Raw genomic sequence first — 115,343 nt, forward strand, 5'->3', positions numbered from 1 at the left:
TTTCGGTATCGATAGACATCTGAAACGGAAGGTCGGCTCAAATTTCCTCTGTCCGTTCGGATTACTCTTGCACCGATGGTTTCGTAATAACTGTTGAAAACAAAATTATATTGAGGATCAAAAACCTGATAATCCGGAAAATTGGGTTGTAGAATAAACGTTTCAAAAAACCAGGTCGTATGACCAAGATGCCATTTCGGTGGACTTACATCTACGATGGGCTGTACCACGTAATCTTCAATTTCTAAAGGCTCACAAATCTTTTCAGAATGCTTACGAATTGCTGAATATTTTTTAACTAAATCTAAAACAGTAATTTCTGGTATCATGTTACTTAGTTTTTTATTACTTTACCTGCCATACAGCATCTACAAACCATTTTTTAGAGTCTTTTATCTCTCCGACAATTTTAAACCCGGATTTTTTACCCAATTCTTTTATTTGATCGTCTGAAAATTTCTGAGAAACTTCCATATCGATGTATTCATTTTCTGAAAAAGAAATAATTTCGTCTCCAATAGTTACTTTTTGATCTTTAAGACTGATCAAAAAACTTCTGCAAGCTCCCGTGATAGGATCGTACGTTTCATAATGCTGAAACTGATCTGTTTTGAAATCTGCGCCAAGTTCCCGATTGATTCGTCGCAAAAGATTAAGATTAAATGCTGCTGTAATTCCTTTTTTATCGTTGTAAGCATCCAAAATAACCTGCGGATTTTTCTTTAAATCAAAACCAATTAAAATAATATCTCCGGAATTAAGATTTTTATTTAACCCCAAACAGAAATCTTGTGATTCTTCTAAACTCATATTCCCGATATTTCCTCCCAAAAACAGAATAACTTTCTTTCGTGAAGATAATAAAGCTGCTTTTTGAAGCATTTCAAAATATTCTCCTTCTAAAGAAACAATTTTCAATTCAGGAATTTCGTCATTTAATTTTTTATTTAATAATGAAAGAATATTTCCTGAAATATCAATCGGCATATACGTAAAATCTACTCCTTCTTTTACGAGATATTGCAATAAGTAGGATGACTTCAATGCGTCTCCCGCACCAAGTTCAATCAAATCAAAAGGTTCATTTTCAGGTAAAATTAATTGAGCAAGTTCTGCTGTTTTATTTTTAAAAATATCGAGCTCGCATTTCGTAAGATAATATTCCGGCATTGCCATGATTTTCTGGAAAAGACGGTCTCCGGTTTTATCGTAAAAATATTTTGAAGATAATTTTTTTGGACTCTTTTTTAAACCTTCCAACACATCAGATTGAAAACTATCGGTATGATAATTTTCTGTGGGAGAAGCTTTATCTAACTGTAAATTCATATTATAGATTTTGTGGTTTTAATTTACTACAACTATCTTGCCGCCACAATAAAAGAATTTTAAAGTTTATAATCTGCCAACATAACTTAATATAATTTCAACGACTATTTTTGCCACTTCATCGAAAATAACCTCATTTTTACAAGATTCTTACAGAACTTTACATCAGAAAAAAGAACAATACACAACAACTTAAATCTTATTATTATGAAAGCAAAAATCGGAATCACAGAAAAAAACACAGAAGCTGTAGCAGAACAATTGTCAAAATTATTAGCTGATGAATTCTTACTGTACACAAAAACAAGAAATGCACACTGGAATGTAACTGGAGATAATTTTCACGCCATGCATATTTTCTTTGAAAGCCAATACAGACAATTGGATGAATTGGTAGACAGTGTAGCTGAACGTATGCGTAAAATCGGTCATTATGCGCCTGCAACAATGCAAATCTATCTGGAATTAACACATCTTACAGAAGCCAGCGACAGAACAAATGACGGACTTGGATTTATGAAAGATTTATTAGCCGATCATGAAAGTATTATCGAGTTTTTACGAGGAAATATTACTCCTTTTGCGGAAGAATTTAAAGATTACGGTACCAGCGACTTCATCACAGGATTAATGGAAACCCATGAAGAAATGGCGTGGATGATCCGCTCTTACTTCAGATAACAGAGACCATAAGGCAAAAAAATAAAATGGAATAAGTATATTTGTATGAAATCATAAATATACCACCATGAGAGCCTTAATCGTTGATGACAATGATATAGCAAGAACTACGCTGGCACATCTGGCAAAACAAATTCCGGGACTTACGATTGTAAAAGAATATTGCAATGCGATTGAAGCTTACCATCATTTGCAGACCCATCAGGTTGATTTGATATTTCTTGATATTGAAATGCCTGAAATGACAGGAATTGAACTCACAAAAAACCTTTCGGGGAAAGATACCATCATTATTTTCACGTCTTCTAAAAAAGAATACGCTCTTGAAGCTTTTGAGCTTAATATTGCGGATTATATTTTAAAGCCGGTTACACCCGCAAGGTTTTTACAGGCAGTCGGAAAAGCGCAATCTATTCTTGAAAGCAGAAAGGAAAATGTTCAGGTTACCCAGAATGAGTTTTTGTTTGTAAGAGATTCCAATATCACAAGACGATTAAAGTTGGATGATATATTTTATGCTGAAGCGATGGGCGATTACGTAAAATTTTACACGAAAGAAAAAATGTTCGCCATTCATGGAACGATGAAAGCTGCGGAAGAACGCTTACCAAAAAACGATTTTATCAGGGTTCATCGTTCTTATATTATCTCTTTGAGCAAGATTGACACACTTCAGGATGGCGGAATTATGATTAACGGAAAGTTTGTTCCCGTTGCCGATGCTTATCGTAAAGCACTGAATGCGAGAATGAACGTTTTTTAACCTAAATGATCATCTGCCTTTTTCACAAGTTTTTCTGTAATTATGTAACGGAATCGAAGTAAAGCAATCATCAACTTTATATATTATTTATGATAAATATTTCTGTAATGGGCAACAAACGATTTAGTTATTTTATAATTCTTACATTCATTGCAGGAACTATACTTTTGATCGCTGTTCAGATCAATTCAGCAAAAAATACGAAAGAACTTATCCAGAATAACAATACACTTCTCAGCGAACTGCGGTCGAGCAATCATTTACGGGAAATCGACCGCGATATTCTGGGAGTGGAAAGCAGGATTCGTGCTTCTATTGCAACCAATGACACCACGCATCTTGAAGGAATCGACAAGAAAATAAATCAGATAGAAAACTTTCTGGATTCTTTATCCAGAGACAATTTTGATGCTGAAGAAGAAAAACTAATCCATAGATTAAGTGTTCTTGCTCTCGATAAAAAAATAGTGCGGGACAAATTATTACAACGCTATGATGCTCTTGGAAATATGGATGATCAAACGTCTATTGCCAATCCCAGAGCGAGGAGAATTTCCAACGAAATTACTTCCATTACCGCAAAAATTTATGAAAAACGCCAGCTACATATGGTGGAACTCAGTAGAAGAAGCGAAGAAATGGGCAGAAAAGCAAGATGGTACGATATTTCTTTGTTGATTTTATTGATATTGAGTGGTGCTGTTGTCGGGTTTCATATTCTTCGTCAGTTCAAAAGATTACGCTTACTGATCGACGACTTAGATATTGCAGAGAAAAAAGCATCGGTTGCTGCACAGACAAAAGAGAATTTCTTAGCCAATATGAGCCACGAAATCCGTACACCGTTGAGCGGAATTTTAGGCTTTACCAATTTACTGCAAAAAAGACCGTTGGATCAGACTTCGGCAGAATTTGTATCATCCATTCAGCGTTCTGGAGAAAATTTAATGACCATTATTAATGATATTCTTGATTTATCTAAAATTGAAGCCGGAATGATGCGCATTACCCCCGGAACATTCAGTATTAATGGTTTATTAAACTCTGTAGAAACATTTTTTGTTGAAAGAGCCAAAGAAAAAGGATTGACGATTTCAAGCAAAGTAGATCCGTCAATTCCCGATACATTAACAGGAGACGCAACGCGATTAACGCAGATTTTAGTTAACCTCATCGGGAATGCCATAAAATTTACCCAGCAGGGAAGCATCAATATTGAAGTTTATAATAAACAGCAGACAGAAAGTGAAGTGATCCTCGGTTTTAAAATTTCTGATACAGGAATCGGGATCGACAAAGACAAACTGAGCGAAATCTTTGAGCGTTTCAACCAAGGTGAAGATTCTATTACCCGAAATTACGGAGGAACAGGATTGGGCTTATCTATCGTGAAAAATTTAATCCAGTTACAACGTGGTGATATTGAAGTCATCAGTGAACAGGGAAAAGGAACAACATTCAGCTTTTATATTCCTTATGGCATAGCAAAAGAGCAGTTAACCGCAATTCCTGTTGTTGATACTCATTATTTCAAAGATAAATCAAATGCTCCGTTGAAAGTTTTAGTAGTCGATGATAATGTAATTAACCAAAGCCTGATGAAACATTTGCTGATGCAATGGAACATCGATTTTGATATTGTTTCCAACGGTTTGGAAGCGGTAGATTATCTCAAAAAAAACGAATACAACTTGATATTGATGGATATTCAGATGCCGAAGATGGACGGATATGCTGCCACGCAGAAAATTCGAGAAGAATTACACCTGGATGTACCTATTATTGCCATGACAGCGCACGCATTGGCGGGCGAAAGAGAAAAATGCATGAGCCGTGGAATGAACGAATATATTTCTAAACCGATTAAAGAAGAAGAACTTTTTAAACTGATTTCAAATTTCGGATTACAAAATAAAGATCAGACAGCAAACAAACCTACAGAAGTAAAACCTGTATTTCAATACATTGAACTGACTTATATGCAGTCTATAAGTGGCGGTGATAAAGATTTTGAACAAACCGTTACCCAACAGTTTATTGATAAAATCCCTAATCATCTTCGTGAATTAGAGACCGCGTATCAGAATAAAGATTTTACAACCGTGAAACTGAGAGCTCATGATCTTAAATCGAGTGTTGCCATCATGGGACTGTCAGCTTTGTTAAACGAAAAACTGGATCTGCTTGAAATGACTGCCGAGCAAACTCTAACGGCAGAAGAAACTTTACAGGAAGTAAAAAATATCATTCTTTCAGCGCTTCAGGAAGCCGAAACGCTCTTACAACATTTACAAAATATTAAAATCTAATAAAATGAACTTATTTTCACCCATAAAACTTCGTAATCTTGAATTAAAAAACAGGATTGTGTTATCTCCCATGCAGCAATACAGTGCTAAAAACGGTGTTCCGAATAATTGGCATCTGGTGCATTTAGGAAGCCGAGCAGTGGGCGGCGCAGGTTTAATTCTAACCGAATGCACAGCTGTTTCATCAGAAGGATTGGCTACATTAAGTGATGTAGGAATCTGGAACGACGAACAGAAAAATGCATGGAAAAACATTGTCGATTTTGTGCACGAACAGGATGCTAAAATAGGAATCCAATTGTGGCATTCCGGTGGAAAAGGCAGTCTTAAACATCCTGATGAAAGGATGAAACCACTTACGCCAGAAGAAGGCGGATGGATTGTAAAAACGTCTTACCCAACAGCAATTAACGGTGTGATCCCCGGAGAGCTGACGATTTCTGAAATTCAGGAACTGAAAAATAAATTTGTGGAAGCAGCCATTCGTTCGGTGGAAGCAGGTTTTGACACTATTGAATTACACGCAGGACACGGATATTTATTTCATCAGTTTTATTCTAAAGTAATCAATAAACGTGAAGATGAATATGGCGGAAGCTTTAAAAACAGAACCCGATTCTTAATAGAAACCGTTCAGGAAATCAGAAAAGTAATCCCTGAAACAATGCCATTACTCGTAAGAATTTCGGCGGTGGATTATATCGAAACGGAAGATGGATGGACGCTGGATAATAGTGTTGATCTCTCAACCTTATTAAAGGAAAACGGCGTAGATTTTATCACGGCTTCCGGTGGTGGACTTACCAATGTGAGTAAAGACAAAGTATATCCCGGCTATCAGGTTCCTTTTGCCACCGCCATCAAAGAAAAAACCGGAATTTTAACGGGAGCTGTCGGAATGATCACCAGTCCGAAACAGGCGAATGAAATCATCACCAATAATCAGGCAGATTTAGTTGTTATTGCCAGAGAACATTTGCGGGATCCATATTTCTCTATTCACGCAGCGATGGAACTGGAATTGGATACGGAAATTCCGTGGCAGTACAAAAGAGCTTTTTAAAGAGAACTTTACAAAAGATATCTGTTATGCATTTTCGTCAGTTCGAGTAAATTTTTGAAAAAAATTGTATCGAGAAGTTGGTAATTTCTTAAGATTTTACTCCATATAAAGTCTGTCTCAATTTCATTATTGAGGCAGATTTTTTTCTGTGAATGTCTAAACAGGTTGTTTTAATTTAATCAGGTTTCTGTTTTAGTTCCTGCAGTCTGTTTTAATTAAAACAGATTTTAGTTTTATTTAAAACAGTTTGTGTAAGATCAAACATATTTCTGTTTTAGTTTCCGCAACTTGTTTTAATTAAAACAGATTTTAGTTTTATTTAAAACAGTTTGTGTAAGATCAAACATATTTCTGTTTTGTTTACCGCAATTTGTTTGTCATAAAATGACTCTTGCTTTTATTTAAACCCATATTGTTTCAAAAATCCATTAAAATTATTTTCCCTGATCCCTAAAAGGGAGTAATGTCGATGAATTTTGCTTTAACTTTATTCTTTTAAAGATTAATAAAGACCAAAATTCCACTGAAAACAAAGGGCTGAAACCACTTTAGATCTTTATTACCTATTTGTTATTTGCACTCACCGACTCTTTTTGCCCATTCATCGAAGAGCTTTTAAAAACAGTTCATTTCTTTAGTAGCTTTACAATAGTAAAACAGACAATTAGTTATTAATCACAAAAAATAGATCATGAAAAACGAATCACTTAGCTTCAGATACGAATTAGAGAAAAAAGAACCCCGCACCAATGACGGCGGAACAACAAGAGGAGCATCTGTTACAGATTTCCCGGCTTCCATCGGTATTGCAGGAGTTTCGATGAGACTGCAGCCGGGAAGCATGAGAGAACTTCACTGGCACGCCAATGCCGCAGAATGGGCTTACGTTATTTCAGGAACAGTGCGCACAACGATTATTCATCCGGACGGGCACAGCTATACAGATAATTTTGAACCGGGAGATGTCTGGTATTTCCCAAAAGGATACGGACACTCGATTCAGGCAACAGGAACAGAAGAATGTCATTTTATTTTAATATTTGATAACGGCAATTTCTCTGAAGATCATACCTTCAGTGTTACAGATTTTGTATCATCTATGCCACCGGAAATTGTTGCTCAGAACTTAGGTTTAACATTGGAAGAAGTGGCAAAATTACCTCAGAAAGAAGCGTATTTCGCAGCAGGCATCGTTCCTGACGAACTTTCATTTGTTGCTGCAGCCCGACCTAATGAATCTGATATTGAACTAACAAGTTTTCACCGTTATCCGTTACATTCTCAACAACCGAGAATCATACCCGGAGGTGGATTGCAACGATTGGTTACCAGCAAAGAGTTTCCTATCAGCACCACAATGGCAGGATCTGTACTTGAACTTCAGCCAGGAGCTTTAAGAGAAATGCACTGGCATCCTAATGCAGACGAATGGCAGTATTATATTTCCGGGCAGGCAGAAATGTCGGTTTTCCTTGCCGAAGGAACGGCGGTTACAGAACAGTTCAATGCCGGAGATGTAGGTTATGTACCAATGGGAGCCGGACATTATATTAAAAACACGGGAGACACAGTTTGTAAAGTATTGATTGGTTTCAACAGCGGTGTTTATGAATCTATTGATCTCAGTGAATGGCTTGCAGGAAATCCTAAAGATGTTGTTGTAACTAATTTTGGTCTTGCTGAGGGAAAAATTGAAAAATTCCCTACTCAAAAAGTATTTATTCAGCCTAAAAAATAAATAAAAAATCCTAATCTTTCATACAATGGATCAGCCCGTATTTTCCAAAACAAACGTTTCTGTTTCACCTGAACAAATCAGGATGCATGAAAGATTAGCCATTTTCTTAGCCTTAATTGCAGGATTTATTGATGCGACAGGTCTTATCAAATGGAAAACGTATGTTTCCTTCATGAGTGGAAATACCACACAGTTGGGCGCTGCTTTTTCAAGTGATAAATGGGGAGTTATTATCACATCAGCTACTGTAATCAGCTGTTTTCTATTGGGAATTTATGCGGGAACGTGTCTTTCTCTATCTAAAAAACTGAAGAATCATACATTACCTTTTCTGCTTGTTTCAGGAATATTAATTCTCTATACGCTCGTGTCCTGTTTTTATATCATCAGTTCACTTCCGTCTATTGCAATAATTGGTTTCGCAATGGGAATTATGAATACGATTGTAACTTCGGTAGGAGATCAGAAAATAAATACAGACTTTGTTACAGGAACGCTGAACAGTCTGGCAAGAAATTCAGCCTTACTGAGCATGAGCAAAGACAAAACCGAAAAAAAGCAATACAGATCGAATGTCGTTCATTTATTACTTTTATGGACAGGCTTTTTATCAGGAGCACTCATCGCCCCTTTCCTACTTCCTGTATTTGGAAACTGGATCTTTGGAATTCCTGCTTTCCTATTATTAATCGGAGCATTATGGATCTCTTCTTCGGTTGTTGAGCTTTAAACTAAAAATAACAAACACTTAAAACAAAATAATTATGTCACTAAAACCAGCGGTCAGCAAAAATGACCATACACAAGGAAATCAAAACGCAGATATTGTCGTTGTAGAATACGGAGATTATCAATGTCCATACTGTGGAGCGGCGTATCCTGTACTGAAAGAACTCATGAAAGAATTTGGAACTCAGATTAAATTTGTTTTCAGAAACTTTCCTTTATCCGAAATCCACGAATATGCAAGATCAGCAGCACTCGCAGCAGAAGCCGCAAACCTACAGGGGAAATTCTGGGAAATGCATGATGCCATTTATGAAAATCAGGAAGATATGAATGAGAACTTTTTATTGGAATTAGCGGAAAAATTAGATCTGAATATTTCTCAGTTCAAAAAAGATATAGAAAGTTCGGCATTAGCAGAAAAGGTGGACTCCGATTTTGAAAGCGGCGTATTAAGCGGTGTAAACGGAACTCCTTCATTTTTCATTAATGGAAATAAATTCAACGGAGGCGCAGAAGATTTGCTACAATTAATCAGCGAAAATGTAAACTAAATAATATTACAATATTAATTCTTAAATTTATGTAACGAAATTAAACTAGATTAACTTCCATTGAGTTACAACTGCGTAGATTTGCTAAAGAATTAAGACAAAAAATAACAATCAAATAAAATTAATCCAACATTAAAAATTTAACAAAATGAGTACACTTACATTAAAAGACGGAACAGAAATTTTTTACAAAGATCAGGGAAAAGGACAGGTATTGATGTTTCACCACGGATGGCCTTTATCATCAGACGATTGGGATGCACAGGTCATTTTCTTCCTGCAGAGAGGGTACAGAGTTGTGGCGCACGACAGAAGAGGTCACGGTAGATCCAGCCAGGATATTTACAATCATACGATTGAGCAGTATGCTTCTGATGCGGCTGAGTTGGTAGAATTTTTAGACCTGAAAGATGTAGTTCACATCGGTCACTCAACAGGTGGTGGTGAAGTAATAAGATACGTTAATAAATATGCTAACGGAAGAGCTAAAAAAGCAGTTTTAATCAGTGCAGTTCCGCCGGTAATGGTAAAAAGTGAAACAAATCCGGATGGTGTGCCAATGGAAGTTTTCGATGGCATCAGAGAGCAGACTTTAAATAACAGAAACCAGTTTTATATCGATTTAACATTCCCTTTTTACGGGTACAATAGAGAAGGTGCGACTGTAAAAGAAGGTGTACAGAAAAACTGGTGGAGACAGGGAATGATGGGTGGAATTGTATATGACGGTTTTTGCTTTATTGTNGATTTAGATTTAACATTCCCTTTTTACGGGTACAATAGAGAAGGTGCGACTGTAAAAGAAGGTGTACAGAAAAACTGGTGGAGACAGGGAATGATGGGTGGAATCGTCGCACATTATGACGGAATTAAAGCATTTTCTGAAACTGATTTAACGGAAGATTTAAAAGCAGTTGATATTCCTGTTTTGGTAATGCATGGTGAAGATGATCAGATTGTTCCGATTGACAATGCGGGTAGAAAATCTATCAAATTGCTGAAAAACGGAAAAATCATCACGTATCCCGGTTTCCCTCACGGAATGCCGACTACAGAGCATGAAACGATTAATAAAGATCTTCTGGAGTTTATCCAATCATAAGATTATTTGTTAGTGAATATATGGTGTGAAAGGGCGAATCAAAAGATTTGTCCTTTTTTTATATCGATGTAATATTGATTATCTTTAAACTTTCTTAACGGATATCTATGGATAAACAGTCAGAACAGAATCTTATCAGACGGCTTCAGGAAATGCAAAAAGAGCAACTGATTATATCAACATTGAGTGCGGATTTTTCCAAAGTTTTAGATAAAAAGCAATTAGCTGTTGTTTTAAATAAAAATTTCAAACATGAACTTGAATGTAATGATATTGTTATTGTTCGAGCTGAAAACCAGACGAAAGAAATTCAGGTTTTCACGACCAGTTTTGTTACTCATCGGCAGCAAGATAATGATGACAGATCTTTTGATGATTATTTCGAAGAATGTATCAATTCAGCGGAACCGATAATTTTTGACCTTAAAGATTTACATGAAAAGAAAACTCAGATTCCTTCCTGTTTTATCACTGCAAAAAATTCAGGAATGCGGATTTCAGTCGGATTTTGTATTCCTTCAATTGATGAAAGTAAAAATATAATTTTTCTTTTTTATAAAAATTTCGATGCGTTCAACGACAAATCCGAAAGAATATTGAGAGGAATTTCTACACAGTTGTCGATTACGATAAGAAATATTAATATCAGTCAACGTTTTAACTCTTCTCAACATTCAGAAAATGAAGTTATTGAAGAAGAAAAAGCAGCAAAAAAGGGCTTTCACGGCATTATTGGAGAAAGTTTGGTTATGCAGGAAATTTATGAGCGGATTTCTCAGGTCGCTACTTCACAATCTAATGTACTTATTTATGGAGAAACCGGTACCGGAAAGGAACTGATTGCCCAGGCAATTCACGATCTGTCTTCATTTTCACACAAAAAGATGATTCGGATAAACTGCGCTGCCATTCCGTCAAACCTCATTGAATCGGAATTGTTCGGACATGAAAAAGGAAGTTTCACGGGAGCCACTGAACAACGTCAGGGAAAATTTGAACAGGCACACAACAGCACAATTTTTCTGGATGAAATCGGCGAACTTCCTCTGGAACTTCAGGGAAGATTATTACGGGTTTTACAGGAAAAAGAAATCGAAAGATTAGGAGGAAATAAACGTATAAAAGTAAATGCGAGAGTTATAGCTGCTACCAACAGAATTCTTGAAAAAGAAGTTGCAGAAGGAAATTTCAGAGGCGATCTTTTTTATCGTCTGAATGTATTCCCGATTAAACTTCCGGCTTTGCGTGACAGAAAAGAAGATATTCCTGTATTAGCATCATATTTTTTAGAAAAATTATCTATAAAAACTGGAAAAAAAATTAATGGTTTTTCACAGAAAGTTATGAAATCAATGATTGATAATCCGTGGCTGGGAAATATCCGCGAACTTGAAAATATGATCGAAAGAAGTATCCTGACTTCAAAGGAAAGCATAATTAAAGAAATGGATTTTCCGAAGATTTCTATTTCACCAAATACAGATCATAATTTTCAGATTAAAACATTACAGGAAATTGAAAAAGAATATATTTTAAAAGTGATCGAAAAATGTAATGGCAGAATTTCCGGTAAACAGGGAGCTGCTGTTTTATTGGGATTACCTTCTACAACATTAATTTCTAAAATGCAGAAACTGGGAATAGAGAAAAAACATTACTTCAAAAGCTGATAATCATTTCAACAATCTTAAAGAGAATAATTTAAAGATTTTTCTCAATGGTCATTTCAATTTTCCCGGAAGATAAAGCCCAAAAAATCCAAAGTCCTAAAATGATCAATAAAGAAACTGAGGGAATCCAAAACGAAAAAAGCAACGCCATAACGTAGATCGGAAGTCCGTACAAATAATTATTATGGATTTTTTTAATTGCAGCATCTGTAATTCCTGGACGAAGAAGTTTTTTATCACGGCTTGCCAGAAACCAAAGTAAATTGAATGCCAGATTGATTAAAACAAATGTTCCCGTATAGATGGCAACGACTATTGAAGACGCTTCACCATTGAAATATCTCGCCAATAAAGCCGTTGGATAAGAAACCGCCGAAACCAGAAAAAGAATCAATCCGTTGGCAAACATAATTGCAGAATTTCGACTGTAAATCTGTTTGAAAATCTTGTGATGATTCACCCACATGATGAAAATACTGAAAAAAGAAAGGATAAATGCCAAAAATGTCGGCCATTGGTTCTTCATAAAAATCAACAGATCATTTCCGTTTACAATTGAATTTTCTTCAGGTAAATGAAGATCCAAAACCAACAGCGTGATGGCAATCGCAAAAACACCGTCGCTAAAACCTTCTATTCTGCCTGTTTCTTTTTCCATAAATTATTCTTTGTTAATGATGCAACAGTCCGTTAATTCGAGTGAAATCCCGAAAGAATTTTGTATCGGGAATTTATTTGAAACTCGTCATATTAGATTCTCGATACAATTTTTCTACACCTTGTTTCGAAAAATCACTCGAATTGACGTTTAATTATTCTTTTTGTCGAATGAATCTTCTATTGATATATTGAATATCGGTTTTAAATATAACTTTTATCAATTCCGAGTTTTTTCATTTTGGAATATAAAGTTTGTGGTTGGATCTTTAATAATTCTGCCGCTCCACCGATTCCGGAAACTTTTCCGTTACAGCTTTGCAAAACATTCATAATATGCTCCCTTTCCATTTCTTCCATCGATTTCAATTGACCCTGATTCTGTTCTACAGGTTTTTCTATCGTTTTTGGAAGATCAAAATTTTCTATTTCGGTTGTTTTTGCCAATAAAACACTTCGTTCAATCAGATGTTCCAGTTCACGTATATTCCCCGGCCAATGGTACTGTAACAATTGTTCTACAGCATTTTTACTAATTGAATCAATATTTCGTTTTGACGCAGTTGCATATTTATGCAGGAAGAAATTTGCTAAAAGTTCGATGTCTTCTTTTCTTTCTCTTAAAGCTGGTAATTCGATCGGGAAAACATTCAGTCTGTAATACAAATCCAGTCTGAATCTGCCTTCTGCCACTTCTTTTTCCAAAGAACGATTGGTTGCCGCAACGATTCTTACATTGACTTTAATAATTTTATTTCCTCCTAACCTTTCGATTTCCTTTTCCTGTAAAACCCGTAATAATTTAACCTGAGAATCCAACGGTAATTCACCAATTTCATCTAAAAATATAGTTCCTCCGTTTGCCTGTTCAAATTTCCCTATTCTTTGTGTATTCGCTCCGGTAAAACTCCCTTTTTCATGTCCGAAAAGTTCAGACTCGATCAAAGAATGAGGTAATGCAGCACAATTTACAACCACAATCGGTTGAGAATTTCGGTTTGAAAGTTCGTGAACCGAATGTGCCACTTTTTCTTTTCCCGTACCGCTTTCTCCAACCACTAAAACAGAAGTATCGGTTGGAGCAACAATTCTTATTTTTTCAATAACGTCTTGCAGTAAAGCACTTTTACCCACAATTCCCTCTACTTGCTGATACTTTTCAGATTCCTGAAATTCAGTATTTTTTTCAATATCGAAACGGTATTTTGCAATATCCAACATTACGATCAAATCACGCTCCCGGAAAGGCTTTACCATAAATCCGTAAGGTTGTGTTTCCTTTACCGCTTCCAAAGTTGTTTGATTGGTATTGGCAGAAATATAAAGAAAAGGCAGATTGATTTCTCTAAGTTCCCATGCCAGGTCAATTCCGGTAAGATCACCTTTAAGCATGATATCAAGCAGTACCCAATCCGGTTTTTTCTCGGCAATAGATTTTCTTGCCTGTACAACAGAAGATGCAATGCCTGTGACCTGATACCCTGCTTTTTTAAGCATGATTTTCAAATCATTAGCTACAATAAATTCATCTTCTACAATTAAAATTTTTTCTTTCATTTTTTGTTAGAATTTCCACCTCTCAGTTCGAAGTTTCAATTTCTGTTTTTTTTCTAAATGTGACCATGATCTTGAGACCATTTTTATTTTCAAGAGAGAATGTTCCGTCCAGCTGATCGGCTAATCCTCTCATCAGGTTCATTCCCAAAGATTCCGTTTCATCAATATTAAAATCTTCCGGCAAACCTATTCCGTTATCTGAAATAATTAACTGATAAAAATCTTTTTCTGTATTTTTAAACGAAATACTTACTTCACCTTTTGCATCTTTAGGAAATGCATATTTTACCGTATTATTGATTGCCTCATTCACAATCAATCCCATAGGAACCGCCTGTGCAACGTCTAAAAATACTTTTTCAGTATCTAAAATAAAGTTGATATTTTTTTCTGATGAATAGCATTCTTTAATATAGGTAATCAGTTCATAAATATACCAGGACATATCAATCATCGAAAGGTTATCCGATTGGTATAATTTCTGGTGAATCAGCGACATGGCGTGCATTCTGTGCTGGCTGTTTTGAATTGCCATCAACGCATCTTCATTTTCCAAATAAGCGGACTGTGTGTTTAAAAGACTAATAACAATCTGTAAATTGTTTTTTACTCTGTGATGAATTTCCTTTAACAACCATTCTTTTTCAGCCAGAAGTTTTTTAAGCTGCTCGTTCTGTTCGTCAATTTGCTTACGTTTTATTTCTAATTTTTTATTGGCATTATTTTTCAGTCTTGAGCGGTTGAAAAGCAATGCCAGGAATAACACCAAAGCAATTAAACTTCCAATAAAAAAATAGCGTATCATTTTTTCATTTTGAATGACTACCTCTTGAGTTTTGCCCTGCTGGGTGAGCAGTTTTATATTTTTGTCTTTTTTCTCGGTTTCAAACTGAATCTGTAAACTGTTAATCTGTCTGCTTTTTTCGCCATTAAAAACAGAATCTGAATGCTTTTTAAATAATTGATAATGCTTAATGGCATCCGGATATTTTCCTCTCATACTATCAGCTTTAAACCATAGCAAAAAATTTTGTGAACTCAGCAAATCGTTTCCCATTTTTGAACTCAATGAATCTAAAAGTCTAACACTTTTATAAAAGGCTTCATAATCTTTTTTGTAAAGATGGTACATCGAAAAACTTAACAACACTGAAGTCTGGCTATTTCCTTTTCCACCATCTTCACCATAATAATCTATTAATTTTTTATAGTAATATTCGGCATCTTTAAGTTGTTTCAGAGTGGTATAGGTATGAAATAGAATATAATTTTCCCTCATTTCAAATTCTTTATCATTAATGGGATATTTTTTTTTATACTCCTTAATCATCTCAATGCCTTCTTTGAATTTTTTACGCCTAATTATCATTGTAGAAATATTAGACGAAACCGTACGTATAAAAGGATTATTTTTATTTTTTTTGGCAACGACAAGTGCCTTTTCCCAATAATCCATTGCGCTTTGGTCTTTACGTAAATAATAATAAACCAGACCAACCTGATTATAAATAGAACTCATTTCTACGGAATTATCACCTACGTCTTCACTCGTTTTTTCAGCTAAATTTGCATACCGTAATGCTTCTTTAAGATCACCTTTCTGAACCTCCGCCAAAGATAAAAGTTTGTAAACCGTTTGTACATTTTTATACTTAATAGACTGATAGGCAGCCAATGACTGCTTGAGTAATTTAATTGTTTTTTCAGGATCATCTTTAATACTATAAAGCTCTGCTAAATCCCTCAGAACCAAAGCTTTTTTTAAGACAGCTCGTGAACTATTAAAATATATTAAAGCCTTTTCTTTAAGTTTTACTTTAGTGTCAAAATATTCAGGATCATTATTGTACATATAAGAAAGCTCATTATAAGCTTCTCCAGTCTGCTCCTGCATTTTATTGTTCAAAAAATAATCAATTGATTTTTTCATTTTAGAAGTCGCAATATCCCATTTACCACGTTCCTTATCAATTCTTGCTTCTAAAAGCATCGATTTTCCTATACCAAGTTTATTATTTATTTTCAGGCTTAGACTTATTGCTTCTTTATTCAAAATCGCTGCACTATCGAGATCTTTTTTCAATTCACCGGGCTTTGTTAAATAATAATCTCCCAGCCTCAACAGCAATTCCACTTTTTCATTATTATTGCTTGATGCAGCCATCTGTTTTCGCAGCAACCCAGAATTTTCTTTCTTCTGCGCTTTTATATGTATACTTAAAAACATCAGAACAAACAAAAAACAAAAGCTTTTCAGTAGATTATTACTAATAGAATTAAATGTGGAATTCATTGTTTAAAGATAATCTATTATCTAAATAGTTGCTAACCTTCAGTTCAGATTTTACGGTGATAATAATAACAAATCATCATTGCCAGACCGGGAAAAATCAAAGTGACAAGACCAAAATATTTCCCTGCATACGCTCCCAGAAAACATCCAATCAAAAAACCAATGATTAAAATAAGCTGTTTTTTCAAGCTTATCATCGCATCAGCATCATTAAAACCATTTTTCAGAAGAGTTCCAAAATCCAGAGAGGCTTGTGTTACGTTTCCTGTCATCATGGTAGTCGGGCCGTGTGTTTCTTTGGCATATAATTTCCCGAAAGCATTCTGAAGTCCCATTGCAAAAACAGTCAACATCACCACAGAATACATCATTGTCTTATCAAACATTCCAAAATAATTAAGAACGGAAACTATAAGTCCCGCTAACAGCAGAAACAAACCTTCCCAAAACAGAATCGTGTAATGATTTAGCACTTTTCCCGCGATTCTTCCGCCAGCAATTACCGCTAAAATAAATACCGGAAAAGTCAGTAATTTTACCCAGGCATGAATATCCGACCCCTTTACAAACTGGTAGGCAAAAACAATAAAGTTACCCGTAACGTGCGCCGAAAAGATAGAATCTGCAGCGACAAAAGTTACGGTATCACAATACCCTGCAATCATCGTTAACAGCAAAGTGACAAAGCCAATATTATGTTTTATTTCCATCCTGTTATTTTAAATGTGAGCGCAGCATCCAAGCCATTTTCTCGTGAGTTTCTAATAATCCTGTGATATAATCGCTGGTTCCTGCATCTTTGAATTCCTCGGCGAAATTGTTAATATTTTCACGCAGATGAATAATAATGCTGTCGTGGTCAGAAAGTAACTCTTTCATATACGTTAGACTGTCATTAGACTGTAAGGGAGATTCAGAAAGATGGGTAAGCTCACTGTATTCTCTCAACGTTGCCGGTGCATAATGCCCCAAGGTTCTGATTCTTTCTGCAAGTACATCAATGATTTCGTCCAGCTGTCCGTATTGTGCTTCAAAGAACAGATGTTTGTTATAAAAATCTGCACCTTCAACGTTCCAGTGTGCTTTTCTGGTTTTGGTGTATAATATAAATTCGTCGGCTAAAGTTTTAATTAATACTTCAGCTACTTTTGCTAAATTTTCTGTTTTAATTCCTATTGAAGTTTTCATTTTAAAGTAAATTTAATAAATAATAATCGAGTGAATATCTTCCTGCGCCTAACGCAAGAATTAATAATAAAGACAAGGTGTACATATAAGGAACGTCGCGCACTTCTAGAGAATCTTTTCTGTGAACAACAAAATAACCGATTGCAGTGACACCAATCGTTGGCAACACCGCCAAACGAGTTCCCAATCCTAAAATAATTAAAAAAGGAACTACTGTATCCGCAAGCGACGCAACCAAAGCATTCATTTTATCAGGAAGCCCAAGCGGATTCGGGACAACTTCTTTTTTCCCGTTTTCAAGTCTGAATTTTTTCAATCCATGAACCCGGAACAGTTCAACTCCCAAAAGTATTCTGAACACTAGAAATGCAGCATCATTGAATGACGAACCTAAATCTGATGAAAGAATTTGTTTTACAATTTCCATAATTTAATTTTTAAAAAGCAAAGCAAGAACATCCTAATGCACCCCAAAATGAATGGTAATTGTTCACAGGAACGTTACTCAATCTTGCCGTATCATGATTATGATGGTGAACGTCGCAACTTCCTGCACAACTATGAATCTGAGAAGTCAAAGGTGCTTTTACACCCGACTTTGCATTTTTTTCAATTGTTGCCTGAAAATGTCCGCCGACAGGAGAATATCCATTATAAAGATTCGTTGGCGACCAATCCGGAAGAACAGGAATCGACGGTGGCGCAAATGAAGAGAATTCACCTTTAGCATAAACGATTTTACCATCTACAACCGTCATTTCAGATTCGATATTTTTAATATCTTCATCATCAACGGTGAAATAATCTTTGTCTAAAACTGCCAAATCTGCAAACATTCCCACCTGGATATCCCCTTTTTTCTGCTGTTCCTGAGAAAACCATGCACTTCCTTTGGTATACAATTCCAGCGCAACATTTCGGTCTAATCTGGTATCAGAATACAATTGAAGTCCGCCAACCGTCTTCCCAACTGTCAGCCAATACATTGAAACCCAAGGATTATAGCTGCTGACTCTCGTTGCATCAGAACCGCCGCCAACAGGAACGTCCATTTCCAGCATTTTTTTGATGGGTGGTGTATTTTCAGCGGCATTTTCTCCGTATCGGTCGGTAAAATATTCACCCTGATATGCCATTCTGCTTTGAATAGCGATTCCGCCGCCGAGCATTTTTACACGTTCTATATTTTTTTCATCAATCGTTTCTGCGTGGTCGAAAATCCATGGTAATCCGTTGAATGGAATATCCTGATTTACTTTTTCAAAAACATTTAAAAATCTCGTAATGCTTTCGTTATACGTTGCATGAAGTCTGAAAGGCCAGCGGTTTTCCACCAATAATCTCACGACTTTTTCCAGATCTGCTTCCATATTTTCGGGCAAATCGGGTCTTGGCTGTAGAAAATCTTCAAAATCTGTTGCCGAAAACACCAACATCTCTCCTGCCCCGTTGTGACGGTACATATCATCGCCTTGATATAATTTTACGGTATTGATCCAATCGCTGAAATCTTCAAATTCGTGCTTTGGTTTTTGCGTAAATAAATTGTAGGCAATTCTTACCGTTAGCTGTTTCTTTTCGTTGAGTTCATTCACCACCTGATAATCATCCGGAAAGTTCTGAAAACCACCACCTGCATCTATTACACTTGTAATTCCGAAACGGTTTAGTTCCGTCATAAAATGTCTGGTAGAATTCATTTGATGTTCAAACGATAATTTCGGACCTTGGGCTAAAGTTGAATACAAAATCATGGCGTTTGGCGTGGCGATAATCAAGCCCGTAGGCTCGCCGTTAGCATCTCTTTCGATTTGACCACCTGCCGGAGCCGGAGTATCTTTTGTAAAACCAACCGCTTTTAAAGCTGCTCTGTTCATCAATGCTCTGTCATACAAATGAAGAATAAAAACCGGAGTTTCGGGAGCAATCGCATTAATCTCTTCCAACGTCGGCATTCTTCTTTCTGCAAACTGAAATTCTGTCCAACCACCGACCACACGAACCCACTGCGGAGAAGGTGTACGGTCTACCTGATTTTTCAACATTCTCAAAGCATCTGCTAATGAAGGAACGCCGTCCCATCTTAATTCAAGATTATAATTTAGTCCACCACGAATCAAATGTATATGAGAATCATTGATTCCGGGAACTACTCTCCTCTTTTTTAAATCGATAATTTTTGTTGATTCTTCAGAAAACTGGTCAACCAAACCATCGTTTCCGACAGCTATAATTTTTCCTTCTTTGATAGCAACTGCAGAAATATCCGGTGTTTCTTTGTTGAAACTGTGAATCTTTCCGTTAAATAAAATTAAGTTTGCTTTCATACTGAATTATTTTACATTCAATTTTGAAATTGCATCCTGAATTCCTCCACCAGCAACGGTAAAAAATGATGGGCCAGCCAATAAAATAAGTTTTTTCAGCTTTAATTCATCTGAAAAACTTTTACTTTTTAAATAAGACTGTGCACGATACGCATCAAACGCTCCCAAGACTACATTTTCTGCTACCAAAGCAGTCGGAGAATCGATTCCTGCATCTTTTAAGTCACTTGCGAAAGAAGCGGTTGTTACCTGTAATTTCAATGCTTCTCTCATTGCCACACTTCCTACTTCTTTCATTAAGTCTGCGTCAAAAGAATTTCTGTCTCCCAATCCGATTAACAATAATTTTTTTGAAGATAAACTCCCTTTTGGAGGAGAAATTAATAAAGTTTCCAATGCATGCCCCTGGAATTTCCCGCTTTTTCTGACATCGGTAATAATTCCTTTTAAAGCTTCATCAAGATGAACCATTCCGTTCAAATCTTTGGGAAGCGCAGGCGGATGGAAAATATCACCGTCTGTATATTCGAAAACACAGGCAATCTGTAAATCTGCCACTGCGGCGGAAGGTCCCTGTACTAAACCAACGATGGAAACGCCGTCAACAGTTCCCCAGTTTTTGGTGGTTCCGACTGCCGTTTTTGTTTCAGCCGTTGCAGTCTGTGCTGAAACGAAATTAGTTACTGAAGTTGTTAAAACAAATGCAGTAAGCATTGCTTTAGACCAGTTAAAATATTTTGAAATTGAATGTTGCATAATAAATGATTTTAGATTGATGATTAAAATTTGAATCCTAAACGGATGTTATAAAAGACACCACTTTTCGCATTAGGAATAATATCTTCGATAAATTCGCCTTTCTGGAAATACTGAATTCCGCTCACCAGAGAGATAAATTTGCTGAAACTGTATGTAAAATTGGTTAGATAGGCAGTTCCGATATATCTTTTGTCTGAGCTGCTTCCAGGACGGTTTAATACTCCGCTTGGTCGGTAAACCCCGTCGTTCAGGGAATATCTCCAGTTGAAAACAACATCGACCTGCATTTTCAGTTTTGACGTTAAATCCAATGTCGCATAAGGATGAATATCTATTAAATTGACGGGTCCAACCTGCGGACTGAAGCCAAAATATCCACCTTTCGGGTACAACGGATTGAAGGTATTAAGCTTCCCGTCTTCTTTGGATTTGTCCCCGGAAATGTAATCGTTTCGAAGATTGATGCTCGGCTTGAATTTTACATTTTCAAATAAATATCCGATGTCTACAGAACCTGTCCACGCTGAAATATCTTCATTCCCAAACGTTCCGAACTGATACGCAGCTTCAAGATTATAGATAAATCCGCCACCGTATTTCCACAGTCTTCCACCGATAGTGTGGCGTTTTTCTGTGGCAGTTCCTACTTCAAAAACAGATTCGTCTCTGCGGATTCCGATGTAATACAAATCGAGATTTCCGGCTTTTGGGATAATAATTTTTGAGTAAGCACCCCAAAGATTGAGCTGTTTTGAAATTGTATTATCGAAAACTCCCGTATTGATGCTATCTGCCATCATTGCGAAAGCATCCACCGAAACATTTTTGTACGAATACATCGCTTTGGCTCCGGTAAATGAAAGCCTTGCGTTTGGACCTTCTCTCACAGAAATTAATCTTCCCGAACCGTAATCCAGTTCTTGCCGACCCACTCTGAAGGTTAGTTTTTGTTCTGGTTTATTAATCACATTGGCATCAATAAATAGATTCTGAACGCTCAATTGGTCTTCATCAATTCCCCTCGAACCGTTTTTTCTTCCGTTTTGTAACGCACTTCTGACTTGTGAAAACACCCGAATATTTTTTCCCAAATGTAAATCCACGTGAACATCATACCGTTGCAGAAAGAAGTTGTTGTGACCGATATTGAGCCTGCCCCAATCTTCGTTGTTGAAATCCACATATTCAAACCGGGCTTCGCCACCGAAAGACAGATAGACATCTTTCTTTTTATTGAGCGGAAGAAATTTAACCTTATTATAAAAAGTATCAGCAGAATCTTTTAAATATTCATAATTTTCATCGTAACGCAGAAGTTTAAAACTTTGAGCCAATAAATTTTCAGAACACATAAAAATTAAGAGAACGATAATTTTTAAAAACGATATGGAATGTGCAGATTTCAACATTGAAAATTTTAGATTAATGTTTGATCATTTTGTGAGCATAGTGAATACCCAGCCCGTAAGAACTGCCGTACTTTTTCATCAAATCAGTTACTGCAACATACGTTTCCTGACGTGCCCAATCTCTCTGTAATTCTAAAATATACTGAATGGATGTCATTGGTTTTACCCCGGCATGAATCATTCTCTGGATAGCTCTTTCGTGTGCTTCATCGCTCACATCGCCGCAGGCATCGGTGATAACGTACACATCATAATTTTCTTCCAAAGCAGACAAAGCAGGTCCAACGATACAAACGCCCGTCCATAATCCTGCGAAAACCAATTTTTGTTTCTGTGTTCCTACAATAGTCTTGTAAGCATTTTCGTCTTCCCACGTGTTCATTGTCGTTCTGTCGATATAGTTTGAAGTTGCCATCGGATACGCTTCCTCAATTTCCGGGAAAACGGGTCCTGAGAAACTTTCTTCAGCAACAGTTGTTACAACGGTCGGAACATTAAATATTTTGGAAGCCCCACAGATTACGGCAACGTTGTTGCGCAGTTCATTCATCGAAATGCTTTTTGTTGCAAATGCCATTTGACCTTCAAAATCAATTAATACAAGTGCATGGTTATCCGGAGATAATAATTTTGGTGATGGTTTCATAAAAGTTTTATTTTATTGTTAATTTTTAGTTTGAAGAAATTATTGTTTTAGAAATTTTAAAAATTCTTCGTTGAATTTGTCTTTTTCTTCAATAAATAATGCGTGCCCGCTGTTTTCAAAAGGAATTAATTTTGAACCTTTGATCGCTTTATTCATTTGTTCAGCTAGCGCATAAGCAACGATCCTATCCTGTTTTGCCTGCATAATAAGAGTAGGAATTTTTATTTTCGGTAAATCACCTCTCAAATCTTCGTCTCTTAAAGCGATTAATGCCTGTTCCATTGCATAGGCAGATGACTGCATTTCGATTCCTCCTAACCACGCTCCGATTCCCGCCGGAACTGAAGTTGCAGATAAAACGAATCTTTCTCCGATGGTGTTCAGTAATCCCGGTCTGTCTACGCTCACACGGTCTACCCAGTTGGTGATTTCTTCTTTTGTGAATAACGGATATGGATAATCCGGTTTTTTAGTGTGAACTGGTGCTGCAGCTGCGAATAGTGCTAATTTGCTGACGTGTGCAGCGTTGTATTTTGCCACATAATGTAAAGCGATTGCACCGCCCATTGAATGTCCGCCCAATGTTGCATCTTTGATATCTAATTTGTCTAACACCGTTTTGATGTCGGAAGCAAACTGGTCATAATCATATTTTCCATAAGGTTTGTCTGACTGTCCGAATCCTCTCAAAGTGATTGCGATAACACGGTAACCTGCTTTTACCAAAGGAAGATATTGGTATTCCCAGGAAGCGTCATTTAAAGGATATCCGTGGATTAAAACAACAGGTTTGCCTTCACCAAGGTCGATAACGTGAAGTTTTACATTAGGCTCTACTTCGATGTATTCTGCTCTCGCTTTTGTAGATTTCGCAGTAGTTTGTGCGTTGATATTGGTAAAGAATATGGCTGATAATAAAACCGCAGTTCCAAGAATTGATTTTAGTTTCATAATTGATGATATTTCAAGGTTGATTTTGACAGATGTTTCCTAAAAAAATGTCGGATGATTAGTTTTTATAAAATTTATCTTTTCAGCAAATATTTATGCTGACCTTCCAGTACAAGTTCAGATTTTTGGTTGTAAACAGTCACTTTGGTAGTAACGACTCCCTTATCTCCTTGTGGAGTTAAATCGGTAATGGTCAATGAAGAATACAGAGTATCTCCGGAATGAACTTCCTTTAAAAAATTACACGACAATTCTAAAAAAGCAATGAAAACATTTCCGAAATAATGCGGAAGCAACGTTGCCCCAGGCGCAGTGAATGCTAAAACCTGTAAACCGTGAACCACAGGCGCTTCGTGACCAAATCTCTTGGCATATTCTGCATCGTAATGAATCGGGTGATTATCACATGAAACCGTTTGAAAAGCTGAAGCGTGTGCATCAGTAAGAGTTCTGCTTGGTGCGCGAAATACTTCTCCCACAACCAATTCATCAAAAGTGCGGGCCTTTACTATCGCAAAATCTTCAGGATTGAATGCTGATGTTGAATTTGAGTTTTCCATAAGTTTTTAGATTTGATAGAAAAGTTATTATTCAGCAATAAACTCCAAAAGATCTTTATTAATCGTTTCATGCTCTGTAGTTGGCATTCCGTGAGGGAAACCGGGATACGTGATGATTTTTCCGTTTTTCAGTAATTTGATAGATTTTCTACCTGCATTATCGATCGGAACAATCTGATCATCTTCACCATGCATTACCAAAACAGGAATATCCACAGCTTTTAAATCTTCCGTTAAATCGGTCTCAGAAAAGGCCTTGATCCCGTCATAATGTGCTACAATTCCACCCATCATTCCCTGTCTCCACCAGTTTTTCTGTACACCTTCTTTTACAGTCGCACCTTCTCTATTGTACCCGTAAAAAGGGAATGTTAAATCGATATAAAACTGGTTTCTGTTATTTAAAGTCTGCTCTCTGATGCCATCGAAAACTTCCATCGGAACACCATCCGGATTTGTTTCACTTTTTACCATTACCGGCGGAACTGCACTGATTAAAACTGCTTTTTTCGCTCTTCCGTTAGCATATTTATTGACATATCTTATTACTTCACCACCACCTGTTGAGTGACCGATGTGAACTACATCTTTCAGGTCTAAAAATTCTACCAACTCAGCCGCATCAGAAGCGTACTGTTCGATGGTATGGTTGTAAATATCCTGGCTGGATCTACCGTGACCTCTTCTGTCATGCGTCACAACTCTGTAACCTCTCTGCAAGAAGAAAATGACCTGCGCATCCCAATCGTCTGATGATAAAGGCCATCCGTGGTGAAACATCAATACCGGTCCTTTTCCTTGATCTTTGTAAAAAATTTCTGTTCCGTCTTTTAATGTAAGTGTACTCATTTTGTTAAATTTTTAATGTTGGATTAATGATTAAAATCAAAACATTAATTGCCAAAAACAGCCCGAAACAAATAAACAATTGAATATCAAACAATTAAATACAAAACGAAAGAATTGAAATTTACGAAATACCGTAATTTTATGATTCCATTATTTAGAATTATATAAAAGACAAGTAATCTTTATCGTAAAGTATAAATCTTCATGAATAAATATCAGATGATTTTACAGCAAAATAAAAGAGAGACCTTAAAAAAGTCTCTCTTTTGTATTTATAGATTATAATTAATTAATTAATTTTCAAATATTTAACCATTAATAATTAAACCACCGTTGGGATGAAGAACCTGTCCGGTAATCTGTGCGGCATCGTCGCTTGCTAAAAACAGGAAATTTGTTGCAATTTCTTCCGGTGTAGCATTTCTTTCGAAAGGAGGTTTGTTAGAATCTTCTTTTTCATCACCGAATGTTTCTTCCGTTAAAGGAGTTGCCACAGGTCCCGGAGCCACAGCATTTACACGAATTCCTTTAGGTTTTGCCTGCAATGCCAGCGAACGTGTAAAAGAAACAATTGCTCCTTTTGTTGCAGAATAATCTAATAGCTCTTCATGACCTTGATACGCAGTGGCAGAGGTTGTATTGATAATTGAACTTCCCTGTTTTAAATATGGAAAAACAACTTTCGTTAGAAGAATCATTCCTATAATATTAGAATCAAACGTTTTTCTGATATTTTCTTCTTCCAGTTCTTCAATACTTTTTGCGGGAAACTGAACTCCTGCATTGTTGATTAAAATATCAATTCCTCCAAATTCAGAAACAACTTTTTGTACAGTCTGTTTACAAAATTCAAAGTCATTAATATCACCTTTAAAAATAATAGATTTTCTCCCTAAATTTTCAATTTCTGTTTTTGTTTTTTCTGCATCTTCATCATCAGAATAGTAAATGATTGCAATATTTGCTCCTTCTTTCGCTAAAAGTAAAGCAGCTGCACGACCAATTCCGCTGTCTGCTCCGGTGATAAGAACAGACTTATTTTCTAATTTCAATTTCATCATATTTAAGATTTTTACAGCTTTTTGTATTCTGTATCGACTTGATTTGTTTTTATTTTAATATTAATAGTTGATTAATTTCACTCTTAAAACATCCCAAAATGAATTCCGTATAATATAACTGTGCATTCAGGGCTTGGGTTTTAGGGTGAAGTTCCAATTTTTTGGTTAGAATAACTTCCCCTTTATAAGCGAAAGAAAAATAAGCAAAAATCTTATACGATGAGTTCCGGATCGGTGTACAATACCCTGTTGTGGAGATCGACCAATCGGTATTGAATAATTTTGCAACATTCAGAGCCATCGTTTCTGCGATATTTTCTGATACGCAGTCGCAATCTTCCGCCTCTGTTTTTTCAACATTCAGCAGTCGTACTTTTTCGGGTAATGTGTAAACAGTCATTCCGCCTTTATAAAATAAAGAAGCGTTGGGCATTTGGGAAAAAGCTAATTGCAGGCAGCCTGAAGTAACACTTTCTACAACGGAAATGCTCTCGCCCGTCGTCATTAACGACTGGCTGATATATTCCAGAAGGTTTTTTTGAAATTCCATAATTTTTATATTTGGTGTGTGGTAAAAATTTAGTCTAAAACTGTTATCGAAAACAGTATTTATCCTGTAATCAAAATATAAGCCGAAAACATCTAACTTTACACCAAATTTACGATTCTCCTCTTAGCTTTTATATGACTGTACTCATAGAACAGATTATTACCTATTAGGAATTATAAGATTCTTAATAAAGTTATGTAATTCTCCAAAGTATTTTTACAGTTTCAAAATACTCTGGAGATATTTATTTTAATGCTCATGCTCTCCTGAATTCGTTAGTTTTGCATTCACAAAAAATGCCCCTTTTACTACAATTTTTGCGTCCTGAGCAATTGGAGAAACAGAAGTTATTGCCGTGTAACCCATATCAGAAGCACCTTTTACGATTTCAATCTTTTCAAAATTTACTGTTTTAGAATTTTCCTTAGTTTCTTTGTTTTGATTTTCTTCGTGATGTTCCTCCGCCTTTTTATGGGTCTGAACAAAAAAATAATATTTTCCATCGGCTTCCACAATCGCTTCGTCAGGAATGGCTGTCGTCGTACTTTTATCCAGACTCACAATTCCGGTAATGTTCATCCCATCAATTAAACCTATTTTATTTCCTGTAACGTTAGCGTGAACGGAAATTGTTTTGCTTTCATTTTCAAAGGATGAACCGATACTGTAAATTTTCGCATCATATTCTGTTTCAGGATTATTGGTAAGTTTAAAATGAACGATTTGCCCTACTTTCATTTTGGGTAAATCTTTCTCAAAAACCTGTAAATCAAGATGAATCGATTGGTTATCAATAATATCCAAAACCGGAGACGAAACATCTACATAACTTCCAATCTGTGCATTGATATTGCTGACTGTTCCACTAATCGGCGACGTAATCACCAAACCTGAACGTAAATTTCCATTCGTAACTTTCCCAGGACTAATTCCCATTAATTGTAATTGTCTTTGCAAAGAAGCCCGCTGAGTTCTCAAACTTTTCAGCTCTGCATCAGCGCTTTGAAGATTCTTTTTCGCTCCTGCATCATTATCAAACAACTCTTTCTGTCTTCTGAATTCCTGTTCTGCAAAAGAAATTCTGCTGTTGACCGTTAAATATTGCTCCTGAACCTGAATATATTCCGGATTATTAATGGTTGCCAAAATCTGACCCTTTTTTACAAAATCTCCAATCTGAACTTTAATCGTTTGTATAACACCACCATACAACGAAGTTACGGTAGCTTTTTTGTTGTTGGGAACTCTCAATAAACCGTTGGCTTTGATGGTTGAAGTCAGTTCTTTCATTTCTATATTTCCCAACGTTACACCAACCGATTTCATTTGTTCTTTGGTCAATTCCGCAATAGTTTGTGGCGTTTCATCGTGATTCTCTTCTGCTTGTTCCGTTCTAATTTCATCTTGTGGTTCTTCTTTTTTTCCACAGTTTATGAGAAAAAGTGAGATGAATACTAACGAAATGATTTTATATTTGATTTGCATTTTTATTGATTTATGATTGAATTAATGATAATAACAGATTCGTTTACCTGCTGAATGGATTCCAGATATTTTAACTGAATATTGGTAGCAGTTTGTAGCGCAAGAAGATACTCCACGTAAGAGATTTCTCCTGTTTTGTAGCCCAATTGCCCCGCTTTTGTAATTTTTTCGGCATTCGGAATTGCCTGATTTACATAATATTCGTACTGTTTTATATTTTGCTGATATTGGTTTAAAGCATTCTCCAGCTGCGCTTCCAATTGTTTTTGCTGGAATTTCGCATTCGATTCCGCCATTTGTTTTTGGAAATCAAAAGACTCCATTCTCGCCTTTGTCGTACCAAAAGTTAAAGGAATTGAGACACCAATTGTTGCCGAATGAAAACGGTTTCCTCCATTGAAATACTGTTCCATCCCATTCACATTCTGAAAACCTATCAACGACTGATTCGTATAACCAATTGTGAATTCGGGAAGTCCTTGTGATTTTTCGACATTTTTATTCTTTTCAGCAATTTCCATTTCCTGATAAAAAACCTTTACCAAAGGATGTTTTGCAATAGCCGAGCTATGCAGAACATAATTGGCTCTCAAAGGCTGGTAATTTTGGTCAAACGGAACAGAAATATCTTCTGAAGTATTTAAAACGGTTTTTAAATTTTTATAAGCATTCGTCAAATACACTTCGTTTTGTTTTAACAATAAATTGATTTCGCCTTTTTGAGTTTCCGCAGTATTAATTTCAATTTTCTTAATATCTCCTGCTTTAAACCGTACGGTTGCAATTCGGATAAAATCATTATACAAACTATCTAAATTTTTCAATTTTAACTGATTATACTGCAGATATTCAATCTGATAATAATAGGTTCTGACCTGTTTTGCCAATTCATTTGCCGAAATTTCCCTATTGATTTGCTTTCCCTTGATCTGCTCGTTGATCAGCTCTTTTCTCGCCTTAAACAAAGTCGGAAACGGAATCGTCTGAGAAATAGAAAAAGACTGGTCGAATTTTCTTGAATTATATTGTCCCAATTGCGCATCAACATTCATTTTAGGAAGTTCTCTTGCAGTCGGTTTCAAAGCTTCAGTTGATTGAATATCCAAATCTTTCGATTTCATTAAATAACTGTTTTCCAGAGCAATTTGAGTCGCTTGCTGTACTGTCAAAGAATTTCCCTGTTGTGCGTTAAATGTTTGTCCGAAAAATAAAAATCCAAGAATAATTACTGTCGTAACCTTTTTAGATTTAAAATTTTTAAAATTAATTTTAGAATTAAAAATAATATATAACATCGGTAAAACGAACAAAGTCAGGAAAGTTGCCGTCACCAAACCTCCGATAACAACGGTTGCCAAAGGTTTCTGAACTTCCGCACCTGCCCCTGTGGAAATTGCCATCGGTAAAAAACCTAATGAAGCCACTGTTGCCGTCATTAAAACCGGCCTTAATCGGGTTTTCGTTCCTTCCATTACCCGTTTCAGAATATTGGTTTCGCCTTCTTTTTCCAGTTGATTGAACGTTCCGATTAAAACAATTCCATTCAAAACTGCGACTCCAAATAAGGCAATAAACCCAATTCCTGCACTGATACTGAACGGCATATCTCTTAACAATAAAGCGAAAACCCCGCCAATGGCGCTCATTGGTATGGCAGTGAAAATCAACGCCGCTTGTTTGAACGAATGAAACGTAAAATATAACAACAGGAAAATCAATAATAATGAAACGGGAACGGCAATCATTAGTCTTTCGCTTGCGGCTTTTAAATTTTCAAACTGACCGCCATACGTAAAGTAATATCCGGAAGGCAACTTAACTTTTCCATCTAATTTATGTTGAATTTCCTCAACAACGCTTTGCACATCACGGTCTTTTACATTAAAGCCAATCACTATTCTTCGTTTTCCAGCTTCCCGGCTGATTTGTGCAGGACCCAATTTGTAACTGATATTTGCCACCTGAGACAACGGAACCTGCGCACCGGAATTGGTTGAAATCATTAGATTATTCACATCATCAATATTGGTTCGGTTCAGACTGTCCAAGCGAACAACCAGATCGAATCTTCTTTCGTTTTCAAAAACCTGACCGGCAGATTTCCCTGCAAAAGCGGTGCTTACAGCATTATTGACGTCTTCGATATTCAAACCGTAATTTGCCATTCGGGTTCTGTCGTATTCAACATTAATTTGCGGAAGACCACTTACTCTTTCAATTTGCGGAGAAGTCGCTCCTTTTACAGATTGAATCACTTTGGCTGTTTTCTCAGCATAAATTCCTAGAGAATCCAGATTCTCACCAAAAATTTTCACGGCAACATCTTGACGAATTCCAGTCATTAATTCATTAAAACGCATTTGGATTGGCTGATTTTTTTCAAAGAAAACTCCGGGAATATTTTCCAGTTTTTCAGAAATTTCATCAGCTAATTCCTCGTAAGATTTTTTTGTTTTCCAGTCTTTTTGGGATTTCAAAACGACAATTAAATCGGTTGCTTCCGGTGGCATCGGATCGGTCGGAACTTCTGCGGCTCCGGTTTTTCCAACAACCATTTTAACCTCATCAAATTGTTTAATAATTCTTGAAGCCTGCATCGAAGTTTCAATACTTTGACTCAACGAACTTCCCTGTGGAAGAATGCAGTGAAAAGCGTAATCTCCTTCCTGCAATTGCGGAATAAATTCGCCTCCCATTCTACTGAAAATCAACACAGAAAACGCAAGCAAAGTGACAGTTCCGCCGACTAACCAATATTTTATTTTCAACGCTTTTTCTAATAAAGGCTGATAGATTTTCTGAAGCTTATTCATCATTTTATCCGAGAAAGTTTCTTTATTCATAGGCTTTTTAGATAAAAATAAGGCACTCATCATCGGAATGTACGTCAATGATAAAATTAATGCTCCCAAAATGGCGAATCCGACTGTTTTAGCCATTGGAATAAACATTTTTCCTTCAACACCTACCAAAGTCAGGATGGGAATGTAAACGATTAATATTATAATTTCGCCAAAAGCAGCACTGCTTCTGATCTTAGATGCAGAAAGGAAAACCTCTTCATCCATTTCGGATTGGGTAAGGATTTTATTCGTTTTTCTCAACCCTAAATGATGTAACGTTGCCTCGACAATAATTACGGCTCCGTCGACAATCAAACCAAAATCTATTGCTCCCAAGCTCATCAAATTGGCGCTTACTCCGAAAACATTCATCATTCCCAAAGCAAACAATAATGAAAGCGGAATTGCTGAGGCAACAATCAAACCTGCACGGAAATTTCCAAGGAAAATTACTAAGACGAAAATGACAATTAAAGCCCCTTCAATTAAGTTTTTTTCTACTGTGCTGATAGCCCTTCCCACCAAATCGGTTCGGTCTAAAAAAGTTTCAATCACCACATCGTTCGGAAGCGATTTCTGAATAGTCGGAATTTTATCTTTGATTCTTTGAACGACTTCATTGCTGTTTGCACCTTTCAACATCATAACGACACCGCCAACGGCATCAACTTCACCGTTATAAGTCAAAGCACCGTAACGGACTGCGTGACCAAAACCGACATTCGCCACATCTTTTATGAAAATCGGTACACTTCCCGTTTCATTTTTCACAGCGATATTTTTAATATCTTCAATCGATGTTACAATTCCGATTCCTCGTATGAAATAGGCATTTGGTTTTTTATCAATATACGCTCCTCCCGTATTTTGATTATTTTTTTCTAAAGCAGTAAAAACATCCGTAATGCTTATTCCCATTGCTTTCAGGCGATCCGGATTGATGGCAACTTCGTATTGTTTTAATTCACCACCAAAACTGTTGATTTCTGCAATTCCGGGAGTTCCGTTGAGCTGTCTGCGGACGATCCAGTCCTGCATAGTGCGTAAATCTTTACTGCTGTATTTTTTTTCACTCCCTTTTTTCGGATGGAGAATATATTGATAAACCTCGCCCAAACCGGTACTCATAGGTGCCATTTCGGGAGTTCCTACCTCTTTTGGGATTTCTTCGGAAGCTTGTTTTAATTGTTCACTGATTAACTGACGGGCAAAGTAAATATCTACATTTTCTTTAAAAACAACCGTAATGACAGACAGTCCGAACCTTGAAATACTTCGAGTTTCTTCGATATCCGGTACATTGGCAATACTTTGTTCGATTGGAAACGTGACTAATTGTTCGACTTCCTGCCCTGCCAAAGTTGGACAAACGGTGATAATCTGAACCTGATTGTTGGTGATATCTGGAACGGCATCAATCGGCAGTCTCGTGGCACTCCAGGTACCCCAAATGATGAGCATCAACGTCATTATCCCAATGATAATCTTGTTTTTGATACTGAATCTTATGATATGATCTAACATGAATTTTAATTTTATTGAACATCAAACTCAATCCATCAACCATGAATTAAGAGTGACAAAGATGAACAGGAATACGTTGCAACGGTATTGCAAAGTTTCCACGACAAATTGATGAAAGACATACGTCTTCCATTAAATCAATAAAAAATTAAATTTTGGGAGGTTGCCAAATCCGGTCATACAGCAAATAGGCGAAATCGTTTTTCTGAAAATGAATTTTCTTTGAGAAATAGGTTTTAACTTCTTTACCAAAATCCAGAATAGGAACGAATTTAAATTCAGAAGCTGTTATTCTGCAACAATTGCAAAAACACAACGGTGAACATGAGTCATTTGCAGAGTGAGAATCTTCTTTTGTGTTATTTATTACGTAAGAAAAATTCTTGTTGGTATTCAGTTGCTCAACGGCTACATCATTGCATGGCATTATAGATAAAGCCACGAAATAAAACGCTAAAAACAACCGTAATAAATACATATTGCCGACAAATGTACAAAAAATAATAAGCCAAAGACTTTTGTAGTTTTAATTTTAGACTGATACCTACATATTCATTTTAAAGATTCTGTATAAATATTAAGTATTTCTACTCAAAAAGGCAATTGGTTATTTCTACTCTACTCAAAATATTTTCTTATTTGTTACTTTGAAAAGCATATTAATTTGGCAATAATATACTTGCATGTACCATAAAAAAGCGTTGAAAATTCATCTTTCAAATATTTGGAATAATTGAAACATATTTAAAAATATTTGCAGATTGACGATCGTGGTACATCCGATTATATTATTGCCTTTTTTTATTCAAAAAAACAACCATAAACTGAAAACTTATGAAAACAGAAAATTATGACGTAATTGTCATTGGTGGCGGTGCAATTGGTCTTGCGACTGCGTATCATCTTGGAAAAAGAGAGGCAAAGACTTTAGTTCTGGAACAATTTACTTTTGTGAATCAACTGGGAAGCTCTGCCGGAGTTTCCCGCCAGTTCAGAATTCCATATCCTGATGAATACATGGTGCAAATGGCTTTGGATTCAATACCTTATTGGGACGAACTGCAAAAACAAACCGACACTCAACTGCTTGATAAAGTGGGAACGCTTTGGTTCGGAGACCCCAACGTACATTCTACAGAAGGAAATATCGCTGAAGCCGAAGAAGCCCTAAAAGCATTAAATGTTCCCTACACGACTCTCACTTCAAAAGAAATCGAAGAAAAATATCATTTCAGAGACCTTCCTGAAACGTATACCGGATTATTTCAGCCGGATGGTGCAAGCATCAATTTTAAAGCAACTATCGAAACACTTTTAGATCTTTGTAAAAAGTCAGAATCAGTTGATCTTGAAGAAAATTCGCCTGTGTTGAAAATTAATCAAATAGGTGAACTTTTTGAAATTGTTACTCCAAACGGAAGCTACATTACAAAAAAATTAGCGATTATTCCTGGTCCTTACATCAACAGTGTGATCAATTTATTGCATTTTAAAATTGAGGCAACGTATTGGAATATGGCTTCGGCTTACTTCAAAAAAACAGATCCAACCATTCAATATCCGACTTGGTTTGTGTTCCAGAATAAAGTGGGAAATAACGGAAATCAGTTTTACGGTTTCCCTTCTGTGGATTGGGATCATCCTGAATATATTCGTGTAGCCCCCGATTTTGTGATCACTCCTCTTGATGAGCCTAGCGAAAGAACATTGATTCCAAATAAATTAGAGCTTGATTATACTGCCGAATGGGTGGAAGAACATATGACAGGTTTGGAAATTGAACCGGAATACACTTCAACGTGTCTTATTTCATTGAGTACCATCGAAAATAAAGAATTATTGATCGACTTTGCACCAAGCTATGTTCCTAATCACAAAAATATTGTGGTGTATGCGACCGGTTGGGCAGCAAAATTCACTCCGTTTTTAGGAAAAATTATGACTGATCTTGTATTGGACGGGCATACTGATTTTGACATTACCCCTTTTCAATTGGGAAGAAATTACTTCAAAAGATTTTAAATCAAATAAAAAACTGAAATACCATGAACAAAAACACACCTCTAAATCCAGGAATGCATCCTGATTTAAGAATAGAAGTAGCCATTATCGGCGCCGGAACTTCCGGATTGTATACCGCTTATCGTTTGTTAACCGACAAAAAATTCAAGCCAAGCGATGTACAGATTTTCGATATGAATAATAAACTGGGCGGAAGACTGGAATCTGTTATCATGCCGGGAATGGATTTCTGGGGAGAATTGGGCGGTATGCGTTACCTAACCTCTCAGGAAATTGTAACGACATTAATTGAAGGTTATCCAGATCCTTTAGATAAAGAAAAGCTTATTCCGGTTTTAAAAGATACAATGACACCTATTGATTTCCCGATGGGTAAAGATTCACAACTATTGATGTATCTTAGAAAAGAACATATGCAACAAAATGCCTGGAATGTTGCCCAGGATAAGGATGAAAAATTAATCACAAGATATTTTTTAAATGAGGATGATTTGGGATTCAGCTCAGATCAATTATTTAACAAAGTTATTTATGATGTATTGATGGCAGATCCATGGGTTGCTGAAAAATATGGAAATAAAATCATCAAAAGCGAAAAATCTATTTATGACTACAGCTTTAAATTAGACAGCAGAGATTGGGATGATATTAAACCTAAATTGGTTTACAATTTTCCAAATTCACCATACGACGGACGCCTGGTAAATGATTTAGGTTTCTGGAATTTACTTAAAGATCAGGTTTCACAGGAAGGTTATGAATTTTTGGCCAATGCCGGTGGATATTATTCAAACACGATCAACTGGAACGCTGCCGAAGCTTTTCCTTACATGGTTGGAGATTTCTCCGCAGACGTAAAATATAAAACCATTCAGGAAGGTTATGACAGCATCGCCTATGCCCTTGCCAATTCTTATATGGAATATGAAACGGAAGGCGCAACTATCTGGTCTGAGAACAAATTGATTACTTTCAGAAAAGATCACGCCCTCCAAAACACTCATAAATATGAATTGACTTTCCTTAATTTAAAAACAAACAAAACATGGAAAGTGTATGCTAATTCTATTGTTTTGGGAATGCCGAGAAAATCTCTGGAACTTTTAGATCAGAATAATTTCTTCTTTAATATTAATGAAAACTCAACACTGAATTATAATATCCGTTCTGTAATTATGGAACCTGCGTTTAAAATTTTGATGGGCTTTCCTTATCCTTGGTGGGAAAACTTGGGAATCACAGAACACGGACATTCAATTACGGATTTACCGATGAGACAGTGTTATTATTTCGGAACCGATGAACATACAAACAATTCCATGTTATTGGGTAGTTACGGAGATATGGAAACAGAAACATTCTGGAAAGCACTTTCTGATGACAAAGTTCTTTTTGAAGTAAAAGCTTCAAAATCTGCTTCATTAAAAGAATTACATGAATTGGATAATGTACAGGCAACAAAATTAATGGTTGATGAACTGATGACACAACTTCGTGAACTTCATGGCGATATAACAATCCCTGAACCTTATGTGACGTATTTTAAAGACTGGACAGATGATCCTTTCGGCGCAGGTTATCACGCCTGGAAAGCCGGATATTCAGTGGAAAATGTAATGCCTTATATGAGAAAACCTGTATCTGATGAGCAGATTCATATCATTGGAGAAGCTTATTCCGATCAGCAAGGCTGGGTAGAAGGCGCATTCTGTGAGGCAGAAAAAATGCTTCAGGAATATTTTGGATTGGATCGTCCTTACTGGCTAAGTCCTGAGTATTATTTAGGTTGGTAACATCTATTTTAATTATCATTAACATGGGGCTCATGCTCCTAAAATAAACATTAAAATGTCACAAAACTCAAATATTACATTATCATTTGTAGGAATAGACGGCAATGAGTCTGCAAATGCTGCGTACATCACATGGACACCGGTCAGATTTAGAATTTCACGTTCAGACAGCACCGGCAAAGAAAAATTAATTCTTAATCAGGAGCCAATTAAAGATTCTGTTCCTGAATTTCCGGAAGATATTGATTTGTCAAAATTAGGAATTCCAACAGTCTTATTTTATACTGAAAGCACACCGAAAAGCACTGGTAAAGAGTCTTATCAAATAACATTTCTGGAAGGTGAAAGCCACAAAGATATTTTTGTCGGCGGTAAGTTTCAGGAAGGAAAACTGTTTAACGGAGCAAGTCCCGAAGATTTTGATATTAAGATCAAAGCTTTGAAAGAAGGAGCGGAAATCAGTTCAGTAAAAACAATGATACGTGTAAGAAAAAATGCAAATCTTTTATCAAAAAAAGCAAAAAGAGCTTATCTGCATGCTTTATCCACCATTAATGAAACAGATTTAGAAGGTCGTGGAATCGGAATTTATTCCACCGATTTTTTCAAAATGCACGTAAAGGGTTCAAAATCCATCGCTCATGGGACGGAAGTTTTTTTGCCATGGCACAGACTTTACATTCTCGATCTGGAAAGACAGTTACAAAATGTAGATCCGGCGGTTTCACTTCATTATTGGAAATTTGATGAACCTGCTCCAAACATTTTCAAAGCAGACTTCTTAGGCGAAAGTATTATCGACCGGGCAGAAAATCCTATTATGACCGACGGAATTTCAACCAATTTTGCTCGATTTAATAAAGATAATCCTTTAAGACATTGGGCAATTGATCGTGAAAAATTAATCAGAAGAATGTCTTGGTTTGATAATCAAAAGGAGCAGGCCGGATTTAATGACTACGATCCAAACACAGGCGAAAGTTCTTTTGATGCTGTTCAAAAAGAAAAAGATACTTACCATAACAAGGAATATTTGTTTAAGCAATCGAAAGATGAAAGTGGAAATGTAAAAACAGATCCTAAATCTTTCACTACATTAGAAGGTAATCCGCATGGTTACACGCATGTGAGCAATAATGGATTTATCAATTATGTTCCTACCGCTCCGAAAGATCCTATTTTTTTCTTCCTTCACTCGAATGTCGAAAGAATGTGGGGAAAATGGCAGACGATTCATCATTTGTTCGATCCTTCCTCTGAAACAAATTACCCCAACCAAGAAGAAGATCCTGCTGTTCCGGCATGGAAAAATGTGAATGCCAGATTATGGCCGTGGAATGGAAAAGTGACTCCAAATGACTATCATTATGAAGCACCGGGAACAAGGACAAATAATTTTACAACTTCAACATGTTTCAAAAATTTTGAAGATAACAGCCCAATTATAAAAGATGCTCTTGATCCTTTCGGCGTAATCGATTATGGAAATTATCTTGGATTTGAATATGATGATACGGCAGCTTTTTCAGATCAATATTATGCGAAATTTGAAAAAAATACTGAAAGAATGATGCAAAATTTCAAAAAATCAGGACTTGAGATTTTTCAAAAGGAAGAAGATGTAGAATCTTTACTTGATGTTATGGAACAACTGGTAAATAGGAATTCCGGAACAGAAAGAAGATTGATGAAATCGAACTCAGAAAGCGATGGGAATTCAGAATTGCGTACTGCATTGAACACCTTAACGCTTAACAAGATTTTTTCATCTGATGTTCCAAAACTGTCTGCCAGAATCAACAATACCCTAGAAAAATTGCTTACCGTAGCTGAACATAAGGAAGAAACAGATGCAATTCTTATTCCGTTGGTGTATGCGGACAATCGGGATATTATTCATCAATTAGAACTGAATTTCAGAGCATTGCAAAAGGACATAACATCTGAAGTATCCGTAAGATATTATGACAGCCGCACAGAGAAGTATGAAACAAAAGTATTTTCAAAGTATTTGGTCATTTATTTATTGGCACTTTACGATTATGAATTTATTCAGGATGAGAAAATTTACGAGCTTGTCATGAAGAATAAGACATTATTTGAAAGAATAGAAGACGAAGACTATCTGGATCTTTTAATTGCTTTGTTATGCTTTGCTTCCAACGAAACCATTTATAGAATATACACAGAATTATTGAAGCATAATGATTTTTTACATGAGCTTAAATTAAAGGCAGATTCAGCCAATGAAAAAACTTCAAATAAATTATGGGCTTTGCATACGTTATTTAGTAATACATTAAGCAATCACAAAAACTAAACAAGATGATCGACCAGCAAATAAAAGGATTGAACAGTGACACCCCAACCGAAGTAATTACCGGATTGATTGATTCCATCAAAAAGCCAGGTCAAAGATTTAACACATCATCGTTAGTGGAACTTTTATCAGAAAGACATCCTATTTATAAAAACAGAAGCTCAATTGCGTCGTCCCACATACGAGGCTATCTTATTGAGGCATTTCACACTATTGGAATGCCTCAAAAAGGGCTTCCTTATATTCTGGAAGAGTTAGAAACATCATTCTCACCTTATATTGTTGCTGCAGCTGCAAAAGCCGTTAGAGGAATCAAAGAACCACATTCCGGTATTGTCGCTTTTTTGAATAAAAGTATTTATAATATTTGGCAGGCAGATGCGATTGTCAACTATTCTTCTTTTTTGGGACCTTATGATCAGACTGTTAATACGACAGCTTTAAAGGAAATCTTCAAAAGTCTGCAGTGGCTTGAGGGCAAAGCACAATATGTTCTGCCGGATTTGTACCATCTGGAAACGCAAATGGCAGAATACTTCAGCTCAGAAAACAGAAAACTTCTGACGGAATGTATTGAAACTATTGAAAAAGCAGACGCTTCGGTAGACGATTGCTGCACGTTGCCTATCGAGGTTTATAATCAGAAAGACAATCATCAGTCTTCGAAATCTGAAATTGCATTAGATAATATCATGCTGCAAGATCACGAAGGAAATCTATTGGAATGGAATGATTATTTTAAAGGGAAATATACCGTTTTGTCTTTCTTTTACACCAAATGCCATAATCCACGAAAATGCATCCAGACGATTTATAATCTTGCCAATATTCAAAAGAAAATCAAGGCAAGTAACTATTCTGATATTCAGACTGCTGCAATAACTTATGATCCAACGTACGATACAAGCTCTATTTTAAAATCGTATGGCAATAACAGGAATTACCATTTTGATGAAAGCAACAGGATGTTTAGAGTGACTGATGGTATGCGATCATTAATTGAAAATTTAGATATTGGAGTTAATTATAAAGGCGCAGAGGTCAATGTACACAGAATTGAAGTTTATATTATTAATCCTGAAGGAAAAATAGAAAGATCTTTCCTGAGATTTCAGGCAGAAGATAACTTAATAATGGATGCTCTGGAAGAATTGGTTGGGAATGAAAAACTTCCTGTTTCAAAAAAAACCGAACAGAAATCAAAAAAGCCAACGATTACAAATCGACTTTCAACAATAGTATTGCCGATTCTGATTGCTTTTTTCCCGAAATGTCCGATGTGCTGGATGGCGTATTTCAATCTGATCGGAATCAGCAGTATTGTTTCTGTTTCTTATCAGCCTTGGCTCGTCTATGCATTCGCCGGTCTTGCGATCTTCAATTTAGTAAATCTCTACCGACTGTCCAAAAAGAGAAACGGACTTTTCCCTTTCTATCTGGCGCTTGTGGGAATGCTTTTGTTAGGTTTGAATTATTGGTTGGAACTTGGTTCGCTAATTATGGTTTTAGGATTTTTATTGACACTAACCTCTACTCTACTAAGTAGTTTGAGCTTCAAACAGTATCATAAAATTTCTCATTTCATCAATGAAAAATGGATCTCCCTTAAGTATGCTTAAATGCGGTTTCCATTTTGAATTTTTTCACATCAAATAAATTAGTAATTTAGCTGTTAAAGTGTACGAACTTCAAAAAGAGGAATATTTAGGAAACATCAGAAACCGCTTTACGACCGAACATGGAATTGCAGTTGTGGAAACCGAGCATCAAAAAAAAGTGTATGAAGGTTGGCATTCACACAATAATGCACATATACGCTTTTTCTGAAAGGAGGGACAACAGAAAAAAGAAAAAATTTCAGCGAAACGTTAGGGCCGGGTTCTTTATTATTTTATCACAGCGACGAACAGCATTTAAATCAAAATACTCTTTTTCCGTCACGGAATATTAATATCGAAATTGAAGAAAATTTACTTAAAAAACTTGATTTATCAGAAGAAATCATTGAAAAATCTATTCAAAATACTGTTTTTACCAAATTTTTGATTTTAAAAATTTTAAAGAAACACTTACTGCCGATTCGTTTTCGGAAGATACAATTACAATGTTATTTTCTCAGATATCCAACTCTCATCATCATTTGGAAAGATTCAACAAAAGTCCGTTCTGGGTAAAGAGTTTAGAAGAATTATTGAACGACTGCTGGAATGAAAATCCGAATCTGCAGGATCTGGCAACGGTTTTACAACTCAATCCGATTACCATATCAAAACATTTTCCAAAATATTTTGGTTGTACTTTGGGCGAATATATGCGAAGAATAAAGATAAATCGTGCCCTTCCACTGATTCAATCCAATAAAAATAGCCTAACAGAAATCAGTCTGGAATGCGGATTTCCCGATCAGAGTCATTTTATCAGAACTTTTAAAAACCAGACAGGATTTTTACCCAAACAATTTCAAAAATTATAGAAGAGGCAAATTTCGTTCTATTTTCAGGCTTCAAGGTTAATTTACATTTGCAGGAAATTAATCTTTAAACCCAATTATATGGAGACTCTTTCTGCGAAACAAAAAATATTTCAATCACCAGCTACCAAAATCATTCTTTCCTTACTCATTTTCATGGCAGTAGTTATTATCGGACAGCAAATTGCGTCAAAATTATTGGGATTGACGTCTCTTGATAAAAATTACAGAAATCTTCTAAAGGGACTTTTGGTTTCCTCAGCGGCCATATTTAGCTATATTATTTTCTTTAAGAAATATGAAAAAAGAGAAGTGACGGAATTAGCATCAAAAGGGATAGCAAAAAATCTTATTATTGGTGCTTCGATAGGTTTTGTTTTGCAATCACTCACTATTTTAGTGATCTATCTTAACGGAAGTTATAGTGTTTTAGCCGTAAATCCTATTTCATTTATCTTGATTCCTTTTGCACTGATGTTTACGGTTGCCATTATTGAAGAAATATTGGTACGTGGCATTATATTCAGAATTATCGAAGAAAAATTGGGAAGTTATATTTCCCTTACAATTTCCGCAGTTCTTTTTGGGGCATTACATCTTGCAAATCCGCACAGCAGTTTTCTATCGGGATTGTGCATTACTACCGCAGGTTTTTTATTCGGTGCAGCTTTTATTTACAAACGTAATTTATGGATACCGATTGCCATACACTTTGCCTGGAATTTTACCCAATCAGGAATTTTCGGAGCGATTACTTCTGGAAATGAAAAAACAAATAGTCTGTTGACTGCAAAAATACAGGGTTCAGAAATCATTACCGGAGGAGCTTTTGGTCCGGAAGGAAGTATTCAGGCAACTATAATTTGTTTTATTGCAACCGTTATCTTATTGATTTTAAGTCATAAAGAAAACAAAATTATTAAACCGTACTGGAAAAAATAAGAAATGATTTAAGAAAAGAAATAACTAATCCAATTAATTTTTTTATCACTTTAATTTAAAATAGTCAATATAAATTTCCATCAAGATTTCCAACCTTATTTTTTTAAAATTTTCACAAAATAATTTGTCAGAATTAAAAATAGTTATATCTTTGCACCACTGAAAACAACGGTATAATCGGAGTTTTTGGAGAGATGGCAGAGTGGTCGATTGCGATAGTCTTGAAAACTATTGACTGTAACAGGTCCGGGGGTTCGAATCCCTCTCTCTTGGTAGAGATACTAAAATAAGCTAAAACGCTGTAAACATTGATGTTTACAGCGTTTTTTGTTTTAGCGCTAGTATCAAAAAAAATCAAAATAGGTCACGATTTATATGACCTATTTCGTGACCCATCCTGAAAATTTGAAAATAGGTCACGAAAAACTCAGGGAAACCCGACTAATAGGCAGTCTAACAATTGTACATCTTGCAAAAAGTGGTAACAAAAACTAAATTATTAAACAATTAAAGTTACCACACTATGAACAAAACATTCAACCTGTTATTCTTTATAAAAAAGAATAAAATCAGAACAAACGGAACTGCTCCCATCTACTTACGAATCACGATAGATGGCAAGGCAGCGGACATTGCCGCTAAAAGATACATTGACCCACAGAAATGGGATGTTAAAGCACACAAGGCAGCAGGTAATTCGCAAGAAGCCAAAACACTGAACCTCTATCTTAAAACTTTGGAACAGCAAGTTTACGATTCTCACTACCAGATGCTGAAAGAAGAAGACTTTGTAACATCTGAAGGTTTAAAATCTAAACTGCTTGGAAACGATGTTTCCACAAGAATGCTCATTCCTATTTTTCAGGATCACAATGATAAAGTAGAAGCACTGGTTGGTCAGGATTTTGCGCCCGGAACATCGGAGCGTTATAAAACATCGTTAAAGCATACGCAGGAATTCATTAACTGGAAGTATAAAAGTTCTGATATCGATATCAAGGCTATTGATCATGCTTTCATAATGGATTATGATTTCTGGCTTCGAAGTGTACGTAAATGCGGAAACAATACCGCTGTGAAATATATTAAAAACTTTAAAAAAATCATCAGACTCTGCATGGCACACGGCTTGCTTACCAAGGATCCTTTTCTTGGTTATAAAGCGAAGCTAAAAGCTGTAGAGCGTCCGTTCCTATCAAAAGAAGAGATCCAGACAATGTATGAAAAAGAATTTGTTTCGGATAGATTGACACAAGTACGGGATGTTTTTCTTTTCTGCTGTTATACCGGTTTAGCTTATGTTGATGCGAAGAAATTGACAAAGTCTCATATCAATATCGGGATTGATGGCGAACAATGGATATTCACACGTCGTCAAAAAACAGACACCTCAACCAGAGTTCCGCTATTACCTGTAGCTAAAGAGCTTGTTTTAAGATATGAGAACCATCCACAGTGTGTAAACTCAAATATTCTGTTTCCTGTTGTAAGTAATCAGACTATGAATTCCTATCTCAAAGAGATCGCAAATGTCTGTGGAATTAACAAAGAGTTGACATTCCATATAGCAAGACATACATTCGCCACTACTGTCACATTATCTAACGGCGTACCCATTGAAAGCGTTAGCAAAATGCTTGGTCACACTAACATAAAGACCACTCAGCATTATGCGAAAATTTTGGATCAGAAAGTGAGCAATGATATGTCGGTTTTAAAAACTAAACTTCAAGATAAAAAATACAGCTGAATTTAAGATTGTATTATAAAAACTAAAAACAATCCCGTCTAGCAATCAAGACGGGATTTTCTTCCAAATAGTATAAGATTATTTTAAGGAGATCAAAGAACATCATGTGTATATCCAGATGGAGATTTCAAGAGTTCAATTAACGAAAATCCGCCAGTTTAAAAAATTTTTAAAGTCCTCTTTACGCAAGGAAAGTAAAACTAGGTTCTTCTATTTGTTTTCTTAGACGCAGGTTTTATTTCTCCTGCAAAATCAAACATCACAATTTGACTGCCCTTGAATGGATTGTATGAAGGTTGATAATCAATATAGCCAGAAAAATGCAAATTCTTCAGACACTTATGATAAGTAGCTTTTGAATTTATTTTACTAATTCGCATTACTTCATCTCTGGAAATACTAACAGGATTTCTGAAACGGTTAAAATTCCAGAATTGGAACAAAGCTATATACAGACTGATTAAGTGTATCATCTTGAATCACCTTTTCATAGAATCCTGTAAGATGTTTTATATAATTCATTTTAATTAGTTTTAGTTTATGCAATATTAATTACCCCTCATTATTCAACATTTTTTCAATATCCTTATAATTGTAGTATAATGTACCTCCCACGCGAGTAAAAGATATATTACCATTAACACGAAGGTTTTGTAATGTTCCGGTGGAAATTTTAAGAAGCTCTTTAACCTCTGATGATCTCAACCATAATTTCTGCTCTGAATTTTTAACATTAAAAAGCATTTTGATATCTTCAAGTAATTCCATCTTGAACTCCTGAAGATCTTCTTTAGTAACCTAAAAAAATGTAATCGCTGATGACATATACATTATTGAGCTGAAAGCTGAGTTTCAAACTCTTTTCTTCGCGAACCGGATTTTTCTCAGATTTCTTTCGGATAATATCCATTGCCATTTTTCTCAGTTCAAGATTAGAAAACACCATTTTATCAAATTCTATTGGCTGCATTGCCTCAGGCTGTATCTGGATATTGGTGATCCTGTTCAGATTGTCCGGACTTCTGTAGATCACTTTGTATTGGGCAATGAAGGATTGTGAAACAACGGTTATGATCCCGATGTTGCTTCCATTGGAATGGGACAAAGGTTTTTTTGTTTTTTCCTCTTTAATAGCAGGATCATCAATGATTTTAATTCTGGCAATATTGGTCGAAGGCAGATCTCCGGTCAGTTGCTGGGTCGACAGATCCACATATTGAATGGGCTCCGGCGAAATAATATGCAGGTTGATCCCCTCAGTAATTTCAATTTCCGGCAGATCGGAGATGAGCTGTTCTTTGGTTGCCGTTTGCGCTGACAATAAATTGGTAAAAAATAGCAGCAGGATATATAATATGATTTTCATTTTTTTATTTTTTTGTTGGTTTTGTGAGTCTTTCAATTGCTTTTCGTCGATCAGGAATACATAGGAATTGTACTTCAATTTGGCTTTGTTGGTCTTGATAAGATTGGCGATGGATTTTGAAGTGGACGTAAATAATTTGGAGCCTATGGTGGTGAAAAATCCCTTTCCACCCATATCCATCTGTGTTCCCTGGACAGAGTTGCTTCCCATCTCCCTGATCATATCCCGAAACACACTCTGAGGAACGTATAACCCTTTCATTCCATCAACATCATAGATCGAAAGATTGACCGGATAGATCTCCCCTTTGGTAAATACCGATACGATGTTGAGATTGACTCTCTGCATTGAAAATCCTGAGATCTGCCCGTAAAGAATTGAGCCTTTATCTATTTTTCTGTTGCCAACAAAGATGTCTTCCAATAGTCGGAACCTGATCCTGCTTCCCAGGAAGCCTTTGTTATTTTCATCAATGACCGCTTTGATAAAACTGTTTTCCTTCTCTTTATAGAAAGCATTGAATCCAATGTTGATCCCGGATTTGCTAACATTGAAAGTGGAATTGAGAAACTCGTCCATCTTTTCCTTGTTAAGCTTCAGTTTTTCCTCTGCCACCAGTTTACTTTGATATTCAGGATCACGGGATTTCTCTAATGAGTCCATCACGAGCATTTGCTGCTTCAGATATTTGACAGGGTCTTGCTGGACACTTTGGGTCTTTTCTTTTGGAGTATCAGCGTAATTATTTTCTTGATTTCCATAGGATCTATCATTCAGCATTTTGATGATTTCCGAAGACCTGTTGTAGTCTTTGTCTTCACGGTCCTGCTGATTGGGTTTGTAGTAGGAAGATTGATTTCCTTTTGCCTGGTATCTATCCTTTCTCCCGTTGACCGCTTTCAATGAATCAATCTTTCTTTTCTGGTCTAATGACAATTGGTCATCATAGCTTAACAAACTGTCCCCTTCCTTGTCCAGACCACCAAGCATCGTCCTGTTATCCTGTTTTTTAAAGAATTCGTCATAAGCATCATTTTTGTTCATAATAGAATCCCTGGTCTCTCCCAATGAAAGAGACAATTCTTTGGGTTTGTCTTTAGCAGAAGTATCTTCCTTCGTAAACTGTGCCCCTACATAGCCGAAAAGAATTAAAAATGGAAGAGCCAAAAGCGGCAGAACATACTTTTTGTCTTTAAAATTTATTTTTTTCATTGATTCTTTATTTTTATATAAATTGCCTCCGGTGCCTACCGGCCATTTTTTAGTTTCTGGTATTGGTTGAACAAGTAGTCAATTCGTAGGCTGTCTTCTTTTTTTAAAGAATGTTGGTCTCTATTTACTTTTAAGGTCTTGAGCTCATCCACTATTTTCTCCATTTCTTTCTCATTGTTGACGGGTAAATTTTGACTCATCTTATTCTTAGAATAGAGAACCGGCGGTCTTATTTTGAATGCTGTTTCAGAGGGGAAAAATATACCCTGAATGAGAGACCCTATAAATGAAATCGACAGCAGGATCATTGAATACGTGAAGAATTTCTTCGGGTTTTGCACTGTCCATTGCAGCCATTTTTATCCCTTTTGTTTTATTGTAGTATTCATTTTTAGTAAGAATTTTTGGTTTGATTAGAAAGCTCTTCATTATTGATGATCCTCCAGTTTTTAAGGATCACACCGTGAGGATTATTCGGGCTTCTAATGATGTCCTCAAAAAAGCCTTCGGTGATGAGCTTTCTCGTAATGACAGAAGATTTCCTTGTGATCATCTGCCTTCCGAAGAATTGAAATTTCTTTTGTTCCATATCGAGTGTAATAGAATCGGTATGGATGCTGACCATTGAGCTGGAAGCAATGATCTGATTGTAAAAACCTTTTTCCTTCAGGTTCGTATATTCTTTTTTTCCGCTGTCATCAATGAGATACAGCGACTTCTGAATATTGTCTTTAACGTAGGCATCGTCCGGCGCCAACGTAAAGAACAATCGGTGGAACAATTCTATCTGCGCTTTGTACTCAACAGGTCGGTTCAGAAGCACGTCGGTCTGTTTAGCAAGAACCGGAACACCATTGTCCAGGATGTAGATCGATCTTCTGGAATCCTCGACCATTTTGTAGGCAAAGAAAAACCCGCCAATAACAATGAAAACGGCAAAACCAATGGTTGCTATGGAAACCACTTTATTGACTTTGATTCTTTGTTCTATATTTTTTATAAGCATTTTGTATATTAATTGTAGGTTGATACTGTGGTTTGTCGGTCGATCGCAATAGATCTATTTTCCGTTTTTCATCGCTTCCTGAACCCTTCCCGATGCTGAACCTGCTGCTGCATTTTTTGCGGTGGCTGCGGCTACAGAAGCACCTCCTGTTTTCGCAGCCAAAATGGCTGTCTTCGCACCGCTGGCGATTTTTCCTGCTGCATTTTTCATTTTGGTCATCGATCCGGCTCCTCCCGCGGAAACGATTGAGTCTGCAATAGTTGGGGTCATTAGAACTCCGATTCCCGTGACCACATAGGCAACACAGGTGAATAGCTGATTGTAGATCATTCCTGAATTACTCACATAGACCATCAAAGCATCTAAGTTGGTAATGGTTCCATTGGATAGCAATGTGTCATATCTTTCGATCTCCATTGTATAACCAGAAGCGATTAATTGCTGACCGATATTGATGATGGTATAGGCAACAAAAGTGTAGAGATTGATATTGATAAATTTGGAAACCCAGCTGTACAAAGAATTTTCAAATCCTGGAATGAGAGCCATCCCAACGGCGATCGGGCCTAAAATGATCAGGATGTAAGCCCATATCTTTTGGATGAAGAAAATAAGGTACACACAGATCCGGAGAATGGAAAGGCAGACAAATTCTATAAGTTCAGCCACTAATTTCTGCATCTGGAATTCCATTCGTATTGACCATTCTTTGATAGGTTGGATTAATTTGTCCAGTCCCTCACTGATGTCAAACCACGAATCATCAGCATCTTCAGTGGTGTTTTCGATGACTTCCTGCTTCGCATCTTCCTCCGCTTTCAGTTTTATTACCGCATCCAATAACTGCTGCTGTTTTTTGAACCGCTCGACACGCAGGTCGTTCACTTCAGATTCTATATCACTGAATATCGCTATTCCGGGTTCGGCAATAGCCTCGAAAGGTGCCTGGATAAGGCTGACAAATCCACTCCAATAAACAAGTGTAAAGCCGATGAGGATGGGTTTTAGCATTGGGGTGATCTCCCATTCCCTGTCACCCGCAGCCATCTGCCAGCCCATATATCCCAGGTACATCAGAGCACCTAAACCGCCAATCGCTTTTCCGACCAAGGCTGACCCTGCAGCACTGTCTTGTACACTGTTGTCTAATTTGGTAAAACCTCCATAAACCATTTCTCAAAAGCCCCGTCTCCCTTTAAAAATTGGAGGAGATTGCTATAATCATTATCTGTCTGTGCAAAGCCCATTACAGGTAAAAGAATTGCCAATAGGCAAAAAGAAAATGTGAGTATCTTATTCATTTTAATATCGGTGTTTGTAATGCTGCATCATATTTTGAACAATTTGCCGGTCTGATGCAGGTGTCCACGAAGGAGGCAAAGCATAATTGGAGTGGTTTTTCAGAATATTCTTGTAATCTGTAAGAAGTGTCGTTTTGTTATTGTGCTTCCTTAATTCCGTTACAAACTTTCTCCATTTGATGAGGGTTTCGTGGTACATAATAAATCATTTACCTCTTGGCATATCCATACTTCTTGACATTGAATATTTTTCCTTGATAAGATCCAGTTCTTCCTGTAATCGTTTTATCGTTCCTGTTGAGCTGAGTGTTTCATAGGTCTGCTGGTCCTTCAACCGCCACTCGATAAAATTTTGAGGGGTGTCAGGGAACTCAGTGATGGGTTTCAGCATCCTTTTGTAATACAGCAACCAAAGAGGGTCTGCATCAACCGTAGCGGAAGTCCAATGGGCAAAATCCTGAACACTTCTTTTATTAATGGTATCTGAAGCTGCTTTTATTTTTTTTGCTTCTTCCTCCTGGAACTTCAACTGTGCAAAACGTTGATTTTGAACTCCGGTAGGTTTTAATGGTCTAATGTCATCACCATCTTTATAATCCCTGTTGATTTTTGCCGCCCTATTCCCTCAGCCATTACTTTTTAAAACTCAAATAAAGTAACCTGCAAAGTCAACCGACCTTGCAGGTTACTAAAAAATTACATCAATTTACTTACTCCCTTCTTTCAGAGTTCTAAAACATCTTCAGGACTCTCCTATTTCTTCATCGGATTCTTAAACGAAAATACGATTCTCCCCATCGTCTTATCAAAACAAATATATCCTTGATAGGTCTTCCCTTTTTTACTCTCCAGTCCCTTTATATAAGCCGTCTCCCCTGCCTTCAACTTATCCATCTGCCATTGACGAAGCCTGACCCCTCTGAAGTGTGAAGGAACTTCACTTTCAGAATGATGTACTACACTAAAACCAGCACTTCTAGGGGTCGGCTCACCAAACGGAAAATATTTAGGGTTAAGGATAAAATCTATCAATATTCATTAATCTAATAGATCATTTAAATTTCTAAGACTTCTGAACTCTCCCTCCTTAAGTTTACTTTTCTCTTGCCAAACATAATCTCCTGTCAGGTGAATGTGTTCCCAACCTAACGGAGAAAGATGCTGTAGTAGATTATCATCAATTATCTCCCCCTTACTCCTCAAGTAATTTACAGCTCTTTCAAGGTAAACTGTATTCCAAAGTATGATGGCTGCCGTTAGCAGATTAAGTCCACTTGCCTGATGCTTTTGACTTTCAATACTTTTATTTCTGATTTCCCCCAATCTATTAAAAAATACCGCTCTTGACAAAGCATTTCTAGCTTCTCCTTTATTGAGTCCTATGGTAACTCTTCTACGAAGAGCTGGATCTACATACCAATCCAACATGAATAAAGATCTTTCTATTTTCCCAAATTCACGTAGGGCAGTTGCCAGCCCATTCTGTCTTGGGTAACTTCCAATTTTTCGGATAATAAGAGAAGCTTTAACAGTTCCCTGTTTAATAGAAACAGCTAATCTGAGGATGTCATCCCAGTTCTGAGTAATTTTTTTTAAATTAATAGTTCCGCCTATATGTTCTGATAAAATAGAAAAATCATGGTTTCCCGGAGGTAAATATATTTTCTTATCAGAAATATCTTTAATCCTTGGAGCAAACCGAAAACCAAGAAGATGCATCAAAGCGAATACATGATCGGTAAAGCCGGCCGTATCAGTATAATGTTCTTCAATCTGTAAATCTGATTCATGGTACAGCAAACCATCAATCATATACGTTGAAATCTCTTATCATACTGACATTTTCTGAATAAAAAGGACTGTGTTGATCTGAGATATGAGTATAGAATTGAGTTCCCGGCTCTGAGCCATACTTGGGATTTATCTGTCCCCTTTTCTTGGCATGGCTTCCTGTAGCAAAACGCTGACCGTCTGAAGAAGATGTTTTACCCTCTCCCCAATGGAGAGAAAATGGATGATTATGATGATAATTTACAATACTGGCTAATGATAAAGAATACGTTTCTTTACGAATATACCATGACTGCATCCACGAAAGTTTGGCATAGGAAGTTTCAGGAGATGATTCTGCCATTTTTCTTAAGCCAAGGTTAATTCCGTCAGATAATATGGTAGTAAGTAAAAGGTTTTTATCTTCTGCTTTTACTCCATTTTTCAGATGAGTAAAACTATCTGTAAATCCGGTCCATGTGTCAACTTCTACCAAAAGTTCTGTTATTTTGACATAAGGCAGTAGGCGATATACTTTTTTTGCCAAATCCTCTGCCTCTTTTGGAACAAGCTTAGTCAAAGGCTTTACTTTAATCTTTCCATTGCTCATATAAGCGTCTATCATTTCTCCACTTTGGGCTAACTTACAATCAATCTCCAATTTTTTCTTTAATAATTTAGACCTTTCATCAAGATACTCCTTAGAGTCTAAAACAACGTTGAGCCCTATATTATCAGTATTTTTCATATCCTTGAAATCCTCTCTGGATATAAGGTACTGTTCAAAATCTTTATAACGTCTGGAACCTTCCACCCAAATATCTCCGGATCTTAAATAGTTTTTTAATTCAGAAAGAATGCATAATTCATAATATTTTCTACTGATTCCGTTATCGGTAAAAATGAGATTTTCCCATCGGGCTCGTATAAATTTAGTGGGAAGTCTTTTTGGAAGTTTCTTGATGATTCCATCATTAAGTTGCTTTATAATTTCTATAGCTTCAAGAATACTTTGAGCGGATGGAAGTGGAGCTGCTTTCAGATCTAATTCACGTAGAAAAGAAGGTGCATATTTTCTTATTTGTGAATAATTATTACTAATCAGATATAAATGATCAAAATTTTCTTTCTTAGTAATACTCTTCGTTTCTAAAATACTTTGGGAGAGTTCTTCCCATGAAATGACAGATTCAACAGCATCGAAAGGATCTTCTCCCGTTTCTCTGGCATCCAATAATGCAGTACCCAGTTTCAAATACATATTAAGCTGGGTATTAATATTCTTTCCTGAATTTTGTAACTCTTTATTTTGTTTATTTTGGGCATCTTTAAACAAAGAGTTCATAATTTTATCATGAATTTCTATGATTTCATCGGTAATAGTTTCTCTTATATCTAATAAAACAGCTATCAAGGTCGCATACTTTCTATTTTTTTCAAAATTACTTAAGTGCTGAGATGTCATTTGCTTTCCCTCTCTGGCTATCTTGGATAAGTAGTTTAAATGAATGTTTTTTCCGATATCTAGAGGAAGAGATATTTTTTTAATGGCTTTAAGCCTTGAGAGATGGATGAGTATGTGTTTAGGGTTGGCAGCAGCCGGAGACTGCATTAACCAGCTGAAAGTACTTATTGAGTATTGTTCACCAGTTATTAGTAGTCGACCCAAAGCATTCTTTTGATCTTTTGTCAATGAAGAAGAAAGCAAGAAATAAATTTTTTTTTCAGCTTTAGTGACTACTTCTGAACAAATTCTCTCTACTACGCTCAGTGAGGGCAAAAGAACTCTTTGCTCTCTTAAAATATTCATTAATTCTTTTGCTAAAACAAATCCTTTATCAGTTTGGAGAGCAGGATCTCGTAATTGTTCAACACAGTTTTTATAGTGAGCAATAGAAAAATTTTGATAATCATACCTCTTTTTCACAATATTTATATGATCATATCTTGATTCATTTTGGTGATAGTTATCCCAATTATTGCTATGAATTTGTAACTGATCGCATACATAATCTAGGATCTTCTGATCCGGGGTTTCATTTAGAGCCAAGGAAATACCAGGATATCTCATATAACATAGTTGTATTGAGAGCCTAAGCTGATTTATTTTTCCTCTAGTTGAGTTTTTTATAAAAATGATATCATCTTCACTGAAAGTATACCACCATATAATTTCTTGATGAGTATTTGGCAAAGAAATTAATTCTCTTTCTTCATTTTCAGATAATATTTGTTTTCTTGGCATATTCTAAATTTATAAACTGCAAAAGTCCTAAGTTTTGCAATTTATTACGGATCTCGCTTAAACCTGTATTTAACAAGATAAATATTTTCGCAAAACTTATTTGCATATATAAAACTTTTTGCGATAACTTTTGCAAAAATTATATTTCATATGAAAATAGGATATGCAAGGGTTTCAACCAAAGATCAAAATTTGGATTTACAAATAAAGCAATTAGAAAATGCGGGTTGCAAAAAAATATTTAAAGAAAAAATTTCAGGAATACATTCTAAAAGAATTGAACTCGACAAAATGATTGAGCAGCTCCGGGAAGGTGATCAAATTATTATCTATAAACTGGATAGATTAGCAAGATCGACCAAAGATCTTTTAAATATCTGTGAAAAAATTAATGAGGCAGGAGCTTCTTTCAGATCATTATCAGAATCTTGGGCAGACTCCATTAGCCCGGGAGGTAAAATGATATTGACGATATTTGCAGGAATTGCTGAGTTTGAGAGAGAACTTATTATTGAAAGAACATCAGCCGGAAGAAAACTGGCTTTGCAAAACGGAATCGAGTTCGGAAGACCTAAAAAATTTAACTCTGAACAAAAAGCAGCTGTTAAAACTCTCATAGATAATGGAAGCTCGGTTAAACAGGTAGCGGAAACATTTAAAGTTCATCCAGCGACAATTTATAGGATCTTACAAATAATGAATTAAGGATATTCAATAGAGTGTTAATACACCAAACATTCAGCAAGATGGGAATATAGATAATTATAGATTTTAATGATATTTTTAGACGGGCAATATTTGCAATTATCCATATCACTAATTCTGATACACGAGGAATGATCTTCAATCACTTAGAGATGTTTTTTCCGGCAAAAATAAACGAGAGCAGGTTATCCTGCTCTCGTTTTGTATTAATTTGATTTTAATTTTAGTTGGTTTTTAGGATGTTAATTACTTAAATTATCCCATCACTAAATCTGATACATGACCAAAAAGCTCATGCAATGCTGGACTGCCCCTAAAAAGTGTCTAACTTTTTGGGGGCAGTCCACATTTTGCGAGGTTTTTTATTTATCTGCCACAGGATGCAATCGTGCGGGTGGGAAGAGGGGTCACCAATTAATAACATAAGCCAATACTCCCCAAATTATAAATGCTATTATAACAATTGAACCGGTTAGAATATCTTTTTTTTCTTCTTTGTCAAAATCTATCTGATGTGCTAAATCTTGTTTTTTTATACTAAATTTATAAATAAATATAAGCCGTATTATGCTACCCACAAGAGCAATCATATTAATATCCAATCCCATTTAATTATTCATTTTCCATTGTTTTACTAATAGCAGTTTTTGTAGCTGCTTTAATTCCTATTTTTAGACCTATATTGGCTGCAGTATTTTTTACTAAATTTAATTTTGTCCCAACACCCAATGTCATTACATCAACACCCGGCATAGCCATTTTTTGCATTTTTTCCTGTTCAGACATTACAGTTTCACCATCTACATATTCCATTGTCTTTACCCAATTACCATTTCTAAATCCACGTAACGTCATATCCATTTTTACATGAATATTTTCCATTCGTCCTTGTTTATACATTTCGCCTGGAACTTGACCTAAGCCATAAAAAAAGTATCCAAAAAACTGAACTCCTTCTACTGGTTTTGAAATAATATTTTCTGAGGCAAAATTCCAAGCCTGTCTAGCTGCTGATGGTTTTTGAGTCATCGTAACTTCCGCAATATCGGTAGTTTTTCCATTTTCTACAGGTAATCCACCACCAGAAGCAGAATCATCATATACATTTCCATCTGCTGCGTAAGTTAAATTTCCTACCTGAGCCGTTTCACCTACATATTCCCCTTCAACTCCTTTATCAGTCATATCTTGTTGACTCTGAATGTCATTTCTAAACTCCATGTCGCCAAAAGAGTTTTTGAACCAATCTTCTCCCTCTCTACCATCAGGATCAATAAAACGTATTGGATTATTAAACGCATAATTATAAGGACTGTGTCTTGTCATCTTCTCCGCCAGCGGATCTACAACACCCCATCTTCCGATATCCGGCATATAGAATCTTGCCCCGTAATCATACATTCCAGTCTCCTGAAGTTCCTTCCCGTTGTATTTATAATTACGATAACCTCCTAAAAGAGATTTAGTTCCTCCAATATGATTCATCCCAAAAGCATAATAGTTATTAACATCTGTAATTTCAAGATTACCGTCTGCATCTTTTCCGAAACTCACCCTCGCATTTCCTAAATGGTCTTTGTACTGATAAATATAGCGATTTTCTTTAAAGCTGTAAAATCCTTCTGCCGTGGGTACAAAATCCAATATCCAACCCAAAGGTGGTGGCGGATCTAAAATAATCGGATCCAAGAAAGCTTCCTGTTCATAGGCTACACTTGTTCTACACCACAGACATGGTTGTATGGTTTCTAAAAAACTATATTGAAAACCATCCAAATAATCGGTATAGTTATAAGTCGTTGATTGACCTCTTCCTCCGCCAGAACTTTGTGTTTTCCGAACTTTAACACCATCTGCTCTGTATAAATAATTTAAACCAAAACTTATATTTGTGCCCAAAAATGGGTCTGTTTGACTAATTGAATACACATCCGGTAAACTCAAATGATTGTAAGTAATGGAACCAATACCCTTATCTTTCATATTAATCATGCTTCCGTTTAAATCATAATCAATCGTATTATTTCCTCCTTCATAACCTGTGCTGTTAGGTATATTTTCAATAACCTTGGTAAGACGGTTTCCCGCATATTGATACTCAAGATTATCAATCAATGTGGCTGTTGGTGAGTTTACTTGGGGAGCAGTTCTCTTCAGTGTCGCTATGTTTCCGTTCAGATCATAGGTAAGATATTCATCAAAATAAGTCGAATTACCTGTTGTAGGTTCCTTATAAAAAGCATTTTTTAGTCTGTTAAGAGCATCATATTCATAATTATATCTTTTCAAAACATCTTCTGAAGAGTTCTTCCAGTCAATTTCTGCGATATTACCATTAAATCTGCCCGGAGTAATAGTTGAAGATTCCGGATTGTTGTACTTTATATTATATCCAAACAGCTTTCCGTTAAGATTAGCAGGATCATTAATCTTGGTCATCCAACCTCGGATATTATATTGATATTCGATACTTTGAAGACCGCTTCCGACGCTTTTAGTTCTTAACTGTGACAACTCGTTGTAGGCATAATCTCCCAACACAACCTCCGGATTATTATCTACTTTATGATAATGCTGTAAAAGCCTGTTTTGGGAATCATAGATAAAACCTTCGGTTATAAATTTTTCAACATCACCTGCGAGCCTGCGATGATAGGTATTGGTTCTCTGCGACATTCCCGCAAAGTCCAATAGAGATTCTGTTCTTGTATATCCTCCTAAATGATTGATAGAATAATTTCCGATGGTTCTTCCTTTTTTATCGTAATAGATATAATTCTTCGTCCAGTTGTCATCTTCGATATTCTTTACCAAACTCATTACCGGAAGGCTTTTGGTACTTACTCCATCTGTGGAAGCATTGTCCATTAAGGTAGGCTGACCTATAATATCAGTAGGGAAAGTAGGATTGAAGCTGTATGAAGGATACGTGTCGTAATAATTAACACTCAAAATAGTTGTAATTTCTCCTGCAAAATAACCATCGGTATAATAAACAGTCATCCCATTTCGGGTAAACCCTGTTGCATTTCTGCTTTCGGTAATCACCAAGTTATTAATCTCATTTTGCCTTGCTGCCCTTTCCCCTCCGGTTCCTAAAAAACCGGTATAGACAATCCTTCCGAACTGGTCGTATTTGGTGATCAGCCATTTTCCTTGTCCTTTCAGAATAATATCCTGAGATAAAATTAAACGATTGGCTTTATCATACACCATGTATTCCCAGCCTTTACCGGGAAGCTTTTTTTCAACCAAACGGTCTCTGCCATCATATTTGTATTGATAGCAAAGGTCGTTAAGCACCGTATTAGGATCTGCTGCAATGGCTGCTTTGGGTGGAATGACATAAGCCAATTGGTTATAATCATTATAAACATAATACGTATCTGCATTTGCAGTAGCACTAAGTACTTTTCTTACCAACAGAACCTGTCCTCTTCCGTTCTTAAATTCTATAGTCTGATTTCCGTCTTCATCGGTCACCGGATTTTTATACAGTTGATTGGCTGCATATCCTGTCGTAGAAACAGTGAGCTCTGCACTAAAAGTACTATAGTTGAAGGTAGCAATATATTTTTTAACTTCCCCGTTCGCATTGGCTTCATATCCGAACTGAACGGGATGCTGCTCCCATGGAGTTCCCGGCTGCACCTGTGAAAGAACCCTGTCCAAGGGCGAATTTTCCAGGTTCTGATGTGTGAAAGCTCGTGGATCATTATGAAAGGTCTGCGCCGCACCATCAACTCCTGATTGAATGGCTCCGTTTAAAGTATTCATCGGTGCCGGAAGCCAGGAATCTACCTGTCTCCCGAATCCGTCATAAGGAATCGTAGTAACCAAATCCTTACCTGAAGGAGTGGCTTTTACATTCACGATCTGCTTGGGTCTTCCCAGACCATCAAAATACTGAACAGTTTCAATTTTTTTAGCCGCAGAGCTACTTGTAGTAACAGGCTCCAAATAAACTCTACTTTGTATATAGTTCTCTGTTCCTGTTAATTGTGCTTGAACTAAACCTGCAATAAGTAAAGTTCCTATAGATATTAATAGTTTTTTCATATTAGTATTTTGTTAAGGAGTATTTGTATCATTAACATTATATGAGAAATTTAAATTAATGATATCTGTACTACCAACTGTTCCATTGACCAGCTGAATGAAAAGGAGACCACTATCAATCATCAGGACTCTCCATGTTCTTCCATTTTCTATAGTTAATAATACATTTTGTGATGCTTGGAGCTTACAGCTGCCCCCTATCCCTCCAATAAGTACCCCAGACCAGTCTGTCCCAGGATTAGCAAAAGCAGGAATATTAATTGTAGCTTGAACATTATCAGTATTAATAATTTTTTGTACTGCTGATGTAATAGAATGTAAAGTATTTTGAGGGGTAAAAGGGCACGATGTATAAACACATGTTCCTAATGCATTTGCACTATTTTGACCATTCATTTGTATTTCATTCAATGCTTGTTGATTAGCGTCTACCAAACTTATACTGGATACATATTTTCCGGCTGGAACAGTATAATTATATCCATCAGCAGTATATCCTGGCGGACAATCGGTTTTGTAAAATATTTGCTCTTGTTTTCTATTATAGAACTTTTCCTGAAGTCGATTAGGAACCCTATGATAAAAATATTCTTTCATTATTTTACCTGAATTATCAAATATTTTTTCCAGTTTATCCTCATTGTTATAAGCAAAGGATTCTTTTGAATTATTGGGTAAAATCATATTGGTTACACCAATTGATGGATTATGTGTATAAGTTGTTGTTCTATGGTTTTGAAAATCGATCGCTGAACGGAAACTCTTTAAAGAATTTAATAAGGTAGCTTCTGAATTAGCATCTAAATCTACATTAGATTTTTGTACAATCTCTAAATTTAAATATGCTTGGTTATCGTTAGGATTAAGATTAAACTTCTGCATTAATTGTCCATAGGTTACCCCTTCTATCTTAGCAATAGGGAGTGTTTGCCCATATCCCCATATATATACTGTAGGAACTCCATTTAGAGTAGTATATTGTAATAAATTACCTTTATTGTCGTATTTATCATAACTTATTGCCGTTGTTTGTGAACTATCTTTATTATACTCAATAACTGACGTGGGTAATATCAGGTTTGAAGTATCCTGATTTTTACCGAAGATTTTTTCGACTTTCGAAATTTCTTTTGTGGTTGAGTTTTTAGTCAAATTATTTGTTATAACTAGTGGTATGTTCAACATATTGGCTGTAATCATAGTCTGATTACCAGTATCGTGAGCATAGAGCGAAGATATCTGATTAATAGTAGAATCACTTCCATTAACCGTTTTAGTTTTAATGAAAGGATAGATTGGATCATATAAAAAATTTGTTGTGGATTCCATATTTCCAACTGTTAAAAAGTTTGTCTCTTTTATTTCAGTCAACAAATATCTCTCACTTCGAAGGTTAGATGTAAATTGGTGTCTTGCAATATTTGCAATATAATTACTATTCAAACTACCATAATTAACAATCCCTAATGGCTGAAACATCGTATTTTGATAGGACAGAGGTAAATCATTTAAAACAGTTTTGGTATAAGAATATTTTTGCTGCTTAACTTTATTACCTAACTCATTATATTCATTTTTTTCTAAAATTTTTCCTCGAAGGATATCATTATTAATAATATGTTTATACTTAAAGTCACTATTATTATATAAAAAATTATAACAATAATTATAAGGATCATGCGGAAGTAATACATCTTCTTCATTATTTCCGTAAGAAAATAAATGCTCTGTAAACCCTCTTCCTTCTTCTCTTTCTATAACCCTAGTATACCCAATATATCCATTATTGGTCAGTTCAATATTCTCTTTGTTATTTGTATAGACAACGAATGAAACATTATTATTATCTCTCTTGGGATCATAAGCTAATGCAGCCCCATACACAGGGATTCCCGTAATCTTTCCTGATGTACGACCATTGGCTAATTTATATTCATATTTAATAAACCTTTCTTTTTCTCCGTCATTAATAATTTGACTTTTTATTCTAGCTCCTCCTCCTTGAATTGTACCAAATATGTCGGTTTCAAAAAAGTCATTTAATTCGTATTCGTATTCATTGAATCCGCCTAGTGGGTTAATCACTTTTTTTAGTATACCGGTAAGAGCATAGTTATTTGCACCAAGACTGTAGTCTCCAGGTATTAACATAGAAGGTACTATGAATGGTGAACTAAGTACAGGAAATGGTGCTATAGCAAGTTTACCAGCATCTCTCCTATAATATAAATTGGGGCTCTTCTGTATTTGTGGGTGAATATGCATGTTAATAGGCTCTAACTCAACCCCATGATTATTATAAAAACCTAAAAAATCCTGCTGTAGAGAATTTACTTTTGGAAGTGGTACGGAATAATCATACTCAAATGTATAATAGCGTTTTGATTGTGTTTCTCCGCTGTTTATAATATCTATATTCTCAAGCTTTAATCTCTTACATTGCCACTCTGAACAATTTTCTTTTGAATTAAAATATGTGTAATTAAAAATAAAGGTTTTTAACTTTTTATTATTAATTGTCACTTCAATTTTAGTTAATGCCTTTTCATTGAGTTCATCTTCCCGGGTTAAATCATAAAAGAAATCAACCTTTCCATTATCCCATTCTATTGAAGAAATTCTATTGGTTTGGGGAGCTTTTGTATATAAGAATTGATTTTTTACTAAGCATTCGTCTGGAGGGTTTTCATTCGACACGGGATAAGGAATATAATCAGCGATTAATCCATAAGAACACATATTAGTTCTAGAATAATTGTATGCCCCCCCAAGAAAAGGCATTGCGTCCTCCAATTTTACGGTGTTAATATTACCACGAACCATTTTTTTATCTGGCTTAGCATATTTCTGGTAATTAAATATAACATTCCTGTTGGTAGCAGGGTCTTCAATTTTATCTAAGTGCCAAGCACTGTTTTTTATACTATATTGTCCACCAGCTTTAGCTTGCTGATAATTTACATAAGTTTGTTGTGAATATCCACCAGGTGTTACAATAAGAGGGATAGTTGATGATGCAAAACTTGGAATAGTTTCTATAATATCAGGGCTTTTGAAATGATATTTAATTCCTTGTGTATTTATTAATTCAAACTTTTCATAATCCATCGGAAAACCTCCATAACCAACATTTGATGGAAAGTAGGTGCTTAAAACCTCACCTGCTGAAAAACCAAATGCCGGCAAATTATTTATGAGAGGCTTTCTTGTTACTGGTAGCCCTTTAGCTCCGCTGCCATCAAGAAAATTGATATTGTAAGTACTTACATTCGTATGATAATTATTAGGTGTTCCACGATCAAGATAAGATAAATAAAAATTACTTTTCAGCCCTGGTGCGAAAGCTGTGAAAAGATCAGGCGAAGCATCTGTTTTAGAGTAAGATAAATTAAGTCCATTCGTATTTCCAACTGATGAAATATCTGTGAACTCCATAAACCATCCTTTTTTTGAGATATAAGGCTTGTTGGTGGGTCCAGGAAGACCTGGACCAAGAGTTAAATCATGATCATCCAAATCTTTCATTTGCCTAATAATATTTCCGCCTGCATTTAAGTTCCAACCCATTCCTACACTTGAAGAAATATTATCAACTCTAATCCCTCCCGAATTATAAGTAAGAGTTATTGGAATATCAATACCTCCAGTTTTTATTTCATATAATGGTATACTTAAATCAATTTTTCCATTATAAAGGTTTATATCCGTTAAATTGTAACGTTGAAATGCGCTTACATCTGGAGATAATAACAATTGACTATTTGGATTCAAATAGTTTTGATCATTTTGTGATAAAAGCTTTGCAGTTGATAATATGAATATTAATAATGGTATTCTTTTCATAATATGTTTTTATTTCTTAATTAATTTTGCATTCGCCGTTTTGTTGTCATCCGTCTTAATCACCACCAGATAAGCTCCTTGAATTAAAGCCTGCGTATTTATTTTAGTGATTTTATTCTTCGTTTTCATCGTGTAAAACTGTCTTCCACCCAGGTCATACAGCGTAATATCCGCTTCCTTGAAATCAAAGCCGATTTCTACATAGGCATAATCAGAGACAGGGTTCGGATAAATCTTGATATCCTGTTTCTCGATCAACTGATCAAGCTGCTTGTCGCCCAGTTTGACGATCTTCCAGTTTTCTTTTCCGAGTTCTTCTGCGCTGGTTCCTGCCAAAATAATCGAACCATCTTTGTTTAATTTTATATCAGATAATCGTTCTTCACGCTTTCTGGATTCTCCTTTTACGTGTTTTCGCCACTGCTCTTCGCCGTTTTGATCCAGATACAACATCCAAAAAGTTTCATCGTCGGTTTCAGTTCTGCCTTCTGCCTGCGTGTAGCCTCCCAACAGAATTCCTTTTGAAGATTGAGCATCTGAAGAATGAATCACGCTCATTCCCATGAGTACATCCCTGTTTTTGAAATTGTAGGATTTCTGCCAGATTTCTTCACCTCTTTCATTGAGTGAAATCAGCCATAAGTCGGTTCCTTCTTCAATACCAACCGATTTATTGCCTGATCTTTCCGACCTTGATTCGCCGCCGATTAAATATCCTGTTGAAGTCAAAGCCAAGGTTCTTAAATGATCGTCACCTTTTCCTCCGAAATTCTTTTCCCATTCTACTTTTCCTTCTTTGGATAGTTTAATGATCCAATAATCTCCCTCACCAAAATTTTCAGTCTTTTTTGATCCTCCAATTGAGCTTCTGGAATACATCCCTAATAAAGCGCCACCATCTTTGGTGGGAATAATTTTTTCCACTTCATCCAAGCCTTTTCCGCCTACAATAACCTGCGATACTTCTTTTCCGTTCTTGTCTAATCGTATAACCAAAACATCCTTAGAACCATAACTTTTAGCAGAGTTTTGAACATTTCCTGCTACAAAAAATCCCAAATCCGTCGTCTGAATTACCGCTCGGGCTTCTTCATCAGAAGTTCCTCCAATGGTTTTCTGCCATAATTCGTCCCCGAATTCGTTGATTCGGATCAGCCAGATGTCTGATCCGCCTTTGGAATCTTCTTTTTTATCCAGCCCTTTTCCTGAATAGCTCGTTCCGGAAAGTAAAAACCCTCCTTCCTGAGTACTCACCGTAGCCGATAGAAAATCGTGATTCTTTCCTGAGAAATACTTTTCCCAGACTTCTTCTCCCTGTTGGTTGAGTTTTACTAAATGGAAATCGTACCCGTTGTTTTGTTTGCTGTCTGCTTGAAGCTTATTGCTTTGAATGGAGCTTCCTGTTATTAAATACTGCTGGTCGATCGTAGTGGTCACCTGCGAAAGGAAATCCTGAGTCGAGGATTCAATATCCTTCTGCCACAAAACTTCCTGAGCCGATAAGCCCAAGACAGTGCCCAAGAACAGTGCACCTGTATAGAATTTGTTCATTCCCGTGTTTATATTGAGTGGTTAATTATTAATTTTTAAATCGCTGCAAAAGTATCGCTTTTACCTCACATCTTTAAGATTTATTAATTACTTTTAATATGAATTGAATCATCTTTTAGCAAAAGTAATATCACAAAGCGACAAATCATGTCGCTTTATATAAAAATGCATAAAAAACAAAAAGGTTGGAAAGGAATGTAAATAAAATAGTGATTCTGGGGCTTTCTTGTATTTTGCACACCAAACATTCAGCAAAATAGGTGTGTTATAATTATAATCTATTGGAATTTTAAAATCAATAGATTTCATCCTTAACCCTAAATGTTTTCCGTTTCGTGAGCTGACCCCTTCTACACTTATTCTCAAACAAAAACTCCACCCATTGCCTATCCGCATTGAGCTGCACCGTTGCAGAAAATAACTTTCCTTTTTTCGACACCATATTTTCAATAACTAAAGGTTTCCCATCACGAAGCACCTGTTTTTGCTCCAAATCCAATCTCACACTGCAAAGAAAATCATGAATCCTTACAAATTCCATACTCAAAGAGATCAGTTCATTGGTCAGCCTGTCCAAACTTATCAGTGAAGGAATTATCTCACCTGTAACCTTATCAATAAGCTCCACCACTCTACCCATATTCCCCGAATTTAAAAGATTGACCCTATCCTCTCTTGTAAACTTATGCCCCTTAAACTTCTTTCTGAAATCCACTTTCTTACAAACCCGATGCACCTTAACAACCAATTCTCCATCATCATCAATTCTTAACTGCAACCGTGCATCAATCTCGCTTACCGCTTCTCCATCATTAAAAAGAATCGGAATCAACATCGGTGTCTTATACCCTTTCAACAGAGTATCCAACACCCCTATCTCTTCCAACTTTTCTCGATCAAGACCTATTTCAGCCATCGTACCCCACGGAACATCCTCGATCTGATAGCGGTAATGCGAACGATTACTAATCGTAGATGACCCATTACTCGACCCATCCTTCAAAACAGAAGATTCCCTTTCAGCAGACTTCTGATTTCTGGCAGTTTCAACCGCTTCAATTGAAACTTCAAACTTTTTTAAATCTTGTCTTTCAACATCCGATGAATCATCAATATACTTCTGCAAACCTTTCGCTGTTTCCTGCGCCTCAAATTCCCTCACTTTAAAAAATGAATATTCAGAAGGATCTTTGAGCTGATGATAAAAATCTGAGTAGAAGTCCGTAAAAGAACTTTCCGACGAATCGATCCGCATAACCGTATCAACTTTTGTGCGGTCAGGCTGAACGTCTACGAGATTTCCGGATCGATTGACCGCCTGTACAATTCCGACAGAATTATTACTGTGACGAAGTACCAATAAAGTACTGACTTCTGAGACTGCTGTATGATTTCCAATGTTTTTCATGATGATGATTTTATTAGTTATTTTAATTATTGTTGTTTTTTAACACACTCAGTATTATTTAGATTATTCCATCATCCGCAAAAGAAAAATGCGAATCCGACGTCAAAATCACATGATCCAGCAAAGACATATCGAATATTTTTGCCGCCTCTTTGATTTTTGCGGTCATTTTAATATCACAACCAGAAGGTTTTAAATTTCCCGAAGGATGATTGTGAGCTACGATAATTCCTGAAGCATTGCAAAGAAGAGCCGCCTGCATAATGATGCGGACATCCACCAATGTTGAAGAAATCCCGCATTCAGATATTTTCTTAATACCCAAGACCTTATTTGCCTGATCCAGGTACAGAGCAAAGAAAGATTCCCTATAATCCATTTGCTCAGCATCAAAATGTGCCATGAAAACATCCACCGCATCTCGTGATGACGATATAGACCTTTCACAATTTCCCTTTCTTGAATAGCTCAATTTAATTTCGTTTACAATATTGAATTTCATATGTCCTGCTCCGAGTACGGCGGAGACCTGTTTTTCCCGCACTTACATTAAAAACCTGTGAATTGCAGCTTGAAGGAAATTTTGACTTTTCTATCTTTTACCTGGTCATATTATTTGATAAATTGATTTATACTAACATCTGAAGAATTGGTTTATAAAAGAATCTGATCAATCGATTTGTAAGAATGTGATCAATTGATTTATACCAACATCTGATGAGATGATTTATACCAAGAGAATAATAAGGATCAAAATTTCAATGAACTGCATTTGCATCTTGTGAGGTTTCTGACTTTTTCTATGCGGATAACCATTCAGGCAGGCACAAGGAAAACTGCAATCAATACCTTGAAAACAATAAGAAAGAACATTGATGAAAGCCTGAAATATTTTTGCGGAGGCTCCGGGATCTCCGATCCCGGATACCCAAAAAGATTTTTTTCCGCAGTGACAACGGAATATATTTGCTACAGAAAATCAGGTAGCCTCACGACGAATCGTGGCAGTTGAAATGACCTGCTTATTATTGTTAATCCAAAAAGAAATGAAAATTAAAATTGTAGCAACAATCATCTTTTTAATTGTATGTAATGAGATTCAGGCCCAAACGATTCAACAAGTTTCTAAATTGTCGCAAAGTATTACTACTAAAATCTTAAAAAATAAATCGAGCAAATCTCCTTTTTATTTTTTCTTTCAAAAGCAAACGTTTAGATTTTGGTCTGCTTTTCCATTTGAAATATCCGCTGGAAGCCACTTTCAAAACCTTGCATATTTTTTCAATCGGAGATAGAATTGCACTGAGACACGTTGATGTCGATGTAATGTATTATTTTAAGCTACGTTTTAAAAAATACGAGAAGCAAAAAAAGAGAAATTGAATATTTTATAAAAAAAATATTTCAAAAGCGCAAATCATTAAAAAAACGGCAACCAATAGAAAATTTATTTCAAAATAAAGTGTCGATTATATTTATACAAAGACCCACATTGTGGGAAAAAGATACCTTATCTTAATTTATCTACAATGTGGAACAATTGGCTTGATTTAGAAGTTTCCAGAGCAAGATTTCAAGGAGGAAGTAATTTAAGATGGATGTTATTTTTTACTATTTAAGTTCCAAAAGAAGAGAAATCAATTTTCTAATAAGTTCCAAGTTACATCTATTGAAAATAGAATTTCTATATATGCTAAAATGAGAATTGGAGCAGATTATTTAGAATATTTAAACTCTCAAAAGCTTTAAACTCACAAAAAAGGATGCGTAGAATTTAATAATCAAATTATCGAATAAATTTTTATATTAGTAACATAAATAATTTTACGAAATTATTATAGATTAGACTGATGCAATTCATAAAGCCAAAAGTTACCTGCCATGAATAAATCAACCATTTAGTATATAATTAGCAAAACAAAAAAATGACAAATAAATATTTCGGACTTTTTTTTCTCATAAACTTTTTTTCTATTTCAATCTTTGCTCAGCAGGTTGGCAAATCAAATTCAACTAAAAGAAGTGAAGCGTCCACTAATTTATATAAAGAAATTTTTTCGGTAGACAGTTCTTTATTTAAGGCCTTTAATAATTGTGATACATCATCTTACAAAAAATTCTTTACTGACGATTTGGAGTTTTATCACGACAAAGGTGGATTGACTATTTCACTTAAAAATGAGTTACAATCATTTACGGATAATTGCAAAACAGACTTACATCTACGCCGGGAACTTGTAAAGGGCAGCTTAGAAGTTTATCCAATTAAAGATTATGGAGCTATTGAAATTGGGAAGCACCGTTTTTATCATAGGACGAAAGAGGGAATAGAGAAAATTGGCGGAACATATAAATTTGTTCACGTTTGGCAGAAGAAAAATGAAGGGTGGAAGTTATCAAGAGTAATTAGTTATGGACATGACTGATAGAAGATTCACCAAAAAATAACACAAAAGATAAAGCAAGATCACAGCAATTTTAGGCAGCATTTCATTCTTCCAGAATGAATAGGATCTTGCCGATTTTAGGAAAAGTCTCTGCATTTCCGGATAGGCAGGCATATCAGTAACATCACTTGCCCTAATAAGTAAAATGATAATTGCCATTACCGCGCAAAGCGTTACAAAAACCATCTCATATACCCGTCATTTGATTTTCATTGTACTATTTTGAACAAATATATAATAGTTTTCTATGGAGAATCAAAAGATGTGACCAAGGCAGCTATAAATGTGATGAAAATTAACTATAATAAATACAGATTTATTTAAATGCAATTATTACTAACGGAATGTATTTGTTATAGAAAATCAGGTAGCCTTACATGCAATATTGAAATTCGATTTTCTTTGATCATTGATTCTTTGATTGCTGATTTATATTTTGTGATAATAAAGATCATTAGGATGGCAATTATTGATACAACTTTGCAACAGCGAAGTATAAAAGAAATAAAAAAATCAGAACATTTTTCCCCTTTACTATTCATCATCCACAAGCTTATGGTACGATAAAATACTTCTAAGTCTTTGTATATTTGTGAAGTAACAAAATACTGAGATTAAAATAATTATCCTATGAAGAATAAACTGATAAGCACTATCCTTCTATTTTTAACACCATTTTTATGGGGACAGAAAATTGATTTTAACATTAAATATTCTGAACCGTTAGCAGTTTTTATCTTTATACAAAACCTTTCTGAAAATTATCCTGAAAATGTTTTCAAAACTGAATTCGAAAGATCAAAATATAATACTGAAGAATATAAAAACCTGATCTCTAAATTTGAAAAACTTGCCATTGATTACAGTTATCAATTTGAAGAGTTTCCCTATGCGTCTAAGACACCGATGCAATCAAGAGATATCTTAAAAAAGAATCTTATGGAAACTAAAAATCTCAATGATTTTAAACTCCGGTCCATAGGTATTGTCCCAAACAATGTTTTGAATTATCTGACAACGTATATAACAGCGTTTACACCGGTATACAATGAGCTTATCTATCAACCTAATAAGCAAAAATTTGAAAAACAATTAGCTGAAATCACAGACTACGCCAATAACCACCAGCTTGAAAATTACTTTGAGACAGGATTATTATTTTACAATTCGAGCTGGGATCCATCTATTCCATTTGAGATCGCATTCTATCCTTTTCCAAATTCAGAGTATTTTACAGCACAGGCATTTTACAACAACTTTATCAGTGCCATTCAAACCAATTTAAAAGATTATAAAGACCTCTTCAGTGTTATGCTTCACGAAACTTATCACATCATTTACAACGAAGAACCTCTTGAGGTTAAAGTTCAAATTGATGAAACTTTCAAAAAAAACCCTTCAAAATACAGCAACTATGCCTATCTCCTAATGAATGAGGTCTTGGCTACAGCCTTAGGAAATGGCTATGTTTATGAGACTCTAAATAGGAAACCGGATGCCAATGATTGGTATTTCCATAAATATATCGACTTAATGGCAAAGAAAATATATCCTTTGGTAAAGGAATATATTATTGAAAAAAAGTCTATTGATAAGAATTTTGTGGATCAGTACATCCATCTGTATGAAATTAATTTCCCCAGCTGGATCAATGAACCTGAAAATATAATGAGTTACAGGTATGTCATTTCTGAAAACAAAAATGATTTTACTGCCATACGCCGAAAGTTTCGTTATCGGTCTATGGAAGAAAATGAAACAGAAATATCTCCTAACAGTATCGAAAAGATGAAAAAAACGCCATTGACCAAAATAATCATCGTCTCAAAAAACAATCCACAAAAACTGAGTCTGATAAAAAGTGAGTTTACAGAACTGAAAAAATGGAAATACGTTTCAGACAAAGAGTTTGTCCACAAGATCCTATTGGAGGACAAAAGCCAACTAATTATTATTAACCAAAAGAAATCATCTCTTAATAAATTTTTATCAACGCTTGAATAGAATCACTATTGATGATTTCCTGCATTAAATTTAAAATCTAAAGATTGGAAAGTGTAAAGGACATCTTGACGTATTGTATTCTTTTACTTAGGCGCACATTATATTAAATGAGTATTCCAAGAGAATAATAAGGATCAAAATTTCAATGAACTGCATTTGCATCTTGTGAGGTTTCTGACTTTTTCTATGCGGATTAACATTCAGGCAGGCGCAAGGAAAACTGCGATCAATTCCTAGAAAACAATAAGAAAGAACATTGATGAAAGCCTGAAATATTTTTGCGGAGGTTCTGGGATCTCCGATCCCGGATACCCAAAAAGATTTTTTTCCGCAGAGACCACGGAATATATTTGCTATAGAAAATCACGAAAGACCTTATATAGCTAATGAACATTGAGATCGCTTCCTTGAAAGATTTCGAATTAATCAATAATAGATAATTAATTATCAGGCAGGATCAAGCATTAATTATTCATAAAAAAATATAAATTATAAGTTGCTTAATTACAGTTTACTAAAACCATTAAGATTTCTATGGTATATTAGCATCAATGTAACAGATTAATAATCTAAGTTGTCATTATAAGAACCAAAAGAATATTTTATGAAAAACTTCCTTTATATTACTTTGTTTCTGCTAGCAACATCTTTCTCTCAACACTTATCTGGTCAGAGCCCTAGTGATAGCATCGACCTTTTCATCAAAGAGAAAATGACGCAGCTGAAGATTCCCGGGCTTCAGTTGGCAATTGTAAAAAATGGAAAGTTGGAAAAACTAAGCCATTATGGCCTTGCCAATATAGAACACAATGTACCCACAAGCTCCAAAAGCACATTTTCGATCAATTCGATGACCAAAGCCTTCGTGGGTGTAGCCATTATGCAACTACAGGAGCAGGAGAAATTAAAGGTGGACGATCAAATCTCCCAGTACATCGGTGATATTCCAAATGAATGGCGGGTAATTACCCTTCGTCAATTGTTGGGCAACATCTCCGGACTTCCCAACAACATCAATGAGAAAGAACAGGTTATCGGCGATGGCACAGAAGAAAACAATTGGGAAATGGTGAAAAAACTGCCGATGGAATTCAAACCGGGAGAAAGATTCAGTTACAATCAGACGGGCTATTACATTCTTGGGAGGATCATCACTAAGCTAAGCGGTCAACATTTTACAAAGTTTATAGAAGAAAACCAATTTAAGGTTGCAGACATGGGTTTTACACAGTCCGGTGATTCTAATGATATCATCCCAAATAACGCAGGTGCATACTCTACAATTGTCAATGTTGACGGTAAATGGATCAATGACGGAAAACTGCATAATGCCTTTGCCTCTTTCCCAATATTCTTCAGAACTGCAACAGGCATTATTTCCAACTCGGATGATCTTGCAAAATGGCTGATCGCATTGCAAAACGGAAAACTTTTAAGAAATAAAACCAGTGTGACTGAGCTGTTCACCTCTGTCAAACTTAACGACGGTCATATTGATGGCTTTAACAAACTCACCAATGGTTACGCTTTAGGATGGCCGACAGTGGTCAGAGATGAACATCCGGCAGCAGCTCCTGTCGGCGGTATGCGGTCGGCATTGTTTGTTTATCCTAACGATGAACTCTCAATCGTTATTCTGACCAATCTGCAGGGTTCCAATCCAGAGTGGTTCATTGACGAGATTGCAGGATTTTATTTTTCTGACATGAAGATTAAAAACGGTTTCGGACTGACCAAAAACCTTAAACAATTACGTCAGCAACTAATCCGCAGCAAATTTAAAAACAGTCTTAACATTTACTCAGACATTAAGCGCAGGAATAAAGATTATCATTTGTCTGAAGATGAGATCAATTCCTGGGGATATCAACTCTTAGAGCAGAATAAGAAAAATGAGGCGTTAGAAGTTTTCCAATTTAATACTTTATTGTATCCTAAAAGTGCAAATGTCTACGACAGCTATGCTGAAACACTTGAATTGACTGGAAATCGTAAGGAAGCCATCATCAATTACAGAAAATCGCTTGAACTGAATCCTGCCAACAGCAATGCCCGACAATTTTTAGAAAACAAAAAATAATTAAAGTTTATCTTTCATTCATACAGGAACAAGGAAAACTGCAATCAATCCCCTGAAAACAATAAAAAAGAACATTGATAAAAGCCTGAAATATTTTTGCGGAGGTTCTGGAATCCCTCATTCCGGATACCCAAAAAGATTTTTTCCGCAGAGACCACGGTATATATTTGCTATAGAAAATCAGTCCGCCTCACAGGAAATCAGGATAGCTTGAAATATGATCTGTTTATGAAAAGTCAATAAAAAGAATGTTGTGGAGGTTTTAAAAGTAAAGAAATCGGTTCAATAGCTATAACTGTCAGAGAATAATAGTTGAATTCAGTACTTCATTTTAAACAATGATAAACATCTACAATGATGATGTATGTCCATTTGAATATGACCTGAGTTGAGTGTAAGTTGAATATGTAACGGGAACAGTATCCTCGAACAAAACTTTTTGATTGGATTAGTGAATATTTTTCTCAGATCCATAAAATATGATCCAGACGATAAAATACTATCCACATAATTTAAAAGCATAGAGAAAAGCCTTGAAGAAATTTTTGATCCTATCATTCAACTTCACAAAAAAAGTACGATGATTCAATTAAAATCATCAAATATCAGTTTTATACTGACTCTTTTTATAAATTTGTTAAACCGCAAAGTAACGCAAAGCCATCTAATTTAGGGTTGATATACGCTACATTGTAGCGTATATCAATAAGTTAGCGGTCATTGTGAAAGAACCAAACTATAATACAACAAAATGATTAAAAAGTATTTAGTATTAACAGGAATTGTAATATCAGTTTTGCTGCTAATTATTGCTACATTGAATTATCCAGGTGGGACAGACCAAGATATGAAGACATTAGGATTTAGTTGGTCTGAAAATTTTTTTAGTAATTTATTCAAAGAACATGCCTTAAATGGACAGACAAACAGTGCAAAGATTTGGGCTATTATTAGTATGTTTTTTTATTCATTTAGTTGCGCTTTATTTTTCTATAACTTTTCTAAAAAAATAGTAAATAAAATTGCTTCGAATTTTATAAAATATGTTGGTATTTTCACAATGCCATTTACTTTCTTTATAGCTACACCATATCACGACTTGATGCTTGCTGTTTCAAACACATTGTTTTGGGCTTGTATAATTTGCATTACTGTATATCTTCTAAAATCAAACCGGCACTTTTTTAAAATTTATGCAATCATGTGCTTGCTCATTTATTATTATGCTATGTATTTATACATATTAAAAGATTGGACTTCATTGGCTGTAGTGCAGAAGTGGAATAATATGAGCGCTATATTATTAATTTTAGGACTTGAATACTTTACGGATAAAAAAGATTTTGCTAACATCAGATGAGATTGGTCTTGGCTAACTAATATATGGAAATTTGGCTTTACAAACGAGAAGAAAACAACGAAATGCTAACATGTTTTTGGCAAAATGTTATTGGCTATTTTAGGAAGACAACTTCACAAAAACAAATATGATATCAAAAAATGGACAATAAAATCATTGCTGAAAAAATAATTGAACTGAAAAACGCAGACTTGACATTAAGAGATAAACTTGTGCAAAGCGGACAACTTAGCGAAGGTTATAACGAACAAATGAAAGAGTTGCATAACGAAAATGCTAAAATCCTGAACGACATAATAGACGCAATCGGTTATCCTACAATTGACAAAGTTGGTAAAGAAGCAAACGAAGCGGCTTGGTTGATAATACAGCATTCAATCGGACAGCCCCTTTTTATGAAAAAGTGTGCGAAACTATTGGAAATGGAAGTTAGTGAAAGTAAAGCAGACTCGATAAGTTTAGCATTTCTAACAGACCGTATAGCAGTTTTTGAAGGTAAGCCACAACTTAACGGAACCCAATTTGACTGGGACGAAAAAGGAAATTTAAACCCTAATCTCTTTGACGACTTATCCAAGGTAAATGAAAGAAGAAAATCAATTGGACTTAACACACTTGAAGAGCAAACAGAAATAATGAGAAGACAAGCAATAAATGAAAATCAATCGCAACCAAAAGACTTTGAAAAAAGAAAGCAGGAGATTGAACAATGGAAAAAAAATGTAGGATGGACCAAATAAAAACATCAATTAACATCGGCTAAGCTAGATTGCAGGTTTTCGGTGACCGGAAGTTTTGTTTTCACGAAGAAAGTTTTATCTTGGCAGAGAAAACTCAGTCCTTTTGAATCGTAATCTCGCTTAAGCGGCGAAACGTTAGCGGTCATTGCAAAACAACTTTCTGCAATTAACAGAGACATAGTTGACAACAAAACAAAAATGATAAAAACATTAGGCCTTGACCTACTAACTTAGGAGACAAAATATATAAAATATGAATTATCTATCTATTGAGCCGTTTATTCCTTCGGGACAAGACTTTGACAAATCAAAACAGCTATTTCAAGAACTGGGTTTTGAAATAGAATGGGACGGCGGAGACCTTGTTGGTTTCCGAAATGGTAACTGTAAATTTATATTACAACAATACGACAATAAGTCGTTTGCTGAAAACCTGATGGTGTCTGTTAAGGTACCTGATATAAATGAATTTTGGAAAAATATAAACAAAAAGAATCTTTCAGAAAAATTTGACATTCTACCAGTTGGACAACCAGTAGAACAGCCTTATGGCAAAGAAGTGAATATTATTGACATAGCTGGAGTTTGTTGGCATTTTATAGAAGAATTAACGTGACAAAACAACAAACCGCTAACAATGTATTTGCGAAAAAGGAGCTGAAGTATAAGCCTCAATATTTGTAATTCTATTGGGCTTTAGTGTAAATTCCGGTGATATTGACCACCCTTAATTCTGGAGATAATAATGTAAGAAGAGTTTCTACAAATTAGTAAAGATTTTGAATTGTTCAGAATCTTTACTTAATATCACTGCATAAGGTTATATTTATATTGATGTCTTTGACATAATAGACCTATTGTTCAAAGTCCGTTGAGATGGTAAGATTCTCCCACTCTTCAATCTGTTGCGATAACTGAGCAATCTTTTCCGCAGCTCTTTTGTGGGCATCGCTTCCTAAAAATAACAATGTCGGAGAATGCTGACTGTCCACCAACTCAATGAAAGTATCAGCGACCTTGTCGGGGTTACCTAATTGTTTTCCATCTATTTCGTTCATTTTCTGATATGCCGTTCTCAAAAAGCTGTAATCATCAATTTGTTTTTTGCTGAAGGCAATGGAGTCCTGTTTTGCAAAATTAGTTCGAAACCATCCAGGCAAAATTGCTGTCACCTTGACTCCCAATGGCTTTAGATCATTTGCCAAAGCTTCCGACAAACCTGTCACTGCAAATTTAGCAGCGCAATAAATGCTCCAGCCAAGTCCAGGCGCAAAACCAGCAATAGAGGAAATATTGATAATGTGTCCTGAATGTTGCCTTCTGAAATAAGGCAATGCCTGCTGGATGACTTTAACGACAGCGAAAAAATTGATATTGAAATTATCGTTGATCTCTTGTTCTGACAATTCTTCAATAGCACCGCCGATCCCATAGCCTGCATTGTTTACGATCACATCAATCCTTCCAAACGTACTGATGGTTTTTTCCATTGAACCTGCTATTGACCTTTCGTCTGTCAGATCAACCTCTAGGGGCAAAAAGTTTTCGTTTGTAATATCAGATAATGCAGAAATCTGCCGTGATGTTGCGGCGACCTTATAACCCTTCAATAACAGCTGCTCTATGAGAGACCGTCCGATACCTTTAGATGCATCGGTAATATACCATACTTTAGAAATATCCATCTTTATACTTTTTATTGAAGCAAAATTAGCGCGGATATATGGAACATTGTTAGTAAGAACAGAAACATAATTTGTACAAATCAAACCAATCTGAAAGAGATCGGGTTTAAACCTGTCTGCTTTTTGAAGAACTTATTAAAGTGCGCAAGGTCATCAAATCCTAAACTGTGACTTATTTCAGAAACAGACCAGTCTGTATGCCTGAGCAAAATTTTGGCTTCCGCATTCAGTCGTTCGGTTATGTGCTCTCTTGTGGTCTTACCCGTCACTTTTTTCAAACAGCGGTTAAGGTAGTTGACATGAATGGAGATCCTTTCTGCAAATTCGTTTGGTAAACGGAATTTCAGTTTATCAGTTTTGTATTGGATAGGAAATTGCTGCTCTAACAATTCCAAAAAGATCATCGTAATTCTTTTGGCAGCATCACCATACTGAAACACATTTTCCGGAGGCGTCCATTTCATTGCCAGAAAGTACAGCTCGCTGACATAGTTTCTGATCAGATCGTATTTGTACATATAGTTTCCGTTTAATTCCTGGAACATCTTTTCAAACAGTTTTTTTACTTCTCGATAGTCATCTGCGGACAATTTAAAAACGGGCAGAACGGAGGTTCTGAACAGGGGAAGATCACCGACATCAAGTTTATGATTGCCCAGAAAAAACTCCATTTTGAAAACACAAAAAACGCCTTTTGTATCAGAGGTTAAAGATTGGTAGGAATAGGGATTATCAGGGTGAAAAAACAGCAAGGTGTTGCCTTATACCTTTACTTCCTCATTTCCGTATCTGAAAATATTTTCTCCTGAAAAAAGCATTATTTTAAAAAAAATTCTGCGCACGTGCAACGGTAATTCTTCTTTTCTTTCCAATCTGCTTTCAATACGAAACACATTGAACTGTCCGATGGTGTGTTCCAATTTACAAGGTAATTCATTGAATTTATGCTGGTAAAATTGTTCTATTGTTTCCATAAATTAAATCTGAACCTATTTACTGATCAGTGTAAACGAAACCAAGTTACAAATTCTTGGTAAAGATGACAAATCGCAACTTAAGTTCAAAAGGTATTTCAATTAAACAACTTTCTGAACCCTAGAGGCGTAACGTTTGTCTTGGTCTTGAACAGTTTACTGAAAGATTGTGAATGTTCAAAGCCCAGCTCCTAAGCAATTTCCGAAACGGAAAGATTTGTTGTTGATAGTTTTTCTGTTGCTTTTTCTATGATGGCGTTATGAATGTATTCAGGCAGGCACAAGGAAAACTGCAATCGATTCCCTGAAAACAATAAGAAAGAACATTGATGGAAGCCCGAAATATTTTTGCGGAGGTTCTAGTATCTCCGATCCCGGATACCCAAAAAGATTTTTTTCCGCAGAGACCACGGAATATATTTGCTATAGAAAATCATGTAGCCTCACGACGAATCGTGGCAGTTGAAATGACCTTCTTATTATAGATGAATAAATAAGAAAGAATGTTTTTGAGAGATACGGTTTAAATGCGTCTGTACAGAGGATCCAGAAGTATCCTTAAAAATTACTAAAAGATTAGGGAAAGATTAATGGTTTAATAAATTTATCTAACAACGATATGCCCAGAAATAAAACATTGATAAATTCCCCATTTTTCTCATAATGTAATAAAAAGTCAGTGATGATTGTCTTAACGTTATGAGAATCTACTTTTTACTCCTATAAGAAAATAATTATTTGAGAAATTGAAATATTTAAGTCTATAACTCACTATTTTTTTTAAATAAATATTTAATATTTCGGACATTTGTGAATCAGTTAATCAATGCTTATGATAAATAATATTAAACTGAAAAACTTCTTCCCATTGACTTTGGTACCAATCTGTCTGGGAATGATTATCTGCTGCTCGACAGCCACCAATGCAAAGAATTCGATTTCAGGGAAAAACGATTCTTTATATGTGGAAGTAGAAAGACTTGGACAGGAACTTACTGTAAAAAATAATGTTCCGGGCATTGCAGTCGCTGTGATCAGGGATGGAAAGATCGACTGGATACAATCGATCGGTTATGCAGATCTTGCAAGCAAAAAGCCTGTGACACCTGAGACTATCTTCAATGTCGGTTCAGTCTCTAAGCTGGCTTCTTCGTGGGGCTTTATGCAGTTGACAGAGAAGGGGCTTATAAAACTGGATGACCCTGTTGAAAAATCACTTACCCGCTGGCATCTGCCAGAATCTGAATTTGATAAATCGAAAGTAACACTTAGAAGGATCTTAAGCCATACTTCAGGGCTTTCCGTACACGGTTATGGCGGGTCAGACCAGGGAACTCCACTGCTTAGCCTGGAAGAATCGCTGAACGGAAAAACCAAACGCAATGGTGAAACGGTACATCTCATCAGCGAACCAGGAACTAAATGGGAATATTCCGGAGGTGGTTACACGCTCGCCCAACTGCTTTTGGAAGAGAGAACAGAGCAGAACTTTTCCAAATATATGACGCAAAATATATTCCTGCCACTTGGGATGAAACATACCACCTATGAATGGACAGCAGAAATGATGGACAATTCAGCAACTGCATATGATGAAAATGGAAATCCGATAAAAAACAAAATCTTCACCGAAAAAGCAGCCGCAGGATTGCAGACCACCATCAAAGATCTTGCTCATTTCGCAGAACTTTCACTTACCCGCAATCCGAAACAATTGAATAAGGTTCTTAAACCTGAAACCATCACGTTAATGGAAACACCTGTTCTTCCAAATTCCAGCGAAGGCGAAAGCGGTCTTGGATATCGGTTTATGAATTACGAAGGGTTCAAAACAATAGGACACACGGGAGAAAATGTCGGATGGAGTGCAGCTCTAATTTTGAATCTTACAACAAAAAGTGGTCTAATTGTTTTATGTAATGGATCCAATGGTGATAGGGTCTGGTACCCAATCTACCAAAGATGGCTGAAAACTATAAAGCTAAATGATTAAATGATAATTGAATCTTAATTTGCCACAATATAGAATTACCAAGATAAAATCAGAATGATATGAAACGAAGTTTTATTAATAAAATGCTAAGTAAACTTGCAAAGAGAGTTAAGGCGAAAATACTATCATTAGAAATTTAATTAAGTATCAGATTTCAGCACATCAGTCCAAGATTTTGACTCAACCATGACGATAGTTATACAATCACCATTATTCTCAATAATAGAATGGGATAAATTTTGGAGTCTCAATTAATACAAATAAAAATCCCTCAAAAAAGAGGGATTCAGTACGGTTAAAAACTAAATATTGAGATTGGCTCAAATTTTTTTTTCCTGAGTGGATCTGACCTTCAGGATTGACAGGTCTTTATTTTTTAAAATATTTAATCTGATTTAAAGGACGGGAACTGGGATAAAATGTGTGAGCAATCAAAAGACTCGTCCTATTGGTATTTCTGTCAATCACCACCACTCCTTTACCGGTAATATAGATGAGATTACCGTCTGATCTTGTTTCTATATTAGAAACGGGATATAGTGAAGGATCTATAGGGATTTTAAATATTGTCTTGCCCGATGTATCCAAAACAAAAATAATACTTTTGGTATAACCAGTAAGCTCATCCTGATTTGCAAGCTGCCAGTTTTTGATCTGATCTCCTGGCTCATAGAGCCATTTTTCCTTACCATTTTTGGCATTGATTGCGATCAAAGCAGATTTATTTTGATTATCAGAAGCTTTGCAGACAATCAGTTGGTTATTCACAAGTTCAGTATTGCCGTCCCCTAAGCCAGGATACTTTTCAGATTGATACTGCCAGTCAAAGATTCCCTTCTGACCACTTGAATTCTCTTCCGGATGATTAACTTCCGCCCCTCTCGTAAAACCATCGCCGCTTAAGCCCACCGAATAAAAAATTCCGTTCTGGACTCCCAAGAACAGACTGTTCTTATTGGATTGCATCTGGGTATAAATAGGGCTTCCACTGTCAGCAATATCCTCCATAGTCAAATACCCAAAAGAACCGCTTGGATAATGTATATCCAGATATACAGCAGAGTTAACATATATTGCGCCACTATTTTCAATGGGCTGGAAGTAATTGTAGCTGGTAGAGTTTGCTTTTTGAGATATGGTCTTTCCGGTAGTGGCATCCACTGTGATAAGTTTTGATTTTAATAAATCAGGAATGCCCGCCGAAGGTATAAATATTTTGCGATCATAAACCAATGGCTTTGTCATAAAAATAGGCCCGGGATATGCGTCGGAATTTTTATAGCCTGTTCCATCATTTGAGGCATCGTCCAAAGTCGGGTCAGGTTTATAATTGTTTTCCCAGCGTATTTTTCCCGATAAGATATCGGCCGCCAGGAGTCTGCCGGATTCAAATGGCATATAGATCGTACTTTCATCATAAGAAAAGCGATTTCGATTGCTTAGCGTATCATCTTTAGATATATATTCCCAGGTGAGTTTTTTTGTTTCCAGATTAAAATTAAACAGTTTTCCTTTGGAAGAAACAATCAGGGTTTCGTTGGGCACTTTTGGTTCAGCAGTTGTTTTTTCTGATGAATTGCAACCCCATATGACGGCAAATAATGCCACCGTAATTACTTTATTTCTAAGCATTTTGAGTTTCTTATTAATAGTATTTTTCTTAATTTTTAACTACTTTACCAGTGCTGTAGACGGTATATTCTTCTCCCCCATCTTTTTGCAAAACGACTTTTCCATTCACAAATTCAGATGTAGAAGTGAATTCCGGCTGGACAACCACTTCCTCTTTGAAATTCATCAGACCCCAGCGCTGCGGCTCCTTCATAAAATAAAACAAACCATTCCCTGCGTAAGTAGCACCTTGATATTTGGGCTTTACAAGAACTTTTCCTGTGTAATCAGCAAAACCATTTTTTCCGTCTTTATTAATAACGAAAAGGTTATCTTTAGCAAAGTCTATCCAGTCATAGATAGTGGGCAGAATCTCCTTCCCTTTGTCATCCACCATTCCTTTCTTGTCAACTGACACCTCGCAGAAACCGTTCACAAAGCCTATCGACAATCCCGAGTATTTTGTAGACACCACGATTTTCCCCTGTTTATTAATCAGTCCCAAATGCGGTTCATCCTCATTGTCTGTCAACCGATAGATGCTTGCATACTCGTTTCCATCAAAACTTGTAGATTCATAAAAAGCATCTTCACTAATCCAGGAATCTTCTTCCTTACTGTAATGTCCCTTGACCTGTTTTCCGAAATCATTGATTTCAGAACCTTTTGATATTGTGATATCTGTCGGTTTTTTGTTGTTTACCTGCTCTGCCTCTTTATTGTTTTTTTGACAAGATGTGAGCAGTATGGTGATTAAACAAATTACGATTTTTTTCATACTTTTTTGATAAAGATAAAGAAAATGAAAAGAAATTTAGGGTCTGTTTAAATTTTCTTCATTAGAAATTTTATAGCGAATAATTTGACTATATTTTAGGAGTTTTCGTTAGAGTAAAAGTAAGATTAAGGTTCTTGTTCCCCAACTATCATTTGTTATTAGCTAATCAAATACTTCATATTGTATACCAATTAAAGGTTATAACTACTTCTGTAACTTTTTTTTAAAAATATAGTTCAGTATCAATTCTTAAAAACTGTCATCCAAAGTCTATTTAACGAAGTAAATACATTAATTTTCCGGGCATTATATTGCGGTCTTAAAAACTGTAGTTATCACATTTGAATCGTTTAAATAAAAAGTATTGATCATAATCTGTTTTCTTTCAACCGCCCTGCCAAATGAATCCAAAATATGGATAAACGTCTCCTCCGCGATTTCTTGTTGTCGAGACCTCATTAAATCGTACACTTCATCTTCATCAAGTTCGTAAATTATATTTAGAATTGAATTGTCTGGTAAGCAAAGCAGGTTTTTTATAATTCAAACAATTTTTAATGAATTAAAGTTAAGTGGTTTCTCTAATATCAGTTGATCAGTATTTTCCAAAACATTTTCGCTTGCAAGTTTTTCTTTCAGAAGTGTGTCACCAAAAACAATTATCAAAGATTGGTCATCCGTCCGGATAGGATAAAATTGTTCTTTAATTCCTTCTTGCATCATTATTTTGTTTAGTTCCAATATGAGGTCAAAATCGAACCATTTTTCACACAAAAGCCTCATATTATATTGGTTATCATTTATTTCGAAATTAATTTCACTGATATAATGCGTTCGATTTTCAGTCCATCCTTCGTTGCCAACGGTAAGGTTTTGAGGAGCGAATTTATTTTTACTAATGATTGCTAGATTATTAATTAATTTAATATATGAGTCACTTTCTTCAAAACTTTCAAGGTCAAACCAAGTGTAGTCTTTTCCGGCGTCAGCAATGCCATATTTTTTAAGAATTTCCATATTATTTTAATTTTATAATCCAATATTTTAATCTGAAGTGAGTCAAGTTGGAATCCAAGTTATTCTTGATACAAATCCTTTTTAGCGGTAGTTTTTAATTTCATTTCTTTTATTTGCAATCATTAAGGCTTCATCAAGTGTATTTTTCAGATTTCCGTACTTGTCAATATGAGATATTGGTTGTTCTAAAAAAGGTCTTTCCATTTTATAAATTTTATAATTTTTAATATGGATTTTCATGACTTCTGAGCTGTGCTTTCCAATGTACCTGTAGAATTCAAAACGCTCAATATGCCGAAAGTAAATGAATCCGAATTCAGCAGTCCATATTCCATTTTTAGAAATTCTAAAAACTAATTTACTTTTCTTAAGTCCGCCATACATGAAGAAAAAACCTATGATAATTAATGACATTCCATAGAGTATATGTACTTTTAGCAGAATGTAAATAGCAAACACAAGCATTAAAAATCCGAAAATGGCTAAACCAAAAGGTTGCTTGGCCTCGTAATGGTCACTGTAAAATTGTTCTTTGCCAACTTCCAATTTCTTAGAAATATGATCTTCATAATTTTTTCTGAAAATGATATAGCTTTTTTTTGTCATTATTGAGGTCGGCTGGATTTAAATTGTATGTTAAGATAAACATTGTTTAAAGATGTTTTTGAAAAATCTTGGTAATGTATTTTGTTATCGTCCAAAGTGAGTAAAACTCTTTAAGACTAAAGTGTTTATAACTCGTTTGCAATTTCAGTTCTTACTTTTCAATAGCTTCTGATTTTGAATTGTAGTCTTCTATAAACAGATCTCATTAATGAAATAATGCTTATTATAAGCTTTGGCTCAATTTGCCAACGACGATTTTCCCAGCTACTGTCCTTTCCGCAGTGTTTTCTGTGTTTTTGCCTGGCAATTTTTTTATTTTTAACCGGCTCAACTTTTAGATTGGCGCCTATTGTATCGCCTGACTTTTTTTCAGTTTGCTGGCTGCCATTTCCATTGCATGTACGGAGCAACAACGCTAACAGAAAAACTAACTGTTTTGTTATTTTTGATTGTGGGAAAATGTTAAGCATATTGATCATTAATAATGATTTGCGGATTACACGCCATCGCTTCATTTTTTAAATAGGTCCTTTGATTGAGATTTCCATTAACGTTATAATGATGTTGCCTCCCATCGACCAATTGGATAGTTATCCTGCAATCCTGTCTGCTTTTTGTAAAATTAAATCTTTTAAATTGGATACTTTTTATCTCGGCAAAAGCATATTCTGGTTGCTTCAATAATTTGAAAAACTTCACTTTATGCTGGAAAATGATAAAAGAAGGTAACCATTTTTCGGCAAAAGGACGAGAACGTCCCTGCTCAACAAAAATTGAGGCCTCCTTTTCGCTTAATTTATTAACAGTAGCTATATAGGTTTTAAAGAATTTAGACATATAAATCCCCATAGTGCTGAACAGGACGCAGACAAAAAAAATAAGAAAAAGAGTGAAATTTAAAGAGTTAATATTATCATTAAATTGATAATATAATAAAACTAATAGTCCTGCCCACATCAAAATAATGCATGTGATGAATATGCTTAAACTCAAACGTTTACGAAAAATGATTTTTTTTAAGATCAGTTCTTTCATTTTTAACAATTTAATTAAATAGTTTTCCAAAATTAACTCCTAATCTGGTCTTTTTTACTTCTTCAATAAATTTTTAATTTTAATTCAGGATATTTTGTGATCAAAAGATCCAAAGTTTGTGACGTTTCCCTTACAAAGTAACCGGATAGTGGTACGAAATCTCTCTGGACACCACTCTTATATCTTTTGCGGTCACTGTAATAATCCTTCAAGATGCCAGCCAAATATTTGATATAGAAAAATAGAGAATGTGGTTTTGCGAGAATGTAAAAATCAGAATTGTCATCCAAGGTCAGCCGGATGGTGGTTATTCTCCATTTAGCAATGATAGAATCAGGATAAATGTTTTCAGTTTTTATTTTAATGATTTGGGAAGCTTGTATTTCGGTACCGTTGAATATAATTCCTTCTGCTAATACCAGTTTATTAAGATGAGATCCAAACTTTCGGAAAATGAAAGCCGAATCGATCAACCAGGTTATGCCAAGAGCAATCCCGCCGAATACAAGGAAACCCTGTAACTTATCATTGGAGAAAATCCCACCGATTATTCCAAACAATATGGCCATCGGAATGATATTATATCTTAACCGGTCTAAATAATTACCACTGATCCTCATCTTTTTATCTACAATCTATTTCACATAATCTTTCAGGTAGAATGAATCCTTACCATCTTCTTTTTCCTTTTCGTCTATAAAATTCCGGTAAGTATATTTTTTTCCTTTGTGCTCAGGCTTATTTTTTTCTTGGAGATAATCGCCGTAATACTGAAAACCTCCCGCAATAAAATAATCGTTCAACAGTTGATCCCCATCGGCCACCACATACAAACTACAGGATTTGAATTTCTCATTATTATATCTCCCGGTATTATTGGTTTCCAAAAGGTAGCGTTTGTTACCTGTATTCCAGATCCTGTAGGAAAATTCTGCATTCCTGTAATAGAAATCGGTCTTCCCGAATTCCTTTACCAATCTACTTTCAAATTCCTCCGCTTTTTAGTCGTCTTTATTTCCAGCCTGTAGGCATTTACCTTATTCGTTGTCCTGTTCTCGTAAAAAGAAACGTAATTGGTTGATAATATGGAAGGATCCTGTTTGTTCAGAGTTCCCGAAAAGGAATATCCAGAAAACTGAAGCAGTGCCGGGTTTGTACTGTTGTAAACAATAATGCCCGAAAGATCACTGTTCGTATTGAGTTCATATTTTTTCTCTAAGGTAGCTATTTCAACCGGAAATGATAATTTATCCAAATCAAAACTATTGACCTGACAGGCCATCAGCAATGGTAAAAGAAGTAAGGTGATGATGCTTTTCATAAGTTATATTTCGTTTGATTAATTTGATTTTATGGCTTTTAATATAAGGTTGTATCAGAAAATTTCATATCCTGTATTTTTGGTAATGGCCTTATTAAGACTTTCTTTTTCCGTATGGCCAACGGTTTTTTTGAACCTAATTTATCATCGGTTTCAGTTCTGATGCCTGTAACCAGGTCAAACTGAGTATCAGTGAATGTCGTATACTCATCAACATAAGCTTTTGTTGAATTATTGGTAAGCTTGCTGACATGAATCAATTCAAAATTTCTATTTTTATACTTGAAATCATAGGTTATATTTCCGTTTTCTATTTCACTCCGCATTTGCAAAATGCCATGTTCTATAAAAAAACTTGGAATCTGAAAACCATTGGATTTCCCTTTATTCTCTGAAGGATATTGAGGTTCGATGATCTTAGTAGAAGATACTGCTAAAATTAATTTTCCGTCGGGCTGGGAAAGAAAGATCTGCAATTTCAGCGGTCTTGTCTCATCGATGGTGTCCATCTTAACTAATACCTTGTCTTCTTTTCCATCATTATTTAAATCTCCATATTCATCCCTGACCTGATAAGTATAAGTGTCCTTGACCATGCCTTTTTGAGCTGATAAGCACATTGGAACAGACATTAAAATAAACAAAGCGCAAAGGTTTAAATTTTTCATTTTGTTTGATTTTTGCCATTGTCTTTCAATTCTTTCAATAGGGTATCCAGAAATCTTTGCTGTTCTTCATCTTCTTTGAAAAAACGCTGATAGATGACACTGCAGCTTGAAACATCCACAATATTTTTTGTATTAAAACTCCAATCTTCTGTATTATTGACCAAAACTGCTAATTCTCCACCGCAATTCTGCCAAATTTGTGAAAACTTAGTTCTTTGGTTTTTCGGCAATTTTTCAAAATCTGCGCTCACAGTGTATCCTTTCATCTCAGGATTGAAGAATTTCAAAAACATATAAACCGGAACGCCGCCCCAGATGATAGGTTTACCTTTTGGAAGCTCGATCGTGGTCAGATTTTTTTCACTCATAATCCTGTCCTGCTGTCCCTCTTTGAAAAAGCTTTCTTCATAGGTTAGTTTTGTTCCTTTCGGCAGGTTTAAATTTCTGATCGTTAGAGGTTCTGTGGTTATAAAATAAGGATAATCTGGTGCCCTGCTTCCGTTTGGATTACCCATACCGCTCAATCCATCAAGTATGATGAGAACGCCGATGACCAGTGCAGCAACGAATGCTAAAACTCCTATAATAATATAATTTCTATTTCTCATTTGTTTTACTTATGGCTGCCCAATGCTAATTGTTTTTATGCTAATATACTTCATTTTATGCTAAGTTAGAATTACTTACGATCTACTGAATTTCTGATGCCGGAGTTCAAGTTTTTATTCCGTTTTGGAAACCATTAAATGATACAATCCTAAACTTTTAACAGTCAATCTGAGGATCACAAATGTTAAAATTTAATGATTGAATTTTATGTTTTAAACTTTTGCAGATAACTAATTCTTAGTTACACAAAGCCAATAGCCCTAAAGAACGTTATTAAATTACAGATACTCCCTACCGGTAAGTATCAAATTAAAAAAAAGATGCAAACAGATCAGCAATCTTCTAATTCGCCAAATCATTATTTTCAATTTTTCTCTTCGTATTTTTGATCTCGTTCTTAAGCTTACCGAATTTATAAGTGATATTGAAACCAAATGACCTGTAATAATCTTTACTATAATTGTTCTGATAGAAATCTGTTCCCGCAGTTTTAGTAATGGCTTTTCTGAATTGATTAAAAGGATTGTTGACATACGCAGAAAAAGAAAGCTGATTATCCAGAATACTCTTGCTGAAACTGAAAGATGAACCTGTAAAAGCATTCGTCGTGCTTTGAAGACCGGCAGGCATTTTACTGTTTAAATCGAGATTTGAACTGACGGTCCAATTTTGATCAAATTGATAACTGGCTGAAAAATAGATATAATAAGTAAAAAGATTATTCTCAACTTCAACATTATTGACTTTTCCCTTTATAAAGAAGAAAGCTGAATTACCATTAACACCAAAAATCAGTTTTTTTGTCACTGGGTAATTAAAGTTGTAGTCCAGACCGAGTCGGCTGACGCTGCTTGAGTTTTCATAGGTTGTTCTTGTTATATTTGTCGCAGATTCATACGTCGAAACTTTCAGATCGATCTTGTTGGAAAATGAATACCCTAATCCAAGGTTCAGATTGATCTTGTTGTTGTAGGAATAATTGGCACTCAGATCATTATTGACGACCGGTTTCAGATAAGGGTTTCCACTGATTTGAAAATAAGGATTTGATTGATTCACAAATGGATTCAGACGATTGATTCCAGGTCTCTTGATCCGCTGCGAAAATCCGAAATTAATGCCGTGGTGCTCTTTCCAGTTCTTACCGATGGAAATATTGGGAATCAGATTAAAATAGTTCTGATCAACTTCCGTATTGGTAGAGGTAAAATTGACATTCGTATCGGTACTTTCCAATCTCAAACCCGTCTGAAAATTCCAGTCGAACAAACTGAACTTTGTGGTTGCATAAGCGCTGTAAACATTTTGCCTGTTTAAAAATTCGTCAGAATTCAAAAGGTCTTCGGGAATCGAAGTATATTGACTGCTGTTTTTTCTGAGAATAGCTTTTAAACCCGTTTCCATATAGACTTTTTTAATATTTTTCACGAAATCAACCTGGAAGGTGTTTTCGCTGTTTTGATTGTCATTATTCTGATTGATATTACTTGCAGAATTGGTCATTCTGTTCTGAAAATCGGTTATACTGATGATCTCGTTATCATAATTATTGAATCTGTAAGACAAGGTTAAAAGTTGACTTTTATCTTTTGTGAATCCGATCTGATAATTTGCCGAAGCCTCAAAACCTTTTCCATTGTTGTCAGAATTGTTGAAAGAACTGATATCTTGTGTAAGATTATTTTGTTGGTAAAATTGAGAACCGAAGAGATCTTTTGACTTATTATGGACAAAATTTGAACCCAGCTGAACATTCAAAAGATTCAGGCTGTCGATTTCGTAACTGGCATTGACATTAAAATATCCACCGTTTCCTTTGCTTGATGTCTTTCCATTTTGTTGTAAATTATTGGAAGCTGTCTGCTGCGAATTTTGATAACTGATCTCAGGGTTATTTCTAAGAAAACCGCCACCGTATGCCGAAACGCCTAATTTATCTTTTTTAATATTCAAAGAAAATCCTGCGTTGTGTTCTTCTTTTGGAAACCTTGAACCAAGATTGACGGAAGCATTGTAACCATCTTTCATTTTCTTTGTTGTAATGATGTTGATAATTCCGGAAGCTCCTTCAGCATCGTACTTTGAAGACGGATTGGTAATGATTTCGATATTCTGGATCGAACTTGCAGGCATACTTTTCAAAACATCTTTGGGATTATTGGTAAGAAGCTGCGTTTCCTTTCCGTTGATCAAAATTTTAAAGTTGGTATTTCCTTTAAAGAGGATATTTTCGTTGGCATCCAATGAGAGATAAGGCATTTTTCGCATCATTTCTAGAAGATTTTTGGATTTACTTTCAGGATCCGACTGAACATTATACACCAAGCCATCAATTTTTGTTTTGATTAAAGGTTTTTTTCCATCAATGATCACCTCCTGAATCGAAGTTTCATTTTGAGGGACGAGAGAATCTTTTACTTTTTCCTGAGCTTTTAAATTACTGAATAAGAGGATAAAAGACAGCACTGAAATTATTTTTGTTTTCATAATTATGGTTTTAAAATTTGGACATAAGAATCCTGAGAACAAGTTTCTTGTTCTTAAAAAAGTGGAATATTATTATTGATTATTTAGAGAGAAACTATTTTTTCTGATTTTTCATCAGTAAATAATAAGTCAGAAAACCGAACGAAACAAAGACGGTCATCACACCATAAGGAAGCGGCGAATTTTCATTATAAGGAAGAAATTCAAGTATGATCAAACCTAGTCCACCAAAGAGTAAAATAATTCCCCATTTTAGCATTTCCGAACCCAGGCCGGTCAGGTTATTGAGAATGATGAACATTCTATCATCAATAGTTTCTTTGTTCAGTATCTTCTTTTTCAAATCGTAATTGGTTAAAACTACGATTACGACGGAGATTGCAATTAATATTGCGATCATTACTATAAAGGGTGCAAGCTGTTTCATTGTAAATGATTTTAACCAATAGACAAATAAATACATTTCAGGTTACAAAATTTTAAATATATTAGAAAATTGTAACCGATCTTAGAAAATGCTGTCTAATGTAATATGTTCGACGAAGAAAAAGTCATTTCTGATATTTTAAAAGGCAACCTGAATACATTTCAGATCGTCGTCAAACAGTATCAGAATCTGGTTTATTCTATTCTGAACAGAATGCTGACCAGTGATGAAGATATTGAAGATGTAGGACAGGAAGTGTTTATCAAGGTTTTTGAAAATCTGAAATCATTTAAGAAAGAATCTAAATTATCCACCTGGATTGCCAGAATTACCTACAATATTGCCATCAATTATCTAAAGAAAGAAGTCAAAAAGAAGTATGACAATTTGGAGGAAAACATTGATTTTCAGTTTTCTTCAGAGACACCGGAATCTAAATTGATCGGGAAAGAATTTGATGTATATTTTAACAAATTGATTCGTGAACTCCCCTTGCAATACAGAACGGTAATTACGCTCTATCATTTGGATGAGCTTAATATACAGGAAGTTCAAAAAATCACAAAATTTCCTGAAGGAACGATAAAGGTTTACCTTCTTAGAGCGAGAAAATTATTAAAAGAAAAATTACAGAAAGATGGATACCCATAGAAAGAATAGCATCGAAGATCAAAAAGAACATAACATTTATCAGGAAATTCCGAAAGCTGATCAGGAAATTTATGATTTTCTTGACAGGAATTTTGAGAAAGAAAATAATGACAATTTTTCGCTTGGATTTTCAAAAAAGATTATCCGGAAAATCGAAGAGAAACAACAACGGCGGTTCAATGTAAAGATTTATTATCTTATTGCTATTTTAGTACTGATAAGTACTCCGCTATTTGTCAGCTTTCTAACTACTGAATTTATTTCAATGCTATTCTTAGTAGTATTAAAGCATAAATTTATAATTTGTTTTTTAATCAGTATGGTGATTTTAATTCAACTTGGTGAAAAATTGATTAATCCCAAGAAAGATCTTCATTGAGGATAACGTAATTTCAGTAGGAGTTAAGACATAACACATTAAAATCTCCCCCGCATGATTCTTGATTAAATTATAATTTTGGAATTTAATATAAGGAATTGTTGTAAATTTTTTATCCGATCAATTGATAAAAATCGATATGCCCTAAATAGATTATCCTAGAAAATCAGCTCGCCTCACGAGGAATTGTGGCAGTTGAAATAATATGCATATTATAGGTCAAGAATGTTTTGAGAAATGCAATAGAATACGTCTGTAGATATGATCAAAAGCATCTTTAAAAAATCACTAAAGCCTAAGGAATGAATTTGATGGTTTACTGAATTTATCTCTCCCAGATATACCCAGAGATTAATATTGATAAATTCTTTTTTTTATTATGATGTAATAGAAAGTCAGTTATGATTGTCATAACATTATGAGAATCTACTTTTTACTCCTATTACTTTCACTACAGCTTTGTGCGCAGCAAACGAACCCCGGTGTCGATGAAATCATCAATCGGGAAATGAAGGAAAGAAAAATCCCTGGACTGCAGTTGGCAGTTGTACAAAATGGAAAAATTATTTTAAGCAAATCCTATGGCATTGCAAATCTGCAGGACAATATTCCTGTAAACAATACAACCATCTTTCCCATCAATTCCAACACGAAGGTTTTTACGGGCGTTGCAGTAATGCATTTGGTTGAGCAGAATAAGATCAAACTAAATGATCCAATCAATAAATATTTAGAAGATCTTCCTGCTGACTGGCAGAAAATTACCGTAGACCAATTGCTGACTCATATTTCAGGATTACCTGAAATCTTGCAACTTCTTGATCCTATGACCGGGAATATAGGACCATTTAAAACTGAGGCAGCAATTTGGGAGAAACTCAAGACGCTTCCTCTGGAATTTAAAACAGGAGAACAATTCAGTTATAATCAAACCAATTATTTTTTGTTGGGTAAAATTATTGAAAAGCTCACCAAAAAACCTTTTACAACCGATTTTGAGACTCATCAGTTCAGGATTGCACATCTTAACAATACGGTATTTGGAGACTCAAGAGATATTATTCCGAATTATGCACCATCATACCGTTACAACAGTTTTTTTGACGGCAAAAAAGGTGAAGCGAAACTGACCAATACCTACACAGAATTTCCGGATTTCGTAAGAACAGGATCTGGCCTCAACAGTACTTCTGAAGATATTGCGAATTGGATCATTGCTTTGCAAAATGGCAGGTTATTTCAAAAATCATCAACACTGGATATGATGTGGTCGCCAAGTACATTCAATAATGGAACTCCTACCAATTGGGCACGTGGATGGGGAATTACAAAATTTAGGAAAAGTCATAAAGCGGTTGGAATGTCTGGCGGAAACAGGTCGGCAATCATCGTTTATCCGGAGGATAATCTTGCAATCATTGTACTGACTAACCTTGCAGGGAGTTCTCCTGAAGACTTTATGGAGGAAATAGCAGGATGTTACAACCCTGATATAGTAAAGGCCGATCCGTTAACCTATTTAAGAAAAAATCTGAGAGAAAAAGGATTTGATAAAGCGATTGAATTTGTAAAAAAAGAACAAAAGGCTAATCCCGAATTTGACCCGAAAGAAGATGAACTGAATAGCTGGGCATACCGAATGATGTCAAATAATCAACAGAAGGAGGCCTTTGAGATCTTCAAACTGAATGTTCATTTATTCCCGAAAAGTTGGAATGTCTATGACAGCTATGGGGAGATCTTATTGAAAATGGGTGATAGGAACAAAGCCATTGAAATGTACAGAAAATCCATTGATCTAAATCCTAATAATGAAAACGGCAAAAAAATTCTCACTGAAATCACCGCTAAATAAATTTTTGAATAATATCTATGTTTAAAAAGAAAGATAATGCACTCCATTGTTTTAAATATGATTCTCGACTTTGAAGGCATCTTAAAAATTTTATTATGAAAAAAATTTCTTTACTTTTTGTCATCCTTACAATCATTTCATGTTCAACCAAAAATTCCATGAAAAGCGATTTTGATTATAAAAAAATTGAACAAATATCTGACGCCATCCAGATTGAAAATATTACCGTCAAAAACTTATTTAAATATCAAATATTAGCTCACCAGTCTAAAATCTTTGACTCAGCGATGATAGACAGAAATGTATACAGGCCTCATCAAAAATTATGGGACAGCTGCTACGGTGTGATTTTCGGCGATGAGAACGGGAAGAAATTCAACAATTCCGCTGGAATGATTAAATGGAACAGAACATTACTTTCCAACGACAAACAAGATTTGATAAAAAGAACAAAGCTAATAACAGACATCAATTTAAACAAATTGATCAGGAAAAACCTGAGTAAATTCAGTCAGCTGGTTCCTTATCAACCGAAGGCGAAATTAAGTTTACTTTTTACACCGATCACAGGTATTGGTTTTGGGGGTTGCAATGCTGAACAGTTTGCTCTTGAAATAAATAATCCTGGGGTTGATATCGAGTATACCCTCACTAAGGGATTGCCCCACGAATTCAATCATCTGGTGTATGAAAAGTTCAGAAACGCTGATCCGGAAAGGGAATCAGCATTAAGCCAGACGATCGACGAGGGCTTTGCCTGCTATTTTACCTACGTTTTCTTCGACAGAAAGATTTCACAACACGAGGCAGTGGAAAATATGAGTCAACAACAATGGGATTGGTATATCAAAAATGAGAAAGAAATATTTAATAAAGTAAAAGAGTTCTTTTCCGATACTTCAGGTGATAATCCTCTTTTAAGAAACGAAAAAATCAAATTTTTTCCTGATGCACCAAAAACGCTGAATTATTGGCTGGGGTTTAGAATAATCACAAAGTATGTAGAGAAAAATGGAAAAGATTCATGGAAGGATCTTTATACCCTGACAGCTAAAGACGTTTTATCGAAAAGTGGGTATGAAGATTATATTACACAACTTTAATTAGGAATAGGTAATTTTAATAAAATATATTTTTACATGAATTTTTTAATTAATGTAAAAACATATCCAAATAAAATATTTGTTTACATTAATCATTCAATAATCTTCATCAATTCGTATTTTGACGATTTAGAATCGCGCAGATCCAGCACAATGTCATATATTTCTGCGCTTACATTCATATTTTCCCCATCGCTTTCCAATTGTCTGTCCTGTTTGTTATCGCCATAACTTATATTCCAACCGTTGGCAAAACGGAATTTCATTTCTCCATCAGTAAGCTTTATATTTTTTAATCTCCAGATCGACCGGTCATTTTTGTCATGAGTCATTTCTATATCGCTTCCCTCCCATCCGCTTGTAGTCTCTGTACGAAATATTCCCCCAAGTAGGAATAAAGCGTTCTGTATTTATAACTTTGCTGCCTCTATAAAAAATCATATTAAAATGATAAGTTTTTGAACTTTCTTTACTGTAAAGACTATTGAATAATTTAAATGTCAACTTTCATAGACGTAATTTATAATATCTAATGCCTTTCGTATTGCCATATCATTGTTGTAGCTTTGTTCTATTGTAATAATTAATATTAATTTAGGCAATTATATATTTGAATGTACCTAATCAAAAATATTAGATTCTAGTCGTCTAAATTCAATCTAAGTATTTGCATTTGGTAGTAATAGTAACATTTTAGATAAAATTTATATCTGGTACATTTAAGTATATTGTTACCTAAATGAACATGGCCAGAAGATCAGTAACCCTTTTAAAGCCTCCCTATTTGGAAAAAGTGCGGGATATACACATCTTCGCGACCACTTTGACCAGTCGAAAGAATCTTTTAAAAAGGAGCCTGCAAAATCTCTGCTTATTAATCATATAGTAGCGGCACTAAAGCTGTCAGCAGATGAAGCTGGTTTCAAAAAGCTGTTGACGGAGAAGGGAATCAATATCGTAACACGTCGAAATGATACCGGACGTATCTACGGAATCACCTTTATTGATCACAACTCAAAAACAGTTTGGAATGGTTCACGCCTTGGCAAAGAATTTTCCGCAAATGTTTTTAATGATTGGTGGAACAACCATCAGAAGCCTGAGCTTACAGAGAGAACAGCTGAAGATTCAAAGTTCCAGCAGATTAATAGTAATGATACACACTCCGATTACAAACCCCACGAACTTTTCGAGTTTCTTAATCATGAACCCAATTTGATAGAAGGTATTGGCGGATTTTTGCCCGATGCTTTGGGTGAGGATTTCGAAGAACTGGTTTTTGAACATCAGATGAAGAAAAAGAGAAAGCGTAACAGGTCTTAATTTATGATTATTAAGGCTTTAGGAAGTATTGTTTGTCGAGTTGTGCGATCAAATATTGTGAAGTAAATAGCCTATCATAGCTTTGCTAAAACTAACTAAAATAGGCTTGGCTGATTAGTGAATCAATAATTTGTAGATAGCTTTAATATATTAATTGAGAAATTTTTCGCGATATTCTGTAGGTGTCATTCCAATTTCTTTTTTAAACAATCTTGAGAAATAGGGTGGATTTTCAAAACCCAATTCGTAGGCCGTCTCAGCTACAGTTTTAAATGTACTCAATAAGAGATTTTTAGCCTCTAATACCAATGCAATATGAATATGCTCTAAAGCTGTCTTACCTGTTTCCTGCTTCAATAAATCACTTAAGTACCTTACCGATAGTGATAGCTCAGAAGCCATGAATTTTACGGTAGGCAATCCCTCTTTTTGAAGGTTTCCACTTTCAAAATACTTGTTTAAAATCTCGGTAAACTTTGTGGTGATTGTACCGGATAATGCAGCTCTGTTTAAAAATTGACGTTTATAAAAACGTTGAGAATACTTTAAGATAGAGTCGATATGAGTCAGCATAATATCTCTGCTGTATTCGTCCTGATTGTTATAGTATTCTTTTTGTATTTTGTAAAATAGATCCCAAAGTGTTTCTTCTTCAGTAGGAGATAAATGTAAAGCTTCATTGGCCTCATAGTCGAAAAAACCATATTTTTTGATCGCTGAATGAAGGCCATGATTGTACAAAAGATCTTCATGGATGTAGATCATAAATCCTTTTTCAGTCAATTCTACATCATTCATCTGAATGGTTTGATTAGGCTTTAAAAAGAATAAAGAACCATTCTCGTGATCGTACTTGGTTCTACCATACATTACATTTCCTGATTTTACCTTTTTTAGAGCAATTTTATAAAATCCTAATGTAAATTCTGTATACAAAAATTTGCATCCTTTTATATCTTCAAAAGTTACCAGTCCCAATAAAGGATTTTCAGGAGGCAAAAATCCATTGGACACATAGAGTTCTGTTATGGTTTCATAATGTTTCATTTTTTAAGAAATTTACGTGTAAGTTAGAAATTAAATTAAAATTTTAAAGTGTTATTTTATTTCTTGTTTTAAGGACTTTTGGCAATTCATCATCGTCCAACATTTCCTTTTGATCAATTTCGATTGCACGACCGATTTGTGATATTGGAACGTGCTGAACATTGCCTTCGAATGGATTTTCTGTACTTTCATTAATCTTATCCAAAGAAATGAAAACCCAGGAAATCAACATAATAATGGTATAACTAAACACACCATCAAACCCTTAAAAATTCCATCAGAAGATACGTTTAATTTATCAAAACCGCCAGGCATGAAAAATGGCAGAAGAAAAATAAAAATCATTTCCAATCAAGAGCCTCATAGCGCAAAACGGGAACCAGACCAACAAAAAGGGATTTGATAATATTGTGTCTGGTCCATCGTAAGACCTGAAGTAATGAATATCGGTGACCTACGTGCATATTGTTCTTCTAAAATTAGATCTCTTCAAGATAGGTAGCTCTGGGAGCAGCCAAAAGTTTATCCTGTAAAAAACTGAAGAAGCTTTTTACATACACCTGTTCAAGATGCCATTCATACAATTCTTTAGACGTGTATACTGCAAATATTACAAGGGTATTAGCGTCATCTTTTTTCCTTGTTAATTTAAAAATTTCTGTACCCTCTTCCAATAGAATCAAGTCTTTTGTTTTAATGGCTTCTGAAACTACTATCTCTATCAATTCAGAATTGACTGAGAACTCTACGTTTGTAATAATTTTATTGTTTGTCATTGCAAATGATTTTAAGATTAAGCAGGAGTATTGATATTCCAAATGTCTCTAAACATTTTCCATTCATCATTTTCCTGTTTCCAGATGATCACAAATTTACCTTTGTAAACTGAAATAGCATTCTCCATAAAAAGTTCTACATTTCCAGATTCAACAACCAACTCAGGGCCTCCCATCACTTCAACTGAAGTTAATTTGATATTCCTGATACCCATTTTATAGGCACCGTCAAAAAATGCATTAATGGCATCGCTACCTGTCATCTTTGGGAAGTTGGTCGGGAATATACTTGCATCTGAAGTATAATGTTTTGCAAACTGGGAAGCATCACCTTTCGCAAAATTTTCATTGTATGCTTCGTGATTTACTTCAATTATTTTCCTTACTGTTTCTAAATTAAACTGTTCCATTATTTTTTTATTTATTAAAAGCAGCGGTGTAATTGTATTCTCACACCGTTACTCAGTATTGTTAATTATTTTTTTTGCTGTTTTTGCTGAACTTCTTTGTTACCTTCGCCAACGTAGAAACCCATATTTTGCTCTACTTTTTCCACGCCGACTTTACCATACATCGCTCCAAAAACAGGCATTCTCAATTGTAGACCAGGCCACGATAATGATTTAAGAAATTCTGTATAAGAAGCTAAACGCTCAGCTTCCGTAGGAGCCGCTACCAAATTAAGTTGTTGCTTTACGGAAACTAGAGCGGTTTTATCGAATCTCGCTAAACGATTCGCCAATTTATCTACAAAGCCATCCAACTCAGCATTTGGTAATGTTCTGGTAACCCAGCCATATTTCTCGGCTATTGTAGCATCGTAATCATCAGCACTTGCAAAAACCTCCAAAGCTCTGTCTCTACCAATTAATCTTGGAAGAAAATTGGTTCCACCGCCACCAGGAAACAATCCGACACCAACTTCAGGCTGTTCGAAAATAGCTAATTCTTTACTTGCATATCGCAGGTCAAAAGCCATCGTTAGTTCATCGCCTCCTCCTTGTGTACGTCCTTTGATCGATGCAATAGTGATGAAAGGTGCATTGGTAATATTAGTCAGTAGATCTACAAACATTGGTTTGCCGTCAGCAGTTACCAGACCTGCAAAATTTGCCATTTGTATCAGGTCAAAATGGTTGAAGAAATAACCTTTTACATCACTTTGAAAAACGACTACTTTCACATCTGGATCTTTGCCTAAGGTTTTTATCGCTTCATTAAGATCGGTAATCGTTTCAGGAACTATGACATTGCTAGGTGCATTTGCAAAATGTATTTTTCTGATTTCTGGGGATACTTTTTCAACACGGATTGTGCTCTTTTGCGCTGTTTGGGCAAAAGTATTGGTACTTGAAACGGTAGCTATAAAAAGTATTACCACTAATTGTAATTTTTTCATTTTATAGATTTATAAAATTTTGTTGATGAATTAATGAGAACCGTTCATCATTTGAAAGGCCTCTGTAGGTGATGACAAATATAATTTTACAAAGTCGGCAGTTTGTGCAACGTGGATTTCATATTCGTCATTTTCCATTGCTGTCATCAGTTCTTTTGCAACTTGGCTTGGCGCAAGACCTGCTTCTCCTCCAAAATCTTTTGTCATATCAGTATTCACCATTGGAGGTAGTAAGTCGAATACCTTCACATGGGTATCTTTTTCCAAGATAAAACGGAGTGATTTGGTATAAGAATGCAAAGCGGCTTTGCTATCACAATACGTCGCTATCAAATGGTGAGGAGAATACGCCGAAATAGAAGATACATTAACAATGGCTGCTTCCTCTTGTGATTTCAGCAAAGGCAACAACTTTTCAATCAATCTTATTACTGAGAAGTAATTTGTAGCAAATTCTTCGGTAGCTCTGTCAAAATCGGTTGCTGTACCATTTTTTGTATCTGCTACTAGGCCCGCGTTGTTGATAAGCACACTTAGTTCTGGATATTCAGAGGTAAGTGTATCCACCAAATTCTGTACATCATTTTCGTTAGTCAAATCACAACGGATAGCTGTAACATCTTTAAGTGAGTCGGCTGCTGTTTTTAATTTGCTTTCCGTTCTGCCTACAATGATTACTTTGTTTCCTTTGCTAATTAGATTTTCTGCGATTGCATAACCGATACCGGATCCACCGCCTGTAACAAGTACTGTTTTATTTGTGATATTCATTTTTTCTAATTTTACAAGTGATTATTTCAACCCTTTCAGCATTGTGCTTTCTAGCATTCCAGGTGCGAAACTTTGTAGGAAGGCAATCATTCCAGACATTTTGCCAACAGGATTGCTGAATTTTGGTTCTTTCGTGTTGATCAATTTTGTAATGCTATTGACCACTGCTTCTGGCGACTCAGCCTCGTTCAAACCTTTCTGTGTTGCAGCATCAGCTTTTACTCTCAATTTGTTATAGTCAGCAATAGCATTTCCTTTTGATACTACTGCATTGTTTCCTAAATTAGTTTTGAACCAAACGGGCTCTACAACACTTACTTTAATATTAAATTGGTTTAGCTCATATCTCAATGCTTTGAAATAGCCTTCTACAGCGTGCTTTGATGCTGCATAGAATGATAAGTTGGGTGGTCCGATTAAACCAACGATAGAGCTCACTGTGATAATCTGACCAGATTTTTGTTTTCTGAAAATTGGCAAGATTGCATTAGTTACTTTAATAGTTCCCCAGAAATTAGTTTCAAATTGTTGTCTCGCAACATCTATTGGTGTTTCTTCGGCTAAACCTGTCACCATAAAACCGGCATTGTTAACCAGGACATCCAATTTGCTGGTTTCTTGGGATAATTTTTCTGATAATGAATTGATAGAAGCATCATCATCAATATCTAACTGTAACAATTTGAACTTTACTTTGCTTTGGTGTTTTTCAGGTTCTCTGCTTGTTCCGATTACTTTGAATCCTTTTTTGTGAAGGTCATTTGCCAGCATCAATCCAAAACCTGAAGATGCGCCTGTGATTAAAATTGTTTTATTCATAGTCTTATTATTTTTACGATTATTTAATAAGACAAAATTAGATCAGCGATGACATTGGGTTGCTATACAAAAGTCGGAAGGTCTGATACATTTGTACACAAGAAAAAAATATAATATATACTTTGGAATCTACATGAAAAAACTCTTTGTTGCATTATGGATATATTGAATACCCCAGTTCATCCTTATAAGGAACAAATTATTTTGCCTCAACGATCGCTGCGTGAAAATTAAATAAAGAAATGCTCAGACTAATTTTTGTCTGAACATTTTTTACATTATAGGGCTTTAGTTATTCTCTTTTAACCAATTCAATCTGCGTTGGTCGGGCACATGGTTAACTAAAAAATTATCGAATTTTGCATTGAAACCTCTTCCATCTGGATTAGCCGCCATTACACCAGCAGAATTCTTTATTACAGGACATAGCGCCTTAGCAAAGCGGACTAGCTCTATGCCCTGAAACATTAAATGTCATATATTCAAATATTGCCAAGCAATTTTAGTCAATCTTACAAATTCCCTTTAAAAAAGCGGGTAACATTTTCAACGGCATAATCAACTTGTTTGGGATTATCATAATAATTGAAATGTGTACCATCACCCCACACCAGCTCTTTTTCACCTTTTAAATTGGAGTAGAACTTTTTAGCCTGGTCAGGGAATGCACATCCATCCGAATGTACGACCATTGTTGGAACTGTAATCAGTGACGCTTTATTAATAGGGTCAAAGTCCTGAAAGGTTTCCCAGGACATATGTGTAAGTTGATTTTTCCATTGGGGAACACCGCCACGTTCTTTGTTCAGGTAATAATCATATGCACCCACCGTTGGTGAAAAGTTGGCAGCGGTTGTATCTGTTTCGCTGTAGGCTGTTACAATGGATTCCTCTCCTGTCTTTTCAAATTTGCTTTTGGCAATGGCTGCTGCTTCACGTCTGCTTTCTACCTTCTCCTTTCCAAACAGGTTTTCTAATAGCGCCGGATCGGGTAAATAACCCGCAACAGTTGCCGTGGCCTTGATTCGGGGATCAGAAGCCGCCAGATAGGCTGCATTTCCAGCGGATGTACACACACCAACCATGCCCACAGATTTTACATAGTTGAGACTTATCAGATAAGAAACCGCCGCTTCCAAATCTTTTAGCTTACTTTCAGGGGATTCCAATTGGCGTGGTTTTCCTTCACTTTCGCCATAATGACTATAGTCAAAAGCAAGTACGATAAAGCCCTCGTTAGCAAATTTCTGAGCATAGGTTTCAGGCATTTGTTCTTTAACCGAAGTTAGTGATCCTTCAACAATAATGGCTTGGTATTGCAGTTTATCGTCAAAATTTTCGGGAGTAAACAAGTTACCTACAAGAGTTAGCCCGTCACGTTTAAAACTTATTTTGTTTTTCATTATTTCTATTGATTTTGTTTTACTGTCATTCTTAATCCCAGCTATTTTCTTTGATGCTCCACAACTCAAGAGGAGTATTGAACATACTATTAAAATTGTGAACTGTTTCATTTGTACAAAGTTAGTTAGATTGGTAACACTACTTGTAGACGATTTACTCTATAACAGATACATTTTACTGAATCCCAAAAAGCGCCAGTATGTATAAACAATTTTGCCAGATCATGTTTTAAGGCGCAAAATTTATCCCGGAGATTATTATTAAGTGATAACTGATTTGTAAATTTGCTTATTTACATTAAAATGGGTAAAAAAGTATTTAACCTGTCAGGATTTTCCAGCTATATAAATGTCTCAGAGGCAAAAGCTGACGATTTTCATATGATCTATTTTGCAGATGAGCACGAACAAATGTTGTCCTCAGATGCAGTGACTGTAGATTTTTATATGTTGAGCATCAAACATGTCCTCCATAAGAATATGATCCGAAAGGAAATTTGGGATGACCAGGCTGATACATTCATCGTTATCAATTCACCGGAAGATACTTTAAGTTGGGATAATGACCAGCCGGCACTTGGCTATATGATTATGCTAACTAATAACTACATCAACAAAATAGGGAAAAATTTAAGTTTTTTGTATTACAGCAGCTTGGATGAAGCCTTGTTTCTTAGAAAAGAGGAAGCGGAAATTGTGTGGGATCTATATCGAAAAACATTCGATGAATTTAAAAAGGAGAAGTTCTCAAATGAAATAATTCTCGGTTATATTTCGCTAATCTGTACTTACACACAGGCATTCTATGACCGACAATTTGAAAATCGCAGTAATGCCTATTCTAGCGTTATCGCAAATTTTAAATTCCAAGTTAAAGAGTACTTCGAAAGTGAAAATGTGACAGGATTACCATCAATCGCCTACTTTGCCCACAAATCAAATCTTTCGGCAAATTACTTCGGAGACCTCATTAAGCGCTTGACCGGATTATCTCCCTTGGAGCATATTCAGGATTATATAATAGAATTGGCTAAGAAAAAGCTTATTGACCAAAGCGTGTCAGTTAGTGAGGTTTCATACAGCTTAGGGTTTGACTATCCAAATTATTTTGCCCGTTTCTTTCGCCGAAAGGTAGGAATGTCGCCTACGGATTATCGAAAGCGAATATTTTAACATGCTCATTCTAAAAATTCTGAAAACACTGGAACATTCTATGCTCACAATAAAAAATTGATGGAAAAGATTAAACTGGTGAAGTTAGGACGTCCATGATTTTATAAATTCCATTGATTCCCTCGAAAATACTGGTCAATTGGCAGAATTCTTGTGGAATTTGTAAAAAAGAATGTAAATAATACTGAATGACCAAAAGTACTAATGGACAAGAATGGTGGAACAAAACTTTTTATAGTTGAGGACAACGAAGATATTCGCTATATATTGAAGTGTTACCTGGAAGATGAAGGATTTAATATAAGTGTTTTTGAAAACGTTAAAACGTTTCGTGCCATGTTGCATAGCAATCTCCCTAACATTATTTTATTGGATGTCATGCTGCCGGATGGTAATGGTCTGGATTTGTGTAATGAATTAAAAGCTGATTCTCAACTGTCGAATATACCGATCATTATAATGTCAGCACATTTGCAACTTGATAAATCCCATCCCATTGCAGCAAACGGTTTTGTTAAAAAGCCATTTGATCTGGAAGAACTTTCATTAACGATAAAGAATCATCTTTAGTTGTATTTATTTAATTGATAATTTATAGACTTACAATTCGGGCAAATCTGGCAACTCCTTCTTCTTAATCACTCCCCAAAATTCAGAATCACTCAAAAAGCACTTACTTTTTCGGTTTAAATGACATTAGTAAATAATCATATGCAAAAAAACCGCCTCATATAAAATGAGACGGCAACATGAATGTACTAAAGAATATATGCTGTTTTTGTGTTTTAATAGATCAATCAAGGATTAATCTCCAACTCTAAATACCAACAATTGGGATGAAATCGCCGCCAGGGTCATTCCTGTACCACTGCAGTTACCCGACTGTCCTCTTCCTAATGCGATTTGCCATGTTCTTGTGGATGGAATTAAGGTAGTATAAGTAATGGTACCCCCATGGTTTGATAAACCTCCTTGATTGTGGGACGCGGTACTATGAATTCTCTGGGTGCCGGAATTTAAAGGAAAATCAACAAGATAAGAGCTGATGCTGCATCCTGTATTGTCGTGGGTCGCTTCATATACAAAAGTCATCTGATAGGTTCCAGGTGGGAAAGTAATCGTGCTGGTTGTCGCATTATAAGTCAATCCATCAATTGCATTTTTAATCACCGCCATCGGAACTACCTGGGTGCCCCCCGCTCCAATACCATTTAAAAAGTTAGACTGTGCAGTAGCTAACCTGAAAACAGCAGGACTCGGAATCCCCAAAACATTCAGTGTGTTGATCGTTTTTACGACCCCATTGGCATCTATCACCACAGGTCTGTCTGTATTAGGATTTCCTGCGGTGGTTCCCTGTAAACGCAAAGGGTCAGCGGTGGATGTGATGTGGAGCGTATTAGTTGGAGCTGTAGTCCCTACTCCAATTCTCCTGTTGGCTGCGTCAACGGAAAATGTACTACCGTCGACAGAGAATGCATTAACAACGCTTCCTGTAAATCCCAAAGTATTTGCGCCTTGAGTAACAGTCCTGTTTCCTGTGAGCGTTCCGTCAGTAGTGTAAATATTCTGAATGCCGGTATTATTTGGATTATGAAGTTTAACCCAGATACTACCATTATAATAATAATATCCTACAGCATCGATATTTACAGCAGTTCCAGTTTGCGTTCCTGTAGCAACAGTACTGACATAAATTAGTGTCGAGGTAGCAATGGTGGTCATGCTCTGAGCCCTTTGCCTGTCCACTCTTGGGACTAAGAGTCCATCAACATTCGTAGTGGTACCTGTAGGATTTTTAGCGTTAATGTCAAAGGTAACTGCGGGAGTATTTGTGTTAATACCTACTTGGGAAAAACCGATTGTACTACAAGATAATGCGATCAAAAAATAAAGTTGTGTTTTTTTCATAGTATTAATAGATTGAAAATCAAATATATTAAATTTATTAACACAAAATACAATAAATCATTATTTGTTGATATATTTTTAATTAAAATGCTTTATTAAATATTTATAAATAACTTATTAAATGAAATTTTTACACAGGCAGTTATAAGCATTAATCAAAAAATCTACTAAATATTAACTATTGAAGGTAGGCTGTTTTAATGCCTACATAGTAATCCGGCATTCCGACTTGTGTTAGCAATAATGGCAGCCATCGATAGCCTTCCACGGCCATTGACTGCCAAGTCATAATAATTTTAAAAGTCAGCATCTACTTTCCTCCCCTAAACATTTAAAATACTTAAAATGCAGGGAGAAGATGATTTAAGAGGGCTGGCAAAAATCATGGGATTTATGCGTGCTGTGAGTATCCTTTTGGTACTCATCCATTTTTACTGGTATTGCTACAGCTTTTTTCTGGAACGGCACTGGACGTTGCCATTGATCAATACCATTTTGTGGAACTTTCAAAAAACGGTAGGCCTATTTTCCCATACTTTATACACCAAAGTATTTGCAGTTATCCTGTTGGCATTGAGCTGTCTGGGAACCAAAGGCGTTAAAAATGAAAAAATCACATGGAATAAAATTTGTACCGTTTTAGCCATCGGCTTTGTCCTGTTTTTTTTCAATACCCCATTCTTAAAGCTCCCCGTTGAACCAGCTGCTTTCTTCTACATTCTTACCCTGAGCTTAGGATGGATTGCGCTAATGGTCGCAGGGCTCTGGATGAGCCGGCTACTGAAAGACAACCTGATGGATGATGTTTTCAATATCGAAAATGAAAGCTTCATGCAGGAAGTCAAACTCATGGAGAATGAGTACTCTGTTAACCTTCCCACCAAATTCTGGTATCAAGGGAAACAACATGACGGATGGATCAATATCGTCAATCCATTCCGTGCGACCATCGTGCTGGGTACTCCAGGTTCGGGAAAGTCCTATGCAATTATTAATAATTACATCAAACAGCACATCGAAAAGGGCTTTTCCATGTATATCTACGATTTCAAGTTCGATGATCTTTCCACCATCGCCTATAACCATCTGCTGTGTATCTGTAAAATGCCGGAATGTGTAACACATAATTTTCATTGCAGACATAAGTTTTAGAGAACCCATCAAATGTTTTTCCGCCAAGTATTTTATCATCAGCGTCGAATAATAACGTCATTCCTTCATCACAAAATTGTTGCTTGTCATCTTCACAATATTCACAATGCAGCCAACTCCTACAAGCTCTCCCAATTAAAATCTTTGACGTGATTGCCTATATCGGTAACTTTTCCAATCGTTTCGTGACCGGGAACTATGGGATAGGTTGTGCCTCCCCAATCATTGTGCACAGCATGCAGATCCTAATGGCAGATACCGCGGTACAAAATTTCAAATTCTACATCGTGAGCCTGCACATTTCTACGTTCGATCATCATCTCCCTTAAAGCATGAGTACTTGATGTTGTGCCGTATGCCTTTATTTGTTTGGTTTCCATATCAATTAAAATAATTTATTTGAGCTGATAGGCAATAATAGAATTGCCATAAAGTGTCGGAACATATACAATTCTCTTTTTTGAATCAAAAATAAGATCTGCGGAACCTATTTTCTGTGCTTCAGTATTTAAGATCAATTCCATTTTGCCGTTTTTGTCTAGATGATAAATATGTCCGTTATAAACCGTAGCTAAAAAACTGTCATTACCCAATGAAGCCAGTCCGTCTGCACCGGAATGAAATTTTGCTAATGAGGTTAATTTTTTGTCAGTATCCAATTTGAATATATCGGTGTCAGTGACCATGTAAAGATGATTTCCGACAATCTGCAAACCATTTACCCCTGGCAAATCCTTTATGTAAACGGATGATTCTTCATTTATAATTCTATAGACAATACCTAAGTCGATGTCTGAGGTATATATAAATCCCTCATGATCGATAACCAGGTCATTTAAAGAACTTGAACCGGAAACAGAAATACTGTGATCAAGTTTCCCCTTCTGTATATCAATTACTAAAATTCGGTTGATATCGGCTACATATAATTTTCCTTTCCAGATCCCCATTCCTTCTGGCGTGTCTAATCCTGTAATCCAGTTTGCATCGATTATTTTTCCATCCAGCCCAATCTTTGCAATCTTTCCCTTCCCCTTTTCACGCAATGGATAATGGTCCAGCAACGAAACATAAAGTATATCCGTTGTGGAAATTACCGATTCAGGAAAAGCAATAGGATTGGTTTCCCAAAGTTTTATCAAAGCATATTGTGCCTGCGCGGAAAAACCGATGAAAACGAACAAAATAATATTGAAATATTTCATAATAAGTTATTAATACATGCCGATTTGAACGTTGTTTTTATTTTAAAAGGTAGCAGCATCAATTACAAATCTGTATCTCGCTTCCTTATTGAGGATTTTAACCCATGCGTTATTGATTTCAGGTGCATTGATCATCTGTATCTGAGGATATATTTTGTTTATTGCACAATAGTCAACGAGTTGCTGAGTCAGTGCTATTGAACCAATAAGACCTGCGCTGAATTTTACTCTGTTGGTATTAAATGCAAAAGCATTTAAAGTATAGTCCCCATTTCTGGCAACTCCCAACTGGATAAATTCTCCATAAGGCTTTACAACAGATGAATACGCACCCACGTTAAAATCATAAGGAATTGTGGAAATCATGCAATCAAGCATTTTTTCGTACGGCTTAAGTTTTCCCAAATTGTCAACCACAATCACTTCTTTAGCCCCAAAATTGAGAATGTCTTGAACTTTCGCAGGAGATGTCGTAAATGCATAGACTTCACAACCTCTTGCTTTTGCAAGCTTAATGGCCAAATGTCCTAATCCGCCTATCCCTGCAATACCTACTTTCTGTCCTTTTTGCATCTTATTATCGACTAACGGCGAGTAACTCGTAATCCCTGCACAGAGTAATGGAGCGGCATCCTGAAGTCTAATAGAGTCCGGGATTTTGATGGCAAAATGTTCCTTTACTACAATATTATTAGCATATCCTCCCTGTGTTATTCCTGTAGGCGCCGTTTTATCTGCAGCACCGTAAGTCCAGAGTACCTCATGCTTGTCACAGTATTGTTCCTCGCCATGCGTACAACTTTCACAGGTCATACAGCTATCAACCATGCAGCCTACACCTGCACGGTCACCAATCTTAAATTTGGTAACGTTTTTGCCAACTGATGCAACAATTCCCGCCATTTCATGACCAGGAACTTGTGGAAATGGCTGCGGTCCCCAGTGTCCTGAAAGTTGGTGAATATCGGTATGACAGATGCTTGAGAATTTGATATCAATTAGGATATCATTGTCACCCACAGCTCTGCGTTCAAAGGTCCACGGACTTAATTTTCCTGAACTATCCCTTGCTGCATAACCTTTGGACAAAATATTTTTACCTGAGTTGTGGTTTCCATTTTTATTTGTACCAATGGCGAAGGTGCTAATAGGCAACATTAACCCTGTGCCTAATAATGCACTTTGCTTAATAAATTTTCTTCTGGAATTTCCCCCATCTTCTTTATGATCCATAATTAAAAGGTTTTATTTGTTGATATTCGTTTTGATTTTACTTATATATTTTGGCAATGAAAGTCGATTGGCGCCAGGTTAGAAAAGCAATGATAGCAGCAGCCATTAAAATGAAGGCACTGAAAAGAAATGTTTTTTCAAACCCACTATGATCAAAAATAAGACCTCCAACTCCTGCCCCTAATGTGACCGAAAGCTGCATAATGGCAACCATCAATCCTCCACCCGCTTCTGCTTCATCCGGTAAGGTTTTACTCAGCCAGATCCACCAGGCTGTTGGTGCAGCGGTACTGATCAAGCCCCAAACCGGTATTAAAATAAAAATTGCGATAACTGATGAGCCAAATAACAACAGTAAAATTACAGTTAGCATCATTAAAATCGGCATTACGATTAAAGTGACGTACATTCTCTCCTTCATAAAGTGTTCAATCAAAAATGTACCTACCAATCCTGCAACTCCTAAAGTCAATAAAATCATTGAAAGCATTTCCGTACTAACTTTTGTTACTGTTTCAAGAAAAGGTCGGAGATAAGTAAAAACTGAAAATTGACCTACAAAAAGCAACATGACAGAAATCATTCCAAAGGCAATGACTGGTTTGGTCAATAATTTCATCACATTTAAAATAGGCTTTTTATCTCTAATACTGGTAGCGGCAGGCAATTTTGGAAGACTTATCCGTTGCCAGATTAAGGCTATCACCGCAATTGGGACAATACAAATAAATGCACCTCTCCATCCTATTACACCACCAAGATAACTACCCAGGGGTGCAGCGACGGTAGAAGATAAAGCAACCCCTCCATTTAACAATGCGATAGCTTTTGGTACTGATTGTTCTGGTACCAAACGCATTGATGTGGCGGTTGACATTGACCAAAACCCACCGATACAGATACCTAGAAGTGCTCTACCTATCATCATCAAACCTGCATTGGGAGCGGCAGCGACAATTATTCCAGACAAAAGTGTAATAAAGGTAAAAAAAAGCAATACCCTGCGTCTGTCAATGTTGCCAATGAGTGAAGTCAGAAACAGACTTGTAACAAGCGCAAAAAGGCCCGAAATAGCAATGGTTTGTCCCGCATACCCTTCCGTAATTTGTAGGTCGGATGCAATTGGAGTTAAAAGACTAACAGGCAAAAATTCTGATGCCACCAATACCATTGCACATAAAGACATTGCCCAAACACCACCCCATCTTACACTTTCTTTTTCTTGCGTTAATTCTTTCATCCTTTTCTTTTATACAGCATACAAAGTTATAAGCTGAGGAGTTCGGCAATGGGTAAATACTACCAGTAAAAAAGAAACAAACTACTGATTACGAGAAAAAAACGTCCCGAAGTACTGGAACGTTTCTATAAAAATCATTCGTTCAAAGACTGTATCCTGTATTGTTTCGGCGTGATAATCATCTGTTTTTTAAAAAACTTAGAAAAATAGTTCGGATAATCAAAACCAAGCAAATAAGCAATCTCAGTTGTATTTAAATCATCACGGTTTTTCAAAAGTTCTTTAGCTTTTGCAATAACAGCATCGTGAATATTTTCAATAGCCGTTTTATTTGTGATTTGTTTAATGATGTCTCCTAAATAATTTGAAGTTAATCCCATTTTATCAGCAAAATATTGAACCGTCGGAATTTGATCGGCTGGCTGATTGTAATAACTTGTCAGTAGTTGCTGAAACTCAGATACAATTGGACTGTACTGTACGACATTGGTAGAAAACTGTCTTCTGTAAAATGATTCTACCAATGAAACCATCACGTGTACATAAGAAAGCAATACTGTAAAATTATCTTTTTTGTAATCATAATATTTCAGCATCAATGCAAAAATAGTTCGAACTTCCTGTTCTTCCTTCTCAATCAGAAGCAAAGGCTCGTGTTCTCCATAGTTGTAATAGTTTTTGAAAAGAAAGCGATTTTTATCAATCAATTGCTTGGAGAATTGCAGATATATCCCATTAAATGTAGGTTCAATATCCCACCCATTGGAAACGTCGGGACTGTTAAAAAATACTGCGGTTACCGGTTGGGTAGTTTCTGGATCATAAACCGAAACAGATTTATCAATGAAATTGCTCTTGATTGCAATCCTGTAAAAATCAATTGATACAGGTTCTGATTTTAAACGCATTGTAGAAATATCATAATAGCCGATATCGATATCATTGTCTAAAGGTTTTGGTAACCCCAGATACTCATTAAATGATGCTATATCTTTGTACAATTTCATTGATAAAACTATAATTACTTAATTCTCTATTGCCAATGAAGAAGATAATTGCCTGTAGGCTTCAATCTGTCCTTCTAATTCGTTGATTTTTCTTTCTGTTTCTGCAATTGCATCTGCTCCTGCAATCCAGCGCTTTGGTGGTATTGATTCTTCTGCAATTGTAAGTAGGCCAGCCGCTAATTTTGCAGGGTCACCTCCTTGCGTACCGCTCATTGCCTGCCATCCTGGTCGAAGTATTGCGATTCGTTCTGCATAATCAGCAATGTTTAATTCATTCCAGATGGTAGATGATGGTTCTAATAAATTGGTTCTGAAAAATCCCGGATTTACGATTGTTGTATTAATTCCGAATTGCGACACTTCTAATTGTAAAGATTCCATCCAGCCTTCCAGCGCAAACTTAGATCCAGCATATGCTGTACAAAGCTCATAACCTACCAATCCTGCTGTTGAGGAAACAGTAATGATGTGCCCGGATTTATTACTTCTCATAATAGGAAGAACAGCTCTTGTCACATTCATTGGTCCAAATAGATTGATGTCAAATTGTTTTTGCATCTGCTCTGCACTTATTTCTTCAAAATAACCTGCATAAAAAGCACCCGCATTATTCACCAGCACATCAACAGTACCAAACTTTTCAATCGCTGTATCTAAGGCTGTATTTATTTCTTCAGGATTTGTCACATCCATCTTAACCACCAACAAATTATCAGTTGATCCTCCCAGTTCTTTAGCAACCTTCTCTGAATTTCTGCCAGTCGCAATGACTTTATTGCCGGCAGCAAGTGCGGCTTTAGTAATTTCTAATCCTATTCCACTGCTGGCACCTGTAATTAACCAAACTTTAGTATTCGACATATTTCCTTATTTTAAATGTTATTAATTATAATACAAATCTATAAAGCGATGACACAAAAGATGGAAACGGATTACTAATAAAAAAGAAACATTTTACTGATAGAAAAACGCCCTCATTTTGAGGGCGCTTCCAATTATTACTACCATTTAATTTCTGTCTATTCTTTCTCTACATCAGCAAAAAGTTTTGGCGACATCCTACCACCTTTTACATTTATATTTGCCAATCTATTGCGAATTTCTTTCAAATCTTCAACAGAAAGTTTAACGGTTGTTGAACCTAAGTTTTCGTGAAGATGATTTAAATTTTTTGTACCAGGAATAGGAACTATAAATGATTTTTGAGCCAACAACCAAGATAGGGCAATCTGTGACGGAGTTGCATTTTTCCTTCTTGCAAAATCCCTGAGCAGATTTACAAAAGGCATATTTGCTTGAAGAGCCGCAGGCTGAAATCTATCATAGCCAGCTCGACCATCATTTTCTTCAAATTTGTAAGTAGCATCTATTTGCCCAGATAAATAGCCAAGACCTACTGGTCCCCAAGCCACGAATCCTATACCTAATTCTTCACACACATCAAGTACGCCATTTTCTTCGGGATCTCTATTCATGATAGAATATTCAGTTTGAATTGCGCTCACCGGTAGCACAGCATGAGCTCGTCGAATGGTTTTTGCCGTAGCTTCAGACATTCCAAAGTGAAGAACTTTCCCGGCTCCTATCAAATCTTTGACCGTACCAGCAACTTCTTCTATAGGAACATTTGGGTCAACCCTATGTTGATACAGAAGGTCAATCCTATCGGTTCTTAAACGCTTCAAGGAATCTTCAACCACTTTTTTGATGTGTTCTGGACGACTGTTAAGAGTTTGCATATCTTTTCCGTCGAAACCAAATTTTGTTGCTATCGCAACTTGATTTCGAATAGGTTGAAGCGCTTCACCAACAAGAATTTCACTAGTAAAAGGACCATAAACTTCAGCAGTATCAAAAAATACAACTCCTTGCTCGTGAGCCTCCCGAATAACTTTTATACCATATGCCTTGTCTACAGGTGGGCCATAATTTGCGCTTATGGTCATACATCCTGCACCTAATTGGGAAACTTCCAATTTACCTAGTTTACGTTTCATCATACTTATATCCTTTAATAATGGTTGATCAGATATTTCATTACTACTATTACTAGGCCTATCTTTGGCAGCAACTGACAACAAAGGACTTAATGCCAATCCTGCGCCAGCTACAAGAGACTTTGCTAAAAATTTACGGCGGTCATTATCATTTGAATAAGTATTTTCTGTATTATCTTTCATCTTATTATTCTTTAATCATTATTTTAAATTCGTTCCAAAGAAAACTGTCATTTTTTCAACCGCCTGATCTACATACTTCGGAATGTCATATAAATCCATATGCGTAGCGCCTTTGACAATAAATAATTCTTTGTTTTTCGATGCTGCTTTTTTATAAAGTTCCTAACTATGCCATAGTGAACCCGCCTTGTCTCCTGCAATAAGCAATAAAGGCTGTGTCAGCAATTTATCTGCCTGACCAAATCCGTCAAATAATATTGCGTAAGTTTGTAAGTTTGACCTATAAATAATAATTTATTGGGAGCTGTGGGCTGCTGTCCACGTGATGTTAAATAATAATCTGCAGCTTCCTGTAAATCTTTTGGAGCAGATTTGTCACCCAGCTGAGGTACGTACGGTGCATACTTAGGAGCTGCGCCGTTTGCTTCTGCAGTACGTTGTTTAGCAACCGCTTCCAAAGTGGCTATCAAATCAACAGGAGTTTTTCAATCCCATCCTTGACGACTTGCCGCACCTACATCCACAGCACTAATTGTCGTTAATGCTTTGATACGGCGTTCAGACACTGATGCCTTGACCGCAGCGCCACTGCCTGCGCAAATCCCAATAGCTCCTATGTTATCTACATCCACAAAGTGAAGAGTGGTCAGATAATCAACAGCACTGTAAATATCACCAACACGGTTTAAAGGATTATCCAAAAATCTTGGTTCACCACCGCTTTCTCCCTGATAAGAAGCATCAAACGCCAAAGTAACATAACCTTTCTCTGCCATTCTTTGTGCGTAAAGCCCAGCCGTTTGTTCTTTAACACCCCCTCCTGGATGTACGCTTATAATAGTGGCATATTTTTTATTTTCGTCAAAATTCTTTGGCAGATACAGATTGCCTGCCATTGTGATATCATTATTTTTAAATGTTATCTTTCTCAAGTTTTGAGCTTGCAAATTTCCCATTGATGTTATAAAAATGATGACTAACGCTATTAGATTATTTTTCGATTTCATAATATTTTTTTTATTAATTACATAACAAAGGTAAAGCGTGATCACTTTTATGAAGGGTACATATTACTATAAAAAAAGAGACAGACTACTGATAATGAGATAAGAATAGATATGGTATGATTATAAATTTCAAAAATTCGTAATTATCATACGTTTATCTTTCAAATGCTGATGTGCTTATTGAAGTTTTTGAATGTCCAACTCAACCCTCTTCAGTGGAGCTTGATTTACTATCACTATGAAATACAACAATGTGCATTGAAAAAAATTTTCACATCTAGTACTATCTACGGAATGATTTTAAGTTCAATCCAATCTGCTCTATTTGCCGACTCTATTTCTTAGATGCTCTGGATACCGTTCGCCAACGATTTTAATTTCAGACAGGGAAAGTCTTATTTTAGCTAAATCTTCATCATTTAGTTCAACAGAAATTGAACCTATATTTTCCCGCAATCTTTGCAATTTTGTGGTTCCAGGAATTGGTGCGATGAAGGGTTTTTGTACCAGCAACCAAGCCAAAGCAATTTGTGCCGGACTCGCTCCTTTTTCTACCGCTATAGATTTTAATAATTCGACCAAAACCTGGTTGGCTTTTCTGTTCTCTTGTGAGAGACGAGGGACGGAATTTCTGAAATCAGTGGGATCAAATTGAGTTTGATCATTGATGGCTCCGGTTAGAAATCCTTTTCCTAAAGGACTGAAAGGCACAAAGCCAATACCAAGCTCTTCCAATGTTGGAATGATATCATTCTCAGCATCACGAAAGAACATCGAGTACTCACTCTGTAACGCAGTAACCGCCTGTACAGCATTGGCTTTTTTGATGGTTTCTACACCAGCTTCTGAAAGACCAAAATGTTTTACTTTACCTTCTAATATCAGGTCTTTTACAGTTCCGGCGACTTCTTCAATTGGTATATTTGGATCAACGCGATGTTGATATAACAAATCAATATACTCTGTATTTAAACATTTTAGGGAGTTTTCTACTACTTGTCTGATTCTTTTCGGACTGCTGTCAAGGCCTTTACTGGGATCACCATCTTCAAATCCAAATTTGGTTGCAATAACCACTTTGTCCCTAAATGAATGAACAGCCTTTCCAAGTAAAATTTCATTCCCTCCTTTGCTATATGCTTCAGCCGTGTCGAAAAAAGTGATTCCCAGATCATACGCATTTCTAATTAAATTAACAGCTTCCTTTTCTTCGGTTGCCGGTCCATAACTGAAGGTCAAACCCATACAACCTAATCCCAAGGCAGAGACTTCCAATCCCTTTTTTCCCAATATTCTTTTTTCCATTTTGATCTTTTTAAATTTTTGATCGATTGTGAAGTAAAACTGATCTTTAAAAATGAATAAAATTTACCTAATGAAAAATTACATTCTCTGCGATCGGACTTCGATCCATTTTTACACTATTCTCTCTCGCTTCTACATCTTCAAATCCAAATGAAATCCCAAACATCATTTTATATTCGCTAGATATATTTAGATGCTCCCTTATTGTATCTGCGAAAAAACCTAAAATTGTCTGTGGAACTCCAGCCAGCCCATTGGCAGTGAGCGAGAGTAAAAATGTCTGTGCGTACATGCCTATGTCGCCCGCAATTCTTACATTATCTCCAGTGGAAGGCATGTGATGCCACGTTTCTTCAGCCAGTTTCCTGTCCCTGGTGATATATCTGATATGGTCATTGACCAGGTTCGCAACAATACGGTGTAAATACGGAGCAACGGGCTTTTCTACTGCTATGGTGTTTCGGTTATTCCAAAACCGGATGAAAAGCTCCTGCAAAATATCATCTACAAGATCCCAGGATTTAAGTAGCCTGAAAACATGAGCGCCCATTTTTTCTTTATGAATTGCATATATCTTTTCAAAAGCTAGATAATCATCATTCTGTAGCCTGATCAACAGTTCTTTTTCGCTATGTAGGGCTGAGGAATCCATAATGTGAAACACAATATAAAAGTAAAGTTAGATAATTGCCTGTTCATTATCAAATTATTGAAATAACGCTCTTGAAATTCGTTTAGGGATCTATTTTTAAATGCGATTGACAAATCGATTCCAAATGTTAATGTGGATTCCGACGATACGGACTAATTTTTTTTTATCCTTAAGTATAAAAAATATTAGCGCTCAATAATATGAGTTGCATTCAATCTAAATTCAATAATAGTTAATCACTTATTCATATTTTTCTATTCTTTATTGATTTTTTGAAATTTAGGTATGGACGAAACTAGAACTACGATTCATCTTGCCTACATCTGATAATTTTTTGAAGATATAATCTTAATTACGTGTTTTTACGGAGATAACTTCATTTTAAAAGATCTAATTTTGTTAAAAATAACTGAATAAATAGTCAATACCCATGAGCCTAAATCAAACGATCAGCTGTCCCGTATGTTCAAGTCCTATCGCCTATAATGTAATGCAACTAATTGCTGGTGCTAGTTTTGAATGTAAGACATGCGGAGCAGTAATTAGAATTGCTCCATCCAGTATGAATGAGGTTAAAAATACGTATGAAAATTACATGAGTTTGAAAGACAACTCAAATGCCAGAAAAGTGAATACATTCGATATCAATGAATTCATAGAGGTTGTTGATAAAGTGTAGTAGGTTACACATTGCTTTAAAAAAAATTATCCCTTCATTTTTAATCTTGGGAGATTGATCTCATGTTCCTGCGGATAGGGTTTTCTGTGGGTCATGCTGACATCTTCTTTTATCCTTTCCTGTGCCGTATATTTTTTGTCTTCATCGTGGTAAAATCTTGGGTCTGGGATGAAGGGCATCTTTGCCATTTTGGTGATGGTGATGTTTGGAAAATGGTAATCGACTTCTACGAAGCCTAAAAGCAGGTAACATCCGCCGCCTTTGAAGGGATAGTTTTTCAGGGAATCTGCAAAATGTGCGGTATCGAAATAGCTGCCTCCGGCATCAATCCAGGTTCCGAAAAACATATCTCCTTTATTGGTCGGCACATATTTTCTGGAAACCAGGTAAGCCATCATCTTGACTTGTTTTTTGTGGTGATTGATGAGGTCTTTTGCTTTAACCGCTCCGCGGTAGTTAGAAACGAGCAGATCGAATGGGCTGACAGAAACCGGAAATCCCAATAGCTCTCTTTCATCAAAGGCATCCTCCATTAGGTCTCTCTTCAATACCGGAAGCTGGTAGGCTTTTACAGGTTCATCGAACAGGGTTTCCATTATTTTTTCGGGCTTCGAGTTGTTTAGTAGGATTCGGGCTTCGATTAGCAGTTCATTTTTTTGTTTTCCGGTAAAACGAAAGGCATCGATAAAAATAAGGATTTCGATTCCTGCTATTCCAATCGGTATTCTTAAAAAGAATACCGCTAATGACTTGTAATTGCCATTTTTTTCTCGTTCTTCCACAATGAATTCTGCGATGGTTTTTTCTATGGATTGCAGGTGCATAAATCCTAAATAAACATCGTTACCATATAATGTGGTTTGATATTCACTAT

104 protein-coding genes, 1 tRNA gene and 5 pseudogenes (2 of these 110 cut by a window edge) are annotated in these 115,343 nt (G+C 35.7%); 36 read left to right on the forward strand and 74 right to left on the reverse strand.

Translation table 11 applies throughout. The features are described from left to right. Positions 1-329, reverse strand: the start of a protein-coding gene (egtB, locus tag ASG22_RS00560; RefSeq protein ID WP_055978975.1) for an ergothioneine biosynthesis protein EgtB. 844 nt of this gene lie to the left of the window's left edge; 329 of the gene's 1,173 nt are visible here — the first part of the coding sequence; its start codon is at positions 327-329; its stop codon lies off the left edge, out of view. Positions 330-345: 16 nt separating this feature from the next. Beyond that, entirely contained in the window at positions 346-1,329 is a 984-nt protein-coding gene (locus ASG22_RS00565; RefSeq protein WP_055978978.1) for an L-histidine N(alpha)-methyltransferase, read from the reverse strand. Positions 1,330-1,536: 207 nt separating this feature from the next. Between ASG22_RS00565 and ASG22_RS00570 the strand changes: the two genes are divergently transcribed. From ASG22_RS00570 to ASG22_RS00610, 10 genes and pseudogenes are all read left to right on the forward strand, one after another. Then, positions 1,537-2,010 (forward strand): Dps family protein, encoded by a 474-nt coding sequence (locus ASG22_RS00570; protein ID WP_055978982.1) that lies wholly within the window; start codon positions 1,537-1,539, stop codon positions 2,008-2,010. Between the two features lie 67 nt (positions 2,011-2,077). Beyond that, on the forward strand, positions 2,078-2,773 hold the full coding sequence (locus tag ASG22_RS00575; protein WP_055978985.1) for a LytR/AlgR family response regulator transcription factor: 696 nt from the start codon (positions 2,078-2,080) through the stop codon (positions 2,771-2,773). Positions 2,774-2,880: 107 nt separating this feature from the next. After that, positions 2,881-5,082, forward strand: coding sequence for a hybrid sensor histidine kinase/response regulator (locus ASG22_RS00580; RefSeq protein WP_055980210.1), 2,202 nt, complete (start codon positions 2,881-2,883; stop codon positions 5,080-5,082). A gap of 4 nt (positions 5,083-5,086) precedes the next feature. Continuing rightward, positions 5,087-6,145: an NADH:flavin oxidoreductase/NADH oxidase gene (locus ASG22_RS00585; RefSeq protein ID WP_055978988.1), complete on the forward strand. Its 1,059-nt coding sequence runs from the start codon at positions 5,087-5,089 to the stop codon at positions 6,143-6,145. Between the two features lie 691 nt (positions 6,146-6,836). Beyond that, positions 6,837-7,883 carry a cupin domain-containing protein gene (locus ASG22_RS00590; RefSeq protein ID WP_055978991.1) on the forward strand — a complete coding sequence of 349 codons (1,047 nt, stop codon included), beginning with the start codon at positions 6,837-6,839 and terminating at the stop codon, positions 7,881-7,883. Positions 7,884-7,908: 25 nt separating this feature from the next. After that, the gene (locus ASG22_RS00595) at positions 7,909-8,613 is read left to right on the forward strand and encodes a YoaK family protein (protein ID WP_055978994.1); all 705 of its coding nucleotides are present in this window, start codon (positions 7,909-7,911) and stop codon (positions 8,611-8,613) included. Between the two features lie 34 nt (positions 8,614-8,647). Further along, the gene (locus tag ASG22_RS00600; RefSeq protein WP_055978997.1) at positions 8,648-9,163 is read left to right on the forward strand and encodes a DsbA family protein; all 516 of its coding nucleotides are present in this window, start codon (positions 8,648-8,650) and stop codon (positions 9,161-9,163) included. Between the two features lie 148 nt (positions 9,164-9,311). Further along, positions 9,312-9,907 (forward strand): alpha/beta fold hydrolase (locus tag ASG22_RS21230; RefSeq protein WP_409991350.1); only part of this gene is annotated, 596 nt, incomplete at its 3' end. Position 9,908: 1 nt separating this feature from the next. Further along, positions 9,909-10,265, forward strand: a pseudogene (locus ASG22_RS21235) (alpha/beta fold hydrolase); the annotation flags it as partial. Between the two features lie 107 nt (positions 10,266-10,372). Beyond that, complete coding sequence (locus ASG22_RS00610; protein ID WP_055979002.1) at positions 10,373-11,935, forward strand: sigma-54 interaction domain-containing protein; 1,563 nt, start codon at positions 10,373-10,375, stop codon at positions 11,933-11,935. Positions 11,936-11,966: 31 nt separating this feature from the next. On the opposite strand, the gene ASG22_RS00615 is transcribed toward ASG22_RS00610, so the two are convergent. From ASG22_RS00615 to ASG22_RS21530, 18 genes are all read right to left on the reverse strand, one after another. Continuing rightward, the gene (locus tag ASG22_RS00615; protein ID WP_055979005.1) at positions 11,967-12,593 is read right to left on the reverse strand and encodes a TMEM175 family protein; all 627 of its coding nucleotides are present in this window, start codon (positions 12,591-12,593) and stop codon (positions 11,967-11,969) included. A 203-nt stretch (positions 12,594-12,796) separates the two neighbouring features. Next, positions 12,797-14,149 carry a sigma-54-dependent transcriptional regulator gene (locus ASG22_RS00620; protein WP_055979008.1) on the reverse strand — a complete coding sequence of 451 codons (1,353 nt, stop codon included), beginning with the start codon at positions 14,147-14,149 and terminating at the stop codon, positions 12,797-12,799. 22 nt (positions 14,150-14,171) lie between these two features. Next, on the reverse strand, positions 14,172-16,442 hold the full coding sequence (locus tag ASG22_RS00625; protein WP_082504881.1) for a histidine kinase dimerization/phosphoacceptor domain -containing protein: 2,271 nt from the start codon (positions 16,440-16,442) through the stop codon (positions 14,172-14,174). Between the two features lie 44 nt (positions 16,443-16,486). Further along, positions 16,487-17,152 (reverse strand): YoaK family protein, encoded by a 666-nt coding sequence (locus tag ASG22_RS00630; RefSeq protein WP_055979014.1) that lies wholly within the window; start codon positions 17,150-17,152, stop codon positions 16,487-16,489. 4 nt (positions 17,153-17,156) lie between these two features. After that, positions 17,157-17,630, reverse strand: coding sequence for a Dps family protein (locus tag ASG22_RS00635; RefSeq protein WP_055979016.1), 474 nt, complete (start codon positions 17,628-17,630; stop codon positions 17,157-17,159). A gap of 1 nt (position 17,631) precedes the next feature. Continuing rightward, complete coding sequence (locus tag ASG22_RS00640) at positions 17,632-18,057, reverse strand: DoxX family protein (RefSeq protein WP_055979019.1); 426 nt, start codon at positions 18,055-18,057, stop codon at positions 17,632-17,634. A 10-nt stretch (positions 18,058-18,067) separates the two neighbouring features. After that, on the reverse strand, positions 18,068-19,957 hold the full coding sequence (locus ASG22_RS00645; protein ID WP_055979021.1) for an amidohydrolase: 1,890 nt from the start codon (positions 19,955-19,957) through the stop codon (positions 18,068-18,070). 6 nt (positions 19,958-19,963) lie between these two features. After that, complete coding sequence (locus tag ASG22_RS00650) at positions 19,964-20,713, reverse strand: M17 family peptidase N-terminal domain-containing protein (protein WP_055979024.1); 750 nt, start codon at positions 20,711-20,713, stop codon at positions 19,964-19,966. Between the two features lie 23 nt (positions 20,714-20,736). Further along, entirely contained in the window at positions 20,737-22,125 is a 1,389-nt protein-coding gene (locus ASG22_RS00655) for an alginate export family protein (protein ID WP_055979028.1), read from the reverse strand. 13 nt (positions 22,126-22,138) lie between these two features. After that, entirely contained in the window at positions 22,139-22,771 is a 633-nt protein-coding gene (locus ASG22_RS00660) for a hydrolase (protein ID WP_055979030.1), read from the reverse strand. A gap of 39 nt (positions 22,772-22,810) precedes the next feature. Beyond that, positions 22,811-23,722 (reverse strand): alpha/beta fold hydrolase, encoded by a 912-nt coding sequence (locus ASG22_RS00665; RefSeq protein ID WP_055979033.1) that lies wholly within the window; start codon positions 23,720-23,722, stop codon positions 22,811-22,813. Positions 23,723-23,796: 74 nt separating this feature from the next. Next, positions 23,797-24,282 carry a MaoC family dehydratase gene (locus ASG22_RS00670; protein WP_055979036.1) on the reverse strand — a complete coding sequence of 162 codons (486 nt, stop codon included), beginning with the start codon at positions 24,280-24,282 and terminating at the stop codon, positions 23,797-23,799. 27 nt (positions 24,283-24,309) lie between these two features. Then, positions 24,310-25,131: an alpha/beta fold hydrolase gene (locus tag ASG22_RS00675; RefSeq protein ID WP_055979039.1), complete on the reverse strand. Its 822-nt coding sequence runs from the start codon at positions 25,129-25,131 to the stop codon at positions 24,310-24,312. Positions 25,132-25,439: 308 nt separating this feature from the next. Further along, a complete protein-coding gene (locus ASG22_RS00680; protein ID WP_055979042.1) occupies positions 25,440-26,192 on the reverse strand; it encodes an SDR family oxidoreductase in 753 nt (250 codons plus the stop codon). 49 nt (positions 26,193-26,241) lie between these two features. Further along, a complete protein-coding gene (locus ASG22_RS00685; protein WP_055979045.1) occupies positions 26,242-26,742 on the reverse strand; it encodes a CinA family protein in 501 nt (166 codons plus the stop codon). 249 nt (positions 26,743-26,991) lie between these two features. Further along, complete coding sequence (locus tag ASG22_RS00690) at positions 26,992-28,227, reverse strand: efflux RND transporter periplasmic adaptor subunit (protein WP_055979048.1); 1,236 nt, start codon at positions 28,225-28,227, stop codon at positions 26,992-26,994. 2 nt (positions 28,228-28,229) lie between these two features. Further along, positions 28,230-32,594: a CusA/CzcA family heavy metal efflux RND transporter gene (locus ASG22_RS00695; RefSeq protein ID WP_082504883.1), complete on the reverse strand. Its 4,365-nt coding sequence runs from the start codon at positions 32,592-32,594 to the stop codon at positions 28,230-28,232. A 148-nt stretch (positions 32,595-32,742) separates the two neighbouring features. After that, positions 32,743-33,072, reverse strand: coding sequence for a DUF6660 family protein (locus tag ASG22_RS21530; protein WP_317038846.1), 330 nt, complete (start codon positions 33,070-33,072; stop codon positions 32,743-32,745). Between the two features lie 356 nt (positions 33,073-33,428). Between ASG22_RS21530 and ASG22_RS00705 the strand changes: the two genes are divergently transcribed. The 9 genes from ASG22_RS00705 to ASG22_RS00740 all read left to right on the forward strand — a co-directional run bounded on the left by ASG22_RS00705 (position 33,429) and on the right by ASG22_RS00740 (position 43,891). Next, positions 33,429-34,616 carry an FAD-dependent oxidoreductase gene (locus tag ASG22_RS00705; RefSeq protein WP_055979054.1) on the forward strand — a complete coding sequence of 396 codons (1,188 nt, stop codon included), beginning with the start codon at positions 33,429-33,431 and terminating at the stop codon, positions 34,614-34,616. Between the two features lie 23 nt (positions 34,617-34,639). Continuing rightward, positions 34,640-36,409, forward strand: coding sequence for a flavin monoamine oxidase family protein (locus ASG22_RS00710; protein WP_055979056.1), 1,770 nt, complete (start codon positions 34,640-34,642; stop codon positions 36,407-36,409). Positions 36,410-36,464: 55 nt separating this feature from the next. After that, positions 36,465-38,729 carry a tyrosinase family protein gene (locus ASG22_RS00715; RefSeq protein WP_055979058.1) on the forward strand — a complete coding sequence of 755 codons (2,265 nt, stop codon included), beginning with the start codon at positions 36,465-36,467 and terminating at the stop codon, positions 38,727-38,729. 5 nt (positions 38,730-38,734) lie between these two features. Further along, the gene (locus ASG22_RS00720; RefSeq protein WP_055979061.1) at positions 38,735-40,348 is read left to right on the forward strand and encodes an SCO family protein; all 1,614 of its coding nucleotides are present in this window, start codon (positions 38,735-38,737) and stop codon (positions 40,346-40,348) included. A 58-nt stretch (positions 40,349-40,406) separates the two neighbouring features. Beyond that, the gene (locus tag ASG22_RS20935; protein ID WP_157844693.1) at positions 40,407-40,556 is read left to right on the forward strand and encodes a hypothetical protein; all 150 of its coding nucleotides are present in this window, start codon (positions 40,407-40,409) and stop codon (positions 40,554-40,556) included. A gap of 277 nt (positions 40,557-40,833) precedes the next feature. Further along, positions 40,834-41,202, forward strand: coding sequence for a helix-turn-helix transcriptional regulator (locus ASG22_RS00725; RefSeq protein WP_055979064.1), 369 nt, complete (start codon positions 40,834-40,836; stop codon positions 41,200-41,202). A 78-nt stretch (positions 41,203-41,280) separates the two neighbouring features. Next, complete coding sequence (locus ASG22_RS00730; RefSeq protein ID WP_055979067.1) at positions 41,281-42,141, forward strand: CPBP family intramembrane glutamic endopeptidase; 861 nt, start codon at positions 41,281-41,283, stop codon at positions 42,139-42,141. Positions 42,142-42,329: 188 nt separating this feature from the next. Further along, positions 42,330-42,414 (forward strand) — tRNA-Ser (locus tag ASG22_RS00735). A 250-nt stretch (positions 42,415-42,664) separates the two neighbouring features. Continuing rightward, positions 42,665-43,891: a site-specific integrase gene (locus ASG22_RS00740; RefSeq protein WP_055979070.1), complete on the forward strand. Its 1,227-nt coding sequence runs from the start codon at positions 42,665-42,667 to the stop codon at positions 43,889-43,891. A gap of 200 nt (positions 43,892-44,091) precedes the next feature. Here the strand turns inward: ASG22_RS00740 and ASG22_RS20640 are convergent, their stop codons facing one another. From ASG22_RS20640 to ASG22_RS00790, 9 genes and pseudogenes are all read right to left on the reverse strand, one after another. Next, positions 44,092-44,364, reverse strand: coding sequence for a hypothetical protein (locus ASG22_RS20640; protein ID WP_202966684.1), 273 nt, complete (start codon positions 44,362-44,364; stop codon positions 44,092-44,094). Positions 44,365-44,443: 79 nt separating this feature from the next. Continuing rightward, positions 44,444-44,659 carry a helix-turn-helix domain-containing protein gene (locus ASG22_RS00750; protein ID WP_055979078.1) on the reverse strand — a complete coding sequence of 72 codons (216 nt, stop codon included), beginning with the start codon at positions 44,657-44,659 and terminating at the stop codon, positions 44,444-44,446. A 22-nt stretch (positions 44,660-44,681) separates the two neighbouring features. Next, positions 44,682-46,469 carry a conjugative transposon protein TraM gene (gene traM, locus ASG22_RS00760; protein ID WP_317038847.1) on the reverse strand — a complete coding sequence of 596 codons (1,788 nt, stop codon included), beginning with the start codon at positions 46,467-46,469 and terminating at the stop codon, positions 44,682-44,684. Positions 46,470-46,860: 391 nt separating this feature from the next. Further along, complete coding sequence (gene traK, locus ASG22_RS00770; RefSeq protein WP_055979081.1) at positions 46,861-47,475, reverse strand: conjugative transposon protein TraK; 615 nt, start codon at positions 47,473-47,475, stop codon at positions 46,861-46,863. 54 nt (positions 47,476-47,529) lie between these two features. Then, positions 47,530-48,486: a hypothetical protein gene (locus tag ASG22_RS00775; protein WP_238586826.1), complete on the reverse strand. Its 957-nt coding sequence runs from the start codon at positions 48,484-48,486 to the stop codon at positions 47,530-47,532. Between the two features lie 134 nt (positions 48,487-48,620). Continuing rightward, positions 48,621-48,776: a hypothetical protein gene (locus ASG22_RS21240; protein WP_238586827.1), complete on the reverse strand. Its 156-nt coding sequence runs from the start codon at positions 48,774-48,776 to the stop codon at positions 48,621-48,623. A gap of 1 nt (position 48,777) precedes the next feature. Continuing rightward, on the reverse strand, positions 48,778-48,975 hold the full coding sequence (locus ASG22_RS21245) for a hypothetical protein (RefSeq protein WP_238586828.1): 198 nt from the start codon (positions 48,973-48,975) through the stop codon (positions 48,778-48,780). Between the two features lie 6 nt (positions 48,976-48,981). After that, on the reverse strand, positions 48,982-49,305 hold the full coding sequence (locus ASG22_RS21250; RefSeq protein ID WP_238586829.1) for a hypothetical protein: 324 nt from the start codon (positions 49,303-49,305) through the stop codon (positions 48,982-48,984). Positions 49,306-49,814: 509 nt separating this feature from the next. Next, positions 49,815-52,791, reverse strand: a pseudogene (locus tag ASG22_RS00790) (Tn3 family transposase). 150 nt (positions 52,792-52,941) lie between these two features. On the opposite strand from ASG22_RS00790, the gene ASG22_RS00795 reads away from it, so the two are divergent. Beyond that, entirely contained in the window at positions 52,942-53,496 is a 555-nt protein-coding gene (locus ASG22_RS00795) for a recombinase family protein (protein WP_055979086.1), read from the forward strand. 407 nt (positions 53,497-53,903) lie between these two features. Here the strand turns inward: ASG22_RS00795 and ASG22_RS00800 are convergent, their stop codons facing one another. From ASG22_RS00800 to ASG22_RS00825, 6 genes are all read right to left on the reverse strand, one after another. Next, positions 53,904-54,104 carry a hypothetical protein gene (locus ASG22_RS00800; RefSeq protein WP_055979089.1) on the reverse strand — a complete coding sequence of 67 codons (201 nt, stop codon included), beginning with the start codon at positions 54,102-54,104 and terminating at the stop codon, positions 53,904-53,906. Positions 54,105-54,108: 4 nt separating this feature from the next. Next, on the reverse strand, positions 54,109-57,555 hold the full coding sequence (locus ASG22_RS00805; protein ID WP_055979092.1) for a DUF6443 domain-containing protein: 3,447 nt from the start codon (positions 57,553-57,555) through the stop codon (positions 54,109-54,111). A 12-nt stretch (positions 57,556-57,567) separates the two neighbouring features. Further along, the gene (locus ASG22_RS00810) at positions 57,568-61,398 is read right to left on the reverse strand and encodes a DUF5977 domain-containing protein (RefSeq protein WP_055979095.1); all 3,831 of its coding nucleotides are present in this window, start codon (positions 61,396-61,398) and stop codon (positions 57,568-57,570) included. Between the two features lie 9 nt (positions 61,399-61,407). Continuing rightward, positions 61,408-62,949, reverse strand: coding sequence for a T9SS type A sorting domain-containing protein (locus ASG22_RS00815; RefSeq protein WP_055979098.1), 1,542 nt, complete (start codon positions 62,947-62,949; stop codon positions 61,408-61,410). Positions 62,950-63,244: 295 nt separating this feature from the next. Beyond that, positions 63,245-64,357 carry a DUF3945 domain-containing protein gene (locus ASG22_RS00820; RefSeq protein WP_055979101.1) on the reverse strand — a complete coding sequence of 371 codons (1,113 nt, stop codon included), beginning with the start codon at positions 64,355-64,357 and terminating at the stop codon, positions 63,245-63,247. Between the two features lie 58 nt (positions 64,358-64,415). Beyond that, positions 64,416-64,859 carry a RadC family protein gene (locus ASG22_RS00825; protein WP_055980216.1) on the reverse strand — a complete coding sequence of 148 codons (444 nt, stop codon included), beginning with the start codon at positions 64,857-64,859 and terminating at the stop codon, positions 64,416-64,418. Positions 64,860-66,282: 1,423 nt separating this feature from the next. Between ASG22_RS00825 and ASG22_RS00840 the strand changes: the two genes are divergently transcribed. The 6 genes from ASG22_RS00840 to ASG22_RS00865 all read left to right on the forward strand — a co-directional run bounded on the left by ASG22_RS00840 (position 66,283) and on the right by ASG22_RS00865 (position 73,604). Next, a complete protein-coding gene (locus tag ASG22_RS00840; RefSeq protein ID WP_055979110.1) occupies positions 66,283-66,783 on the forward strand; it encodes a nuclear transport factor 2 family protein in 501 nt (166 codons plus the stop codon). A gap of 651 nt (positions 66,784-67,434) precedes the next feature. After that, positions 67,435-68,808 carry a hypothetical protein gene (locus ASG22_RS00845; RefSeq protein WP_055979113.1) on the forward strand — a complete coding sequence of 458 codons (1,374 nt, stop codon included), beginning with the start codon at positions 67,435-67,437 and terminating at the stop codon, positions 68,806-68,808. A gap of 604 nt (positions 68,809-69,412) precedes the next feature. Next, positions 69,413-70,888 carry a serine hydrolase gene (locus ASG22_RS00850; RefSeq protein WP_082504885.1) on the forward strand — a complete coding sequence of 492 codons (1,476 nt, stop codon included), beginning with the start codon at positions 69,413-69,415 and terminating at the stop codon, positions 70,886-70,888. Between the two features lie 751 nt (positions 70,889-71,639). Further along, positions 71,640-72,248, forward strand: a complete 609-nt coding sequence (locus tag ASG22_RS00855) for a hypothetical protein (RefSeq protein ID WP_055979119.1) — start codon at positions 71,640-71,642, stop codon at positions 72,246-72,248. A 140-nt stretch (positions 72,249-72,388) separates the two neighbouring features. Further along, positions 72,389-72,988, forward strand: coding sequence for a DUF6624 domain-containing protein (locus ASG22_RS00860; RefSeq protein WP_055979122.1), 600 nt, complete (start codon positions 72,389-72,391; stop codon positions 72,986-72,988). Between the two features lie 253 nt (positions 72,989-73,241). Continuing rightward, entirely contained in the window at positions 73,242-73,604 is a 363-nt protein-coding gene (locus ASG22_RS00865) for a hypothetical protein (RefSeq protein ID WP_055979125.1), read from the forward strand. Between the two features lie 238 nt (positions 73,605-73,842). Here the strand turns inward: ASG22_RS00865 and ASG22_RS00870 are convergent, their stop codons facing one another. The 4 genes and pseudogenes from ASG22_RS00870 to ASG22_RS21255 form a co-directional block, all read right to left on the reverse strand. Then, the gene (locus ASG22_RS00870) at positions 73,843-74,757 is read right to left on the reverse strand and encodes an SDR family NAD(P)-dependent oxidoreductase (protein ID WP_238586831.1); all 915 of its coding nucleotides are present in this window, start codon (positions 74,755-74,757) and stop codon (positions 73,843-73,845) included. Next, complete coding sequence (locus ASG22_RS00875) at positions 74,754-75,344, reverse strand: AraC family transcriptional regulator (RefSeq protein ID WP_117590769.1); 591 nt, start codon at positions 75,342-75,344, stop codon at positions 74,754-74,756. Before ASG22_RS00875 ends, ASG22_RS00870 begins: the two co-directional genes overlap by 4 nt. Positions 75,345-75,434: 90 nt before the next feature. Next, on the reverse strand, positions 75,435-75,647 hold the full coding sequence (locus tag ASG22_RS20810) for a hypothetical protein (RefSeq protein WP_117590770.1): 213 nt from the start codon (positions 75,645-75,647) through the stop codon (positions 75,435-75,437). 98 nt (positions 75,648-75,745) lie between these two features. After that, positions 75,746-75,913 (reverse strand): annotated as a pseudogene (locus ASG22_RS21255) (helix-turn-helix domain-containing protein); the annotation flags it as partial. A 566-nt stretch (positions 75,914-76,479) separates the two neighbouring features. On the opposite strand from ASG22_RS21255, the gene ASG22_RS00880 reads away from it, so the two are divergent. Next, positions 76,480-77,640: a serine hydrolase domain-containing protein gene (locus ASG22_RS00880; protein ID WP_157844694.1), complete on the forward strand. Its 1,161-nt coding sequence runs from the start codon at positions 76,480-76,482 to the stop codon at positions 77,638-77,640. Positions 77,641-78,009: 369 nt separating this feature from the next. On the opposite strand, the gene ASG22_RS00885 is transcribed toward ASG22_RS00880, so the two are convergent. The 13 genes from ASG22_RS00885 to ASG22_RS00945 form a co-directional block, all read right to left on the reverse strand. Then, on the reverse strand, positions 78,010-79,272 hold the full coding sequence (locus tag ASG22_RS00885) for a PQQ-binding-like beta-propeller repeat protein (protein WP_055979136.1): 1,263 nt from the start codon (positions 79,270-79,272) through the stop codon (positions 78,010-78,012). Between the two features lie 28 nt (positions 79,273-79,300). Then, positions 79,301-80,029 (reverse strand): WG repeat-containing protein, encoded by a 729-nt coding sequence (locus ASG22_RS00890; RefSeq protein WP_055979140.1) that lies wholly within the window; start codon positions 80,027-80,029, stop codon positions 79,301-79,303. A gap of 543 nt (positions 80,030-80,572) precedes the next feature. Then, positions 80,573-81,046, reverse strand: a complete 474-nt coding sequence (locus ASG22_RS00895; protein WP_055979142.1) for a hypothetical protein — start codon at positions 81,044-81,046, stop codon at positions 80,573-80,575. An 81-nt stretch (positions 81,047-81,127) separates the two neighbouring features. Continuing rightward, positions 81,128-81,652 carry a hypothetical protein gene (locus ASG22_RS00900; protein WP_055979145.1) on the reverse strand — a complete coding sequence of 175 codons (525 nt, stop codon included), beginning with the start codon at positions 81,650-81,652 and terminating at the stop codon, positions 81,128-81,130. A 158-nt stretch (positions 81,653-81,810) separates the two neighbouring features. Then, positions 81,811-82,131: a hypothetical protein gene (locus ASG22_RS21260; RefSeq protein ID WP_131726127.1), complete on the reverse strand. Its 321-nt coding sequence runs from the start codon at positions 82,129-82,131 to the stop codon at positions 81,811-81,813. After that, a complete protein-coding gene (locus ASG22_RS00910) occupies positions 82,115-82,687 on the reverse strand; it encodes a hypothetical protein (RefSeq protein ID WP_131726128.1) in 573 nt (190 codons plus the stop codon). The genes ASG22_RS21260 and ASG22_RS00910 overlap by 17 nt, the downstream gene beginning before the upstream one ends. 62 nt (positions 82,688-82,749) lie before the next feature. Next, positions 82,750-83,256, reverse strand: coding sequence for a hypothetical protein (locus ASG22_RS00915; RefSeq protein ID WP_055979153.1), 507 nt, complete (start codon positions 83,254-83,256; stop codon positions 82,750-82,752). A 66-nt stretch (positions 83,257-83,322) separates the two neighbouring features. After that, positions 83,323-83,664 carry a hypothetical protein gene (locus ASG22_RS00920; protein ID WP_055979157.1) on the reverse strand — a complete coding sequence of 114 codons (342 nt, stop codon included), beginning with the start codon at positions 83,662-83,664 and terminating at the stop codon, positions 83,323-83,325. Beyond that, complete coding sequence (locus tag ASG22_RS00925) at positions 83,658-84,008, reverse strand: hypothetical protein (protein WP_131726129.1); 351 nt, start codon at positions 84,006-84,008, stop codon at positions 83,658-83,660. The genes ASG22_RS00920 and ASG22_RS00925 overlap by 7 nt, the downstream gene beginning before the upstream one ends. A gap of 38 nt (positions 84,009-84,046) precedes the next feature. Further along, the gene (locus tag ASG22_RS00930; RefSeq protein ID WP_131726130.1) at positions 84,047-84,676 is read right to left on the reverse strand and encodes a hypothetical protein; all 630 of its coding nucleotides are present in this window, start codon (positions 84,674-84,676) and stop codon (positions 84,047-84,049) included. Next, positions 84,673-85,284 carry a hypothetical protein gene (locus ASG22_RS00935; RefSeq protein WP_055979167.1) on the reverse strand — a complete coding sequence of 204 codons (612 nt, stop codon included), beginning with the start codon at positions 85,282-85,284 and terminating at the stop codon, positions 84,673-84,675. The genes ASG22_RS00930 and ASG22_RS00935 overlap by 4 nt, the downstream gene beginning before the upstream one ends. Before the next feature lie 343 nt (positions 85,285-85,627). After that, positions 85,628-87,772 carry an outer membrane beta-barrel family protein gene (locus ASG22_RS00940; RefSeq protein WP_055979170.1) on the reverse strand — a complete coding sequence of 715 codons (2,145 nt, stop codon included), beginning with the start codon at positions 87,770-87,772 and terminating at the stop codon, positions 85,628-85,630. Between the two features lie 94 nt (positions 87,773-87,866). Continuing rightward, positions 87,867-88,199, reverse strand: coding sequence for a DUF6249 domain-containing protein (locus ASG22_RS00945; protein ID WP_055979173.1), 333 nt, complete (start codon positions 88,197-88,199; stop codon positions 87,867-87,869). A 105-nt stretch (positions 88,200-88,304) separates the two neighbouring features. On the opposite strand from ASG22_RS00945, the gene ASG22_RS00950 reads away from it, so the two are divergent. The 4 genes from ASG22_RS00950 (at position 88,305) to ASG22_RS00965 (ending at position 92,187) form a co-directional block, all read left to right on the forward strand. Then, complete coding sequence (locus tag ASG22_RS00950) at positions 88,305-88,850, forward strand: RNA polymerase sigma factor (protein ID WP_055979176.1); 546 nt, start codon at positions 88,305-88,307, stop codon at positions 88,848-88,850. Beyond that, the gene (locus ASG22_RS00955) at positions 88,837-89,229 is read left to right on the forward strand and encodes a hypothetical protein (protein WP_055979179.1); all 393 of its coding nucleotides are present in this window, start codon (positions 88,837-88,839) and stop codon (positions 89,227-89,229) included. Before ASG22_RS00950 ends, ASG22_RS00955 begins: the two co-directional genes overlap by 14 nt. A gap of 418 nt (positions 89,230-89,647) precedes the next feature. Beyond that, positions 89,648-91,084, forward strand: a complete 1,437-nt coding sequence (locus ASG22_RS00960) for a serine hydrolase (RefSeq protein ID WP_055979181.1) — start codon at positions 89,648-89,650, stop codon at positions 91,082-91,084. Positions 91,085-91,179: 95 nt separating this feature from the next. Continuing rightward, positions 91,180-92,187 carry a DUF2268 domain-containing putative Zn-dependent protease gene (locus ASG22_RS00965; protein WP_055979185.1) on the forward strand — a complete coding sequence of 336 codons (1,008 nt, stop codon included), beginning with the start codon at positions 91,180-91,182 and terminating at the stop codon, positions 92,185-92,187. 92 nt (positions 92,188-92,279) lie between these two features. Here ASG22_RS00965 and ASG22_RS00970 read toward each other — a convergent pair whose 3' ends face one another. Beyond that, entirely contained in the window at positions 92,280-92,519 is a 240-nt protein-coding gene (locus ASG22_RS00970; protein WP_055979188.1) for a hypothetical protein, read from the reverse strand. A 601-nt stretch (positions 92,520-93,120) separates the two neighbouring features. Between ASG22_RS00970 and ASG22_RS00975 the strand changes: the two genes are divergently transcribed. Next, positions 93,121-93,510, forward strand: a complete 390-nt coding sequence (locus ASG22_RS00975) for a hypothetical protein (RefSeq protein WP_055979190.1) — start codon at positions 93,121-93,123, stop codon at positions 93,508-93,510. 150 nt (positions 93,511-93,660) lie between these two features. On the opposite strand, the gene ASG22_RS00980 is transcribed toward ASG22_RS00975, so the two are convergent. From ASG22_RS00980 to ASG22_RS01020, 8 genes are all read right to left on the reverse strand, one after another. Next, the gene (locus ASG22_RS00980) at positions 93,661-94,557 is read right to left on the reverse strand and encodes a helix-turn-helix domain-containing protein (protein WP_055979192.1); all 897 of its coding nucleotides are present in this window, start codon (positions 94,555-94,557) and stop codon (positions 93,661-93,663) included. Positions 94,558-94,600: 43 nt separating this feature from the next. Then, a complete protein-coding gene (locus tag ASG22_RS00985) occupies positions 94,601-94,789 on the reverse strand; it encodes a hypothetical protein (protein ID WP_055979195.1) in 189 nt (62 codons plus the stop codon). A 247-nt stretch (positions 94,790-95,036) separates the two neighbouring features. Beyond that, positions 95,037-95,333, reverse strand: a complete 297-nt coding sequence (locus ASG22_RS00990; RefSeq protein ID WP_055979198.1) for a putative quinol monooxygenase — start codon at positions 95,331-95,333, stop codon at positions 95,037-95,039. Between the two features lie 17 nt (positions 95,334-95,350). Further along, a complete protein-coding gene (locus ASG22_RS00995) occupies positions 95,351-95,743 on the reverse strand; it encodes a YybH family protein (RefSeq protein ID WP_055979201.1) in 393 nt (130 codons plus the stop codon). Positions 95,744-95,808: 65 nt separating this feature from the next. Next, positions 95,809-96,732 carry an enoyl-CoA hydratase/isomerase family protein gene (locus ASG22_RS01000; RefSeq protein WP_082504887.1) on the reverse strand — a complete coding sequence of 308 codons (924 nt, stop codon included), beginning with the start codon at positions 96,730-96,732 and terminating at the stop codon, positions 95,809-95,811. Between the two features lie 30 nt (positions 96,733-96,762). Continuing rightward, positions 96,763-97,503 carry an SDR family oxidoreductase gene (locus tag ASG22_RS01005; protein ID WP_055979204.1) on the reverse strand — a complete coding sequence of 247 codons (741 nt, stop codon included), beginning with the start codon at positions 97,501-97,503 and terminating at the stop codon, positions 96,763-96,765. Between the two features lie 21 nt (positions 97,504-97,524). Next, positions 97,525-98,322 carry an SDR family NAD(P)-dependent oxidoreductase gene (locus ASG22_RS01010; RefSeq protein ID WP_055979207.1) on the reverse strand — a complete coding sequence of 266 codons (798 nt, stop codon included), beginning with the start codon at positions 98,320-98,322 and terminating at the stop codon, positions 97,525-97,527. A gap of 512 nt (positions 98,323-98,834) precedes the next feature. Next, positions 98,835-99,836 carry an alpha/beta hydrolase gene (locus tag ASG22_RS01020; protein WP_202966685.1) on the reverse strand — a complete coding sequence of 334 codons (1,002 nt, stop codon included), beginning with the start codon at positions 99,834-99,836 and terminating at the stop codon, positions 98,835-98,837. Positions 99,837-100,028: 192 nt separating this feature from the next. On the opposite strand from ASG22_RS01020, the gene ASG22_RS01025 reads away from it, so the two are divergent. Next, positions 100,029-100,898: a helix-turn-helix domain-containing protein gene (locus ASG22_RS01025; RefSeq protein ID WP_055979214.1), complete on the forward strand. Its 870-nt coding sequence runs from the start codon at positions 100,029-100,031 to the stop codon at positions 100,896-100,898. 204 nt (positions 100,899-101,102) lie between these two features. Continuing rightward, positions 101,103-101,468 carry a response regulator transcription factor gene (locus ASG22_RS01030; protein WP_055979216.1) on the forward strand — a complete coding sequence of 122 codons (366 nt, stop codon included), beginning with the start codon at positions 101,103-101,105 and terminating at the stop codon, positions 101,466-101,468. Positions 101,469-101,702: 234 nt separating this feature from the next. Here the strand turns inward: ASG22_RS01030 and ASG22_RS01035 are convergent, their stop codons facing one another. After that, positions 101,703-102,809, reverse strand: a complete 1,107-nt coding sequence (locus ASG22_RS01035) for a hypothetical protein (RefSeq protein ID WP_055979219.1) — start codon at positions 102,807-102,809, stop codon at positions 101,703-101,705. Positions 102,810-103,154: 345 nt separating this feature from the next. Here ASG22_RS01035 and ASG22_RS01040 point away from each other — a divergent pair. After that, positions 103,155-103,901, forward strand: a pseudogene (locus tag ASG22_RS01040) (YWFCY domain-containing protein); the annotation flags it as partial. Positions 103,902-104,080: 179 nt separating this feature from the next. Here the strand turns inward: ASG22_RS01040 and ASG22_RS21600 are convergent. The 11 genes from ASG22_RS21600 to ASG22_RS01085 form a co-directional block, all read right to left on the reverse strand. Next, positions 104,081-104,194 (reverse strand): alcohol dehydrogenase catalytic domain-containing protein, encoded by a 114-nt coding sequence (locus ASG22_RS21600; RefSeq protein WP_157844695.1) that lies wholly within the window; start codon positions 104,192-104,194, stop codon positions 104,081-104,083. A gap of 162 nt (positions 104,195-104,356) precedes the next feature. Continuing rightward, a complete protein-coding gene (locus tag ASG22_RS01045; RefSeq protein WP_055979222.1) occupies positions 104,357-105,166 on the reverse strand; it encodes a hypothetical protein in 810 nt (269 codons plus the stop codon). A gap of 42 nt (positions 105,167-105,208) precedes the next feature. Beyond that, positions 105,209-106,399 carry an NAD(P)-dependent alcohol dehydrogenase gene (locus ASG22_RS01050; protein WP_055979225.1) on the reverse strand — a complete coding sequence of 397 codons (1,191 nt, stop codon included), beginning with the start codon at positions 106,397-106,399 and terminating at the stop codon, positions 105,209-105,211. A gap of 37 nt (positions 106,400-106,436) precedes the next feature. Continuing rightward, positions 106,437-107,639 (reverse strand): MFS transporter, encoded by a 1,203-nt coding sequence (locus ASG22_RS01055; protein WP_055979228.1) that lies wholly within the window; start codon positions 107,637-107,639, stop codon positions 106,437-106,439. Positions 107,640-107,773: 134 nt separating this feature from the next. After that, positions 107,774-108,646, reverse strand: a complete 873-nt coding sequence (locus tag ASG22_RS01060; protein ID WP_055979232.1) for a helix-turn-helix domain-containing protein — start codon at positions 108,644-108,646, stop codon at positions 107,774-107,776. Between the two features lie 18 nt (positions 108,647-108,664). After that, positions 108,665-109,507: an SDR family NAD(P)-dependent oxidoreductase gene (locus ASG22_RS01065; RefSeq protein ID WP_055979234.1), complete on the reverse strand. Its 843-nt coding sequence runs from the start codon at positions 109,505-109,507 to the stop codon at positions 108,665-108,667. A 158-nt stretch (positions 109,508-109,665) separates the two neighbouring features. Beyond that, positions 109,666-110,826: an aldo/keto reductase gene (locus ASG22_RS01070; RefSeq protein ID WP_185113775.1), complete on the reverse strand. Its 1,161-nt coding sequence runs from the start codon at positions 110,824-110,826 to the stop codon at positions 109,666-109,668. Between the two features lie 218 nt (positions 110,827-111,044). Then, a complete protein-coding gene (locus ASG22_RS21185; RefSeq protein ID WP_202966686.1) occupies positions 111,045-111,296 on the reverse strand; it encodes a hypothetical protein in 252 nt (83 codons plus the stop codon). Positions 111,297-111,311: 15 nt separating this feature from the next. Then, the gene (locus tag ASG22_RS21190; protein WP_202966687.1) at positions 111,312-111,833 is read right to left on the reverse strand and encodes an alpha/beta hydrolase; all 522 of its coding nucleotides are present in this window, start codon (positions 111,831-111,833) and stop codon (positions 111,312-111,314) included. Between the two features lie 321 nt (positions 111,834-112,154). Continuing rightward, positions 112,155-113,138, reverse strand: coding sequence for an aldo/keto reductase (locus tag ASG22_RS01080; RefSeq protein ID WP_055979237.1), 984 nt, complete (start codon positions 113,136-113,138; stop codon positions 112,155-112,157). A gap of 67 nt (positions 113,139-113,205) precedes the next feature. After that, complete coding sequence (locus ASG22_RS01085; RefSeq protein ID WP_055979240.1) at positions 113,206-113,790, reverse strand: sigma factor; 585 nt, start codon at positions 113,788-113,790, stop codon at positions 113,206-113,208. A 430-nt stretch (positions 113,791-114,220) separates the two neighbouring features. Here ASG22_RS01085 and ASG22_RS01090 point away from each other — a divergent pair, with 430 nt between their 5' ends. After that, the gene (locus ASG22_RS01090) at positions 114,221-114,469 is read left to right on the forward strand and encodes a hypothetical protein (protein ID WP_055979243.1); all 249 of its coding nucleotides are present in this window, start codon (positions 114,221-114,223) and stop codon (positions 114,467-114,469) included. A gap of 26 nt (positions 114,470-114,495) precedes the next feature. Here the strand turns inward: ASG22_RS01090 and ASG22_RS01095 are convergent. Then, positions 114,496-115,343 (reverse strand): annotated as a pseudogene (locus tag ASG22_RS01095) (DNA polymerase III subunit alpha) (its annotated part continues 505 nt past the right edge of the window); the annotation flags it as partial.

It is taken from the genome of Chryseobacterium sp. Leaf405 (assembly GCF_001425355.1).
Lineage (GTDB): Bacteria > Bacteroidota > Bacteroidia > Flavobacteriales > Weeksellaceae > Chryseobacterium.

Coding starts and splice junctions, on each gene's coding strand:
- ASG22_RS00565 (WP_055978978.1), bottom strand. CDS start 1,329: ATGAATTTACAGTTAGATAAAGCTTCTCCCACAGAAAATTATCATACC.
- ASG22_RS00570 (WP_055978982.1), top strand. CDS start 1,537: ATGAAAGCAAAAATCGGAATCACAGAAAAAAACACAGAAGCTGTAGCA.
- ASG22_RS00575 (WP_055978985.1), top strand. CDS start 2,078: ATGAGAGCCTTAATCGTTGATGACAATGATATAGCAAGAACTACGCTG.
- ASG22_RS00580 (WP_055980210.1), top strand. CDS start 2,881: ATGGGCAACAAACGATTTAGTTATTTTATAATTCTTACATTCATTGCA.
- ASG22_RS00585 (WP_055978988.1), top strand. CDS start 5,087: ATGAACTTATTTTCACCCATAAAACTTCGTAATCTTGAATTAAAAAAC.
- ASG22_RS00590 (WP_055978991.1), top strand. CDS start 6,837: ATGAAAAACGAATCACTTAGCTTCAGATACGAATTAGAGAAAAAAGAA.
- ASG22_RS00595 (WP_055978994.1), top strand. CDS start 7,909: ATGGATCAGCCCGTATTTTCCAAAACAAACGTTTCTGTTTCACCTGAA.
- ASG22_RS00600 (WP_055978997.1), top strand. CDS start 8,648: ATGTCACTAAAACCAGCGGTCAGCAAAAATGACCATACACAAGGAAAT.
- ASG22_RS00610 (WP_055979002.1), top strand. CDS start 10,373: ATGGATAAACAGTCAGAACAGAATCTTATCAGACGGCTTCAGGAAATG.
- ASG22_RS00615 (WP_055979005.1), bottom strand. CDS start 12,593: ATGGAAAAAGAAACAGGCAGAATAGAAGGTTTTAGCGACGGTGTTTTT.
- ASG22_RS00620 (WP_055979008.1), bottom strand. CDS start 14,149: ATGAAAGAAAAAATTTTAATTGTAGAAGATGAATTTATTGTAGCTAAT.
- ASG22_RS00625 (WP_082504881.1), bottom strand. CDS start 16,442: ATGAATTCCACATTTAATTCTATTAGTAATAATCTACTGAAAAGCTTT.
- ASG22_RS00630 (WP_055979014.1), bottom strand. CDS start 17,152: ATGGAAATAAAACATAATATTGGCTTTGTCACTTTGCTGTTAACGATG.
- ASG22_RS00635 (WP_055979016.1), bottom strand. CDS start 17,630: ATGAAAACTTCAATAGGAATTAAAACAGAAAATTTAGCAAAAGTAGCT.
- ASG22_RS00640 (WP_055979019.1), bottom strand. CDS start 18,057: ATGGAAATTGTAAAACAAATTCTTTCATCAGATTTAGGTTCGTCATTC.
- ASG22_RS00645 (WP_055979021.1), bottom strand. CDS start 19,957: ATGAAAGCAAACTTAATTTTATTTAACGGAAAGATTCACAGTTTCAAC.
- ASG22_RS00650 (WP_055979024.1), bottom strand. CDS start 20,713: ATGCAACATTCAATTTCAAAATATTTTAACTGGTCTAAAGCAATGCTT.
- ASG22_RS00655 (WP_055979028.1), bottom strand. CDS start 22,125: ATGTTGAAATCTGCACATTCCATATCGTTTTTAAAAATTATCGTTCTC.
- ASG22_RS00660 (WP_055979030.1), bottom strand. CDS start 22,771: ATGAAACCATCACCAAAATTATTATCTCCGGATAACCATGCACTTGTA.
- ASG22_RS00665 (WP_055979033.1), bottom strand. CDS start 23,722: ATGAAACTAAAATCAATTCTTGGAACTGCGGTTTTATTATCAGCCATA.
- ASG22_RS00670 (WP_055979036.1), bottom strand. CDS start 24,282: ATGGAAAACTCAAATTCAACATCAGCATTCAATCCTGAAGATTTTGCG.
- ASG22_RS00675 (WP_055979039.1), bottom strand. CDS start 25,131: ATGAGTACACTTACATTAAAAGACGGAACAGAAATTTTTTACAAAGAT.
- ASG22_RS00680 (WP_055979042.1), bottom strand. CDS start 26,192: ATGATGAAATTGAAATTAGAAAATAAGTCTGTTCTTATCACCGGAGCA.
- ASG22_RS00685 (WP_055979045.1), bottom strand. CDS start 26,742: ATGGAATTTCAAAAAAACCTTCTGGAATATATCAGCCAGTCGTTAATG.
- ASG22_RS00690 (WP_055979048.1), bottom strand. CDS start 28,227: ATGCAAATCAAATATAAAATCATTTCGTTAGTATTCATCTCACTTTTT.
- ASG22_RS00695 (WP_082504883.1), bottom strand. CDS start 32,594: ATGTTAGATCATATCATAAGATTCAGTATCAAAAACAAGATTATCATT.
- ASG22_RS21530 (WP_317038846.1), bottom strand. CDS start 33,072: ATGTATTTATTACGGTTGTTTTTAGCGTTTTATTTCGTGGCTTTATCT.
- ASG22_RS00705 (WP_055979054.1), top strand. CDS start 33,429: ATGAAAACAGAAAATTATGACGTAATTGTCATTGGTGGCGGTGCAATT.
- ASG22_RS00710 (WP_055979056.1), top strand. CDS start 34,640: ATGAACAAAAACACACCTCTAAATCCAGGAATGCATCCTGATTTAAGA.
- ASG22_RS00715 (WP_055979058.1), top strand. CDS start 36,465: ATGTCACAAAACTCAAATATTACATTATCATTTGTAGGAATAGACGGC.
- ASG22_RS00720 (WP_055979061.1), top strand. CDS start 38,735: ATGATCGACCAGCAAATAAAAGGATTGAACAGTGACACCCCAACCGAA.
- ASG22_RS00725 (WP_055979064.1), top strand. CDS start 40,834: ATGTTATTTTCTCAGATATCCAACTCTCATCATCATTTGGAAAGATTC.
- ASG22_RS00730 (WP_055979067.1), top strand. CDS start 41,281: ATGGAGACTCTTTCTGCGAAACAAAAAATATTTCAATCACCAGCTACC.
- ASG22_RS00740 (WP_055979070.1), top strand. CDS start 42,665: ATGAACAAAACATTCAACCTGTTATTCTTTATAAAAAAGAATAAAATC.
- ASG22_RS20640 (WP_202966684.1), bottom strand. CDS start 44,364: ATGATACACTTAATCAGTCTGTATATAGCTTTGTTCCAATTCTGGAAT.
- ASG22_RS00750 (WP_055979078.1), bottom strand. CDS start 44,659: ATGGAATTACTTGAAGATATCAAAATGCTTTTTAATGTTAAAAATTCA.
- traM (WP_317038847.1), bottom strand. CDS start 46,469: ATGAAAAAAATAAATTTTAAAGACAAAAAGTATGTTCTGCCGCTTTTG.
- traK (WP_055979081.1), bottom strand. CDS start 47,475: ATGCTTATAAAAAATATAGAACAAAGAATCAAAGTCAATAAAGTGGTT.
- ASG22_RS00775 (WP_238586826.1), bottom strand. CDS start 48,486: ATGCTAAAACCCATCCTCATCGGCTTTACACTTGTTTATTGGAGTGGA.
- ASG22_RS21240 (WP_238586827.1), bottom strand. CDS start 48,776: ATGAATAAGATACTCACATTTTCTTTTTGCCTATTGGCAATTCTTTTA.
- ASG22_RS21245 (WP_238586828.1), bottom strand. CDS start 48,975: ATGTACCACGAAACCCTCATCAAATGGAGAAAGTTTGTAACGGAATTA.
- ASG22_RS00795 (WP_055979086.1), top strand. CDS start 52,942: ATGAAAATAGGATATGCAAGGGTTTCAACCAAAGATCAAAATTTGGAT.
- ASG22_RS00800 (WP_055979089.1), bottom strand. CDS start 54,104: ATGGGATTGGATATTAATATGATTGCTCTTGTGGGTAGCATAATACGG.
- ASG22_RS00805 (WP_055979092.1), bottom strand. CDS start 57,555: ATGAAAAAACTATTAATATCTATAGGAACTTTACTTATTGCAGGTTTA.
- ASG22_RS00810 (WP_055979095.1), bottom strand. CDS start 61,398: ATGAAAAGAATACCATTATTAATATTCATATTATCAACTGCAAAGCTT.
- ASG22_RS00815 (WP_055979098.1), bottom strand. CDS start 62,949: ATGAACAAATTCTATACAGGTGCACTGTTCTTGGGCACTGTCTTGGGC.
- ASG22_RS00820 (WP_055979101.1), bottom strand. CDS start 64,357: ATGAAAAACATTGGAAATCATACAGCAGTCTCAGAAGTCAGTACTTTA.
- ASG22_RS00825 (WP_055980216.1), bottom strand. CDS start 64,859: ATGAAATTCAATATTGTAAACGAAATTAAATTGAGCTATTCAAGAAAG.
- ASG22_RS00840 (WP_055979110.1), top strand. CDS start 66,283: ATGACAAATAAATATTTCGGACTTTTTTTTCTCATAAACTTTTTTTCT.
- ASG22_RS00845 (WP_055979113.1), top strand. CDS start 67,435: ATGAAGAATAAACTGATAAGCACTATCCTTCTATTTTTAACACCATTT.
- ASG22_RS00850 (WP_082504885.1), top strand. CDS start 69,413: ATGAAAAACTTCCTTTATATTACTTTGTTTCTGCTAGCAACATCTTTC.
- ASG22_RS00855 (WP_055979119.1), top strand. CDS start 71,640: ATGATTAAAAAGTATTTAGTATTAACAGGAATTGTAATATCAGTTTTG.
- ASG22_RS00860 (WP_055979122.1), top strand. CDS start 72,389: ATGGACAATAAAATCATTGCTGAAAAAATAATTGAACTGAAAAACGCA.
- ASG22_RS00865 (WP_055979125.1), top strand. CDS start 73,242: ATGAATTATCTATCTATTGAGCCGTTTATTCCTTCGGGACAAGACTTT.
- ASG22_RS00875 (WP_117590769.1), bottom strand. CDS start 75,344: ATGGAGTTTTTTCTGGGCAATCATAAACTTGATGTCGGTGATCTTCCC.
- ASG22_RS20810 (WP_117590770.1), bottom strand. CDS start 75,647: ATGGAAACAATAGAACAATTTTACCAGCATAAATTCAATGAATTACCT.
- ASG22_RS00880 (WP_157844694.1), top strand. CDS start 76,480: ATGATAAATAATATTAAACTGAAAAACTTCTTCCCATTGACTTTGGTA.
- ASG22_RS00885 (WP_055979136.1), bottom strand. CDS start 79,272: ATGCTTAGAAATAAAGTAATTACGGTGGCATTATTTGCCGTCATATGG.
- ASG22_RS00890 (WP_055979140.1), bottom strand. CDS start 80,029: ATGAAAAAAATCGTAATTTGTTTAATCACCATACTGCTCACATCTTGT.
- ASG22_RS00895 (WP_055979142.1), bottom strand. CDS start 81,046: ATGGAAATTCTTAAAAAATATGGCATTGCTGACGCCGGAAAAGACTAC.
- ASG22_RS00900 (WP_055979145.1), bottom strand. CDS start 81,652: ATGACAAAAAAAAGCTATATCATTTTCAGAAAAAATTATGAAGATCAT.
- ASG22_RS21260 (WP_131726127.1), bottom strand. CDS start 82,131: ATGATCAATATGCTTAACATTTTCCCACAATCAAAAATAACAAAACAG.
- ASG22_RS00910 (WP_131726128.1), bottom strand. CDS start 82,687: ATGAAAGAACTGATCTTAAAAAAAATCATTTTTCGTAAACGTTTGAGT.
- ASG22_RS00915 (WP_055979153.1), bottom strand. CDS start 83,256: ATGGCCATATTGTTTGGAATAATCGGTGGGATTTTCTCCAATGATAAG.
- ASG22_RS00925 (WP_131726129.1), bottom strand. CDS start 84,008: ATGAAAAGCATCATCACCTTACTTCTTTTACCATTGCTGATGGCCTGT.
- ASG22_RS00930 (WP_131726130.1), bottom strand. CDS start 84,676: ATGAAAAATTTAAACCTTTGCGCTTTGTTTATTTTAATGTCTGTTCCA.
- ASG22_RS00935 (WP_055979167.1), bottom strand. CDS start 85,284: ATGAGAAATAGAAATTATATTATTATAGGAGTTTTAGCATTCGTTGCT.
- ASG22_RS00940 (WP_055979170.1), bottom strand. CDS start 87,772: ATGAAAACAAAAATAATTTCAGTGCTGTCTTTTATCCTCTTATTCAGT.
- ASG22_RS00945 (WP_055979173.1), bottom strand. CDS start 88,199: ATGAAACAGCTTGCACCCTTTATAGTAATGATCGCAATATTAATTGCA.
- ASG22_RS00950 (WP_055979176.1), top strand. CDS start 88,305: ATGTTCGACGAAGAAAAAGTCATTTCTGATATTTTAAAAGGCAACCTG.
- ASG22_RS00955 (WP_055979179.1), top strand. CDS start 88,837: ATGGATACCCATAGAAAGAATAGCATCGAAGATCAAAAAGAACATAAC.
- ASG22_RS00960 (WP_055979181.1), top strand. CDS start 89,648: ATGAGAATCTACTTTTTACTCCTATTACTTTCACTACAGCTTTGTGCG.
- ASG22_RS00965 (WP_055979185.1), top strand. CDS start 91,180: ATGAAAAAAATTTCTTTACTTTTTGTCATCCTTACAATCATTTCATGT.
- ASG22_RS00970 (WP_055979188.1), bottom strand. CDS start 92,519: ATGACTCATGACAAAAATGACCGGTCGATCTGGAGATTAAAAAATATA.
- ASG22_RS00980 (WP_055979192.1), bottom strand. CDS start 94,557: ATGAAACATTATGAAACCATAACAGAACTCTATGTGTCCAATGGATTT.
- ASG22_RS00985 (WP_055979195.1), bottom strand. CDS start 94,789: ATGTTGATTTCCTGGGTTTTCATTTCTTTGGATAAGATTAATGAAAGT.
- ASG22_RS00990 (WP_055979198.1), bottom strand. CDS start 95,333: ATGACAAACAATAAAATTATTACAAACGTAGAGTTCTCAGTCAATTCT.
- ASG22_RS00995 (WP_055979201.1), bottom strand. CDS start 95,743: ATGGAACAGTTTAATTTAGAAACAGTAAGGAAAATAATTGAAGTAAAT.
- ASG22_RS01000 (WP_082504887.1), bottom strand. CDS start 96,732: ATGAAAAAATTACAATTAGTGGTAATACTTTTTATAGCTACCGTTTCA.
- ASG22_RS01005 (WP_055979204.1), bottom strand. CDS start 97,503: ATGAATATCACAAATAAAACAGTACTTGTTACAGGCGGTGGATCCGGT.
- ASG22_RS01010 (WP_055979207.1), bottom strand. CDS start 98,322: ATGAATAAAACAATTTTAATCACAGGCGCATCTTCAGGTTTTGGATTG.
- ASG22_RS01020 (WP_202966685.1), bottom strand. CDS start 99,836: ATGAAACAGTTCACAATTTTAATAGTATGTTCAATACTCCTCTTGAGT.
- ASG22_RS01025 (WP_055979214.1), top strand. CDS start 100,029: ATGGGTAAAAAAGTATTTAACCTGTCAGGATTTTCCAGCTATATAAAT.
- ASG22_RS01030 (WP_055979216.1), top strand. CDS start 101,103: ATGGACAAGAATGGTGGAACAAAACTTTTTATAGTTGAGGACAACGAA.
- ASG22_RS01035 (WP_055979219.1), bottom strand. CDS start 102,809: ATGAAAAAAACACAACTTTATTTTTTGATCGCATTATCTTGTAGTACA.
- ASG22_RS01045 (WP_055979222.1), bottom strand. CDS start 105,166: ATGAAATATTTCAATATTATTTTGTTCGTTTTCATCGGTTTTTCCGCG.
- ASG22_RS01050 (WP_055979225.1), bottom strand. CDS start 106,399: ATGGATCATAAAGAAGATGGGGGAAATTCCAGAAGAAAATTTATTAAG.
- ASG22_RS01055 (WP_055979228.1), bottom strand. CDS start 107,639: ATGAAAGAATTAACGCAAGAAAAAGAAAGTGTAAGATGGGGTGGTGTT.
- ASG22_RS01060 (WP_055979232.1), bottom strand. CDS start 108,646: ATGAAATTGTACAAAGATATAGCATCATTTAATGAGTATCTGGGGTTA.
- ASG22_RS01065 (WP_055979234.1), bottom strand. CDS start 109,507: ATGTCGAATACTAAAGTTTGGTTAATTACAGGTGCCAGCAGTGGAATA.
- ASG22_RS01070 (WP_185113775.1), bottom strand. CDS start 110,826: ATGAAAGATAATACAGAAAATACTTATTCAAATGATAATGACCGCCGT.
- ASG22_RS21190 (WP_202966687.1), bottom strand. CDS start 111,833: ATGAAATCGAAAAATAATCTAATAGCGTTAGTCATCATTTTTATAACA.
- ASG22_RS01080 (WP_055979237.1), bottom strand. CDS start 113,138: ATGGAAAAAAGAATATTGGGAAAAAAGGGATTGGAAGTCTCTGCCTTG.
- ASG22_RS01085 (WP_055979240.1), bottom strand. CDS start 113,790: ATGGATTCCTCAGCCCTACATAGCGAAAAAGAACTGTTGATCAGGCTA.
- ASG22_RS01090 (WP_055979243.1), top strand. CDS start 114,221: ATGAGCCTAAATCAAACGATCAGCTGTCCCGTATGTTCAAGTCCTATC.